The 110197-nt window shown below is 63.4% G+C and carries 114 protein-coding genes, 2 tRNA genes and 3 pseudogenes (2 of these 119 cut by a window edge); 59 read left to right on the top strand and 60 right to left on the bottom strand.

Translation table 11 applies throughout. The features are described 5' to 3' along the window. From KZ498_RS17505 to KZ498_RS17480, 6 genes are all read right to left on the bottom strand, one after another. A protein-coding gene (locus tag KZ498_RS17505; RefSeq protein ID WP_312620464.1) for an NADH-quinone oxidoreductase subunit D crosses the window boundary here: on the bottom strand, positions 1 to 798 show its 5' portion. Its footprint begins 885 nt before the window's first position; only the first 798 of its 1683 coding nucleotides appear in the window; its start codon is at positions 796 to 798; its stop codon lies off the left edge, out of view. Positions 799 to 804: 6 nt separating this feature from the next. After that, positions 805 to 1497 carry an NADH-quinone oxidoreductase subunit B gene (locus KZ498_RS17500; protein WP_312620462.1) on the bottom strand — a complete coding sequence of 231 codons (693 nt, stop codon included), beginning with the start codon at positions 1495 to 1497 and terminating at the stop codon, positions 805 to 807. After that, on the bottom strand, positions 1490 to 1903 hold the full coding sequence (locus tag KZ498_RS17495) for an NADH-quinone oxidoreductase subunit A (protein ID WP_312620460.1): 414 nt from the start codon (positions 1901 to 1903) through the stop codon (positions 1490 to 1492). Before KZ498_RS17495 ends, KZ498_RS17500 begins: the two co-directional genes overlap by 8 nt. A gap of 147 nt (positions 1904 to 2050) precedes the next feature. Next, positions 2051 to 2701: an AIR carboxylase family protein gene (locus tag KZ498_RS17490; protein ID WP_312620458.1), complete on the bottom strand. Its 651-nt coding sequence runs from the start codon at positions 2699 to 2701 to the stop codon at positions 2051 to 2053. Between the two features lie 46 nt (positions 2702 to 2747). Then, positions 2748 to 3170: a hypothetical protein gene (locus KZ498_RS17485; protein ID WP_312620456.1), complete on the bottom strand. Its 423-nt coding sequence runs from the start codon at positions 3168 to 3170 to the stop codon at positions 2748 to 2750. Between the two features lie 2 nt (positions 3171 to 3172). Further along, on the bottom strand, positions 3173 to 4795 hold the full coding sequence (locus KZ498_RS17480) for a solute carrier family 23 protein (RefSeq protein WP_312620454.1): 1623 nt from the start codon (positions 4793 to 4795) through the stop codon (positions 3173 to 3175). Between the two features lie 137 nt (positions 4796 to 4932). Here KZ498_RS17480 and KZ498_RS17475 point away from each other — a divergent pair, with 137 nt between their 5' ends. Both KZ498_RS17475 and KZ498_RS17470 read left to right on the top strand, forming a co-directional pair. Next, positions 4933 to 6207, top strand: a complete 1275-nt coding sequence (locus KZ498_RS17475; protein WP_312620452.1) for a HEAT repeat domain-containing protein — start codon at positions 4933 to 4935, stop codon at positions 6205 to 6207. Between the two features lie 42 nt (positions 6208 to 6249). Next, a pseudogene (locus KZ498_RS17470) lies at positions 6250 to 7859 on the top strand (phospholipase D-like domain-containing protein). A gap of 26 nt (positions 7860 to 7885) precedes the next feature. On the opposite strand, the gene KZ498_RS17465 reads toward KZ498_RS17470, so the two are convergent. Continuing rightward, positions 7886 to 9799 (bottom strand): OB-fold nucleic acid binding domain-containing protein, encoded by a 1914-nt coding sequence (locus KZ498_RS17465; RefSeq protein WP_312620450.1) that lies wholly within the window; start codon positions 9797 to 9799, stop codon positions 7886 to 7888. A 94-nt stretch (positions 9800 to 9893) separates the two neighbouring features. Between KZ498_RS17465 and KZ498_RS17460 the strand changes: the two genes are divergently transcribed. The 3 genes from KZ498_RS17460 to KZ498_RS17450 are packed head-to-tail and all read left to right on the top strand — an operon-like array spanning position 9894 to position 11521. Continuing rightward, entirely contained in the window at positions 9894 to 10391 is a 498-nt protein-coding gene (locus KZ498_RS17460; RefSeq protein WP_312620448.1) for a Mov34/MPN/PAD-1 family protein, read from the top strand. Next, positions 10388 to 10816 (top strand): adenylyltransferase/cytidyltransferase family protein, encoded by a 429-nt coding sequence (locus KZ498_RS17455; protein WP_312620446.1) that lies wholly within the window; start codon positions 10388 to 10390, stop codon positions 10814 to 10816. Before KZ498_RS17460 ends, KZ498_RS17455 begins: the two co-directional genes overlap by 4 nt. Positions 10817 to 10855: 39 nt before the next feature. Next, complete coding sequence (locus tag KZ498_RS17450; RefSeq protein ID WP_312620444.1) at positions 10856 to 11521, top strand: cupin domain-containing protein; 666 nt, start codon at positions 10856 to 10858, stop codon at positions 11519 to 11521. Between the two features lie 12 nt (positions 11522 to 11533). On the opposite strand, the gene KZ498_RS17445 is transcribed toward KZ498_RS17450, so the two are convergent. From KZ498_RS17445 to ribH, 3 genes are all read right to left on the bottom strand, one after another. After that, the gene (locus KZ498_RS17445) at positions 11534 to 11962 is read right to left on the bottom strand and encodes a hypothetical protein (protein ID WP_312620442.1); all 429 of its coding nucleotides are present in this window, start codon (positions 11960 to 11962) and stop codon (positions 11534 to 11536) included. A gap of 206 nt (positions 11963 to 12168) precedes the next feature. Beyond that, the gene (locus KZ498_RS17440) at positions 12169 to 13329 is read right to left on the bottom strand and encodes a pyridoxal phosphate-dependent aminotransferase (protein ID WP_312620440.1); all 1161 of its coding nucleotides are present in this window, start codon (positions 13327 to 13329) and stop codon (positions 12169 to 12171) included. Beyond that, entirely contained in the window at positions 13326 to 13739 is a 414-nt protein-coding gene (ribH, locus tag KZ498_RS17435; protein WP_312620439.1) for a 6,7-dimethyl-8-ribityllumazine synthase, read from the bottom strand. The genes KZ498_RS17440 and ribH overlap by 4 nt, the downstream gene beginning before the upstream one ends. Positions 13740 to 13875: 136 nt before the next feature. On the opposite strand from ribH, the gene KZ498_RS17430 reads away from it, so the two are divergent. From KZ498_RS17430 to KZ498_RS17420, 3 genes are all read left to right on the top strand, one after another. After that, complete coding sequence (locus KZ498_RS17430) at positions 13876 to 15849, top strand: flippase activity-associated protein Agl23 (protein ID WP_312620437.1); 1974 nt, start codon at positions 13876 to 13878, stop codon at positions 15847 to 15849. 25 nt (positions 15850 to 15874) lie between these two features. Next, positions 15875 to 17020 carry a 5-(carboxyamino)imidazole ribonucleotide synthase gene (locus KZ498_RS17425; protein WP_312620435.1) on the top strand — a complete coding sequence of 382 codons (1146 nt, stop codon included), beginning with the start codon at positions 15875 to 15877 and terminating at the stop codon, positions 17018 to 17020. A gap of 208 nt (positions 17021 to 17228) precedes the next feature. Continuing rightward, complete coding sequence (locus KZ498_RS17420) at positions 17229 to 17540, top strand: plastocyanin/azurin family copper-binding protein (RefSeq protein WP_396276143.1); 312 nt, start codon at positions 17229 to 17231, stop codon at positions 17538 to 17540. 80 nt (positions 17541 to 17620) lie between these two features. On the opposite strand, the gene KZ498_RS17415 is transcribed toward KZ498_RS17420, so the two are convergent. The 4 genes from KZ498_RS17415 to KZ498_RS17400 are packed head-to-tail and all read right to left on the bottom strand — an operon-like array spanning position 17621 to position 20077. Continuing rightward, positions 17621 to 18262 (bottom strand): 30S ribosomal protein S3ae, encoded by a 642-nt coding sequence (locus KZ498_RS17415; protein ID WP_312620433.1) that lies wholly within the window; start codon positions 18260 to 18262, stop codon positions 17621 to 17623. Next, complete coding sequence (locus KZ498_RS17410; protein ID WP_312620432.1) at positions 18255 to 18485, bottom strand: KEOPS complex subunit Pcc1; 231 nt, start codon at positions 18483 to 18485, stop codon at positions 18255 to 18257. Before KZ498_RS17410 ends, KZ498_RS17415 begins: the two co-directional genes overlap by 8 nt. Continuing rightward, a complete protein-coding gene (locus KZ498_RS17405) occupies positions 18482 to 19606 on the bottom strand; it encodes a hypothetical protein (RefSeq protein WP_312620431.1) in 1125 nt (374 codons plus the stop codon). The genes KZ498_RS17410 and KZ498_RS17405 overlap by 4 nt, the downstream gene beginning before the upstream one ends. Next, the gene (locus KZ498_RS17400) at positions 19607 to 20077 is read right to left on the bottom strand and encodes a 30S ribosomal protein S15 (RefSeq protein ID WP_312620430.1); all 471 of its coding nucleotides are present in this window, start codon (positions 20075 to 20077) and stop codon (positions 19607 to 19609) included. It lies immediately after the preceding gene. Between the two features lie 371 nt (positions 20078 to 20448). Between KZ498_RS17400 and KZ498_RS17395 the strand changes: the two genes are divergently transcribed. Further along, positions 20449 to 22077 (top strand): polymer-forming cytoskeletal protein, encoded by a 1629-nt coding sequence (locus KZ498_RS17395; RefSeq protein ID WP_312620429.1) that lies wholly within the window; start codon positions 20449 to 20451, stop codon positions 22075 to 22077. A gap of 105 nt (positions 22078 to 22182) precedes the next feature. Continuing rightward, positions 22183 to 23970 carry a hypothetical protein gene (locus tag KZ498_RS17390; protein WP_312620428.1) on the top strand — a complete coding sequence of 596 codons (1788 nt, stop codon included), beginning with the start codon at positions 22183 to 22185 and terminating at the stop codon, positions 23968 to 23970. A gap of 25 nt (positions 23971 to 23995) precedes the next feature. On the opposite strand, the gene KZ498_RS17385 is transcribed toward KZ498_RS17390, so the two are convergent. Genes KZ498_RS17385 through KZ498_RS17365 form a run of 5 tightly spaced genes read right to left on the bottom strand, consistent with a single transcriptional unit; the run spans position 23996 to position 27339 of the window. Then, a complete protein-coding gene (locus tag KZ498_RS17385) occupies positions 23996 to 24739 on the bottom strand; it encodes a hypothetical protein (RefSeq protein ID WP_312620427.1) in 744 nt (247 codons plus the stop codon). After that, a complete protein-coding gene (locus KZ498_RS17380) occupies positions 24732 to 25175 on the bottom strand; it encodes a hypothetical protein (RefSeq protein ID WP_312620425.1) in 444 nt (147 codons plus the stop codon). The genes KZ498_RS17385 and KZ498_RS17380 overlap by 8 nt, the downstream gene beginning before the upstream one ends. Further along, the gene (locus KZ498_RS17375; protein WP_312620423.1) at positions 25168 to 26202 is read right to left on the bottom strand and encodes a hypothetical protein; all 1035 of its coding nucleotides are present in this window, start codon (positions 26200 to 26202) and stop codon (positions 25168 to 25170) included. The genes KZ498_RS17380 and KZ498_RS17375 overlap by 8 nt, the downstream gene beginning before the upstream one ends. After that, a complete protein-coding gene (locus tag KZ498_RS17370; protein WP_312620421.1) occupies positions 26190 to 26795 on the bottom strand; it encodes a hypothetical protein in 606 nt (201 codons plus the stop codon). Before KZ498_RS17370 ends, KZ498_RS17375 begins: the two co-directional genes overlap by 13 nt. A gap of 1 nt (position 26796) precedes the next feature. Continuing rightward, positions 26797 to 27339 (bottom strand): hypothetical protein, encoded by a 543-nt coding sequence (locus tag KZ498_RS17365; RefSeq protein WP_312620419.1) that lies wholly within the window; start codon positions 27337 to 27339, stop codon positions 26797 to 26799. Between the two features lie 242 nt (positions 27340 to 27581). On the opposite strand from KZ498_RS17365, the gene KZ498_RS17360 reads away from it, so the two are divergent. Beyond that, a tRNA-Ala gene (locus KZ498_RS17360) sits at positions 27582 to 27653 on the top strand. 232 nt (positions 27654 to 27885) lie between these two features. Here the strand turns inward: KZ498_RS17360 and rpl12p are convergent. The 5 genes from rpl12p to KZ498_RS17335 form a co-directional block, all read right to left on the bottom strand. Next, positions 27886 to 28233, bottom strand: coding sequence for a 50S ribosomal protein P1 (gene rpl12p, locus KZ498_RS17355; protein ID WP_312620417.1), 348 nt, complete (start codon positions 28231 to 28233; stop codon positions 27886 to 27888). A gap of 17 nt (positions 28234 to 28250) precedes the next feature. Continuing rightward, positions 28251 to 29300: a 50S ribosomal protein L10 gene (locus tag KZ498_RS17350; RefSeq protein ID WP_312620415.1), complete on the bottom strand. Its 1050-nt coding sequence runs from the start codon at positions 29298 to 29300 to the stop codon at positions 28251 to 28253. 1 nt (position 29301) lies between these two features. Continuing rightward, positions 29302 to 29940: a 50S ribosomal protein L1 gene (locus KZ498_RS17345; protein ID WP_312620414.1), complete on the bottom strand. Its 639-nt coding sequence runs from the start codon at positions 29938 to 29940 to the stop codon at positions 29302 to 29304. Between the two features lie 245 nt (positions 29941 to 30185). Continuing rightward, positions 30186 to 30674, bottom strand: coding sequence for a 50S ribosomal protein L11 (locus KZ498_RS17340; protein WP_312620412.1), 489 nt, complete (start codon positions 30672 to 30674; stop codon positions 30186 to 30188). A 219-nt stretch (positions 30675 to 30893) separates the two neighbouring features. After that, on the bottom strand, positions 30894 to 31094 hold the full coding sequence (locus tag KZ498_RS17335; RefSeq protein WP_312620411.1) for a hypothetical protein: 201 nt from the start codon (positions 31092 to 31094) through the stop codon (positions 30894 to 30896). Positions 31095 to 31253: 159 nt separating this feature from the next. Between KZ498_RS17335 and KZ498_RS17330 the strand changes: the two genes are divergently transcribed. From KZ498_RS17330 to KZ498_RS17315, 4 genes are all read left to right on the top strand, one after another. Next, positions 31254 to 32363 (top strand): GTP-binding protein, encoded by a 1110-nt coding sequence (locus tag KZ498_RS17330; protein WP_312620410.1) that lies wholly within the window; start codon positions 31254 to 31256, stop codon positions 32361 to 32363. A 125-nt stretch (positions 32364 to 32488) separates the two neighbouring features. After that, complete coding sequence (locus tag KZ498_RS17325; protein WP_312620408.1) at positions 32489 to 32929, top strand: TIGR04206 family protein; 441 nt, start codon at positions 32489 to 32491, stop codon at positions 32927 to 32929. Positions 32930 to 33001: 72 nt separating this feature from the next. Beyond that, positions 33002 to 33754: a VOC family protein gene (locus tag KZ498_RS17320; protein ID WP_312620407.1), complete on the top strand. Its 753-nt coding sequence runs from the start codon at positions 33002 to 33004 to the stop codon at positions 33752 to 33754. A gap of 430 nt (positions 33755 to 34184) precedes the next feature. Continuing rightward, the gene (locus KZ498_RS17315) at positions 34185 to 36950 is read left to right on the top strand and encodes a BGTF surface domain-containing protein (RefSeq protein WP_312620406.1); all 2766 of its coding nucleotides are present in this window, start codon (positions 34185 to 34187) and stop codon (positions 36948 to 36950) included. Between the two features lie 105 nt (positions 36951 to 37055). On the opposite strand, the gene KZ498_RS17310 is transcribed toward KZ498_RS17315, so the two are convergent. Beyond that, entirely contained in the window at positions 37056 to 37691 is a 636-nt protein-coding gene (locus tag KZ498_RS17310; protein WP_312620405.1) for a hypothetical protein, read from the bottom strand. Positions 37692 to 38141: 450 nt separating this feature from the next. Between KZ498_RS17310 and KZ498_RS17305 the strand changes: the two genes are divergently transcribed. Next, complete coding sequence (locus KZ498_RS17305; RefSeq protein ID WP_312620404.1) at positions 38142 to 40874, top strand: BGTF surface domain-containing protein; 2733 nt, start codon at positions 38142 to 38144, stop codon at positions 40872 to 40874. Positions 40875 to 41020: 146 nt separating this feature from the next. After that, positions 41021 to 42022 (top strand): archaeosortase A, encoded by a 1002-nt coding sequence (gene artA, locus KZ498_RS17300; RefSeq protein ID WP_312620402.1) that lies wholly within the window; start codon positions 41021 to 41023, stop codon positions 42020 to 42022. Between the two features lie 6 nt (positions 42023 to 42028). On the opposite strand, the gene dph5 is transcribed toward artA, so the two are convergent. Beyond that, positions 42029 to 42808, bottom strand: coding sequence for a diphthine synthase (dph5, locus tag KZ498_RS17295; protein ID WP_312620400.1), 780 nt, complete (start codon positions 42806 to 42808; stop codon positions 42029 to 42031). A gap of 75 nt (positions 42809 to 42883) precedes the next feature. On the opposite strand from dph5, the gene KZ498_RS17290 reads away from it, so the two are divergent. From KZ498_RS17290 to KZ498_RS17240, 11 genes are all read left to right on the top strand, one after another. Continuing rightward, complete coding sequence (locus tag KZ498_RS17290) at positions 42884 to 43864, top strand: class I SAM-dependent methyltransferase family protein (protein ID WP_312620399.1); 981 nt, start codon at positions 42884 to 42886, stop codon at positions 43862 to 43864. Between the two features lie 46 nt (positions 43865 to 43910). After that, positions 43911 to 44162: a hypothetical protein gene (locus KZ498_RS17285; RefSeq protein ID WP_312620397.1), complete on the top strand. Its 252-nt coding sequence runs from the start codon at positions 43911 to 43913 to the stop codon at positions 44160 to 44162. A 61-nt stretch (positions 44163 to 44223) separates the two neighbouring features. Beyond that, positions 44224 to 45771 carry a DASS family sodium-coupled anion symporter gene (locus tag KZ498_RS17280; RefSeq protein ID WP_312620396.1) on the top strand — a complete coding sequence of 516 codons (1548 nt, stop codon included), beginning with the start codon at positions 44224 to 44226 and terminating at the stop codon, positions 45769 to 45771. Between the two features lie 143 nt (positions 45772 to 45914). Further along, positions 45915 to 47237 carry an amino acid ABC transporter substrate-binding protein gene (locus KZ498_RS17275; RefSeq protein WP_312620394.1) on the top strand — a complete coding sequence of 441 codons (1323 nt, stop codon included), beginning with the start codon at positions 45915 to 45917 and terminating at the stop codon, positions 47235 to 47237. Positions 47238 to 47242: 5 nt separating this feature from the next. Continuing rightward, positions 47243 to 48130 carry a branched-chain amino acid ABC transporter permease gene (locus tag KZ498_RS17270; RefSeq protein ID WP_312620393.1) on the top strand — a complete coding sequence of 296 codons (888 nt, stop codon included), beginning with the start codon at positions 47243 to 47245 and terminating at the stop codon, positions 48128 to 48130. Continuing rightward, entirely contained in the window at positions 48127 to 49191 is a 1065-nt protein-coding gene (locus tag KZ498_RS17265; protein ID WP_312620392.1) for a branched-chain amino acid ABC transporter permease, read from the top strand. Before KZ498_RS17270 ends, KZ498_RS17265 begins: the two co-directional genes overlap by 4 nt. Further along, positions 49184 to 49969, top strand: coding sequence for an ABC transporter ATP-binding protein (locus tag KZ498_RS17260; protein ID WP_312620391.1), 786 nt, complete (start codon positions 49184 to 49186; stop codon positions 49967 to 49969). Before KZ498_RS17265 ends, KZ498_RS17260 begins: the two co-directional genes overlap by 8 nt. 2 nt (positions 49970 to 49971) lie before the next feature. Next, positions 49972 to 50721: an ABC transporter ATP-binding protein gene (locus KZ498_RS17255; RefSeq protein ID WP_312620390.1), complete on the top strand. Its 750-nt coding sequence runs from the start codon at positions 49972 to 49974 to the stop codon at positions 50719 to 50721. A 3-nt stretch (positions 50722 to 50724) separates the two neighbouring features. Beyond that, positions 50725 to 51138 carry a universal stress protein gene (locus KZ498_RS17250; protein WP_312620388.1) on the top strand — a complete coding sequence of 138 codons (414 nt, stop codon included), beginning with the start codon at positions 50725 to 50727 and terminating at the stop codon, positions 51136 to 51138. A gap of 78 nt (positions 51139 to 51216) precedes the next feature. Then, positions 51217 to 51290 (top strand) — tRNA-Thr (locus KZ498_RS17245). Between the two features lie 96 nt (positions 51291 to 51386). Beyond that, positions 51387 to 52817 (top strand): hypothetical protein, encoded by a 1431-nt coding sequence (locus KZ498_RS17240; RefSeq protein ID WP_312620386.1) that lies wholly within the window; start codon positions 51387 to 51389, stop codon positions 52815 to 52817. Between the two features lie 45 nt (positions 52818 to 52862). Here the strand turns inward: KZ498_RS17240 and KZ498_RS17235 are convergent, their stop codons facing one another. The 5 genes from KZ498_RS17235 to KZ498_RS17215 form a co-directional block, all read right to left on the bottom strand. Beyond that, on the bottom strand, positions 52863 to 54419 hold the full coding sequence (locus tag KZ498_RS17235) for a hypothetical protein (RefSeq protein ID WP_312620384.1): 1557 nt from the start codon (positions 54417 to 54419) through the stop codon (positions 52863 to 52865). Positions 54420 to 54495: 76 nt separating this feature from the next. After that, on the bottom strand, positions 54496 to 55320 hold the full coding sequence (locus tag KZ498_RS17230) for an HNH endonuclease signature motif containing protein (protein WP_312620382.1): 825 nt from the start codon (positions 55318 to 55320) through the stop codon (positions 54496 to 54498). 60 nt (positions 55321 to 55380) lie between these two features. After that, positions 55381 to 55680: a hypothetical protein gene (locus KZ498_RS17225; RefSeq protein WP_222917094.1), complete on the bottom strand. Its 300-nt coding sequence runs from the start codon at positions 55678 to 55680 to the stop codon at positions 55381 to 55383. A gap of 18 nt (positions 55681 to 55698) precedes the next feature. Further along, the gene (locus KZ498_RS17220) at positions 55699 to 56034 is read right to left on the bottom strand and encodes a hypothetical protein (RefSeq protein WP_222917095.1); all 336 of its coding nucleotides are present in this window, start codon (positions 56032 to 56034) and stop codon (positions 55699 to 55701) included. A 45-nt stretch (positions 56035 to 56079) separates the two neighbouring features. Further along, the gene (locus KZ498_RS17215; RefSeq protein ID WP_312620376.1) at positions 56080 to 56646 is read right to left on the bottom strand and encodes a hypothetical protein; all 567 of its coding nucleotides are present in this window, start codon (positions 56644 to 56646) and stop codon (positions 56080 to 56082) included. Between the two features lie 189 nt (positions 56647 to 56835). Between KZ498_RS17215 and KZ498_RS17210 the strand changes: the two genes are divergently transcribed. Both KZ498_RS17210 and KZ498_RS17205 read left to right on the top strand, forming a co-directional pair. Next, positions 56836 to 57045: a hypothetical protein gene (locus KZ498_RS17210; protein WP_312620375.1), complete on the top strand. Its 210-nt coding sequence runs from the start codon at positions 56836 to 56838 to the stop codon at positions 57043 to 57045. Between the two features lie 204 nt (positions 57046 to 57249). Then, complete coding sequence (locus KZ498_RS17205) at positions 57250 to 57549, top strand: hypothetical protein (protein WP_312620373.1); 300 nt, start codon at positions 57250 to 57252, stop codon at positions 57547 to 57549. An 8-nt stretch (positions 57550 to 57557) separates the two neighbouring features. Here KZ498_RS17205 and KZ498_RS17200 read toward each other — a convergent pair whose 3' ends face one another. After that, the gene (locus tag KZ498_RS17200; RefSeq protein WP_312620372.1) at positions 57558 to 58841 is read right to left on the bottom strand and encodes a site-specific integrase; all 1284 of its coding nucleotides are present in this window, start codon (positions 58839 to 58841) and stop codon (positions 57558 to 57560) included. A gap of 411 nt (positions 58842 to 59252) precedes the next feature. On the opposite strand from KZ498_RS17200, the gene KZ498_RS17195 reads away from it, so the two are divergent. After that, positions 59253 to 59549: a hypothetical protein gene (locus KZ498_RS17195; protein WP_312620371.1), complete on the top strand. Its 297-nt coding sequence runs from the start codon at positions 59253 to 59255 to the stop codon at positions 59547 to 59549. 51 nt (positions 59550 to 59600) lie between these two features. Here KZ498_RS17195 and KZ498_RS17190 read toward each other — a convergent pair whose 3' ends face one another. From KZ498_RS17190 to KZ498_RS17175, 4 genes are all read right to left on the bottom strand, one after another. After that, complete coding sequence (locus tag KZ498_RS17190) at positions 59601 to 60641, bottom strand: NAD(P)-dependent alcohol dehydrogenase (protein WP_312620370.1); 1041 nt, start codon at positions 60639 to 60641, stop codon at positions 59601 to 59603. Positions 60642 to 60765: 124 nt separating this feature from the next. Further along, the gene (locus tag KZ498_RS17185) at positions 60766 to 61401 is read right to left on the bottom strand and encodes a PGF-CTERM sorting domain-containing protein (protein ID WP_312620369.1); all 636 of its coding nucleotides are present in this window, start codon (positions 61399 to 61401) and stop codon (positions 60766 to 60768) included. A 54-nt stretch (positions 61402 to 61455) separates the two neighbouring features. Continuing rightward, a complete protein-coding gene (locus KZ498_RS17180) occupies positions 61456 to 61698 on the bottom strand; it encodes a flagella cluster protein (RefSeq protein WP_312620368.1) in 243 nt (80 codons plus the stop codon). A gap of 42 nt (positions 61699 to 61740) precedes the next feature. Continuing rightward, positions 61741 to 62604, bottom strand: coding sequence for a heme-copper oxidase subunit III (locus KZ498_RS17175; RefSeq protein ID WP_312620367.1), 864 nt, complete (start codon positions 62602 to 62604; stop codon positions 61741 to 61743). A 159-nt stretch (positions 62605 to 62763) separates the two neighbouring features. Here KZ498_RS17175 and KZ498_RS17170 point away from each other — a divergent pair, with 159 nt between their 5' ends. From KZ498_RS17170 to KZ498_RS17160, 3 genes are all read left to right on the top strand, one after another. Continuing rightward, positions 62764 to 64110: a hypothetical protein gene (locus KZ498_RS17170; RefSeq protein WP_312620586.1), complete on the top strand. Its 1347-nt coding sequence runs from the start codon at positions 62764 to 62766 to the stop codon at positions 64108 to 64110. Next, complete coding sequence (locus tag KZ498_RS17165) at positions 64107 to 64415, top strand: C2H2-type zinc finger protein (RefSeq protein WP_312620366.1); 309 nt, start codon at positions 64107 to 64109, stop codon at positions 64413 to 64415. Before KZ498_RS17170 ends, KZ498_RS17165 begins: the two co-directional genes overlap by 4 nt. Positions 64416 to 64488: 73 nt before the next feature. Further along, positions 64489 to 64773, top strand: a complete 285-nt coding sequence (locus KZ498_RS17160) for a DNA-directed RNA polymerase subunit L (RefSeq protein WP_137684216.1) — start codon at positions 64489 to 64491, stop codon at positions 64771 to 64773. 3 nt (positions 64774 to 64776) lie between these two features. Here KZ498_RS17160 and KZ498_RS17155 read toward each other — a convergent pair whose 3' ends face one another. Together KZ498_RS17155 and hisF are read right to left on the bottom strand one after the other, a co-directional pair. Beyond that, the gene (locus tag KZ498_RS17155; protein ID WP_312620365.1) at positions 64777 to 65625 is read right to left on the bottom strand and encodes a hypothetical protein; all 849 of its coding nucleotides are present in this window, start codon (positions 65623 to 65625) and stop codon (positions 64777 to 64779) included. A 521-nt stretch (positions 65626 to 66146) separates the two neighbouring features. Further along, positions 66147 to 66962 carry an imidazole glycerol phosphate synthase subunit HisF gene (gene hisF / locus KZ498_RS17150; protein WP_312620363.1) on the bottom strand — a complete coding sequence of 272 codons (816 nt, stop codon included), beginning with the start codon at positions 66960 to 66962 and terminating at the stop codon, positions 66147 to 66149. 116 nt (positions 66963 to 67078) lie between these two features. Here hisF and KZ498_RS17145 point away from each other — a divergent pair, with 116 nt between their 5' ends. Further along, complete coding sequence (locus KZ498_RS17145; RefSeq protein WP_312620362.1) at positions 67079 to 67270, top strand: hypothetical protein; 192 nt, start codon at positions 67079 to 67081, stop codon at positions 67268 to 67270. Positions 67271 to 67331: 61 nt separating this feature from the next. Here KZ498_RS17145 and purL read toward each other — a convergent pair whose 3' ends face one another. Then, positions 67332 to 69497 (bottom strand): phosphoribosylformylglycinamidine synthase subunit PurL, encoded by a 2166-nt coding sequence (purL, locus tag KZ498_RS17140; protein WP_312620361.1) that lies wholly within the window; start codon positions 69495 to 69497, stop codon positions 67332 to 67334. Between the two features lie 311 nt (positions 69498 to 69808). Between purL and KZ498_RS17135 the strand changes: the two genes are divergently transcribed. Further along, entirely contained in the window at positions 69809 to 70174 is a 366-nt protein-coding gene (locus tag KZ498_RS17135; RefSeq protein ID WP_312620360.1) for a hypothetical protein, read from the top strand. Positions 70175 to 70284: 110 nt separating this feature from the next. Here KZ498_RS17135 and KZ498_RS17130 read toward each other — a convergent pair whose 3' ends face one another. Continuing rightward, positions 70285 to 70818, bottom strand: a complete 534-nt coding sequence (locus KZ498_RS17130; protein WP_312620358.1) for a hypothetical protein — start codon at positions 70816 to 70818, stop codon at positions 70285 to 70287. An 88-nt stretch (positions 70819 to 70906) separates the two neighbouring features. On the opposite strand from KZ498_RS17130, the gene KZ498_RS17125 reads away from it, so the two are divergent. Continuing rightward, positions 70907 to 71140, top strand: a complete 234-nt coding sequence (locus KZ498_RS17125; RefSeq protein ID WP_312620357.1) for a DUF2249 domain-containing protein — start codon at positions 70907 to 70909, stop codon at positions 71138 to 71140. Continuing rightward, a complete protein-coding gene (locus tag KZ498_RS17120) occupies positions 71137 to 71457 on the top strand; it encodes a cupin domain-containing protein (RefSeq protein WP_312620356.1) in 321 nt (106 codons plus the stop codon). The genes KZ498_RS17125 and KZ498_RS17120 overlap by 4 nt, the downstream gene beginning before the upstream one ends. 2 nt (positions 71458 to 71459) lie before the next feature. Here the strand turns inward: KZ498_RS17120 and KZ498_RS17115 are convergent, their stop codons facing one another. Together KZ498_RS17115 and KZ498_RS17110 are read right to left on the bottom strand one after the other, a co-directional pair. Next, positions 71460 to 71732, bottom strand: a complete 273-nt coding sequence (locus KZ498_RS17115; protein ID WP_312620354.1) for a glutamyl-tRNA reductase — start codon at positions 71730 to 71732, stop codon at positions 71460 to 71462. Continuing rightward, complete coding sequence (locus KZ498_RS17110) at positions 71729 to 72058, bottom strand: DUF2249 domain-containing protein (protein ID WP_312620353.1); 330 nt, start codon at positions 72056 to 72058, stop codon at positions 71729 to 71731. Before KZ498_RS17110 ends, KZ498_RS17115 begins: the two co-directional genes overlap by 4 nt. A 44-nt stretch (positions 72059 to 72102) precedes the next feature. On the opposite strand from KZ498_RS17110, the gene KZ498_RS17105 reads away from it, so the two are divergent. Next, positions 72103 to 73416 (top strand): hypothetical protein, encoded by a 1314-nt coding sequence (locus KZ498_RS17105; protein WP_312620352.1) that lies wholly within the window; start codon positions 72103 to 72105, stop codon positions 73414 to 73416. 1 nt (position 73417) lies between these two features. Here the strand turns inward: KZ498_RS17105 and KZ498_RS17100 are convergent, their stop codons facing one another. From KZ498_RS17100 to KZ498_RS17090, 3 genes are all read right to left on the bottom strand, one after another. Beyond that, a complete protein-coding gene (locus KZ498_RS17100) occupies positions 73418 to 73714 on the bottom strand; it encodes a hypothetical protein (protein ID WP_312620351.1) in 297 nt (98 codons plus the stop codon). Positions 73715 to 73868: 154 nt separating this feature from the next. After that, positions 73869 to 74168, bottom strand: coding sequence for a hypothetical protein (locus KZ498_RS17095; protein ID WP_312620350.1), 300 nt, complete (start codon positions 74166 to 74168; stop codon positions 73869 to 73871). Between the two features lie 2 nt (positions 74169 to 74170). Beyond that, positions 74171 to 74548: a helix-turn-helix domain-containing protein gene (locus KZ498_RS17090; protein WP_312620349.1), complete on the bottom strand. Its 378-nt coding sequence runs from the start codon at positions 74546 to 74548 to the stop codon at positions 74171 to 74173. 211 nt (positions 74549 to 74759) lie between these two features. On the opposite strand from KZ498_RS17090, the gene KZ498_RS17085 reads away from it, so the two are divergent. The 5 genes from KZ498_RS17085 to KZ498_RS17065 all read left to right on the top strand — a co-directional run bounded on the left by KZ498_RS17085 (position 74760) and on the right by KZ498_RS17065 (position 79685). Then, positions 74760 to 75911 carry a multicopper oxidase domain-containing protein gene (locus tag KZ498_RS17085; protein WP_312620348.1) on the top strand — a complete coding sequence of 384 codons (1152 nt, stop codon included), beginning with the start codon at positions 74760 to 74762 and terminating at the stop codon, positions 75909 to 75911. Between the two features lie 191 nt (positions 75912 to 76102). Then, positions 76103 to 76417, top strand: a complete 315-nt coding sequence (locus tag KZ498_RS17080) for an Htur_1727 family rSAM-partnered candidate RiPP (protein WP_312620346.1) — start codon at positions 76103 to 76105, stop codon at positions 76415 to 76417. Next, positions 76414 to 77649 carry a TIGR04347 family pseudo-SAM/SPASM protein gene (locus KZ498_RS17075; RefSeq protein ID WP_312620345.1) on the top strand — a complete coding sequence of 412 codons (1236 nt, stop codon included), beginning with the start codon at positions 76414 to 76416 and terminating at the stop codon, positions 77647 to 77649. The genes KZ498_RS17080 and KZ498_RS17075 overlap by 4 nt, the downstream gene beginning before the upstream one ends. 252 nt (positions 77650 to 77901) lie before the next feature. Further along, positions 77902 to 78588 carry a PHP domain-containing protein gene (locus KZ498_RS17070; RefSeq protein WP_312620343.1) on the top strand — a complete coding sequence of 229 codons (687 nt, stop codon included), beginning with the start codon at positions 77902 to 77904 and terminating at the stop codon, positions 78586 to 78588. Further along, positions 78588 to 79685, top strand: coding sequence for an asparagine synthetase B (locus tag KZ498_RS17065; RefSeq protein ID WP_312620342.1), 1098 nt, complete (start codon positions 78588 to 78590; stop codon positions 79683 to 79685). Before KZ498_RS17070 ends, KZ498_RS17065 begins: the two co-directional genes overlap by 1 nt. A 1-nt stretch (position 79686) precedes the next feature. Here KZ498_RS17065 and KZ498_RS17060 read toward each other — a convergent pair whose 3' ends face one another. The 3 genes from KZ498_RS17060 to KZ498_RS17050 form a co-directional block, all read right to left on the bottom strand. After that, the gene (locus KZ498_RS17060; protein ID WP_312620341.1) at positions 79687 to 80088 is read right to left on the bottom strand and encodes a universal stress protein; all 402 of its coding nucleotides are present in this window, start codon (positions 80086 to 80088) and stop codon (positions 79687 to 79689) included. Positions 80089 to 80226: 138 nt separating this feature from the next. Beyond that, positions 80227 to 80703: an NUDIX hydrolase gene (locus KZ498_RS17055; protein ID WP_312620340.1), complete on the bottom strand. Its 477-nt coding sequence runs from the start codon at positions 80701 to 80703 to the stop codon at positions 80227 to 80229. A gap of 43 nt (positions 80704 to 80746) precedes the next feature. Beyond that, positions 80747 to 81721 (bottom strand): transcription initiation factor IIB family protein, encoded by a 975-nt coding sequence (locus tag KZ498_RS17050; RefSeq protein ID WP_004591831.1) that lies wholly within the window; start codon positions 81719 to 81721, stop codon positions 80747 to 80749. Between the two features lie 221 nt (positions 81722 to 81942). Here KZ498_RS17050 and gatC point away from each other — a divergent pair, with 221 nt between their 5' ends. From gatC to KZ498_RS17035, 3 genes are all read left to right on the top strand, one after another. Further along, positions 81943 to 82221 (top strand): Asp-tRNA(Asn)/Glu-tRNA(Gln) amidotransferase subunit GatC, encoded by a 279-nt coding sequence (gene gatC, locus KZ498_RS17045; protein WP_312620334.1) that lies wholly within the window; start codon positions 81943 to 81945, stop codon positions 82219 to 82221. After that, a complete protein-coding gene (gene gatA / locus KZ498_RS17040) occupies positions 82222 to 83499 on the top strand; it encodes an Asp-tRNA(Asn)/Glu-tRNA(Gln) amidotransferase subunit GatA (protein WP_312620333.1) in 1278 nt (425 codons plus the stop codon). A gap of 72 nt (positions 83500 to 83571) precedes the next feature. Further along, positions 83572 to 83754: a hypothetical protein gene (locus KZ498_RS17035; protein WP_312620332.1), complete on the top strand. Its 183-nt coding sequence runs from the start codon at positions 83572 to 83574 to the stop codon at positions 83752 to 83754. 21 nt (positions 83755 to 83775) lie between these two features. Here KZ498_RS17035 and KZ498_RS17030 read toward each other — a convergent pair whose 3' ends face one another. Further along, positions 83776 to 84879: a glycosyltransferase gene (locus KZ498_RS17030; RefSeq protein WP_312620331.1), complete on the bottom strand. Its 1104-nt coding sequence runs from the start codon at positions 84877 to 84879 to the stop codon at positions 83776 to 83778. A gap of 121 nt (positions 84880 to 85000) precedes the next feature. On the opposite strand from KZ498_RS17030, the gene KZ498_RS17025 reads away from it, so the two are divergent. Further along, a complete protein-coding gene (locus KZ498_RS17025) occupies positions 85001 to 86323 on the top strand; it encodes an MFS transporter (RefSeq protein ID WP_312620330.1) in 1323 nt (440 codons plus the stop codon). 19 nt (positions 86324 to 86342) lie between these two features. Here KZ498_RS17025 and KZ498_RS17020 read toward each other — a convergent pair whose 3' ends face one another. Continuing rightward, on the bottom strand, positions 86343 to 87392 hold the full coding sequence (locus tag KZ498_RS17020) for a glycosyltransferase family 4 protein (RefSeq protein WP_312620329.1): 1050 nt from the start codon (positions 87390 to 87392) through the stop codon (positions 86343 to 86345). A gap of 403 nt (positions 87393 to 87795) precedes the next feature. Between KZ498_RS17020 and KZ498_RS17015 the strand changes: the two genes are divergently transcribed. From KZ498_RS17015 to KZ498_RS16985, 7 genes and pseudogenes are all read left to right on the top strand, one after another. Then, complete coding sequence (locus KZ498_RS17015) at positions 87796 to 88083, top strand: ribonuclease P protein component 4 (RefSeq protein WP_312620327.1); 288 nt, start codon at positions 87796 to 87798, stop codon at positions 88081 to 88083. Positions 88084 to 88135: 52 nt separating this feature from the next. Beyond that, positions 88136 to 88384: a YhbY family RNA-binding protein gene (locus tag KZ498_RS17010; RefSeq protein ID WP_312620326.1), complete on the top strand. Its 249-nt coding sequence runs from the start codon at positions 88136 to 88138 to the stop codon at positions 88382 to 88384. After that, the gene (locus KZ498_RS17005) at positions 88384 to 89262 is read left to right on the top strand and encodes a mechanosensitive ion channel family protein (RefSeq protein ID WP_312620324.1); all 879 of its coding nucleotides are present in this window, start codon (positions 88384 to 88386) and stop codon (positions 89260 to 89262) included. Before KZ498_RS17010 ends, KZ498_RS17005 begins: the two co-directional genes overlap by 1 nt. Before the next feature lie 60 nt (positions 89263 to 89322). Next, complete coding sequence (locus KZ498_RS17000; RefSeq protein ID WP_312620322.1) at positions 89323 to 90009, top strand: helix-turn-helix domain-containing protein; 687 nt, start codon at positions 89323 to 89325, stop codon at positions 90007 to 90009. 94 nt (positions 90010 to 90103) lie between these two features. Next, positions 90104 to 90295: pseudogene (locus tag KZ498_RS16995) on the top strand (daunorubicin ABC transporter ATP-binding protein); the annotation flags it as partial. Position 90296: 1 nt separating this feature from the next. Beyond that, positions 90297 to 90602, top strand: a pseudogene (locus KZ498_RS16990) (ABC transporter permease); the annotation flags it as partial. A 211-nt stretch (positions 90603 to 90813) separates the two neighbouring features. After that, entirely contained in the window at positions 90814 to 91620 is an 807-nt protein-coding gene (locus tag KZ498_RS16985; protein WP_312620320.1) for an alpha/beta hydrolase, read from the top strand. 213 nt (positions 91621 to 91833) lie between these two features. Here the strand turns inward: KZ498_RS16985 and KZ498_RS16980 are convergent, their stop codons facing one another. Both KZ498_RS16980 and KZ498_RS16975 read right to left on the bottom strand, forming a co-directional pair. Beyond that, on the bottom strand, positions 91834 to 92250 hold the full coding sequence (locus KZ498_RS16980; RefSeq protein WP_312620317.1) for a hypothetical protein: 417 nt from the start codon (positions 92248 to 92250) through the stop codon (positions 91834 to 91836). A gap of 210 nt (positions 92251 to 92460) precedes the next feature. After that, positions 92461 to 92700, bottom strand: coding sequence for a hypothetical protein (locus KZ498_RS16975; protein WP_312620590.1), 240 nt, complete (start codon positions 92698 to 92700; stop codon positions 92461 to 92463). Positions 92701 to 93732: 1032 nt separating this feature from the next. On the opposite strand from KZ498_RS16975, the gene KZ498_RS16970 reads away from it, so the two are divergent. Then, positions 93733 to 94011 carry a DUF2892 domain-containing protein gene (locus tag KZ498_RS16970; protein WP_312620315.1) on the top strand — a complete coding sequence of 93 codons (279 nt, stop codon included), beginning with the start codon at positions 93733 to 93735 and terminating at the stop codon, positions 94009 to 94011. A gap of 437 nt (positions 94012 to 94448) precedes the next feature. On the opposite strand, the gene KZ498_RS16965 is transcribed toward KZ498_RS16970, so the two are convergent. Further along, positions 94449 to 94598, bottom strand: coding sequence for a hypothetical protein (locus KZ498_RS16965; protein ID WP_312620313.1), 150 nt, complete (start codon positions 94596 to 94598; stop codon positions 94449 to 94451). A 403-nt stretch (positions 94599 to 95001) separates the two neighbouring features. After that, positions 95002 to 95220, bottom strand: coding sequence for a hypothetical protein (locus tag KZ498_RS16960; protein WP_312620311.1), 219 nt, complete (start codon positions 95218 to 95220; stop codon positions 95002 to 95004). 661 nt (positions 95221 to 95881) lie between these two features. Between KZ498_RS16960 and KZ498_RS16955 the strand changes: the two genes are divergently transcribed. From KZ498_RS16955 to KZ498_RS16945, 3 genes are all read left to right on the top strand, one after another. Beyond that, positions 95882 to 96862 carry a hypothetical protein gene (locus KZ498_RS16955; protein WP_312620310.1) on the top strand — a complete coding sequence of 327 codons (981 nt, stop codon included), beginning with the start codon at positions 95882 to 95884 and terminating at the stop codon, positions 96860 to 96862. Positions 96863 to 97009: 147 nt separating this feature from the next. Continuing rightward, on the top strand, positions 97010 to 97513 hold the full coding sequence (locus KZ498_RS16950; RefSeq protein WP_312620308.1) for a cupin domain-containing protein: 504 nt from the start codon (positions 97010 to 97012) through the stop codon (positions 97511 to 97513). A 67-nt stretch (positions 97514 to 97580) separates the two neighbouring features. Then, positions 97581 to 98315 carry an MBL fold metallo-hydrolase gene (locus KZ498_RS16945; protein WP_312620307.1) on the top strand — a complete coding sequence of 245 codons (735 nt, stop codon included), beginning with the start codon at positions 97581 to 97583 and terminating at the stop codon, positions 98313 to 98315. Positions 98316 to 99044: 729 nt separating this feature from the next. On the opposite strand, the gene KZ498_RS16940 is transcribed toward KZ498_RS16945, so the two are convergent. From KZ498_RS16940 to KZ498_RS16915, 6 genes are all read right to left on the bottom strand, one after another. Further along, a complete protein-coding gene (locus tag KZ498_RS16940; RefSeq protein ID WP_312620306.1) occupies positions 99045 to 104723 on the bottom strand; it encodes an FtsK/SpoIIIE domain-containing protein in 5679 nt (1892 codons plus the stop codon). After that, complete coding sequence (gene dptG, locus KZ498_RS16935; RefSeq protein WP_312620305.1) at positions 104707 to 106110, bottom strand: DNA phosphorothioation-dependent restriction protein DptG; 1404 nt, start codon at positions 106108 to 106110, stop codon at positions 104707 to 104709. The genes KZ498_RS16940 and dptG overlap by 17 nt, the downstream gene beginning before the upstream one ends. After that, the gene (gene dptF, locus KZ498_RS16930) at positions 106107 to 107879 is read right to left on the bottom strand and encodes a DNA phosphorothioation-dependent restriction protein DptF (protein WP_312620304.1); all 1773 of its coding nucleotides are present in this window, start codon (positions 107877 to 107879) and stop codon (positions 106107 to 106109) included. Before dptF ends, dptG begins: the two co-directional genes overlap by 4 nt. Before the next feature lie 723 nt (positions 107880 to 108602). Continuing rightward, complete coding sequence (locus tag KZ498_RS16925) at positions 108603 to 109031, bottom strand: type VII toxin-antitoxin system HepT family RNase toxin (protein WP_312620303.1); 429 nt, start codon at positions 109029 to 109031, stop codon at positions 108603 to 108605. Continuing rightward, positions 109024 to 109455, bottom strand: coding sequence for a nucleotidyltransferase domain-containing protein (locus KZ498_RS16920; RefSeq protein WP_312620302.1), 432 nt, complete (start codon positions 109453 to 109455; stop codon positions 109024 to 109026). The genes KZ498_RS16925 and KZ498_RS16920 overlap by 8 nt, the downstream gene beginning before the upstream one ends. Before the next feature lie 326 nt (positions 109456 to 109781). Further along, a protein-coding gene (locus KZ498_RS16915; protein ID WP_312620301.1) for a TIGR00366 family protein crosses the window boundary here: on the bottom strand, positions 109782 to 110197 show its 3' end. It continues 982 nt past the right edge of the window; 416 of the gene's 1398 nt are visible here — the last part of the coding sequence; its start codon lies beyond the right edge, outside the window; it ends in the stop codon at positions 109782 to 109784.

Raw genomic sequence — 110197 nt, 5'->3', positions numbered from 1 at the left:
GGCTGCGCGCGCGTACGCCCACTCGTTGAGGATACCAGCGGAGATGTAGTCCCACCGGTCGGGGTACGGCATTATCTGGTGGCGGTAGGTGCCCTGCTGGCACATCTGCTCCTCACAGCGGTGCAGGTAGCCGATATCGGGCTCGATGTCGGCGATCTGCTCGCCGTCCAAGACCGTCTCGACGTGGAGCACGCCGTGGGTCGCCGGGTGGTGCGGGCCGATGTTGACGAACATCGTGTCCGGGTCGTCCTCGCTGCGCTTGTCGTCCTGCAGCGGGTTCGCGTGCTCGCGCAGTGAGACGATCTGTGGCTGGTCCTGGTTGTAGTCCTGGCTCAGGGGGTGGCCCTGCCAGGTCTCGGGCAGGAGGATGCGACGCAGGTCCGGGTGGTCGTCGTAGTCGATGCCGACCAGGTCGTAGGCCTCCCGCTCGTGCCAGTCCGCGGTGTCGTAGACGCGGGCGGCCGACTCGTTGTGCGGGTCGTCTTTCGGCGACGGGACGACGATCGACAGCTCCTGTGTCGGGTCGTCGAACTTCCGCAGGTGGTAGATGGATTCGTACCGGTCGTCGTACTCCTGTGCGGTGACACAGGAGCAGTGGTCGAACCCGGCCTCCTCTTTCAGCGTCGAGAGGACTTCCTGGACCTCGTCGGGACGGATGACGAACCCCTCGGCGTTGACGTGCTCCTCGCGGTCGAGGACGTGGCCCCCGAGCAGGTCCGCGAGCGCGTCGTAATCAAGGCCGTCCTCCGTAACGCCGACGTCGAGCGCCGTATCGCGTGATGGTTTCTCTAAACTCATGGCAGGTTAGGGAGAGTCGTTCCAGTTGTACCGCATGACGAGGTCGTCCTCGTCGATCTCGCTGGCGAGTTTGTCCACGAGCTCGTCCTGTTCGAGGTCGCCGAACTGCTCCAGTTCGTAGGGCTTGACCGTCACCGGCGAGGACTCGCCCTCGGCGATGCGCTCCTGCAGCTTGGCGACGCCGTAGATGAGTGCCTCGGGACGGGGCGGACAGCCCGGGACGTGGATGTCGACCGGGATGACCTCCTCTGCGCCCTTGATGACGTTGTACCCCTCCTGGAACGGCCCCCCGGAGATGGTACACGACCCCATCGACACGACGAACTTCGGTTCGGGCATCTGGTCGTAGACGCGTTTCATCCGCGGGGCGAACTTCGAGACGATGGTCCCGGGGACGATGATGACGTCCGCCTGGCGCGGGGACGCGCGTGGCACCCCTGACCCGAAACGGTCGAGGTCGTGTTTGATCGCGTAGGTGTGAATCATCTCGATGCTACAGCAGGCGATTCCGAACTGTAGCATGAACATCGAGGAGCCCCGGACCCAGTTCATGAACTTGTCGAACTTGGTCAGGATGAACGGCGTCGACCCGAACGCCTCGCGTAGCGTCGAGTTGAAGCGGTCGTCGGCCCCGTCACCCATGCGGGCCTCCTGTGTCGATACGTCTTCGACGGCCGGTGGTGTCTGGTCACTACTCATATGTGTCTGCCCCCTTCGTGGCGCGCGGACTGCGCACCCACTGAACTGCGCCGTTACGCCAGGCCCAACCGAGTCCGACGGCGAGAATCCCGATGAATACGACCATCGGTAGCAGTGCCTTGGTCATCCCGACTTCGGCGACAGCGTCGCTGTAGATGACCGTCCACGGGAAGATGAGGATGGTCTCGATGTCGAAGACGACGAACAGCAGCGCGACCATGTAGTACTGGATATTAAACTTGATCTGCCGGCTGCTGCCGGTCGGCACTTCACCGGACTCGTAGGTGGTGCGTTTGCCTTGTTCCGGCACGCTGGGCCGCAAGAGGCTCGAAACTGCCATCATCGTCATTGGGATGGCAACTGCCACGACCGCGAGCGCGCCGATGGCGATCCATGGATTACTCATTCCGGTATCTCCTATCGTCTGCCGGTTAGAAGTACTCGCATATAAGGATTCATTGTTCGGTTTTTCCGCCCTGTAGGTCTTTAAGAGCCGACGCTCTCTCGAACGGCAAGTGGTCCGTAGCCGATGGGTCGTGACGCCCCTCGGTGGTCACTCGTCCCAGTACTCGCGTTTGAATCCGGGGGTCCCGAGTTCGTGGAGGTCGCGCGACGCCTCGCCGACGCCGGTCTGGAGCCCCTCGTGATACGTGACGAGGCGGTCACGGAGGTCATCGTACTGCCGGGCGAGAATCTGTGCCGCGGAGAGCGCGGCGTTGAACGACTTGCCGGCGTCGACAGCGGTCATCGGCGCGCCCTGTGGCATCCCGATGACCGAGTCGACGGACTTCTCCTGCACCGGGACTCCGATGACCGGCAGCGGATAGGCGATGCTGGCTGTCATGTTGGGCAGGTCCGCGGATTTGCCGCCAGCGCCGGCGATAATCACGTCGATGCCCCGGTCCGCGGCCGTCTCCGCGTACGCGTACATCAGGTCCGGGGTCCGATGGGCCGAACAGACGAACGTCTCGAACGTGAAGCGGCTCTCGGGCGCGTCGGTGTAGTCCGTCTGTTCCTCGAACCCGAGTTCGTCGGCCAGCGCCGCGTAGGCCCCCGGCCGCTTGCCCTGCCCGCCGGCCATCGTCGGCAGGTCCGAATCCGACCCCATGACGATGCCGACGTCGGGCGTCAGGTCGTTCGGCCGGTCCATCTCGGCTTCCTCGTGTAACTGGTCGATGAGCGACTGGACGCTGTCTGCGGGCATAGGACCGACTGCGACCGGGAGCGGCGTAAGTGTAGGCGGTTTCCGGTCAGTCGGACAGCGCTCGGTTCAGTTCAGCAAGCAGCGTCCCCGGGTCCTCGGGGTAGCATCTGAGCGGGTCGGCACGACCGGCGACCCGTATCCTGAGCGCGTTCCGCTTGCGGTAGGTGAGCGCGAGGCTGACGGCGCCGGCGACGGCGAAGGCCCCGCCGAGCAGGACGGACTGGTCCAGCGATAGCAGGCCGAACCCGACCAGCGCGGCGCTCATCACCGCCAGGAACCAGTCGACGTCCTGGAGACTCACTTCGACCACGTCGTCGAGGTCGACGACGACCGGACCGTCGCCGCGGTCGACCACCAGGCGGTCAGCACCGAGGACGACGGTCCCGCCGGTCCGGAGCGTGCCGGCGTAGCGCTCGGCCCCGACGGGTGTGTCGGTGTCCACAGTCGCGCCGTCGCTGCCGTCGGCCACGGTCAGTCGTCGCCCACCGCTGGCGGCCGGTCACCGCCGCGTCCGCGGATGCGGTCCAGCGACGAGGCGTACTCGCTGTCGTCCTCCGTGAGCGCGGCCCAGGCAGCGAGCCCGCGCTCCTCGCGGGTCCCCGGCACGGTGTTGTCGAGGACGAAGGCGACGATGCCGCCGACGACCATCCCGGTGCCGCCCATGACAAACAGCGTGGTGGCGACGACGTCGGTCCCGAGTACGCCCCCGAAGACCGGGACAGCCGCCAGGCCCTGCTGGAGCGCCGTTGCACCGCCGACGTCCATCCCCTGCCCGACCTGGCTCATGTACTCGGGCACTGCGAGGCCGGCAAAGATCGCGAAGCCGACGATGAAGACGTTCCGGTTGGCGTCGAGGTCGACGTACTTGAGCTGTGAGAGCCCCACGGCGGCTATCTGTCCGAACATGACGATGTAGAGGCCCCCGATGATCGGCGACGGAATGGTCGCAAACAGCTGGCCCGCCGGACCGAAGTAGCCGACCAGAATCATCACGACGGCGCCGATCTGGACGACGTAGCGGGAGGCGACGCCGGTGATGGCGATTGCGCCGACGTTCTCAGTGTAGGACGTACAGCCGTTGCCGGTCCCCATGATGCCGGCGAACACGTTTCCGACACCCTCCATCCCGATGCCGTCGTTGATACGGCGGCCGCTCGGGGCGCCGCGACCGGCGATACGGGCGACGGAGTGGTAGTCGCCGAAGCTCTCGACGACAGAGGCGAGCATCCCGGCGAACATCCCGACGACGAACCCCGGCGTGAACTGCGGGAGCCCCCACTGGAACGGGTAGACCGGCTGGACCAGCGGTGCGCTCGTGACAGAGCCAAGCGAGACGTGGCTGACCGAGCCCGCGGCGAAGACGCCGGTGACCGAGAGGGCGGCTGCAACAGTCCACGCAAACAGGATACCGAGGAGCACGGGGAACAGCTTGAACGCGCGGTGGCGTCGGTCGAGGTACTGCGAACACGCGACAATCGAGAGCATTGTCAGCCCGAGCAGCCACCAGTTCTGGCCGGTCCCGGGGCTGCCGAAGTTCGGGTTCGATATCTGTGGGACGTTGAAAAGCGCCAGTCCGATGAGCGCGATGACCGGCGCGATGACGACAGGACCGACGTACCGCTTCAGCTTCCCCATGAGGCCGCTGTAGCCGATCACCATCTCGACGATGCCGGCGACGATGACGGCCCCCTGTAACTCGACGAGCATGGTCTGCCAGTCCGCGCCCTGCTGGGCCAGCACGCCGATGATGGCCAGCCCCGGCGCGAGCATGGAGAACGTCCCGCCCTGGACGATCGGGTATCTGTTGCCGAGTGTCGTCTGGGCGAGCGTCGCGACCCCGGAGACGACGAAGAACGTCCCGATGAGTCGGCCGACCTGGTCCGGTGCGGCCTCGAACATCCCCATCGCGCCCGCGAGTCCGAGCGGAATCGCCACGGACGCGCCGATCATGGTCAGATAGTGCTGGACGCCGAGCAGTACCGCTTGCTTCCGCGGTGGCTTGTCGTCGATACCGTACTCGACGAACCCGGCGGTGCTCGGTTCCTCCGGTGTGGTCGCTTTCTGGCCGTCATCCGGCGGTGTCTCGTCAGTCATGCTCGCTATCCATCGCACTGAAACTCCCGATACATATTTGTTGCTCGTTGGCCCAGCGGATGACAGGCCTGTGTCAGCTTCTGGACCCGCGCCTCGAAAGGAAAACGCTCTTGGCCCGCTCCGACACAGTCTTGGACATGAGCAACGGGGACGACGAGGCCGACGCGTCGGACGACGCCGAGGCAGCAGACGAGATAGACGTGACCGCAGAAGAACTGGAATCGCGTCTCACGGAGGCCGGCGACGCGTTAGAGGCCGCGGAGACCGAGGCGGACCTCGACGACGTCGAGTCGTCCCTCGACGACATCGAGAGCGACCTCGAAGCCGCCGACCTGCCGGAACCCGACGAGGACGACGACGATGCCGAGGACCCTCGCGAGGAACTGGAGTCCCAGCTCTCGGACCTCCGGGACAATCTCGAAGCACAGCGCGGCCCCTACGCCGAGGACGTGGTCACCATCGTCTCCGACGCGGCGGACACCGTCACCGACAGCGAGTGGACCGACGACGGCGAGGAGGCGGCCCAGGAGGCCGTCGAGACGTTCCTCGACGAGAGCGCCGAGTTCGTCGACCACGACGCCGACACGGGCGGCGATTTCGTCGCCGCCGGGGACGCGCTGGAGACGGTCGCCGACGCCATCGAGGCCGAGAACCTCGACCCCGACGAAGACACGGAGACTATCGAGGGGCTCCTCGAAGCGGCAGAGACGCTTGAGACGGGGCTCGAGGAGGCTGAAGTCTGGGACGACCTGACTGTACAGGAGCAACTCGACGCCCGCGGGTTCTACGACGTGTTGACCAACGAGAACCGAAAGGACTTCCCGCCGGAGTGGAACGCTGCGAAACTCCACGCCGAGGCGGGGAACTTCGAGCCGATACTGTTCGCCTACGACAAACTCGGATCGGAGTTCTTCGACGGGTACATCGTCGACCTCCTGTACAACCTCGGGAGCGACGCCGAGCCGGCCTTCGACGCGATGCACCAGCGCGCACAGAAACGCGACAAGGGGCCGATCGAGGTGCTGGGGAAAATCGGCGACGAGCGCGCCACCGAGACGCTGCACGACTACATCGACGGCGACGGCGACCCCGCGCTCCAGAAGGTCACGCTGCGCGCGCTGGGCGCTATCGGGAGCGCGGAGTCGGTCCAGCCAGTCGCCAACCGACTCGACGCCGACAGCGAGGAAGTCCGCTCAGTCGCGGCCCGCGCGCTGGGCCTGCTCGGTGACACCCGGGCCATCGAGCCGCTGAGCGACGTACTCAAATCCGACGACAGCGACTCCGTGCGCGCCTCCGCCGCATGGGCACTCCGACAGATCGGGACCGAAACGGCACTCGATGAAGCCGCCCGCTACACGGACGACCGCGCGTATCTCGTCCAGGCCGAAGCCGAGAAGGCCGCAAGCGCCTGAGGCTGGGAACCTTTTTATGCGAACGGGCGGCCAGACGCCCCGATGCGGTCGACCGCCACACTCGTCTGCTGCGTGCTCGTCCTCGCCACGATAGGCCCGCCCGTCGCCATCGGACAGACCGCTTCGGCCGCCACGGCGGCCGACGGTCCCGCGGAACCGTCGATCCACGCGGTGTATCCCGACCCGGTCGCCGCCGGCGACGACGGAGAGTTCGTCGTCCTCAGCGTCCCCGACGGGACCGAAATTGGGGAGTACGCCATCACCGACGGCGACGGTACTGCCGGCATTCCGAACACCACCGCCCGCGGGCGCGTCGTCCTCTCGACGGCACCGAACCGGACACGGGGGATCACCGACTGGCCGGTCGTCGGCCTCGACGGACATCTCGCGCTGGCAAACAGCGGCGAGCGAATCCGGCTGCAGCGCGCCAATCGGACTGTCGACGCCGTCCGGTACACCGACGCCGTCGAGGGGGAACTCGGCGTCGTGAACGGGTCGGTCGTTCGCTGGCGGCCGCTAGGGGCGACGGACCGGCCCGTCGTCAGGGCCGCAGGCGGCGAGGTGGAGGCGTTCGCGCTTCCGGACGCGCCCGCCGCTCCGGTTCAACCGATTCGCAACGCCACCGAGCGGGTGTACCTGGCCGGCTACACGCTCTCCTCTGCCAGAGTCGCCGACGCCCTCATCGCCGCCCAGCGCCGCGGCGCGACTGTCTGCGTCCTGCTCGAGGGCGAGCCCGTCGGGAGCCGAACCGCTGCGGAAGCCAGCACCCTCGACCGGCTGGCCGACGCCGGCGTCTCCGTCCGGGTACTGACGGGCCCGCGTGCCAGATACCGCTACCACCACGCGAAGTACGCCGTCGCGGACCGGCAGGCCGTCGTGCTGACGGAGAACTGGAAGCCCGCGGGCACCGGCGGCAACAGCAGCCGCGGCTGGGGGGTCGTCACGTCACAGCCGCGGGTCGTCGCGGGGCTGAACCGGACGTTCCAATCTGATGCCGGCTGGCAGGACAGCCAGCGGTGGCCAGCGTACCGTCAGGGTCGGCGGTTCGAGCGGGGGGAGCCGGCCACCGGGGAGTATCCCACCCGGTTCCCCGCGGAGTCGGTGTCCGTCCAACGGACGGACCTCCTGGTCACCCCGGACAACGCCCAGGGTGAACTCGTCGCGACGATAGACGGCGCGGACGACTCTATCGACGTCATCCAGCCGACGCTCGGTGACTGGGACAGCCCGCTGCTGCGGGCGCTCCGCCGGGCCGCGGCCCGCGGCGTCGAGGTCCGCCTGCTTCTCAGTGACGCCTGGTACGTTCGCGAGGACAACGAGCAGACGGCACGGCGGTTCCGGGAGTGGGCCGAGCGAACCGACGCGCCGCTGTCGGCGACGGTCGCTACGGGAAAATCCACGCCAAAGGGGCCGTCATCGATGACGAGCGCGTCGTCGTCGGTAGCCTCAACTGGAACGAGCAGGCGGCGACCGCGAACCGCGAGGTCGTGCTGGTGTTGCACGGCAGCGAGGCGGCCGACTACTTCGGCGCTGTCTTCGACGCCGACTGGGAGGGCGGCGGGTTCGACACGCCGGTCGGGGTACTCCTGGCCCTGCTCGGACTCCTCGTGGTCGCCGGGCTCGCCGCTCGTCGGGTCTCGTTCGAGGTCTAGAAGAGGGTATCGCGTGTCTGTCGGCGTTACACTTCTTCGGGCAGCGCCGTCGAACTTCCGAGTTCCTCGTCGATTTCGGCCTCGGCCATCTTCTCGACGAGGGCGTCGATGACCGACTCGCGCCGGCCTTTGACGAACTTGATGGAGCCGACGACGAGGTGGCCGCCGCCGGAGACGCCGCCGCCGTCGACCTCCTCGGTGAGTTCGGTGACCATCCGCGGGATATCCAGACGCACGCCGTCCGAGCGCAGGACCGCGAAGTCCGGCCCGTAACCGATGGTGATGACGGGGTCACCGGTCTCGGCGACCTTCCGGTCGTGAATCTCGCCGGTCGTCTTCCCCGGCGCGGGGTAGGTGAAGCGGTGGGCGTGGTTCTCCACGTCGATCGTGTAGAGGTGTGCCCCGTTGTCGAGGCGCTCGTGGTCGACGTGGCGCATGGCGGCATCGAGCTGGTCTTCCACGTCGCGTTCGGCTCGCTCGGCGAGGAACTCGACGACTTCCCCGTGGCGCTCCCGGTCGTCACAGTCGACGTTCAACACGTCGGTGATCAGCTGTTCGCCGGAGTTGTAGCGCAGCCAGTGGGTCGCGTAGTCCAGCGCTTCGCCGATGTCTCGCAGGTCGCTCTCGTCGTAGCCCTTCTCGCCGGCAAGGGCGATGTAGTCGCGCATCGCCTCGGCCTCCGAGCGGTCCGACAGGCCCGCGACCGCGGGCACGTGTCGGAGGTCCTCGGTGAGGTCGGGGTCGATCATCCGGGCGAGTTCGACACACAGCATGCCCGTGGTGATGCGGTAGTCCTCGTCGTGGAGGTAGGGGTTGACGTGTTGCTCGATGAGCGGCTCGACGGCCTCCGGGTCCGGGTGGTGGTGGTCGACGACGACGACCGGAATGTCGTAGTGTCGGAGGTTGCGGTAGGCCGGCGTGTCCTCCTCGGTCGAGCCGTTGTCGAGCATCAGCAACATCGGGAGCTTCTGGCCGTGGCGGGTGCGGTCCTCCAGCGCGAAGTTGAGGTCACGGGTCACGTCCTCCATCTCGTAGTAGGGAGCCTTGCTCGGGAGGCGTTTGAGGAGGTGCTGGGGCGCGCTGGCGTCCTCGTACTGGGAGGCGATGAACGATTCCAGCGCGACCTGCAGCGGGACACTCGCACAGAGCCCGTCGCCGTCGGCGTGGTGACGCATCCGGATCGGGCGGCCCGAGAGCACCGTCTTTCGGAGCTCGGTCGCGACTTCGCGGAGGTCGTCCCACAGTTTCTCGAAGGCGGGCCACTCGACGAGCGGTTCCACGTCGGCTGGCTCGGCGGCCTCGGCCAGCGCGGCGTCGAGGTCGCTCTCGACGTCGGCGGCTTCCTCGCCGTCGAGTACGGTCAGCGACTCGACCTCGACCTGCAGGCCGTCGTCGCGCTCCTCGGCGCGCCCGGAGACGCGGACGATGTCGTCGATTTCGACATCGGGGTGCGCGCGAACGCCAGCCTCCTCGAAGGCGGCACACGGGACGATACCGGTCTCGTCACGGACCTGGAACACCGTCGGGCCGCCGGTCTGTTTGATCTGGACGACCTGGCCCTCGATGATGACCGTGACACCGGTGGCATCAGCGAGGTCGGCGACGGTGGTCGCGTCGCCGTGGACGACCCGCTGTTCCTCGTAGTCTGCGACCCGTACTTCCTCGAAGCTCAGGTCGCCGTCGGGACGGATTTCGCCGAGTTCGACGATGAGGTCGTCGCCCACGTCGTACTGGCCCAGGAGATTAGAGTCGTGAACGAGGCCGGAGACAGCGTCGGAGAGGTCGACGAACACGCCGTATTCGACGGTGCCGTTGACAGTTGCGTGGTACAGTGCGCCTTCTTCGAGGTCGTCGGACGTACATTGGTCCGCGAGATCGTAGACGATGGTCCCGCCGTCGGGGACCGTAGCACCGTCACCGGTGCCAGTTGGCGAAGACATTTGCCGAACCTTCGGTTCTCCCCCGTTTGTACTCTTCGGAATCCGCGGAGGGGCGAACACAACGCGTAAAAAGCGTCCGACCCGACCCCGTGGTATGGGGTTGTTCCGAACGAGCGGGATACTCGGGATCGCGGAGTCCGCACTCGAGTTCGCGCTCGCAGCCTCCGAGGAGGCCCATCCCAACGAGTACATGGGTTTCCTCCGGGGCGATGACGCCAGCAAGCTCGGGCTCGACGACGACGGCACAGTTCTGACCGACGTACTGGTGATTCCGGGGACGGAGTCGAACCCGGTCAGCGCGACCGTCAAGACGAGCATGGTTCCAAACGACATGCGAGCGGCGGGGTCGATTCACTCGCATCCGAACGGCGTCCTCGAGCCCAGCGACGCCGACCTCGCCACGTTCGGTCGCGGCGACGTCCACATCATCGTCGGCTACCCGTACGGCCGGGACGACTGGAAGGCCTTCGACAGCGACGGCTCCGTGGTCGAACTCCCGGTACTCGACGTCGAGCCCCCGGAGGAGTCCTTCTTCGATTTCGACCAGGCCGACATCGACGCGGAGCTGCGCGAGGAGGAGTTCGATCAGTGACCCGCGTCGTCGCACAGGGAACGTTCGACATCCTGCACCCGGGCCACGTCCACTACCTTGCAGACGCCGCCGACATGGGTGACGAGTTGCACGTCATCGTCGCCCGCTCGGTCAACGTCACCCACAAGGAGCCGCCAGTCATCCCGGACGAGCAACGCCGGGAGATGGTCGGCGCGCTCAAACCGGTCGACGAGGCACACCTCGGGCATCCGGAGGACATCTTCGTCCCCATCGAGCGCATCGAACCCGACATCATCGCCCTGGGCTACGACCAGCACCACGACGACGAGCAACTGGAAGCGGCGCTGTCCGCCCGCGGTATCGACTGTGCGATCCGCCGGGCCAGCCCGCTGGAAACCGAGACGGCCGACCGACTCCTCTCGACCGGCCGGATTATCGACCGGATTATCGACGAGCGCTGCTGAGAAGACAATATTTTCGGGGTTTCGGCCCAACTAGGGGCTATGTCGACCGTCACGACAGGCCGGACGCTGGACGACCACGGCAACCCAGTGGCAGGAACCGGATTCGAACTCGACCCCGACAGCTGGCTCGCCGAGCAGGTGCGGGAGCGGACCGGCCCCATCACGTCACACCCGACGCGGCCCGTGTGGGGCATCCCGCTTGAGAACTCGGACGACACCATTCGGACGCTCAGCGTCTTCGGACCCGGCTACAGCGGGCCGCCCGAGCACTACCACGAGCAGAGTCCCGAGCGCTTCGACGTCGAACGCGGCTCGCTGACGATGACCCTCGATGGCACGGACACCGAGGTGACAGCGGGCGAGACGGCCACCGTCGAGACGGGCGTGACTCACACCTTCGAGAACCACACCGACGAGCGCGCCGTCGTCACAACACATATCGGCTCGCCGGGCCGGCTCCGGCAGGTGCTCCCGACGCTGGGCGGCCTGGCCCACGACAACGACGGCGACCCCGAGAACCCGCTCCAGCAGGCCCTCATCGCGGACCGTCTCGACGGCAACACCGTCTTCACGAGACAGGAACGGCTCGAACCGCTGTCGAACCTGCTCACGCCAGTCGCGGAACTCGCCGGTTATCAGGGAGCCTACGCGAAGTACACGCAGCCCTCCTTCTGGGAGCGCCACGTGGAACAGCCCGACCTGTAGTTCGCCCCGTCATCAGCCCTCGACGGTGACCGTCGCCTCCGAGACGACGCGTTCGTCCGAGGCGTCCGTCCCGGCCTCGACCGCCAGCGCGTACTCGCCGGGGGACGCGTCGTCCGGAACGGCCACGGCCAGGCTACCGGTCACCGAATCGGCGACCGGGTCCCATACCAGTTCCGGCGGATAGGACTCCCGGACTGCGGTGGGCTCCGGCTCGAAGCCTTCGTGTGTCACCTGCCAGGACTCGGGAATCCCGGCCAGTTGCCAGGTCACGACGCCAACCGACGAGGCCTGCACCTCGACCGTCGCCGTCTCGCCGGGCGCGGCGGTCGCGTCTGAGGTTTCGACGGCGAGACCGCTGTCCGAGCCGCCGCCGGGTGCGCTACAACCGGCCAGACAGAGCGTTCCGACCGAGAGGGCGAGCATCGTTCTCCGGGTTCGCATACCGGCTGTTCCAGCGGTCGAGGGAAAACGGTTCGCACGGGAACTGCCCGGGTCTGTCTCCGGAGCCCGTACTGGGACCCGAAGCGCTCGCCAGCCACACACCGGTGACGGTGGTCGTCGTGACGTGGCAAAAATACCGTTCTACCGTCTCGCCGCGGGCGCAGACGGCAGTTCCCGGCTTACCGCAGCCGAGCGCTACTACCGGTCTAGATGAGGTCAGCCTCGGCCAGCCGGTCGACAGCTTCCTGCAGACGCTCCTTGCTGTTGGCATACGAGATGCGGGCGTACCCGGGCGTCCCGAACGCGGTCCCGGGGACGGTGGCGACCTGGGCCTCCGAGATGGCCTCGTCACACCACTCCGTGTCGTCGCCGTCGGGGGCGATTTCGGGCATCATGTAGAACGCGCCCTGTGGCTCGGGGACGTGGACGCCGTGGTCTTCGAACAGGCCCATGAGGAACTCGCGGCGCTCGGCGAAGGCCTGGCGCATCTCCTCGACGGCGTCGTCGGTGTTCGTGATGGCCTCGACGCCTGCGTGCTGGACGAAGTTGACGGCACAGGAGACGGAGTGGGAGTGGACCTTCCCCGCCTGTGAGACCAGCTCTTCCGGGGCCGCGAAGTAGCCAAGCCGCCAGCCGGTCATCGCGTAGGCCTTCGAGAAGCCGTTGAGCGTGATGGTTCGGTCCTCCATGCCCTCGAGCGTGCCCAGCGAGACGGCTTCGACGCCGTCGTAGGTTATCTCCTTGTAGATCTCGTCGGAGATGACCGTGATGTCGTGCTCGACGGCGAGGTCGCGAACGCCCGCCATCGCCTCGCGGGAGTACACTGCGCCGTGGGGGTTGCCCGGCGAGTTGACGACGAGCAGTTGCGTCTCGTCGGAGACGGCGTCGGCGAGGTCGTCGAGCGCGCCCTCCAGCTGGAAGTCGTGGGCTGCGGTGTCGACGCGGGTGAGCGTCCCGCCGGCGAGTTTCGCCATCGCCTCGTAGGACACCCAGGCCGGGTCCAGCAGCGCGACCTCGTCGCCGTCGTCGATGATGGTCTGGAAGACCTCGTACAGCGCCTGCTTGCCGCCCGGCGTGACGATGAGGTTCTCCGGGCCGTACTGGGTGAGGCCGTCGTCGTGGAGCTTGTCGGCGATGGCCGCTTTCAGCTCGGGGATGCCGTTCGAGGAGGTGTAGCCGGTGTGGCCGGCGTCGAGTGCGTCCTTGGCGGCGTCTTTGATGTTCTCCGGCGTGTCGAAGTCGGGTTCGCCGACGCTGAGGTCGACGACGTCTTTCCCCTCGGCCTCGAGCTCTGCGGCCTTGTTGCTGATCGCGAGGGTCGCGCTCGGTTCTACACGTTCGACGCGGGAAGCGAAGTCCATAGTCATTGTTCGAGTTCGGTGGCGAGTTCGATCGCGCTCCGGACGGCCGAGGCGCCTTTGTCGGTTCGGGCCTCGGCTTCGTCCTGGCTCATGCCCGGTCCGATGATGCCCAGCGTGACGGGGGTGTCGCGGTCGAGGGACACGTCGGTCAGTCCCTGTGCGGCGGCGTTGCCGATGACTTGGTCGTGGTCGGTGTCGCCGCTGATGATCGCACCGAGGACGGCCACGGCGTCGACGTCCGACCGGCGCGCCAGCCGGTCGGCTGCCAGCGGCGTGTCGTAGGACCCCGGAACTGCGAGCGAGCCGACAATCTCGGCGCCGCTGTCGGCGGCCGCCTCGCGTGCGCCGCGCTCCATCTCTTCGATGACTGCCCCGTGTTTGTCGTACTGGGCGACGACCAGCCCGAGCTGCACCATACCAGACTCCCGGGGAGGGGCGACTAAAGAACTACCGTTCCGTCCTGCTCCTCCCGGTGCCGTCCACAATCCACCAGATGTACGACATTTTTTGGAAACCAGAAGGATTCTAATGCCCCGTGCGCTTGGTCCGGGTATGGCTGTGCCGCCCCTGCTATCTGCCCTCCACGACATCCGGGACCGGAGCCGGTCCTGGTTCGCGGACGACCCCCGCGCCACCGTGAAGCTCGTCGTTGCCGTGACGCTGCTGGGACTCGCCCTCAGGGTCGCGGCGCTCGGAAGCCGCGTCGCCCACTTCGACGAGGGCCGCGTGGCCTACTGGGCGCTCAATCTCCGCGATTCCGGCTCCTTTGCGTACCGCTACATCATCCACGGCCCGTTCATCCAGCACGTCGACGCCTGGCTGTTCAGCGTCGCCGCGCCGACCGACTTCACGATGCGGCTCCCGGTCGCAATCGTCGGCGGCCTCCTCCCGCTGACGGCGCTGCTCTTCCGGGAACACCTCCGGGACGACGAGACGGTCCTCATGGCCGCCGTTCTCGCGCTCAATCCGATCCTCCTGTACTTCTCGCGGTTCATGCGCAGCGATGTGCTGGTCGCGGCGTTCATGTTCGCCGCCTTCGGCCTGCTCGTCCGGTTCGTCGACACCCGCAAGCCGCGCTACCTCTACGGCGTCGCTGCGTTCATGGCGCTGGGGTTCGCCTCGAAGGAGAACGCCATCGTCTACGTGCTGACGTGGCTCGGCGCGACCGGCCTCCTGTTGGCGAAGGTGCTGGTCCTCCCCAACGGCTACCGTGACGCCGCTGGCTTCCTCCGGAGCGTCCCGAGTGCCGGCGAAATCTGGGGGCGACTGTCGGGCCGTGTCCGAGCGGACGTCGGACTCGTCGCCGACGCCGGTCGCTCGTTCCGCGACCGGCACGACAGCGCCGTCTCCGTCCTCGTGGCGTACGCGAGTCACATTGTCCTGGCCGCGCTGGTGTTCGGGCTCGTCTCGCTGTTCTTCTATGCGCCCCGTGGGGCCGGCGTCGCGGGCATCGAATACCCGCCAGCCCCGGTCGCCAGTGGCGACGTGAACTTCTGGTCCGGGGTGACGAACCCGTCGCTGTTCCCGGAACTCATCCAGGTGACCTGGGAGCGGGTCGTTGACCAGTACAGCGAGTGGTTCTCGCCGGCCTCGGAGAAAGCCACGACGACGGAAACTGGCCTCGTCGAGTCTTTCGAGACGTTCTACGAGAGCGTCGACGGCCACTACGAGATACTGCTGAAGGCGCTTGGCTACACCGCGGCGCCACTGCTCCTGTTCTCGGCGTTCGGGTACGCGCTCGACCGGCTCGGAACCGTGGAACCGCGCCACCTCGTCCCGTTCGCGGCCTACGGCGGCTACGTCTCGATTCTGGGCTACCCAATCGGGACCGACATCGGCGCGCCGTGGCTGGCCGTCCACGTCGTCGTCCCGCTGTCGATTCCGGCCGCCGTCGGGCTCGCCGCCGTGATCCGGTGGGGGAGCGAGTCGCTGTCGGCCGATGACGTCACCGGCGCTGCCATCGCCGCCGTGACCGTCCTGCTCGTTACTGCACTCGTCGTGAACACTGCCGCCACGCGGGTGTACACGAACGAGCATCTGGAAGGCAATCCGCTGGTCCAGTACGCCCAGCCCCAGGAGTCGCTCCGGGCGGACCTGGCGGAGATGGACCGCATCGCGACGGCCCACGACAACGGCACCGACGTCGTGATGTACCACGGGGAGAGCGGCGACGCCTACGACGGCGACGACGCCTACGTCAAGGAGAACCGCGACCAGTGGAACGACTCGTGGTGGAACACCAGACCGACCTGTCTGCAGTGGCACAACTCGCTGCCGCTGCCGTGGTACTACGCGGCCGACGACGTGACCGTCTCTTGTGAGAACCGGTCTACTGCGCTCGCCGAACGGGCCCAGGACGAGCAGCCGCCGATAATCCTCACCCAGCAGATAGACAGCACGGTCCCCGCAGAGCGGCTGGAAGCCGCCGGGTACGAGCCCCGAACCCATCGAATGCGGACGAAGTACAGCTCGAACGACATGACTGTGTGGGTCCACGAGTCACACGGCCGAGAAACGAACGCTTAACCCTTCTGCTGTGAAAGCGCGCGGTATGACGCTCACGTCACCAGGACCCACTGTCGGAGTGGTCGGCGGTGGCCAGCTCGGCCGGATGCTGGGCGAGGCGGCCGCGCCGCTTGGCCTCGAACTGCTCGTGACCGACCCGACGCCGGACTGTCCGGCGGCACCGGTCGTCCGCGACCAGCTCGTCGGCGACTTCGACGAGGAGGCGACCCTGCGGGAGCTCGCCGAACGCGCCGACTACCTCACCTTCGAGATCGAACTGGCCGACCCGGACGTTCTCGAACGGGTCGCCGAGGAGACGGGGACGCCGGTCCATCCAGCCCCCGAGACGCTCCGGACCATCCAGGACAAACTCGGCCAGAAGCGCCGGCTGGCCGAGGCCGGCGTCCCGGTGCCGGCGTTCCGCGCCGTCGACACCGCCGCGGACCTCCGCGAGGCCTGCGCGGAACTGGGCTACCCCGCGATGCTCAAGGCCCGGACAGGCGGTTACGACGGCCGCGGGAACATCCGCGTCGAGGGCCCGGAAGACGTCGAGGACGCTATCGACGCCATCGCCGGCCCCGCGATGGTCGAGGAGATGGTCGACTTCGAGCGCGAACTCGCGGTCATGGGCTGTCGCGGTGCGGACGAGCGGGACACGTTCCCGGTCACCGAGACCATCCACCGCGAGGAGATACTCCGTGAGTCGGTCGCGCCGGCACGGGCGTCGGCGGCCGTCCGCCAGCGCGCACGAGAAGTGGCCCACGACGTGCTGGACGTGATGGACGGCCGCGGCGTGTTCGGCATCGAACTGTTCGAGACGACTGACGGCGAGATTCTGCTCAACGAGATCGCGCCGCGACCGCACAACTCCGGGCACTGGACCATCGAGGGGTGTCACACCTCGCAGTTCGAGCAACACCTGCGGGCCGTCACCGGCAGACCCCTGGGGTCGACCGACCAGCGGTTCCCCACTGTCTCGACGAACATCCTCGGAGACGTGGCCGAACGCCAGCCGGCAGCATTGCAGGGCGAAGACGGCGTGTTTGCGACGCCGCGGGCACACCTGCACTGGTACGGCAAGCGCGAGGTGTACGACCTCCGGAAGATGGGCCACGTGACGCTGACCGCTGACGACCGCGACGGCCTGCTCGCCGACGCGCGCGACCTCCGGGACGGTCTGACCTTCGAGTGACCGCGACGGACTGACCGCCGGGTCCATCGTGGTCCGGAACCGAGCGGTCTTTGTCCGTGCGGTCCCGAGTCGCGGTATGGAGCGACGGGATTTCCTCCGTGCGGCCGGCCCGGCGGCGGTCGCAGGGCTCGCTGGCTGCCTCGCCGGTGGGAGCGCTGACACCGACTACGACGTGGGCATGTCCGCGAAGGCGTTTCGCCCGGTTCGCATCGCCGTCGAGCCGGGGACGACCGTCCGGTGGCTCAACACGAGCAAACAGGGCCACTCGGTCACGGCCTACGGGGACGAACTCCCCGACGGTGCCGAGTACTTCGCCTCCGGCGGCTACGACACCGAACAGGAAGCCCGCGACAACTGGGGGAGTTCCTCCGGCGGGACGATGTTCGAAGGTGACGATTTCACCCATACCTTCGATACCCTCGGCGAGCATCCCTACTTCTGTATTCCACACGAACGGGCCGGGATGGTCGGGACCGTCGTCGTGACCGAAAACCCGGAAGCAGTGACGAGCGGCGAGTAGCGTCGCCGTCTGGCTCTCCGGTCGCGCTGCTAACGGTCTCTCACTGAATCGGAAAATCGAACGTCGGTGCTGAAACGGGGTTAGGCTTCGACGTCGACGTCTTCCTCGTCAACGTCGACGGCCGTCTCCTCTTCGGCGGCGACTTCTTCGGGCCGCGCTTCGAGCGTGGTCTTCTTGATCTCGACGCGTCGGAGCGGGTAGATGTCCTTGGCCTCGCCGTAGATGGCCGAGGAGAGCCGACCCTCGACGACGCTGTCGACGAGCTGTTCGAAGGTGCGGTCCTTGGCCGTCTCGCGGACGAGGTCGATCATCGTCCGGCGGATGGCCTTCTCCTGGGAGGCGTCGGCCTTCTTCGTCGTCACGGCGACGGGCTGGATCTGGACGCGGTAGTCGTCCGTGGTCAGCACGGTGATGTAGGCCTCGACCTTCGAGGAGCCCCGTCGGACGAGCGAGCGGAGGTAGTCCCGCGTGAGCTCGTGGCGGATGAACTCCGTGTACGCCGAGTCCGAGGCGACCTCGTTGATCTTGAATGTCAGCTTCGTGTTGTTCTCGCTGGCGTCGTTGGTCAGTTCGCCGAGCGTTGTTTCGATGGTGCGTCCGAGCACCTTGTCCGGTTCGTCTGCCGGTGTCTTACCGAGAACCTCCCGGTCGAACTGCTCGGGAGCCTGCACGGTGTACCACCGTTTCTGTTCTGTGCGCTTGGAAACGCTTCGTTCACTCATGGTTGGATTGTGTGTGTTGGTCTGTGAGCTGTGCTGCGACCCGGATGTTGACGACGTAGTCGTCGACGGTCGCCTGCAGGCCGCCGGTCGAGTCACGTTCGACGGTCGTGACCACGGCGTCGCCCTCGACGCGCGTGGTCATCTCGTCGGTGTTGTCCGGCCGCACTGCGCGTGCGACGCGTTCGGGCGAGTCGTGTGTCGTGCGAACCTCGGCCCGTCTCATACTGCCTCCCGGAACGCCTCGATGAAGTCGGCCGTCGAGACATCGAACCGGGCGCGCGCCCGGTCGCCCGTCCCGACGGCGTCGCCGCCGACCGCATCGGCGGCTGCGTGCATCGTCTCGGCCACGTCCCGGCCGTCCGTGGCACGGGCCGCAGCGTGGTCGTCGGTGACGACGAGCGTCACCGGCTCCGGTGTGCGGTAGTCCGCGAACAGGCGGGCAACAGTGCCGATTGGCATCGCGTCGCCGCGAGCGACGAACAGGCCGTCGTATCGGCCCGTAGTCGCCTCTGACACCGCTTCGTGGGCGCGCGTGGCGTGACTGTGCCAGGCGGCCAGGGCGTTCTCGCGGACGGCCTCGTGGCCGAGCGCGAGCGCGACGGCGGTGCCCGGCTGTTCGCGAGCGACGGCGTCGAGTACGTCGGCGTACCCGCCGACCGTCTCGAAGGGGCCGCCCACTGTCGGGCGGAGCGCGCGCTGGACTGCGTCGGCGGCCCGCGGGGGCGCGTCCGCGGTGACTGTCAGGGCGACCAGCGACGCGAGCCGTCGGTGGTCGTCGGCCGAGAGGTCACCCGCACGAACCGAGTCCGCGTCGAAGTCCAGTCCGGCGAGCGCGGCCCGCGTGGCGTCCGTCTCGCCCGAGAAGGGCGCGACGAACAGCGTCGAGTGGGCCAGCCCGTCCGCGAGGTCTGCTGTCGGCACCGCGACACCGGGCCGGCGTTCGAGCCCCGCCTGTTCTGCGGCTTCGGCGACGGATCCGTCGGCCTCCCCGGCGGCAATCGTGCCGGCCAGGGCGAGCGCGCGGTCGGGCGTCGAGCCGAGTTCGCGGGCGGTCTCGAAGGCAGTACCGGCGGCGCGGTCGGTCAGCGTCACGTCGGCGGTCGGCTGTGTGCGACCGATGGCGACCGTAATGTCGGTCTCTGTGGTCCGGTCGGGGTCCTCGAACGGGCGGACGACGCTCGCCTGGAAGGGCGTGTCATCTAGGGCCCGTGCCAGCAGTCCCGTCGCGGCCAGCGCCTCACCGGTCGCGTCGCTGACGAGGCGCACGAAGGCGGCCTCACGGAGCGACCCGGCGAGGGCACTGGGCGACGTGGCTGGCGTCGGTTCCCGACCGGTCGCCGACATCTATTCGAGACCCAGCGCTTCGACGGCGTTGTCGTAGCTGTAGGTGAAGTCCTCGTCGACCTCGTCGCCGCGGTAGTAGTCGATGAGGCGTCGGATCTTCGACTGCGTGTTCTGGAGTGCACGCTTGTTCTGGTAGTCGCCGGGGTTCTCGTCCATGTGGTCGCGGAGGCGGACGGCCCGCTCGAGCAGGTTACGGAGGTCCTCCGGGAAGTCCGGTTGGGCCTCGTTCTCCTCGAGGATCTCGGTGACTTTCTTGCCGGTCGCGAGCGAGACGTCAGGGATCGGCGTGCCCTGAACGCCCTCGTCGCGCAGCTTCAGGCCGATCTCGCTGGGCGAGTGGCCCTGTTCGGCCAGTTCGACGACGCGGTCTTCGATTGCGTCCTCGTCGACGTCGCTCCACTCCGGGGGTTCGTCTGCCGCCGGTTTGTCCGAGTCGGACGAACCGCGGCGGCGTGTATGCATTCGTGCCATTGTAATCTGGTTGGAACCGCACGAACCGCTCTCGTTACGAGGCGTATTGGCACTGTACAGTGCCGAACACGGCCGCAATCCCGAGCCGCGGAAACCCACGGCGAGTCAGATTTGCGGTCGTGCTGTTCCCATCTCCCTGTCTGAGAGGACGCGACTAAACCGTTCCGCTTCCCGGTCACCGCGTAAACCGGTCACACTGCCGTCGAATCTGCCCGAGCGGTATAAGTCTTCGCGGTATTACAACTGATAACTCACCCGTCTCATTTAACAGGGTACTCAGGCTACATATTGTCAACATGGGTCGGGTCGGGCAAAGAGCGGACAGTCGCGGACAAAGCGGGCCGCTCGGACTGGCACTTGTGTTTGCAGTGATGATAGTGACGACGACGGCTGTCGTCGCGATCGGAGCCGATTCGATTGCGAGCACGCGAGACCAACTGGACCTCGAACGGACCGAGAAGTCGATGACCCAGCTGGATTCCGAGGTAGCGCTGGTCGCACTTGGCCAGTCGAAGGTCCAGCAGGTCGACCTCTCAGCAGCCGAATCGAGCCGCTATCGGGTGAAAGACGACGTCGGCAAAATAACGGTCACCAGTTCCGGGCCATCGGGCCAGATTGTCGAAGCGGATCTCGGCGCTGTCGTATATGAGAGCGAGGGCGGAGCGACTATCGCGTACCAGGGCGGTGGGGTCTGGCGCTCCGGGAGTTCCGGAGACGCCATGATGGTGTCGCCGCCGGAGTTTCACTACAGAGACGCGACGCTGACCTTCCCGCTTGTGACGGTGCAGGGCGACGCGAAACTCGGCAACCGGGCGACTGTCACGCACAACTCATCGACGCAGTACTGGCCGAACAAGTCGGCCGGCAGGACGAACCCGCTGGATACCGGCACGGTCGAGGTGACCGTCCAGAGCGAGTACTACCAGGCCTGGGGGCAGTACTTCGAGACCCGGACTGACGGGTCTGTCGACTACGACCACAGCAACGACGAAGTCACGCTTGAGTTGCTCGTCCCGGCGACCAATCCGCCGGTTCAGGGGGGTATCGTCGCCGGGACGCCCGGCACGTCGATGACGATCAAGAACAACGCCGAGGCGGACAGCTACAACTCCTCGCAGGATTCCTACAACGGGTTCCCCGACAGTTCGAGTACAAAGATCATCTCCGCCGGCGACGTCGACGTGGAGAACAACGCGGTAATCGAAGGGGATCTCGAATCCGGCGGTGACGTGACGATAAGCAACAACGGAGAGATACGTGGGAACCTGTCCTACGGCGGGTCAGCCAGCGGCGGCGGCTATCCCGGCGGTGTCAGCGGGTGGAGCGCACAGAACGCCTCAGTTCTCTCTCCGGATTCCGTCGAGCGGCTCATCGACACACGCCGGTCGAGTATCTCGTCGTCGAACGACAACGCCGCGGCCGCTGACGTCGACGAGAGTACGAACACGCTGGCAAACTGTGACCCGGAGTGTGAACTGACCGCCGGCGACTACTACCTCTCGGACATCACGCTCACCAGCAACGAAAACCTGAAAATCGATACCGCCAGCGGCGACGTGAACATTGTCGTCGACGGGACAATAACGATACAGAACGGCCAGCAGATAGACGTGGTCGGCGGGAACAGGACCAACGTCTACGTCGAGGGCGACTACTACCAGCAGAACAACGCGCTCGTCACCGTCGAAGACGACAGGGCTCCGAACTTCTGGGTGTACACGAACCCCGGTGCGGACGTGGAGTTCAACCAGAACGCCGAGTTCACCGGCGTGCTCTATGGACCCAACGGCCCGAGCAACGACGGCGCTGACATCACGCTCGACCAGAACGCGCACGTCTACGGCGGCCTCGTGGGCGACGTGACGTTCGTCTCGAACAATTACGGCATCCACTACGACGAAGCGCTCCAGCAGACCGAGACGACGACGGTCGCACGGGCGATCCCCTCCGTCACCTACGTCCACGTGTCGACGAACCGGGTGAACGTGACGGCCGGGTGACCACGCGATGTCCGGGGCGTAGCGTCCGGTATCGACCTGCAGTGCAGTCTCCAGGTCGCCGTGGTAGCCACCAACTTTATCAACACTGATAGCAAGTGTGCTACAATGAAGATTCCCCCGAGCAAGGCCGACGGACGGCAACGAGCTCAATCAGCACCGCTCGGGGTGGCACTCGTATTCGCAGTGATGATAATCTCGACGACGGCGGTGCTGGCCATCGGGGCCGGGGCGATAACCGACACGGAGACGCGGCTCGGCGCGGAACGGACACAGAAGTCGCTGACCGAGTTCGACTCGCGGGCCGCCCTCGTCGCGCTCGGCCAGTCGAACGTCCAGCAGGTCGAACTGGCCTCCCGGGGGTCGGAGAACTACCGGGTCGACGGGACGGCCGGCTGGATGAACGTCTCCTACGAGGACCCCGAGACCGGAAATACGACCGTTATCTTCCGGGAGCGGATGGGTGCGGTGATCAACGAGGACAACTCGCAGACGGAAATCGCGTATCAGGGCGGCGGGGTCTGGCGCTCCGACGGCGCAGGCCAGTCGGTGATGGTGTCGCCCCCGGAGTTCCACTACCGCGAAGCGACGCTCACGCTGCCGTTGATTACAGTCAGCGGTGACCGGTCGCTCGGGACGCGAGGAACCATCAGCAAGAGCGGGTCGACACGGCACTTCCCGAACCGGACGAAAGACCCGACGTTCGTCAACCCGATGGACAACGGCCAGGTGACGGTGACAGTCCAGAGCGAGTACTACCGTGGCTGGGGCGAGTACTTCGAGACGCGAACCGACGGGGACGTCAACTACGACCACTCGAAGAATACGGTCAACGCCACGCTCGTCACGCCTGTCGGAGACCGACGCGTCCGGAGCGCGGTCAAGTCCTCCTCGCCGGCCGGCGTCATCAAGTTCAAGGGGTCGACCGACCCCGGATTCGACGCCTACGACTCCTCCGACGGCGACGGGTACGCTGGCGAAGGGGCAGCCAACGGCTGGAACAACGGCTCTGTCAACACCGCCGGTGACGTGGATATCCAGGACAACGGCGTCAAGGTGTACGGCAACATCACTTCCGGCGGCTACGTCGACCTGAAAGACTGGAGCAAGAACTTCGAGGGCGAGCGCGTCGAGTACGCCGACGGCTACTCCCCGAACCCGGCACCAGCCGGCGTCGAGACGGAACAGATATCCGGCGTCGAGGGGGTGTCCTCCATCGACGGCTACGTCAACCGCCGGGTCGAGGACATCGAAGATGACCCCGATAGCGGGTACTACAGCGGGGGAACGATATCCAGCACCGGCACGCTCGATTCCGCGGGCGGCGATAAACAGTACTACGCCAAACACATCGACCTGGACTCCGGCGAGACGCTTACCATCGACACGAGCGGCGGGAACGTCTCGGTAGCCGTCCGGGATTACATCAGTCTCGACGAGGCGGCCATCGAGGTCGATGGCACCCACGAGGCTCGCTTCTACATCAAAGGCGAGAACGCGTGGGGGATCCGGACGATCAAGGGCGACTCGACGCTGTCACACGTGGACATCGCCGGCGGGTCCGTCGAGACTGTCGGAAGCGGCCCGAGCGAGAACGCGACGCAAGTCGCGTTCTACGGCAAGAGCCACGTCAACACGACTCTCTCGAAAGACGGAGGGAACTCGAAGGTCGTCGGCATCATCTACATGCCCAGCCAGGGGACAAACAGGCTCGTGATGCGCCAGAGCGAGGTGTACGGCGGGGTCGTCACGGGCGAGGTGGACGTCTGGCAGGACGGGGCGATACACTACGACGTGAGCCTTCGGAACACGCGGGCCGTCCCCGAGGAAGCAAACATCATCCGCATCACGTACCTCCACATCTCCGTCAACCGCATCAACGTGACCTCTTCCTGATCGGTCACAACGGCCGCGCGGCCCCCTACTGGTCGATTGTGACCCTGATGTCGTGGTAGACGACGTACACGCGGTTGATGTCCGAACCGCCCCCGTCGTACACGCACCAGTCGTCGCCCCCGGTGCAGGTGAACCCCTTCTCCTCCTCCAGGTACCTCTCCCACAGGTCGGACCGCGGACCGGTCACGTTGATGCGAATCTTTTCGGCGTTTGAGTCGGTGTCGTTATAGGCGATGTCGGTGTCCCGGTGGTTCGCTCGAACCAGCACTGTCGACCCACCCAGGCTCTGTGCCTGTGGGCGATTGATACCGACGATAGTGATGAGCGCGTGGTTGTCGTTGACCAGCAGCGGCGGGTCGCGGATTCGCAGGCCACCGTCGCGGTTCGTCCGGTAGACGCCGCCGGCCTCGTAGACGATTTTGCGGTCCTCCTCGCCTTCGAATTCGATGGGGCGGATCTGCCACTGTCCCACTCTGGAGTAGCTACCCCCCTCCTGTACTTCGACCGTCATGGTGACGTTGTCGGCAGTCCGTAGCTGTGCCTCGCCGAGGCTAATCTCGGTTGCCCGGCTCGGCGCGCCCCGCTGGTACATGTCCGCGATGTTGTCGCTCAGGATGTCGAACGCGCGCTCGGCGTTGTTGACCTGCTCCGCGTTCCGGGCGTCCTGCAGGCTTCCCAGCCCGCTGACCGAGATCAGTGTGATCGAGGCGATGATCAGCGTGAACACCAGCACGAAGCTCAGCACCTCGCTGACGGCCCGGTCAGTCATTCTGGACCTCCAGTTGTGAGCTCCCGTCGTCGTAGATGACGCGGACGCGACCCCCGTCGACCGACGAATCGCCGTACGGGGTCACGGTGACGATGCTAACGGTAACTGTCACCGCCGGGTCGGTCGACTCCAACACGATGTTGTCATCGGTCGGGTCGAGCGAAATCCGGTAGTTCCCGCCCGCGACGCGCTCGGGGTAGGCACGCGTGATCGTAACCGTCGGGTCAGACCTGTCCGCCGCCCGGACCAGCCGGTCGGCCTGTGCGAGGTCCGACGCGACCTGCTGCCCGATGACCGAGAGCTCCTCTCGGACCACTTCGGTCTGGCGGTCGCTGACGAAGTTGCCGCCAGCCACGACCAGTCCCGTGACCAGCAGCGTCGCGATGGTGAGCGTCAGCGTGTAGCTGATTGTCGTCGAGACGGCGCGGTTACGCATCGGGCTCACCCGGGGCGACCCGAACGTCCGCCGTGTAGTTGATGTTCGCGTTGACGTAGGTGAACTCGACGTCGGTCGCGTACACTGCGTCGGTCATGTACGGCGTGGGTCCCGGTCCCGGACTCGCCGCGAGCGTGGCCGTGTCTGGCGAGTTCGCCACCACGAACGAGTAGTTGCCCCTGACCGTGTCTCCGTTCTCGAAGCTGACGTTGTACGGCGTCGAGATACCCGCGCCGTACCCGTAGTACGTCTCCGAGGACTGGTCGTAGCCGAGGGCTGTACACGGCTGGGACGCGACGGTCCCATCCGTCAGCGAGACAGTGAACTCCTCGGCCGGGACTGTCTTTACACACTCCTTGGTGGTACCGCCCGGAAGTTCGGTGCGGACGTGAATCTCCTCGGCATCCGTGGCGTCTCTCCAGAGCGCGACTCGCCAGGTTCGACTCGGCGAGCCCGTGTTGTTGATTACGACTGCGAACCGGTTCGAGAAGGCGAGTCCGTCCGTCGAACTCAGTATGCCACCACCCTTTCTGACATCCAGTTCGAACGCGCGGGTCGCGTGTGGCTGGCCGTTCTCTTCGACGCGACTCACCAGCTGCCAGTCCGCTGTTCCGCTGCTGAGACCGTCCGTTGTGAAGTACCCGCCGCCGCTGTCGTTCATCGCGACGCGTGACCCAGTGTGGTAATTGTGGGGGGTCGAGACGTTCAGCAGACCACCGGTTGTCACCTGCTGGCGCTCTATCTGGCGACTCAGCCGTCCGGTGGATCGCTCGATGGCGTCCCGACGGTCGCCGGTCGTGGTGTTGTACCGGTTGGCCGACCGCACACTGGTCCCGACGCTGTCCTCGACCATCGCCCGCGCTGCCAGTGCGCCGTCGCCGCCTGCGGTTTCGCCCCGGCTCGCGAGGTTCTCAGTAAATATCGCGGAGTTCACTATGAGCGCGAGGGCGATGAAGGTCACTGCCAGCGCGAACGCCGCGATGAGGATGATCTGACCCCGGCCGTCGCCGTCGGTCAGATCCGCCACGCGATCACCTCCAGACGGACCGTGTTGTAGTGGCTCCGTCCGGTATCCTGAATCGGGTGCGTGACGTTTGTGTCGCCGATGCGGGTCCGGTTCGCCGTCTCGTCTGCGTCGTACAGCGGGTCGTCGTCGGTCAGCGCCACGGTGTACGTCGCCGTGACCGCGTTGTCCGTCGGCACTCCGTTGTAGATGTACGGCCGGATGACGTTTTCCCCACTCGGGCTGGTGAACTTCAGGTAGACGTTGTAGGCGATGCCCTGCCGATTGAACGTCCGTTCCAGCATCCGACCGAAGGTGTTGTCGGGCGGGCCGCTGGTGTAGTACTTTTCTTGTCCGGCGACGTTATGGAACTCCTCGGCCGAGTTGTTCCAGTACAGTATCGCTGGCTTGAGCGCGTCCGCCTCGGCCGCCGCGACCAGCACGCCGTTGCCGGTCGCCTCCTGCTGGTTCTCGATGTGCTGGCTCGACGTGCTCGCCGATAGTGGCGTCACGGCCGTCATCTGCAGCGCGAACACCAGACTCGACAGCAACATCAGGCTCGCGATGATCGCTTCCAGCGTGTGTGCCTGTGCACGGACCGTCTCACGACGCCACATCTCACCACACCTCCACGGAGACGGTCACGTCGGTGCCTGCCAGGCCGACCACTCGGGTGGCCGTCACTGCCTGGTCATTGGCCGTGGGCGCCGGGTCGCCGCGATGGAACGGAGTAGAGCACGACCCTGAGTTCTTCTCGACGATCTGCTCGGCACTGTCGTCCCAGCAGAGGATATCTGACCCGGTGCCGCCCGACGAGACGTTCCCCCGAATGGTGATGTTGATGTGCGTTCTGTCCCCGTCGAGCCCGACCTGCTGTTCGACCGGATTTCCGCCGGCCCACCCACCCGTACAGTGTGCTGGCGCCGCGTCGTTCTCGAAGAACTCGACCGTACAGAACCGGTCCAGCGAATACGGCCGCTTTGGCGTCCCAAGCATCGACTTCGTGACGTTGTCGGCGACGCGATTCGAGATGACCGTCTCCTCCTGTGCCCCCTCGGTGAACGGCGACAACAGGCCCGGAATGAACAAGAAAATGAAGATGAGCACCGCGAGGAAGACGCTGATACCGATGGCGAAATCCAGCGTCGTCTGCCCCCGCATCATCCGTGTCTCCCCCCAAGACGATGGCAATGCTCCCCGGAACGCAAGCGCACGTCTGGTGTAGGATACCCACTCATCTCGGCCCCTCTCCTGTCTGCATGCCCGTTTCTGAGTAGTCGACGTTCTCGATACTTTTATCGATTGTGGCAGATGACACTGGCCCGACCGGACGACAGTCCGTCCCACCCCCGGCTCGCTTCGATGGGTTTAAGAAAAACCACCGGATATCACTGGTACGAAGCGGGCTCGTAGATCAGGGGTAGATCACTCCCTTGGCATGGGAGAGGCCCCGGGTTCAAATCCCGGCGAGTCCATCCGAATTTTACCGTCGTACGCAGGGAGCAGCCACGCGACTGAGAGCCTCGCCACTGGTCACCGGGACGGATGCCGCCAGTAGCGTGCCGCTTTCGACATCCGAGTTGTCAATCGTCTGTTCGGTAGTGACAGTTCACGGGAAACCCAACGCGACGATTCGCGGTCCACTGGTAACCGGCGATGGCTCTCGCCGGCCTGCGCAAAGAAAAACTGAGCTGTGTAGGAGCCGAGTTAGCCGAAGAGTTCGCCGAGGCCCTCACCGCTTGCCTCGTCGTCCTCGTCGTCATCGTCGTCGTCGCCGTCGTCGGCAGCCTCTTCTTCGGCTTCCTCGTCGGCCTCGTCGGCCTCGTCGGCGTCACCCTCTGCGGGTGCGGCCGCGCCGCCGCTTGCCGGCACCGGTGCCGCAGCGGCCTGGTCGACGGCCTCCTCGATGTCGACGTCCTCGAGGGCGGCGACGAGGGCCTTGACGCGGGACTCCTCGACGTCGACGCCAGCGGCGTCGAGCACGTCGGTGAGGTTGTCTTCGTTGATTTCTTCGCCCGATTCGTTCAGGATGAGTGCAGCGTATACGTATTCCATTGTTGTAGTGTGGGTTGTTAGAACATCGCTCCGAGCGCGTCGCCGGCGTCCTCGTCGTCGTCATCGTCGCTGTCGTCGGCCTCCTCGGCCGCGTCGTCGGCGTCCGCGTCGTCCTCGGATGCGGTGTCCTCGTCTTGGTCGTCAGTCGGTTCCTCTGTCGCCACGTCGGCCTCGACGCCCCGGAGCTCCTCCGGGAGCGCCTCGTCGTCGTCGATCTGCGAGGCGAGCGCACGGACCTGTGCGTCGGCCTTGCTCACGAGGTCAGGCACGACCTCGGGGTCCTCGATGGCCGCCTGGAGCGCGAGGCTCTTGGCGTTGCCACGTGCGGACTGGAGCATCGTCGGGGCCGTCGTCGCAGTCGGGTAGTCGGCGTTGACCGAGAGGTTGAACCCTCGGCCGGCAGCCGCCTGGATGTCGTTCCGGTACTCGTCGATATCGAGCGCCAGTTCCTCGGGCTCGAACAGCACGCCGTCGGCGAAGACGGCGCGAAGGTCGAGACCGACCTCCTTCGGCTCGATACCGAGTTCGTTCAGCACGTTCGCGAGTTCCTGGGAGACTTCCTCGCCGGTGTCAAGCACCGTCGAGTCAGAGAGGACCTGAATGGAGCCTTCCTGAATGCGTGCGTCGGCACCCACGCTCTGGAGTTCGCCGACGAACGGACCGGGGTCGACGCCCGTGTCGCCTTCCGGAATCACGATGTCGTTCGGAGCCACTTCGCCGGCACCGATGGGTGCGGGCGTCTTGGAGGCCTCGAGCTCCTGGAACAGCGAGAACGGGTTGTCGTCGGTTCCGATGAGCCCGACCTGCCCGGTGATGTAGCTGGTGAGGTCTTCGAGTCCGTCGTCGACCTCGTCGAGCGCACGCTCGAGCAGCGTGTTCCGGGAGACCCGGAGTTCGGCGGTCCCGTGCAGGTCACGTCGCATGTCCTGGAGCTGTCGGGACGGGATCCCGGTGATGTTGACGACGCCGATGCTCTCGTAGGACTCGATCATCGCTACGATGGCGTCGACCTCCTCCTGCTTCCATTCGGGAATGGTCTCTGTCTTGCGTTCGGATTCGGCGCTCATATCAGGCAACCTCCATCGCAGGCCCCATCGTCGTCTTCACGTAGACGGTGTCGATGTTGAGCGGGCCCTTCTCGAGGTCCGCGTGCAGACGGCGGAGGATGACGTCGATGTTGTCCGCGATGTCCTCGGCGGACATGTCCTCCGCGCCGACCCGCGTGTGGAACGTTCGCCGTTCCCCGCTGCGGAGCTGCACGGTGTTTTTCATGCGTTCGATGACCTCGACGACGTCGTCGTCGGGGTCGAGCGGTTCCGGCATCTTCCCGCGCGGACCGAGGACGGTCCCCAGATAGCGACCGATGTCCTGCATCATCCCCTTCTCTGCGATGAAGAAGTCAGTGTCATCGGCGAGGTCCTTGGCGGCGTCGTCGTCGCCACCAAGTTCCTCGAGTTCGTCCTCGTCGAGTACGTCGTCTGCGACTTCCTCGGCACGAAGGGCGGTTTCGCCCTCGGCGAAGACCACGATAGTGGTCTCCTGACCGGTGCCAGCAGGAAGCACGACGGACTCGTCGACGCGGTTCGACGGGTCGTTAAGATCTAAGTCGCGCAGGTTCACAGCGAGATCGACCGTTTCGCGGAAGTTCCGCTCAGGTGCGTCCTCGAGTGCGCGCGAGACTGCGTTCTCTATTTCCTGATCTGCCATTGTTCACCTCCGTAGTACGCCAATCGGCTTCTACGGGTCAGTGAAACAGGCGGATGCCTGTCTCGTCCGGGTAGACGCCAATGCGACACTTAAACCCGTCGAACCAGCCCAAGGACCGCTAACGGGCGTGTTTCCGGTTCGCAGGGTCCTGGCGTTGGGCTGGGGTTCCGGTGACTGTGCAGTGGCTCAGTGGCGTCGAAAGCAAGGGAAAACACACGCCAGTCGCACAGCAACGCCAGTCCGACTTACGCCTGTGCTTCGGCCGCGAACACGTCGTCGTACTCGCCCGCGTCGATGCGCTCCTTGAACTCGCGTGGGTTCTCGCCTTCGATGGTGACACCGAGGGAAGTACAGGTTCCGACGACTTCCTTCGCGGCGTTCTTGAGGTCATAGGAGAGCAGATCGGGATGTTTCTGCTCGGCGATCTGTTTGACCTGGTCGACGGTGAGGTCAGCGACGAAGTCCTCCTGGGGCTCGCCGCTGCCGGTCTCGAACCCGGCCTCGTCCTTGATGAGTTCGGCCGTCGGCGGGACACCGACCTCGATCTCGAACGAGCCGTCGTCGTCGTACTCGACGGTGACGGGGACTTCGGTGCCGTCGAACGCGGCCGTCTGGTCGTTGATCTCCTGTACGACTGCCTGCACGTCCACCGGTGTCGGGCCGAGCTCCGGACCGAGTGGCGGGCCAGGGTTGGCCTCTCCACCGGGAACGAGGACTTCGATAGTTCCAGCCATACATAGTGGAATCCTCGCGGCAGTTTAAAGGATTGCGTTTCACGGATCGCCCCGTGAGGCCTCCACACGCACGAACACTCACCGTTTGGAACCATAGACAGAACGGCCAGCGCGACAGAGAACAGCGCCCCCGGCAACCCGTACTGCTGGCTGTACCTCCTGGGAGATATTTGCCATCCCGTGGTGGCGGAATCTGTCACAGACGGACAGCCGACAGTATCAGGCGAACGTCACGCCGTTCATCGCGAGGAAATCGCTCGCGTCTTTGATTTCGACCGGGGAGCCGATTATCCGGACCTGTTGACCGTCTTGGTGAACGCTTACAGTGAACCGCCGTTCCAGCTCCTCTCGGATGCCGTCCAGCGCACCGACTGGCAGCAGGATCTGCGTGCTGTCGCGGAACCGATTCGCTGCTCCCATTATCGACACATGACGGAGGATACCCTATAGGTGTGTCGAATTACATGAGCGTCGCCTGACGAGTCCCACTCTCAGGACGGCCCCGGTGGTGCGTACCCACCGGTCGGCGTCGGCGAGGGAGGAAAGCCTTATTCGGTGTGAGGGGCCGACATACACCTAATGGGGCTCGAAGAGGAGATTCAGGAACTCGAAGACGAAATCGCCAGCACTCCCTACAACAAGTCTACAGAGGCCCATATCGGTCGACTGAAGTCGAAGCTCGCGGAGAAAAAGGAGAAGCTCGAACAGCAGGCCTCCTCGGGCGGCGGCGGCGGCTACGGCGTCGAGAAGCACGGCGACGCGACCGTCGCGCTCGTCGGGTTCCCCAGCGTCGGGAAGTCGACGCTGCTGAACGCGCTGACCAACGCCGAGTCCGAGACCGGCGCCTACGAGTTCACGACGCTCGACGTGTATCCGGGGATGCTCAAGTACAAGGGGGCGAACATCCAGATACTCGACGTTCCCGGACTCATCGAGGGCGCAGCCGGCGGCCGCGGCGGCGGCAAGGAAGTCCTGTCCGTCGTCCGGACCGCTGACCTCATCGTATTCCTCATCTCCGTCTTCGAGATCGACCAGTACGACCGGCTCAGCGAAGAGCTGTACAAGAACAAGATCCGACTCGACCAGGAGCCGCCGTGGGTCAACGTCCGCAAGAAGGGCAAGGACGGGATCTCGGTCAACACGGCCTCCGGCGTCGAACTCGACGACGAGACGGTCAAGGCAGTCCTGCGCGAGCACGGCTACGTCAACGCCGACGTGACCATCGGCGAGCAGATCGACATCGACCAGCTCATCGACGGCGTGATGGACAACCGCGTCTACCTGCCCTCCCTCGTCGCCGTCAACAAGGCCGACCTCATCGAGCCCGACTATCTTCCCAACGTCGAAGACGAGCTCCGGGAGCGGGACATCGACCCGGACGAGGCGATCTTCATCAGCGCTGAGGAAGAGAAGGGGCTCGACAGCCTCACCGAACGCATCTGGGAGGAACTCGGCCTCATCCGTATCTACATGGACAAACCGGGCCGCGGCGTCGACCGCGAGGAACCGCTCATACTCCGCGAGGGCGACACCGTCGACGACGCCTGCGAGAAGCTCGGGGGGAGCTTCGACGAACGGTTCCGCTTCGCTCGCGTGACCGGCCCGAGCGCCAAGCACGACGAACAACAGGTCGGGCGCAGCCACGAACTCGCGGACGAGGACATCCTGCGGATCGTCGCCAATCGGTAGGGTCGTCGCCAATCGGATGTATACTGTTCCTCGCGTGCACGCGAGAGACCGGAAAGACAGGGATACTTCGCTCCTCTCAAAAAATCAGTAGATGCGTTCATAGGTATGGAAACCCGCGACATGATATGGCCCACGGTCCCCGACGCCGCCTTCTCGCCGTCGTCGTTGCCGGGCTCGTCCCCTGGACAGTGGTGGTAATCGGAGCGGAACTGACGCTCGTCTTCTCGTTTGGACTGTTCAACACGAACCCGCCGGAACTGCTCTCGGTCTACAGCTACTTCGTCCGCTTTACCGGCATGCTCCCACAGTTTATCGAGTCGTGGGGTTCGGGCGTCCTGCTGTACGTGTTTGCCCTGAGCAGCGCCGTCGTCGGCGTCGTCTGGCGCGAGGATGTCCGGCTCACCGCCCTCGCCCTGGCAGGCGCGGGCCTGACTCAGATTCCCGTGTTCCTGGGATTCACCAGGCGGCTCAACTACGTCGCCGTCCCGGTCGGCACCCTCGTCCTGCTTGCCGTGGTCTGGTGGTACTACCTGCCGGCCATCCGGACCGATGCAGCGACGCGGTGACTTGCGGTATCGAAGCCGGACGGAACCACCTGTGGCGGTAGCCTTTTCGCTCGCTCGCACAATGTGTCGCGTATGTGGTCACTCGATCATACGATGATGCGCGTCGAGGATCTGGACGCGTCGCTGGACTGGTACACGACACACCTCGACTACGAGGAGAAGGGCCGCTGGGAGGCCGACACCTTCACGAACGTCTTCCTCGGTCCGGAAGATGTCCACGACGAGGGTGCCTTGCTCGAACTCACGTACAACCACGACGGGCGCTCGTACACGATGGGCGACGCGTGGGGACACATCGCCGTCCGCTGTGACGACGTGTACGACGCCTACGACGAACTGATGGACGCCGGCGTCGAGGACTACCGCGACCCGGACTCCTGTGGCGGCTCCTACGCCTTCGTCACGGACCCCGACGGTCACGAAATCGAGATTGTCGAGCGAGACCACGGCGCGAAGTGGTCGCTCGACCACACCATGATCCGCGTCGAGGACGCCGAACAGGCTATCGGCTGGTACACCCGTAAACTGGACTACGACCTGTTCCGCCGCGCGGAGTTCGACGACTTCGCGCTGTACTTCCTCAAGCCCGCGGACGCCCCCGACGAGGCGATGTCGGTCGAACTCACCTACAACTACGACGGTCGGTCCTACGAACTCGGCGACGCCTGGGGCCATCTCGCGGTCCGGACCGACGACCTCCACGACGCGTGGGAGACGCTGATGGGCCGTCACGCCGAGGACTACCGCGACCCGGAGAGCTGTGACGACCGCTACGCGTTCACCAAAGACCCCGACGGTCGTGAAATCGAAATCGTGACGAACTGACGGCACTGGCCGGAAGTTACCACGACCTCGATGTCTATTTTCACGCAGTAACTGTCAGGAAGTTGTATGTCTGGGAAGTGGCCGCTGCCCTTCCAGACATACCGTGGCGAGACCTGGTGGCTCACGTTGACACCGGAGTCTCCATTATGTAAATCCCAGGCGTCAGACGCCTGAGTGACAACCGTATGGGACGAGCTACACGCTGCTCTTAGCGCACTCTAGTTGCCGTTGGCGGCCGTTCTGGGTTATGAGCGTTCATGACAGTCGCATGTTCTAACCACAAAACATTTATAATAGACAACTAACGTTAGGACTGTACCCCTACCCATGGCGCCAGAAGTGAGTACACCGGTTCGGTCTACCCGCGGTCGCGGTGACCGCGTTCCGACCACGTGGAAAACTGCTGGGGTCGCCCGATACAACACAAACTATGACAGGAAATTCAGATAAGGTTCGTAGCCTGTTCCTCACGGCGCTGATGGTCTTCTCGGTATTCGCCGGGACCGTCGCGTTCTCCGGCGGCGCAGCCGCCGCCGCGAACGTCAGCGTCGGACAGGCAGCAGAGTACGATGACGGAACAGTCGAATTGGCATTAAACGGTTCAACCGGGAGCGCAGTCACCGCAGGAGATATCGATATCTTCATCGACGGGAACCAGAATCCAGGCAATTACGCCTCGAGCATCTCTGTCGATGGGACTGATGACGGGACGACTGGACGCCTCCAGTTCAGCCTGGATCAGGACGTTCAGCCGAACCGGAACCTGACCGTCAAGATTTCAGGTCTTTCCGGTGGCGACGGCACGGTCGTTGCTGAGGACATCGACGTGACGTCCCAGACGATCGCGGCCGACGACACCCAGGACGATAGCAACGCTTTCCGCGGTGAAGTCCTCGCCCTCCGTGCCAGCGACACTGACGCCGACACGGCTACCTCGAGCACCGAGGTTCTGGTTGAGGACTCGAACGGCGCTGTCGTCATACAAGACACCTACGCGGCCAACAGCGAGGTGTACACCCTTGATACGGAGAATCTCGACACCGGTGAAGAATACGAGATTTCCGTTGCTGGTGACGAAGACGAAAACGTCACGATCAGCGACCTCGCTCTGGAAGTGAACATTGACGACGATGTCGGCGAAGGCGCCAACATTGACGACACGGACAACCTCGCGGTCAACGTGTCGACGAACCGCGGTGGCCAGCCGGCCAACGCGACGCTGTTCGACGAAGACGACGACAAGGTTGCCACGCAGATCAAGAACCTGCAGGGTAACAACAACGTCGTGTTCAACTTCGGCAACCAGAGCGAAGACGACAGTCCGTACTACGTCGAAGTCACGGACAACCAGACCGGCGTCTCCGCACAGTCTGGTCTTATCAACGTCTCCGAGTCCGACGACGGTGACGCGAGCTTCGAAACCTCGACCGTCCAGGACGAAGTCGGTGACGTCGTCAACATCACGGTCCAGGTCGACAACACCGAGGACGCCGTGATCAACATCGGTGACGAGAACGACGATAACTACTACATCCAGGGACAGCTTGAGGACGACGACGAGGACGGCGAAGTCACCGTCCAGTTCAACAGCTACACCGCTGGGACTCACGGGACCAACACGGTTCTCAGCGTTCCCGGTGACGATGACATCGATGACATCGAAGAGGGTGGCGACTACACCCGAGGCAGCCTGAGCGATGACACGCTCGAGGCTGGTTCGTACTCGATGAACGTGACTGCGGGGACGTCCCCGGACGTCACCAGTCCCGACACGGTCGGCACGATGCGCCTCAACGAGAACTCCGTTGAGAGCATGCAGACGTGGGCCGCACCGAGCGATGCCGACATCGACGACGAGGATGTCGATATCTACGACCGCATCGGCGTGAACCTCACGCAGTCGGACAACGTCGCAGCCGAAGACGTCGTCGTCCACCAGATTGAGGCATCCGGTATCGAAGGTGCCATCGAATACGAAGACGTCGACAACGGAGCCAGTGGTACGACGGCAGCGTTCGCCCAGGCTGTCGACACTGACGGTAACACCGACAATGGTGTCGGTACCGCCGGGCTGACGCTCTACGTCAACCGAACCGACGTCGGTGCCAACGCCGACGCTGACACGGTTGACTTCGCGAACAGCACAGGCGCCCTCACTGTCGTTGAGGACGCAGACAACAACACCTACTTCGTCGCGCTCGACACGAGCGACGTTCAGTTCGAGTCCGGTGAGACGATCGTCGACGAGGAGGACACGCGGATCAACGCCACCTTCGCAGTCAAGGAGGGGCCGCTTACCGATGATGCCTCGAGCACCGCCGCACTCTACAGAACGTCCGAGCGTGACGCAACCCTGAACCTCGATGATGACGGGTTCGTCACAGTCTCGGCCGCTGCCGGCCAGGAAGTGACCGGTGATACGAACGTCGCACCCGGCTCCGAACTCGAAGTCGAGATGGAGTCCGAGAGCGAGGCGAACCCGTTCGTCCTCCGTCCGGAAGCTGATGTCGGGCCGAACGGCACGTACACTGCCACGGCTGACTTCAGCGACTACTCCGCTGGAACGAACTTCACCGTCCAGACGCTCGACGTCGACGGTGATGAGGACTTCAGCGACGAGGAAGACGGTCGCATCGTCGAAGGTGCGACGGCCACTGTGAGTATCAGTGACCAGGAATCCGACGGTAGCGAAGTCGTCGTCGACAGCGCGCAGCTGTCCGACGGTGGCTTCATCGTTATCCACGACAGCTCGCTCCTCGAGGGAGAAGTCGCGGGTAGCGTCGTCGGGAACTCCGAGTACCTCGATGCAGGCAGCCACGAGGACATCACGATCACGCTCGACGAGCCGATGGACGAGAACTTCACGGCCATCGCGATGCCGCACCTCGACACCAACGGCAACGAAGCGTACGACTTCCCGGACGCTGACGGTCCGTACACCGCCAACGGCTCCGCCGTCACGGCCAGTGCGAACGTGACCGTCTCCGCCGAGCCGCCGGAGACCGAAACGGAACCGCCGGAGACCGAAACGGAACCGCCGGAGACCGAAACGGAACCGCCGGAAACCGAAACGGAACCGATGGACACCGAGACTGAAGCCACGACCACTGCAGCGGAAGGTCCCGGCTTCACGGCAGCTATCGCGCTCATCGCGCTCGTCGCTGCTGCGCTGCTCGCTGTCCGACGCGACAACTAACCGGAGCAGTTCCGGTCCCTGAACACCGTTCTTTCTTTCGCACACTACACCGAGAGTGCCGACAGTCCGCAGAAACAACCGCTCGACTCGCTTCTTGACCCAGGCCTACTCCGTTCGCTTCTGAACGGCTAGCTGCTGGTCGTCAGTCGTGACTGGGTCACAGTCGAACGCCGGTGCGACACGGTAGTAGTCCAGCACCTGCCGGACATCCCCTTCGATTGCCGTCGACGTGAGGTCAGCTTCGCCGATAATCCGCCCTTGCCGTTCGTAGATCGCTCGAGGCGACGTCGTCGGTGGGACGTGAGCGGTTCCCGTCTCGTTTGTCGTATACCGCCGGTCGACCTGCGATTCGTAGCGGTTTCTGTTGATAATCCACCGTGTGCCATCGGCTCGCGTCTCCACGACGATTGTCGGGAACTTCGTGATGTCCCGTTCGCCCGCGGCGTCGAGGAGCAGGTCGTACAGCTCCCGCGAGAGACTCGTCTGCAGGACGTTCCAGGCGGTGAAATCGACTTGCTCCAGTAGCTCGGCGTTCACCTCGGCGAACGTCTCCGCGGCCGCCCGTTCGTCCCCTTCGAGGTAGAACACGTCGGTGAACTTCCCCGGGTTGTTGGCCTGTGTCAGCCCCGCCGTGCCCGTGACCTGCATCGCCCGTACCTCGGCCCGTTCGTCGAAGTTCAACTCCGCCCGAGAGCCGCCGGTCCGTGGCGCTTCTTCGAGCTCGTCGTACAGCTGCGTCATCTTCTCGTCTCATCCTTCCAAGTTCAGTTGTATATTACTTACTTACCACTTATTGTCAATGCGCACTACTCTCCTCTCCAGTGAGATTTCTTCTCGTAGAATCACAGCGTAGCGCCACCCGGAGGAACGGGCCAGAGCGGACTGTCATTCGAATCGGGAGGTCGAACGGGGTTTTCAGCCGTTGTACCTCCATCCCGTGCCCAGACACATCAGACAAACATCCATAACAACAATACATACATCCTAGAAAACATTACTGAGTGACCATTACTTATAGTTTACTTACCATTTTTATTCCACAAAGCATTTACCACACTTCGGGGAATGTACTGATACCCCTACCCATGACGCCAGAAGTGAGTACGCCGGTCCGGTCTATGCGCGGTCGCGGTGACCGCGTTCCGACCACGTGGAAAACTGCTGGGGTCGCCCGATAGCAATAAACAAACTATGACAGGAAATTCAGATAAGGTTCGCAGCCTGTTCCTCACGGCGCTGATGGTCTTCTCGGTATTCGCCGGGACCGTCGCGTTCTCCGGTGGCGCAGCCGCCGCCGCGAACGTCAGCGTCGGACAGGCAGCAGAGTACGATGACGGAACGGTCGAATTGGCATTAAACGCTTCAACCGACAGTGCAGTCGGGTCCGGAGATATCATTATCTTCATCGACGGAAACCAGAATCCGAGCAATTACGCCTCGAGCATCTCTGTCGATGGGACTGATGACGGGACGACTGGACGCCTCCAGTTCAGCCTGGATCAGGACGTTCAGCCGAACCGGAACCTGACCGTCAAGGTCACCGGCCTCAGCGGTGGTAACGGCAATGTCACCGCCGAGGACATCGATGTGACGTCCCAGACGATCGCGGCCGACGACACCCCGGGCGACACGAACGCTTTCCGCGGTGAAGTCCTCGCGATCGAAGAAACAGGTGCTAGCTCAAGCACCAGTATTTCTGTCGAGGACAGTGACGGTGCTGTCGTCATACAAGACACCTACACGGCCAACAGCGAGGTGTACACACTTGATACGAGTAATCTCGACACCGGTGAGGAGTACGAGATTAACGTCGGCGGCGGTGCCGTGGATGAGAACGTCACCATCAGCAACCTCAACCTACAGGTGAACATCGACGATGATGTCGGCGAAGGCGCCAACATCGACGACACGGACAACCTCGCGGTCAACGTGTCGACGAACCGTGGTGGCCAACCGGCCAACGCGACGCTGTTCGACGAAGATGACGATAAGGTTGCCACGCAGATCAAGAACCTGCAGGGTAACAGCAACGTCGTGTTCAACTTCGGTAACCAGAGCGCCGACGACAGTCCGTACTACGTCGAAGTCACGGACAATCAGACCGGCGTCTCTGCACAGTCCAACCAGATCAACGTCTCCGAGTCCGATGATGGTGAGGCAAGCTTCGAAACCTCGACCGTTCAGGACGAAGTCGGTGACGTCGTCAACATCACCATCCAGGTCGACAACACCGAAGACGCTGTGATTAATGTCGGTAGTGAGGCAGACGACAACTACTACATCCAAGGCCAGCTTGAGGACGACGACGGTGATGGTGAAGTCACTGTTCAGTTCAACAGCTACACCGCTGGAGACTACAGCAACAGTACGGTCCTCAGCGTCCCCGGTGACGACGACATCGACAACATCGAAGAGGGTGGTGACTACACGAGAAGCGGCCTCAACGGAGAAACGCTCGAGGCCGGCTCGTACTCGATGAACGTGACTGCGGGGACGTCCCCGGACGTCACCAGTCCTGACGCAGTTGGGACGCTCCGCCTCAACGAGAACTCCGTTGAAAGCATGCAGACGTGGGCCGCACCAAGCGACGCTGACATCACCGATGACGATGTCGACGTTTACGACCGAATCGGTGTGAACCTCACGCAGTCGGATGACATTGCCGCCGAGGACGTCGTCGTCCACCAGATTGAGGCATCCGGTATCGAAGGTGCCATCGAATACGAAGATGTCGACAACGGCGCCAGTGGCACGACGGCAGCGTTCTTACAAGCTGTTGACGCTGACGGTGACGCCAGTGGCACCGGTACCGCCGGGTTGACACTCTATGTCAACCGGACTGACGTCGGTGCCAACGCCGACGCTGACACGCTACAGCTCAACAGCTCCAACGTAGATGTCGTTGAGGACGCAGACAACAACACCTACTTCGTCGCTGTCGATACGAGCGGCGTCACGTTCACCGAATCTGGTAAAGACCTCGTCGATGAGGAAGACACGAGCATCAACGCTACCTTCGCTATCAAGGACTCCAGCCCGATGTCCGACGATAGTGCAAGCGCCAGCGCGCTCTACACCACGTCCGAGCGCGACGCTACGCTGAACCTTGACGACAGCGGCGTCGTCACGGTTTCAGCCGCCGCCGGGCAAGAAGTGACCGGCGATACGAACGTCGCACCCGGTTCCACGCTCGAAGTCGAGATGGAGTCCGAGAGCGACGCGAACCCGTTCGTCCTCCGTCCGGAAGCTGACGTCGGGCCTAACGGCACGTACACTGCCACGGCCGACTTCAGTGAGTACTCCGCTGGGACGAACTTCACCGTCCAGACGCTCGACATCGACGGTAGTTCCGACTTCAGCGACGAGGAAGACGGACAGATCGTCGCAGCCGACACGGCCACTGTGAGCATCAGTGACCAGGAATCCGACGGTAGCGAAGTCGTCGTCGACAGCGCGCAGCTGTCCGAGGGTGGCTTCATCGCCATCCACGCCGGTAGCGCATCCGGCGACGTCGTCGGAAACTCTGACTACCTCGAGGCAGGCAGCCACGAGGACGTCACGATCACGCTCGACGAGCCGCAGGACGAGGACTTCACCGCGGTTGCGATGCCGCACCTCGACACCAACGGCAACGAAGCGTACGACTTCCCGGACGCTGACGGTCCCTACACCTCGAACGGCACGGCTGTCACGGACAGTGCGAACGTGACCATCGTCGAGGAAGAGCAGACCGAAGCTCCGGACACCGAGACCGAAGCTCCGGACACCGAGACCGAAGCTCCGGACACGGAAACCGAAGCGCCGGAAACCGACATGAGCACTGAAGTCGAGACCACCGCAGAGGAAGGTCCCGGCTTCACGGCAGCCATCGCGCTCATCGCGCTGGTCGCCGCTGCGCTGCTCGCCGTCCGACGCGACAACTAACCGGAACAGTTCCGGTCCCTGAACACCGTTCTTTCTTTCGTGCGCTACGCCGGTAGCGGCCGCGCTGCCGGGGGTCGGTCTGACGAGGACACCGCACAGTAGCGCAACGACAAAACATATACGCCGGTTTGGCTAACGTACGAGCAATGAGTGAGACAGTCCTGCAAGCGGGTGTCGACATCGCTGGACTGTCCTTTGACCCGGTCACCGTCTCGGAGCCGCTGATGTGGCTCGTCCTCGCGACGTTCCTGGGGAGCGTGGCCATCGCCCAGTACGACCAGCGGCTGGCCCGACCCGTCGGGACGGTCGGCTGGGTGGTGTTCGCGGCGTACTGGCTCGTCCTGGCGCCGCATTTCATTCTGATACAGAAGAGCGTCGTCGAGGGACTTGGAAGCGTCATCGCCGTCCCACTGTCGCTGTACACCGGCTACCTGCTCTGGAACGGCCGGGAGTCGCTGCTGGTGTTGACCCGGGCTATCGGCATCATGGGCGTCATCTACGTCCCCTTCCTCACCATCGGGCCGCTCCGCCAGACCATCATCGAGATCGTCACCGGCCAGGTCACCTTCCTCATGACCCTCCTCGGCCACGATCCGGTCGTTGTCGACGGACTCTCGCACAACGGCGTCGACATTGCGTCGAAGCAGTACCCCTACGAGAACACGTTCTGGTTCGACGGGACCGAGCGGCCGATAACGTACACCATCATCCTGGCCTGTACGGGCATCGGAAGCATCTCAATCTTCGCGGGCGGGATACTGGCGGTCGCGGCGCCGTGGCGGCGGAAGCTCCGCGTGCTGGTCGCGGCTGTCGGCATCATCTACGTGCTGAACCTGATCCGGAACGTCGGAATCGCGCTGGCCTTTGGCCTCCAGAAGGCGCAGTTCTTCCCGGAAACGGTCATGGCGCTGTTCGGTCTCAGCGATGCACAGCTCGTGTCCTACTACATCGTCGACCGGATGCTGGCACAGTTTGGCTCTGTCATCGTTCTCGTCGCCCTCACGTGGCTGTTGATGCGGGAGCTACCCGAGCTCACCGTGATTGTCGAGGACCTCCTGTTTCTGGTGACCGGTACGGAGTACGACCTCGGGCCGGCGTTCGAGAAGAACCAGTCGGAGGCCAGTCCCGCGGCGCCCGGCGACGACTGAGCGGGGTTACTCCAGGTCGGCGCCAGCGAGTGACTCCAGTGCGTCCGCTTCGAGCGGATGGAGCGAACCGGGTATCACGAGCAGGTGCAGCGGGTCGCCAAACGTCCGCGTGGCGAGGTCATCGAGCGTACCCGCGACTACCAACGGGTCCGGGCTGCCGGCCCTGGCCACGACGACGCCGAGGGTGTCCGGGAACGGCGCCGACAGCATGGCGGCGGCCTGGCTGGCAGTCATGTACGTGTCGTCGCTCTCGTCCCAGTGGGGGTCGTCGACCTTGATGTCGAGGTAGACCAGCGTGTGCAGGTCCCGGGCCCGGTTGTCCTCGATGGTGGCGACGACGCTGTCCGGAACGCCGTCACCGCCGTGGGCGGCCTCGAACGGGAGCGTCGTAGCTTTCCCGAAGCGGTAGTTCTGCAGGCCGGTCAGCGAGCCGGCGGCGGTCTGTGCGGTCGTTCCGTGGACGATCCGGGTCTCGATACCCCGGTCCGCGGCCCGAAGTCGGAGGTCGGTGTGTGTCGTCGAGACCATCGTATCCCCCGCGGTGCAGAAGGCGACGTCCTCGCTCTCGGCGGCTGCGAGAATCGGTTCGGGGTCCTGCTCGATGCCGGCTCGGTCCCTGAGTTCGATATCCGTGTCCAGCTCGCTCTCCAGGGTTTCGAGGTCGGTGCCGACCAGCCGGCTCGTGTAGAACTCGGCGAACACGCGGTCGGCATCGTGGATGGCGTCGCGGCCGGCGACCGTGACCGAGCGCTCGTCGTAGAGGCCCAGCCCGACGAATGTGAGCATATCCGGAGTGGGTCGCCGCCGGGGATAAAGGGCGCGAAGCGTCAGGCTTACCGCCCGCGGTCGGGGAGTGGGAGTATGGGCGTTCCCTGCGTTCGCGTTCCCCGTGAGGCCGGCGAGGAGACGCGTCAGCGCCTCGCCGAGGCGGACCTCGTCGACGACGGCTACGACATCACGGTCGTCGACGGGCAGCTGTACGTCCCCGTCACCGACCCCACGGCGGTGCCGGCGGAGCTCACTGTCGTGGAGTCCGACCCGCCGGTCCGCGAGGGCCAGACGATGCCAGCCGACGGACTCGACTTCGACCCGAGTTACGAACGCATCGGCGACGTCGCGATCGTCGACGAGGACGACGACGAGCGGGCCCGGACGATCGCCGACGCGATTATGGCCTCGGACCTGCCCGTGCGAGCGGTGTTGAACCGCGCGTCGAAAATCAAAGGCGAACAGCGGGTCCGGGACTGGGACGTGCTCGCCGGGGAAGGAACCGCGGTCACCCACCGGGAGTACGGCTGTACGTTCGAACTCGACCTCGCCGAAGTGTACTTCTCGCCGCGGCTGGCGACGGAGCGCCACCGCGTCGTCGAACAGGTCGACGAGGGCGAGCAGGCCTTCGACATGTTCGCGGGCGTCGGCCCGTTCGTGGTCCCGTTCGCCAAGTGCGGGGCGACCTGCGTCGGAACCGACATCAACGAGACGGCGATCGAGTACCTCCGGGCGAACGCACGGCGCAACGGCGTCGCCGACCGCGTGACGGGTATCTGTGGCGACGTGCGCGAGGTCGCCGTGGAGTACGAGGGCTGGGCCGACCGGGTCGTGATGAATCTGCCACACAGCGCCGACGAGTTTCTGGAGACGGCCGTCGGCCTGGCGGGCGACGACTGCGTCCTCCACTACTACGACATCCAGCACGAGGACGACCTGTTCGGTCCCGGTGAGCAGGCGATCCGGGCGGCCGCGGAGCCGACCTACGACGTGACAGTCGAGACGCGCCACACCGTCCGGTCGTACGCTCCGAAGGAACACAACGTCGTTCTCGACGTTCGGCTGACGCGTTAAGACGAACCGTTATATTCATTCGTCTGATGGTGGGGGATAGTAGCAGATGGAGGTGAGCGTCCCCGACGACATCGACATCCACGACATCTCGCCGACAGCGTGGCGACTCCTCCGCGTCGCGGCGGGGTTCGGCCAGCGCGAGGTCGAGGTGGAAGTCGACGACATCATGCAGGCTCACATCTCGATGCTGGAGAACAACAACCGGAGTCTCTCGGAGCAACGACTCGAGGTGCTGTTCGAACTGTACCACTCGGAACTGACCACGGAGCAGGTGCGCGTGCTGGTTTCGAACTTCTAACCATGACCGAACAGACATTCCACGGACGCCGAGACGCGGCGGCTGACCAGCGGGGCCGGCCATGACCTGGTCGGGTCGGGCGCAACCACAGCGGACAGCAGTGGCGATCGCCGTCGCGCTCGCCTCGACGGCCGCGATAGCCACAGTCCCGACACCGCCCGGACTCGACACGGCCGCGCAGTACGCGCTGGCGACGATGGCCTTTGCGGCGATTCTCTGGGTGACCGACGCCCTGCCGCTCCCGGTGACGGCGCTGCTGATACCGGTGTTGCTGACGGTGTTCGGTATCTACGCCGACATGGAGGCCGCGCTCTCGGGGTTTGCCGACCCGCTCATCTACCTGTTCGTGGCCGGGTTCATGCTCGCGAAGGCGCTTCAGACCCACAACATCGACCGCCGAATCGCCCTGCACCTCATCAGCTGGATGGGGCGCTCACCGCGACTCCTCATTCTGGCGATCATGGTCGCGACGGCGTTTCTCTCGATGTGGGTGTCGAACACCGCGACGACGGCGATGATGACGCCGGTCGCACTGGGTGTTCTCGCCGAGGTCGTCGGCCGGGACGTACCCGACGGCGAGGCCTCGAACATGCGTATCGCGACCTTACTCGGAACGGCCTACGCGGCCAGCGTCGGCGGGGTCGGAACCCTCATCGGCACGCCGCCCAACGTCGTCGCCGTGGCGTTTCTCGACCGACTCATGGGCGTCGAGATATCCTTCGTCCAGTGGCTGGCCGTCGGGCTCCCCATCGTCGTGTTGACGCTGCCGCTGACGTGGTACGTCCTGACCTTCTGGCTGTACCCCCCGGAAGTCGAAGACGTGAGCGGGGCGAAAGCGCAGGCGCGAGCGTACCTCGAGGAGGAGGGGACGCTGTCCCCTCGCGGTCGGCGTGCGGCGGCCATCTTCGCGGCGACGGCGGGCCTGTGGATACTTGGGGGGCTCGGATTCCTGTTCGAGGGCCTTCTCCCCGGCCCGGTGTTCGTGACGCTGTTCGGCGGCGCGGGCGAGACGGTGTTCGGGCTGACAGGGCACCGCGGTATCCTGTATTTCGTGGTGGTCGGACTGCTAGCTATCCCGGCACTCGTTCTCTCGGGGGCCGACGACTGGGAGAACCTGGTCGACATCGACTGGGGGACTATCATCCTGTTCGGCGGGGGCCTCTCGCTGGCGGACGCGCTGGCCGAAACCGAGGCGACGACGTGGCTCGCCCGCACCGTCTTCGACGCGCTGGTCGGCGCGCCGCTGGCCTTCGTCGTGCTTGCCGTCGTCGTCTTCACCGTGCTGGTGACCGAGCTGTCCTCGAACACGGCGACGACCACCATACTCGCCCCGGTCCTCATCGGCCTCGGGAGCGTCCTCGCCGGCACGCTCGGCGTCGAACCGGTCCAGGCAGCCGTCACGCTGACGGTCACCGGAGCCATCGCGGCGAGTTTCGCGTTCGCGCTCCCCGTCGCGACGCCGCCGAACGCCATCGTTTTCGGCAGCGGCCACCTGAAGCAACGGGACATGATACGGGCCGGCGTCGTGTTGAACGTCCTGATGACGCTCGTCCTCACTGGGCTGGTCCTCGTCTCTTTCGCGGTCCTCTGGCCCCGCGTACTCTGGTAGGGTCTCCTCCAGTACAGCTTGTTTCCCGGTAGTAGTTATAACTATGCTGACCTTCTCGGCGGTGTATCCTTAACATTTAATAGGGTATGTGACAACCGACCGTACAGGCCGTGTATCATTGATACACGACCGCCACACAACCTATGACTGGAAAACAAGACCGACGCGCGTTTCTGAAGGCGGCAGGAAGCACAGGTGTCCTCGGACTGGCCGGCCTCGCTGGCTGTTCGGGTGATGGCGGCGACGGTAGCGGTGGCGACGGTGGCGGCGACGGCGGTGGAGACGGCGGCAGCGACGGCGGGTCCACCGGAGAGAGCGGCAGTGGAACGAACATCATCAAGCTCGGCGGCTCGATGAGCCTCACCGGTGACAACGCTGACCTCGGGAAGTTGTACAAGGACGCTTACGAGCTGACAATACAGCGAATCAACGAGTCCGGCGGCATCGAGGCCGGCGACGGCAACACCTACGAACTGGAGATGGTTCTCCGGGACGACGGGACCGACGCCTCCCAGTCGAAGTCGATCTACCAGGAACTCATCGACCGCGAGGGCATCGACTACCTGCTCGGACCGTACTCCAGCACGGTGACCCTGCCCGCGAGCGCCGTGGCCGCACAGAACCAGAAGCCGATGGTCGAGGGCGGCGGCGCGAGCCCGGAGATCTTCGCACAGGGCAACGAGTGGATCTTCGGCCTCCTGCCGACGGCGAACAAGTACGCAAAGAGCTACATCGACATGTGCCTCGCGCAGGACTCGACACCGGAATCCATCGCGATTCTCGCGGAAGACGGCACGTTCAGCCAGTCGACCGCGGAGGGCGCCCGCAACAAAATCAGCAACACGGACCTGGAGCTGGTCGTCGACCAGACGTTCCCGTCGGGCACGTCCGACCTCTCGACGAACCTGGGCCGGGTTCGTGACAGCGATGCTGACATCCTCCTGCTGTGTGCCCACCAGAAGCACAACATCATCCTGGCCAACCAGATGGAGAGCCAGAACGTCAACGTCGACGCGGCGATGGGAACCGTCGGCAGCCTCAACGACTCGTTCAAGGACGAGGCCGGCGCGAACGCCAACTACATGTACGGGCCGTCTTCGTGGGCCGTCAACGCGAACTTCGACGACCCGGTGTACGGCAAGACCGGCGACTTCGTCTCGGCTATCGAGGAGAACTACGACTACACGCCGGACTACCACAGCGCGGCCGGCGAGGCAGTCATCCTCACCTACATGAACGCCTTCCAGAACGTCGACGAACTCGGCCCGACTGCGGTCCGGGACCAGATACGGCAGGCCGAGTTCTCGACGGTGTACGGGACCGTCGCCTTCGACGACAGCGGCGTCATCGACAAGAACATGCTGGTCTACCAGTGGCAGCCCGACTCCGGCCTCCAGATCACGTACCCGGAGAACGTGGCGCAGTCGGAACCGATGTACCCGATGCCCGACTGGAGCGAGCGCTGAGAGCCATGGCTGCCACCCAATTCGTCGTCAACGGCCTGCTGGTCGGTGCGCTGTTCGCAGGCGTGGCGGTCGGATTCGCGCTCATCTGGGGCGTCGTCGACATCATCAACCTCGCCCACGGCGAGATGGTGATGCTCGGAGGATACACCTCCTACTGGATGCTGACGCTGGTCACGGGGAACGCGGAGGGGTCGCCGCTCCTGTTTCTGGCAACAGTGCCGGTCGCTATCGCGGTGCTGTTTGGCATCGGCTACGCGCTCCAGCGCACGCTGGTCTCGCGGGTCATCGGGACGGACATCTTCCTCACGCTGCTGGTGACCTTCGGCGCGAGCATCGCCATCCAGCAGCTCGCGATACAGGCGTGGTCGGCGAACCCGCGGTCGATCCAGGTCAGCTTCGCGAACCCGTCGATGTCGATCGCGGGTATCGTCGTTCCGAAGATGAAACTCGTCGCCTTCGCCGGTGCCATCGTCCTGACCGCGCTCATGTACGTCTTCCTCCAGAAGACACGGACCGGCCGAGCGATACGGGCTGTCTCGCAGAACCCCGAGGCAGCGGCGCTGGTCGGCATCGACGTCGAACACACACGTGCGATGACGTTCGGCGTGTCTTCGGCCATCGCTGGCGGCATCGGCGCGTTCATCGCCGTTATCCTGAACGTGCAACCACAGATGGGGCTCATCTACACGCTCAAGAGCTTCATCATCGTGGTCTTCGGCGGCGTCGGGAGCATCCCCGGCGCGCTCATCGGCGGCCTGTTGCTCGGGTCCGTCGAGGAACTGGTCGCCGGCTTCGCCTCCTCGCAGTGGACGCTGGCCGTGAGCTTCTCGCTGCTCATCGTCCTGCTCATCCTCAAACCGAAGGGCCTGTTCGGCAAGGGGGCTGAGCAATGAGCACGACCGACGAGGAGTCAAGCGGTGTCCTTCGGTCGATTCTGCCGCCGGAGCAGGTCGACCGGTTCCTCGGGACCTGTGACGACTACGGCTGGCCGCTCCTCGGCATCGGCGCGCTGGTCGCGGCCTCGTTCCCCGTCCTCGGACTGCAGGGCGGTTACTACATGACGGTGCTCACCGAGATGTTCCTGTTCGCCATCCTGGCGCTGTCCTGGGATATCGTCGGCGGACAGACCGGCTACCCCAGTTTCGGGAACATGGCCTTCTTCGGTATCGGCGCGTACGCGACGGCGATTCTGACCAAGGACTTCGCCCTCGCGTTCCCGGTCGCGTTCCTCCTGGCCGGCCTGCTCGCCGTGAGCTCCGCGGGTATCATCGGCGTCGTCGTGCTCAGGCTCCGCGGGCACTACTTCGCCATCGCGACGCTGGGTGTCCTGCTGGTCGCCCAGCAGGTCTCCCGCATCCTCGACATCACCGGCGGCGCCAGCGGGAAGATACTGCTCCAGACGCCGTCCGCCGAGACGTTCTACTATCTCTTCCTGGGCGTCCTCGTCGTCGAGATGGCACTCGTATACTACCTCTCGGGGACGCGCTTTGGCTTCGTCCTCAACGCCATCCGCGACGACGAGGAGAAGGCCACGGCGATGGGGTTCAACACCACCTACTACAAGACGGCCGCGTGGATGCTGGCCGGACTGTTCACCGGGTTCGCCGGTGCGGCGTACAGCCTCTTCAACACCTTCATCGACCCGCAGACGGCCTACAACGGCGCCTGGAACGTCGAACTCATCGCGATGGCGCTGCTGGGCGGGTCCGGGACCGTTGCCGGCCCGGTTATCGGCGCCTTCGGCCTCCACACCATCATCGAACTCGTGGAGACGTTCGCGGTCGGGTGGCAGCTCGTCCTGCTCGGTGGGGCCGTCATCGTCACTGTCATCGGCTTCCCCAAGGGCGTCGTCGGAACGCTCAGCGAATACGCCAGCCAGATGGACTACTACAAACACGGCGGTATGGCCGCCACGGACACTGACGACGGATCGGAGGTGAGTGCCGATGAGTAAAGCGACGAGCGGCCCGGCGGCCGAGGCGGACAGCGACCGTGCGGTGCTGCGGACGGACGGCGTCACGAAGCGCTTTGGCGGTCTGACTGCTGTCGACGACGTGGACATCGAGATACACCGTGGCGAAATCGTCGGCCTCATCGGGCCCAACGGTGCCGGCAAGTCCACGCTGTTCAACTGCATCACCGGGACGCTGACGCCCGACGAGGGCCGGGTCTACCTCCAGGGCGAGGACGTGACGGACTGGCCCGAACACAAGATCGCGCGGGCCGGCCTGGGCCGGATGTTCCAGGAGACCCGCATCTTCGGGGACATGACCGTCCGGAAGAACTTGCTGCTTGCGGCCCAGGAGGGCGGCGCTGGCGTGTCCAGTCTCATGCGTCGCCCCGACAGTTCCTTGCTGGCTCGAACAGACGAACTGCTGGACTACGTCGACCTCGGTGGGTTAGCAGAGACCCGCGCCGGGCGGATGAGTTTCGGCCAGCAGAAGCTGCTCGAGTTCGCGATGGAACTGATGTCGGAACCCGAGATTCTGTTGATGGACGAACCGGCCGGGGGAATCAACCCCTCGATGCTGGGGAACCTCATCGACTACATCCGCAACGCCAACGAGGAACAGGAGTCGACAATCTTCCTCATCGAACACAACATGGACTTCGTCATGGACATCGCCGACCGCATCTACGTCCTGGCCCACGGCGAGCGCATCGCCGACGGGACGCCCGAGGAGATACAGAACGACCAGCGCGTACTCGACGCGTACCTGGGGAGGGAGTGAGTATGGCGTCCACACCAGACGCGAGCGCCGACTCCACCGCCGACCCGATCCTCCAGATGGAGAACGTTACGGCCGGCTACGGCAACACCACCGTGTTACACGACGTGAGCATCGCCGTCGAGGACGGACAGGTCGCCTGTCTCATCGGCCCGAACGGCTCCGGGAAGTCCACGCTGATGAAAAGCATCTACGGCTTCGCGGACGTTCAGTCCGGAGCGGTGTCGTTCCGCGACCAGGAGATTACCGGTCGGTCCCCGCAGCAGAACCTCGCCAACGGGATGAGCTACGTGCTGCAGGACGCCAGCGTCTTCCCGGGGATGAGCGTCCACGAGAACATGCTGATGGGCGGCTACGTGTTCAACGACGACGACCGCGCCGCCGCCCGCGCCGAGGAACTGTACGAGGAGTTCCCGGTGCTCGCCGACCTCCGGAGCCAGTCGGCCGGCACCCTCTCGGGGGGCCAGCGTCGCCTGCTGGAACTGGCCCGCGCGCTGATGGTCGAACCGGACGTGATGATGCTCGACGAGCCGTCTATCGGGCTCGAACCCAGGTTCATCGACGACGTGTTCGAGCGCATCGAGCAACTCAACGACCTCGGAACGACCATCCTGCTCGTCGAACAGAACGCCGAAAAGGGGCTCTCCGTCGCCGACCGCGGCTTCGTGCTCGCGAGCGGCGAAATCAAGTTCACCGGCACCGGGACCGAACTGCTTAACGACGAGGAAGTCGGACGCTTGTATCTAGGAGGATAACCCATGTACACGATACTTCTACCAGTCGACGCCGACGAGGACCGCGCCCGTGGACAGGCTGCCTTCGTCGCGGAACTACCGTCCGCCGACACCGACATCAAGGCCATCGTCACCCACGCACTGACCAAGGAAGAGGCGGAAGCGCCAGAGGAGCTACGAAACGTCGAGCGCATCTCGACAGTCAAGCTCGTACGTGACTACCTCCGAGACCACGAGGTCGAGGTGGAACTGGCCGAGGGCCAGCAACCGCCCGCGGACGGCATCATCGAACTGGCCGACGAGTTCGACGTCGACCAGATCGTCATGGGGTCCAGAAAGCGGTCCCCGACCGGTAAAGCGGTGTTCGGGAGCGTCTCCCAGCAGGTCCTGCTCGAGGCCGACGACCCGGTCACCGTCGTCGGGTCCCGAGCGGAGTGAGAACGTCTCTCCCGGTAGTCCCGATTCGCAATCCTTATTGCGGTTATGCGTCCAAGCACTGATGTACGCGAGCGCGGCGCCGGTGTAGCTCAGACTGGCAGAGCGAATCCTTCGTAAGGATTAGGCCGAGGGTTCAAATCCCTCCACCGGCTCTCCTCATTTTGTTTACAATCCCACTACTTAACCCCGTATAGCGGTTTCGAAGATTCATATCAGAATAATATTATCGGTCGGGTGGGGTGGTCGGCGTGAGCCACGCCGACGACGTCCCAGCTCACCCACTTCTTGAAGGGCTTCTTGGACGCCCGCAGGACCGCGCAGGCGGCTGTCAAAGACCCGGGGGGCCGCACACCCCTTGGGATGCGCCCTGGCGCGACACCGCCCGCGAAGCCGATAAGACCCGGCTCTACCGCTACACCCTGGATTCGCCGGAAGGAACGCCGCTATCGAAGGTCGTTGCCGACGTCTTCGGTGACGGCCCCGGCGACTACTCCAACACTGACTATCAGTTGGCCCGTCGGTTTTTCGAACGGCACGACTGTTTCCTAATCGCCCGACGTGGCGGGAATCTGTGGGTCGAACCCACCCCAGATGCCTTTCACTTGACCGCTGTAAGCAAACGGCAAGAAACGCAGACGGCGTCGGGATCGGGCTGTCAGACGGGACGCGACGGTGACGGCGGGAGTGGTCCGGGGTCAGCGAAGGACCGCGCCCAGGGTCTGCTGTCGTCGGTGTCGACTATTGGGAGCGACAGCCTCCACGCCGATATGCTGGGTGAACTGGCGACGGAACTGGAGTCAATCGACGGGCGGTACAACATCTTGGAGCGGATTCGGGGGACCGGCCCTGAGTACCTGCTGTGTCCGTACAAGAATCGGTTCAACAGTCAGGACAGGGTGGCCGACTTACGGACGTCCTGGCGTCGTGCATGGCGTCGTGCGGCCGATCAGTACGACGACGCTGTTTGCCTGACCCTGACGACGGACCCGGGGATGCACGACTCTGTGATGGATGCGACGGCGTCTCTGCTGGAGAACAAGAACCGACTGGGTGAGTGGTTGGCCTACGATCCGAAGAGCGACGACCGGCCTGATCGCCCGGGGTTCCGTCCGACGAACGTCTACGCGCTGGAGTTCACTGATTCCGGATTGCCGCACCTGCACGTAGTTTACTTCGGCGTTCGATGGCTGACAACACAGGCGGCCTTGTCCCGCTACTGGGGCGACCGACAGGGAAGAGTCGTTCACGTTCGCCGGCTGGCAAAGCGTGGTGATCGGTTCGTGATGCCGATGACGGCTGACGGCGACGACCGCGACCCGCGGACGGCCAGGGGCTATCTGGGGAAAGCACTGGGGACGCTGGATACCCTGGCCGGGATGCGGCCCGGAGAGGTATCAGACGCAGTCGACCGACGACGGGGGGACGCGGTTGGTGGGGGCGTTGACCTCTGGAAAATGTCACTCTACTGGGCGACAGGAAAGCAGTTCTGGGGTGGGTCGCCGTCATTGACGACGGACGAAGCGGATGATGGGGATGAAAAACCAGGGGTTGACCTGACGCATATCCCCTGCTATCGGTTCGTCGGGTCGGCCCGCTTCGAAAACATCCCGGGACATGTCCGTCGAAATGCTCAGGTTGTTAGAACTAATTCACTTATGAGATTACCACCACCTCCTTGACCTATTTCGGTCCTTTCCTTCCAAACCACAGATCGGTCTGTGTTGTCAGGAATCCCATTTTTGCGGATCGTAATCCCCGTTCCGCCAGTCTCTGCGGGTTTTTGGTTTCATCGGTATCGGTCTATGGTCTATGGACGGGACATCTGTGGACTCAAGATGCGTGTTGATTTCGCGCGCCAAGAGCTCTGATACAAAATGGTCAATATCTTCTGCTCTTTCTGCTGATACTGTTTCCATGTCATGTACCACCTTGTTCCGCTTTTTCCGATGTCGATCTAATTCTGAATACAAGTCATCATCGATGACTCCCGTGATCTCGGCTAATTCGATTCGATGGCTGATGAACCAATTATGTCCTTGAATCGTTTCACGCCTATCTCGATTCACTTCGTACTCATCCCTAAGGGTTCGATTGAGAAGTTCCTCAATGTGTTGTTCGATAATGTTCCAATTCAACAGAAATGACGCCGTATATTCGTCGTCGATAAAGTGAGTATGTGCCTGTAGATGGAGTGTCACCCGTTCACGCAGGTCTTCGACTTCGAACACGACTTCCGTAGCACGTAATAGATACTCGATTAGTTCGACACTGATCAGACTTCGCTCATGGTCAGCAGGACCTGACTCCCCATGCCACAATTGGTTCCTTCCTGATGGCGTAGACAATTCTGCATGGCTATTGGCAAAACCGTCTGGTCCGGCTTGGCCTGATATGAACTCTCTTGGTTGTAGTGATCTCCACTGAAAATAATCTCCGTAAATCCCGATCCCGAAAAAGGTATTCAACAACTTTAGGATACGGTCGCCATCGTCATCTAAAACCGCTAGCAGGCCATCTCTGAATGCCAAGAAACCTTTACCAAGAATTTCATCTTGATATACAACCTCGTTTTCTCGGAAGTAGGACCCCCAGACCTTTTCTTCAAATTCTCTTTCTGGAGGGCTATCCACCCATACTGCAGGGTATATGAATCCTCCACCCGCCGGCTGAGATTCCATCTCTTCATCTTGGTTATCAGGTCCGGAGCTACTATCGTCACCAGATTCGGGCTCTACCTGAGACTCTTCATCTGATTCTGATTGATCATCATCGGAGGTGAGTCCACCGGGTAGGTCAAAATCGACTACGTTACCGACTAGAACATGATATGAACTATTACCCCAGATTCGCTCCCCTTCCAAGAAACGGATATGTGATGACGAAAAGTCGTTGAAAATCGATTCCTCAAGCCGACCGACCAACTTCGATATGACGATAGCCAATGCGTCCTCCCTAATTGGTTGCCGTCCTGGGGGTGTTTTGAGAGCCTGAGGAGGTAGTGCCTGTCGCCATCTATCTTCCTGACCCACGGTAGCAACTTCTTCGATGAATCGATCTCCTTCATACGGCCCGTTGATCGTGATTTCCTTATCAGACCGATTTCTGTCGTGAGTGACGATTACCGCCTGCCCTTCGATTGGCTCTTGAATCCAGAATACCTCTACCTGTGCTGGCGAATTGAATTCTTGGAGTCCGTGGAGTGGTGAACCCTCATTTTCCCGTATCTGGTCGATGTATGATTCCCACCAATCCTCGACATCCTCTGCTGTAGTCTCTGACATTGTATCACATGATATTGCAGCATCCTGAACCTTTTTCGGGTTATCAAATACCGCCACCAGGCGTAATCAGGCGCACCTATGGACTTCCTCTGCGATCATCCAATTTCTGTTTCAGTTTCCTGTTGAATTGCTTTCCCCGCCGACCGTGGTGCACCCTACGATGACAGTTGGGACAGAGAGCAATAACAAAGTCTGGATGGTCAGGACCGCCATCTCCTAATCGGTGGACATGGTGGGCTTCCAGATACGGATCACCATTGCGATTGGTAAACGGGGCCTCTTCCTCACAGCCCTGACAGATCCCGTCAGCCCAGCTGAGGGCATACTCTCTCACTGCTTCAGATGTTTCGTACTCAGTTGTCGTGGACGTTCGATGACTGGGAATGTCTGATGCACTCTCTTTCGCTTCCTCCCAGAGCTCCTCTTCGGTGACTGTCTCAGGTTCTTCATCAGCAGAAGCCCCGATCACATGTTCCAGTCTAAATCTGATTGCGGATCGTTCGTCGCCGTTTTTGTCTGGGAGAGTTTCTCTGTGCCAATCAACACAAGAATACTGACCAAGGTAGACTACGTGGGCGTCTTCAATGAGCGACTTTTCGAACAGATGGAGCTCATCGCCGTTTTCATCGTGGTCCCGGACATCAGAGTTCCACCGTCCGGTATTCGTTGTCCGGTCGAACGTCATTTCACCTTCCTGGCCGGCTCCGGTGTAGACGAATTTTCCATCCGGTTTGAATTCGTCCTTGTATCCATACTTCTCCCCCTCCTCCCCCGTGAATATGAATACGAAGGGGTTGTCTGCGGGCGATGAAATTCCCCCCCGACGTCCACCACCGTATCGGTCGTGGAGTTCGCCACGACGGATAACGTCACCAATGCTGTATGGAAGTCCTGACGTCATGGCGTCGAAGACTCTCTGATGCTAGTTAGGTCTTGGGCGGGGAACGGGGATTCTCCAAACTCAACGCCGGTCCAACTCCTGATCTATCTCATCCAAAATCTCTCTGATACGGTCGTCAAGCTGCTCGACTGAATAGGGATACGGCTCATAGCCAGCGGTATCAAGTTCCTCCGCCAATCCTTGAATCTGTTCGGAGATGCGATTTCTGGCCTGTCTCTGGCGTTGGCGCTCCTTCGCATTTCCATCGATCATCACAGGCTGACCACACTCCTGGCATCGCCAATCCCACATCGTATCCGATTGGTTCACCGGGATCACCTCTACCTGATTTTCACAAAACGAACAGACAGTCTCTGGCATGTGTTCAAATCTGTCGGCCTACCATTTGTAGAGTTGGCCCTCTTCAGGCGGGAATTCAGTTAGGTCAATGTCGCTCGGGTACGGGTCAGAAACAATCTCACGGTGATCACGAATGATCCTCATCTCCTCATCCTCTAACGTTTCTGAACCGAAAGTTCCGATGTATGCTCCTTCAGGGTACTGTTCGATATTATGGCCCGACAGAACCCGTCTTATGCGGACTTCTGCGTCAGCCGGAAGTCTGTCGATGTGTCGTGGTAATCCGTAGGCGACCAGATCGTCATCATCGTCACTCCCGGCCCTGATGTGGATACGAAGTCGATTATCCTTCGTGTCTATTCCAATGATCTTCATGGACGATTCTACATACACGCCGAACAATATTCGTTTGGCTAGTAGTCACTGTATTTCCTCAAAATAAGCCTCAACATCCGATGACGTTATCCGCCCCTGGTTGAAGAGCATCTGCATCTCTAATGTGGTCACTTGTTCCCTTGCTTCGAAGCGCTTCTCAACCAGATCCAATCGCCCCTGGAGAATGTCGGAATTGAACAAATCCACTCTCTGCTGATCCACGGTTACATCGACAGAGTCGATCTGGGGCATCCTCTGCAGTGAAGCCTGAAATAGGTCCTCCAGATCTATTCCCATGTCATCCGCACACTGGGAAGCAAAGGCGACCATGCTCATCAGACCCTCCGCGAAAATTTGGCTGTCCCGTAGTTCTTCTTCTCGGTCAGCTGTGGTGAACTCCAATTCGTGGTCGAAGTCCGTTAGTTGCTCCCGGTCACGGGCTTCCAGATGATTGAATACGATATCGAAATCCCCGATACCAGCTTTGATCCGCTCCCGAATCCGACCACGTTTGACCCGTTGGTTGGCCTTCGAAATTTCGCTGGGTTTGTCTCTAAGGTATTCCCGCTGATCAGGCGTGAGTATGGAACTGACCTTTGGATCACTTTCCATAACGCAATAGCGTTACGCCGATGCAATAATTGTTATGGTGGTCGTGGTGACGCATATGGGTTCAAAGAGTGAAACCACGCTACCCTGCTCAGAATCTGTCCGTGACAGCATCAGGTCGTTCAAGACTGGAGGAGAGTCCTATGACGACGTCCTCCGTCGAATGATCTCCGCATTGGAGGAAGAGTGAAAATGTCGGGAGAGACGTCAGCCACCCTTCGAAAAGGCGACTTCAATGCACCTGATGACGAAAAAGTCGAAATCACGATAGAGGAACCGCTTGGGGCTCGATTGCTCTTGCCCCGCGCGGATATCGAACTTACCCGTCCAGGGGTTTCCTTTGTGACAATTCACGCCGACCTGACTGCTCCGGAAGCAGGTGGCGCATGGGAAGAACAGTGACCACGAAAACTCCCGGGCACTCTGAGACGGCAATACAGCCCTATGTTTGCTGGATACCACAATCTGCAAATTCCAGTTTAAAGCTACGCCGCCTTGCGATTCTGAGGGCTGCCAGTCCGCTGTATAGCGACGTCACTCCGGGTACAAACAATCTGACCCGTGAATCATTCGACGCCGGCCAACTGACCCCCGCCAAGAGATCGGATGGCCGACGTCGGGACCGCCCCGCCAGACGGCAAGAGGCAATCCATGCAGAACAAGGATTCTAAGCGAAATAAAACCAGCGTGGAGGCAGTACGGAACAAGAATAGTGGTGACGACGGAGTCACTGACGTCGATCAGTTCGTCAGTGAACACTCAGACTTTCTGGGAAGGGTTCTGGGCCGCGGGGACAAGGAAGCCCGGGGTCATGCCCTGGCGCTGATAGCGAACGGTGGGACGGTCAGCGACATCGACCGTATCCAGCAGGTGCTGGAGGACCTGAAGGAACAGAAAGAGGAATGACGGCGTCGTCAGTCGGTCGACAGCGCGTCAACGAACTGCTGGGCTTCCGCTTCCAGTTCTGGATGCTGTTCGAACAGGTCCATGAGCGACTGGGCCTGATCGATTTCATCCAGCATATCGGGGTTTTCTTTCGCCAGCCGAAGGACCGCCCGGCGGACCTCCTGCTGTTCCTGACGCTTCTGTTGCAGGGATTCAGAGTCATATTCCAGCGCCTGCCCGCAGAAGACGCATTCGTCCCTGTCGTGCGGCGTGTCCTTCCCGCACCGGGGGCATTCGACGGGGGCGTGGCTCTCCGGTTCGTTGGTTTCGACTTCTTTCCCCTGGAGTCGGGCATACTGGGCGTCGGTCGCCTCCCCGAACTTGGCGATATAGCGGGCTACCGCCTCACTCCCACGGCGTCGACCCTGCCGGTCTTCGATCAGCGAAGCCTTCGCGTCCCGCTGTTTCGCCAACCAATAGGCGTTCGATTTCCTGAAGTTCGTCGGCGTCACCTTCTTCGTGACGTCCGCCCGGTCAGCCGCTTCTTTGAACGTCTGAAGGAACCGCTGGTAGGAGTAGCGTTCCGGCTTGCTGAGTTTCGACCACAGTGGCGCGTCAGGGTTATCGGGCGCGGGATGGCCCTGATTCCGGTCGTTCAGCCACCGTTGGAGCGGGGGGATGCTGAAGTCCGCGGTCAGCAGTACCGACCGCTGTCCGGTCTTGCCGTCGACGCGAATATGGATGCCGTGATCGGCGTCGGAGACGTCCCCGACGGTCAGGTCGTAGAGTTCGCCACCTCTGAAGCCGCCTTCGTACTGCACGCCGATCAGCGCGGCGTCCCGGGGGTTCGCCGTCTCTTCGATCATGGGTTTGACGTCGTCTTCCAGGTCCAGCATCTCCGCGGGGTCGGGCGACGGGTCGTAACTCCGCGACGTCTTCGAAGACACCCAGGAAACACTAGCAGGTGGGTCGCCGTCGTCGTCGGGATTGACGCGCTTCCCGAAAACTCTGAGCGCGACCCGGTAGTCCCGGTTCGTCTCTTCGTTGTCGTAGGTGGTGTGAATCCAGCGGACGATATCTTCCGCGGCGTCCTTATTCTCCAGCGCGTCGGCCAGCCCGCCGACCTCTTCGGCCATGCGGGTGCAGTGACGCAACAGTTTGAGGTGTCGGTACGCGCCGTACTCTTCTTTGAGCAGGTCCAACTGCTTGCTGAAGTCGATCAGGACGTCAGCGTCGGCGTCGGACAAGTCCCGGTCGCCGGCTTCGATGCGGGACCGCAACGTCTCTACCTCTTGGCGGGGGTCAGTCGTCATGCCTCTAATAATATTTATAGTGGGATTGTAAAGGTTAGGTTGAATGCCCTCCACCGGCTTTCTGCGAGAACAGTTGTGACGGGCGAAAGCAATTCCGTTCGAATCAGGGAGAGGCTTTGCTTCAACCGTGGCTCGGATCGTCATCCCAAGAGAGGGCCCGTGGTGGCCGACGGAGCCGTGGGTCCCAGCCGCCAAAACAGACGAGAGAGTCTCGCTTCGCTGACAGCGGAGCAGGTATAAAAACGACCCTCACCAGTGACGCGATACTGAAACGGGAGGTCGAGTCGAATCACTCCCTGAGCAATGGCCACACAGTATTTATTCGGACGGCTGTCGGACACGAACCGTGGTGCCGTCACGGGCGCACCGAGACACTCGCTGACACCAGCAGTCGGGAGGCGGTGAGTGTCGATGGGATTCAGAAACGCCTGGCACCGCGATACCGACGAAGAGGTCTGTTGTATCGCCTGCGGTGAGACGGTCGCTCGGTCGGACGCCCGGGAGTACGACAAGTACGGCGACCGCTGGGACCGCGAAGACAAGTCCTTCGAGTACCTGTGCAAGACCTGCTACCGGGAGTACTGTCACTTCGACCGGACCGGGCTGGAAGACCAACTCGAAGCTGCGGGTGCCGGGACCGTGAGCCGAGACGCGTTTCTCAGGCGCTATCGCGACCAGACGGAACAGACTCGCGCCGACGGTCGGTGAGCCGCCGGATGGCTGTCCGGTCCGGCAATGCGACGCCACATCGCGGGCGGTTCAGGGCGTGATGACCGCCCGACCGTCTATCTCCCGGTCTTCGAGCATCTGTGCGACGGTGTTCACGTCGTCAAGCCCGTACCGAGTCGTATGCAGGTCGACCGCCCCGCGCTCGACGAGGGCGACCAGCTCCTGGAGTTCGGTGTACTGACCGACGATGTTGCCCTGATAGGCGAACTCGCCGTTGACGAGCGCCTGCGCGGGTTCGTGGATGTGGCCACCGTAGCCGATGATGTGGTGGTCGCCGCCAGCGGCACAGATGTCCGGCGCGAGCGCCGTCGTCTCGTCGGCCCCGACGAAATCGAGCACCTGCGCGGCGCCGACGCCGTCGCTGATGGCGTCGACCTCGCTGGCGACGTCTTCGCTCTCCGGGTCGATGGTGTAGTGTGCGCCGAGGTCGGCGGCGAGGTCGCGGGCGGACTGCTTGATGTCGACGGCGACGAGGTCGGCGGCACACATCGCGTCGAGACACTGGAGGCCGATGTGTCCGAGCCCGCCGATGCCGATGACGACCGCGGTGTCGCCCGGGTTGAGTCCGTCGACGGCCTTCTTCGCCGCGTGGTAGGCCGTGATGCCGGCGTCGGCGTGGGGCGCGATATCGGCCGGGTCGACGCCGTCGGGCAGTGGGATGACCGACCGGTCGCTGGTCAGTAACTGGTCGGCGAAGCCGCCGTCGGTCGTCAGGCCGTTGAACGCGTCGTTCTCGCAGTACATCGTCTCGCCCTGGCGGCACGGTCGGCAGGTGCCACAGGTCTGGACCGGGTGACAGATGACCTGGTCGCCCTCCGAAACGACGGTTACGTCCTCGCCCGTCTCGAGGACTGTTCCGGCGTTCTCGTGGCCTAATGTCAATGGGAGGTCCTGCGGGACGTACTGCTCCCACATCCCCTCGATGATGTGGTTGTCAGTCTGGCACCACCCGGCCCCTTCGACTTCGACGATGACGTCGTCCCCAGATGCGACCTGTGGGGCGTCCACCTCGTCTATCGAGAGCCCGTTCGACATGTCGTGTGTGTACTCGTGGAGTCTGGCTGCGCGCATCGTTCTGTGTCCGGGTGAAAAGACAATAAACGTACAGTATAAAATATCGAATACGTAGTCGACGGCTCGCCACAGGGGTCGGTTACCGTTCATCCGGTGCGAGGGCGCGTATCGCGTGGGAGACTCAGTCCCGCAGGGCCAGCAGCGCGGCCCCCAGAAGCGCCACGACCGCGACGGGAATGCCCATGCCGGGGCCGAAGGCCGACGACGGCGCGGGGCTGGTCGCGCGGATGGGGTCCTCGACCGGTTCGTCGGCCGCGTACTCCCACGAAGCAGTGTCATTCTGGACGATGTCGGCGTTCGAGGACGTGATGTCTGCAGGCATCGTCAGCCGGTACTCGACCGCGACGCCATCGCCGAAGGCCACGTCGGTGTTCTCGTTCGCCGTGACGAACGTCCGGTCCTCGTAGGTGACGTTGCCGCCGCTGACGTTGGTCGACACGTCGCTGTCCGGGCCGGGCGTCCAGTCCGTGAACGTCATCGAGAGCGTGACGTTCTCCCCCTCCAGTTCCTGTTCGTACGTGTAGTTGTCCATCCGACTGACGTTCACGTCGGCCAGCAGGTACCCCTCGACCGAGTCATATCCCTCCCCCTGGGCCTGGCTCTGGAGGCCGTCGTACACTGACGGGGACATCTCGAGGGTCAGGTCGTACTCCGAGACTGTGCCGTCGGCGGCCACCGTCGAGTCGACCGTCGCCGTTACACAGCCAGACAGGACGACGAGGGCAGCGAGACCGAGTGCGGGGAGGATCCGATGCATACCTCACCGAATCGTTTCGGGTGGGATAAGCCTTGTTGCCGGCGAGGGTGCGGCTCAATGTGTCAGGACCAGTAGCTGGTCGTCGGTCCGGACCAGACAGAATGGCGAATCGGGGTTCCCGAGGGTGTTCGTCCGTTTCTCGCTTACGAAGAGCGTCTCGAACGCATTTCCGCAGGCCGGACAGGCGAACCCCTTCCGGTTCGACAGCGTCATCGTCCCGCGGTCGTCTTGCAGCAGCTTGAGCCCGTGACGGTACTCGTGTACGTCGAAGCGCCCGCTGACGTCTAGCTGGTCCATGCGTGTGAAACGAGTGTCGGCCGTCTAAAACTCCTCTGTAGCCTACACCAGGTTCGCACCCATGTAGAGCACGACGACGAGGAAGATCCAGACGACGTCGACGAAGTGCCAGTACATCGACGCCGTCGAGACGGAGGTGTGGCGCTCGGCCGAGTACTGACCGTAGTACGCGCGGATGAAGACGATACCCAGGAGCACGGCGCCCATCGTGACGTGGAGGCCGTGGAGCCCAGTCAGCCCGTAGAACGCGGACCCGTAGATGCCGCCACCGATACTGAAGCCCTTGTGGACGATGAACTCGTAGTACTCGTACACCTGCCCGCCGATGAAGACGATTCCCAGAAGCAGCGTCGCGCCCAGCAGTTTCAGGAACCGGCTCCGGTTCCCGTTCCGGAGCGCGAGGTGACTGAAGTGAAGCGTCACCGAGCTAGCGATCAGAATCAGCGTGTTGACAATGACCAGCGAGCCGAACACCTCGGGCACTGCCGCCTGTGTCCAGACCTCGCCGCCGCGCACGATGAAGTAGTAGACGAAGCCAGCGCCGAAGGTGGCGATCTCGCTCCCAAGGAACAGGAGCATCGCGAACTTCAGCGTCTTGTCCGAGTGGTAGTCGGTCCCGCGCTCCCAGAAATCGGAGACGAAGGCGTGATACAGCCAGCCGTAGATGCCGACGAGGAAGAGCCCGACGCTTCCGGCCATCGCGCCCGCCCCGACTGTCTGGCTGACAAGTGCGTTCTCGCCCATCGAGAGCACGAGCAGGGCCGCACTGACGTAGATGCCCGAACCACCGATCGCCGTCACGAAGGGCCACCAGCTGGCCTCGCCGAACCCGTGGGGCCAGTCCTCCGTCGCCGGGAGGTGGTGCTCCCCGTGCCCGTCGTCCGCGTGTTCATCGGAGACACTCATACTAGGCCTCTTGCGAACGGAATACTAAAAGCCCATCCAATTCACTGCGGCTCGGTCCGCCTCGGTGCCCGGATAGCTCGCCGGCGTCCCGGAAGCTACAGGGGGGCGAAGGCCCAACTGCCGACGATGACTCCTGGGAGGCGTCGCACGGTCGCGCTGGTGGTGTGCGGGCTGGGATGGCTGGCCGCGACGGGGACGGCGAGCGCACACGGTGGCAGTCTCGCCGCCGGCGGCCGCGACTCGCTGACGATACCGACGTGGCTGTTCCTGAGTACCGGTGGTGCGGCAGTCGGCGCGTCGTTCCTGCTGGCGTCGTTTGTCACCGACCGGGCGTTCATCGAGCGTATCCACGACTGGGGGCGGCCGCTGTCGGGCGACTACGAGCGCGTTCTGGGGCTTGCCGGCCAGCTCGTCGGCCTCGCCGGCCTCGCCGCGGTGTTCGTCGTCGGCTTCCTCGGCCCGACGAACGCCCGGACGAACCTCGCGATACTGCTCGTCTGGGTCGGCTGGTGGGCCGGGCTGGCGATGACGACGTACCTCGTGGGCAACGCCTGGGCGACGCTCAATCCGTTCAAGACGCTCGCCAGGCTCCTCCCGACGCTCGACCGCGCCTACCCCGCCCGCGTCGGGTCCTGGCCCGCCGTCGGCGGCCTGCTCGTGCTGGTGTGGCTGGAGGTCGTCAGCCCGCTCGCCGACCAGCCGCGACTGCTCGCGTCGGTCGTCGCCGGCTACTCGGTGGTGACGCTCGCGGGCGCGTTCGTGTTCGGACCCGACGACTGGTTCGCTCACGCCGACCCGGTCGAGCGGGTGTTCCGCTACTACGGTCGGTTTGCACCTATCGGCCGCGGCGAGGACGGGCTCCGCCTTCGGCTCCCCGGCATGGACCTCTCGACGCCGCGGCTGGTCGACGGTCCGGACGAGGTGGCGTTCGTGGTCGCACTGCTGTGGGTCACGACCTACGACGGGCTGGTCACGACGCCCGCCTGGCGGGACCTGACGACGCCAGTGGTCGAGGCCGGCGTCCCGCCGCACCTCCTCTATCCGGTCGCGCTCGGGGTCGGCTTTGCCTGCTTCCTCGGCGTGTACCGGCTCGCGGTCCGGGTCTCCCGCGACGTGTCGGACACGTACCTGGCTCCGGCGGTCCTCGCACGGCGGTTCGCACCGCCGCTCGTCGCCATCGCCGTCGGCTACCACTTCGCCCACTACCTCGGGTACTTCCTCGTGCTCGCGCCCTCGCTGGCCATCGCGCTCACGTCGCCGTTTGCCAGTCCGGCGACGGTGCCGACAGTCGAACTGCCGGCGTGGTTCGGGGCGGTCGCGCTCACGTCGGTCATCGTCGGCCACCTGGTCGCGATATGGATCGCCCACACCGCCGCCTACGACCTGTTTCCCGCGCGGTTGCAGGCGATTCGGTCACAGTACCCCTTCATCGCGGTCATGGTGTTTTACACGATGACGAGCCTCTGGGTGGTCTCCCAGCCGGAGGTGGCACTCCCGCATCTATGACTGAGACAGCATCACCCACGGACGAACAGACCGCATCGACCGCCGCCGCGGACGAGACGTACGACGTCCCGGCCGACGCCACGGCCTACACCTGTTCGTACTGCGGCCGGCCGTTCGCCCGCGAGCCCTGGCTCGCGCTGCACTGCGGGCTGGCCCATCCCAACGAACTCGACGACGGGGAGGTCGAGGCCTTCCGGGCGGCCCACGAAGAGGAGGCGGAGTCGCTTTCGACGTTCCGACTCCAGGCGCTGGGTGCGCTCGTGCTCATCTACTTCGGCCTCCTGATGGTCTACGCCCTCGTGTAGAATCCGGCCCCGCGCTCTCGCCACTGGGCGGGAAGCGAAGCGTTGATGGGTCGGAGGCGACCAAACAGTGGGTATGGACCTTCGCGTCATCGACAAATCCGACACGGAACTCTCTATCGAAATCGCCGGTGAGGACCACACGTTCATGAACGTCATCAAGGGGGCGCTACTGGAGACAGACGGCGTCACGGCGGCGACCTACGACGTGAACCCCGAGCAGTCCGGCGGCCAGACGGACCCGGTGTTGACCATCAAGACCGAGGAGGGCGTCGACGCGCTGGAGGCCCTCGAAGACGGGACTGACGCCGTAATCGAGAAGGCGGACAGCTTCACTGACGCGTTCGAAGCCGCCGCGTAACTTCTAGCAGAGCACGTACGTGACGAACACGCGTTCGTCCGGGCCGACGTGGATGTCGATACCGATCAGTCCGGCCTCTGCCCGGTGAATCATGTTGCCCCGCTCGATGTAGCTGTCGACGAGTGCCGTCGCCAGCGCCGTCTCGTTCTGGTACTGGCCGAGTGACTGGGGCGTTCGGTCGTAGGCCACCTCGTAGCTGACCACCGCTGGGCGGTCACAGGCGATGGGGAACCGGGAGACACCCTCCCGCGTCGGCGGCTCCGCGTTGGCGTATCGGGCATCGACACGGCCCTTGTTGTAGTAGGCCGCAGCATCGTCTAGGGTCGCGTTCCGCGAGACCGTCCCGCCGCCGACGCCCGACCGCCGGACGTTGTACACGTCGAGGTAGGTGTCCTCGACCCCGGCGAGCGAGAGCGAGTCGACCGTGTCGCCGCTGCCGGCCGGGGACGCAATCTGTGGCGGGCCAGTCGGGGTATCGGCGGCAAAGCCCGGCAGCGTGATGCCGCCCACGGCAGCGAGCACGATGAGCCCGAGCAGCAGTGCCACGGCGGCGTAGCCGATCACGTACTTCGTCTCGACCACGTCCAGCCAGCCGGTCTTAATCTCATCGAGCGGGTCGTCCTCCGGCGGTCCCGTCCGTCGCTCGAAGTTACTCCCGCCACAGCGCTTGCACGGCGGGGAGTTCTTCTGGTGCTGGCGACCGCAGTCCAGGCAGACCCATCTGGGTCCGCCCTCGACGACCTCCTCGTTGACCTGCGTCACGGCTTCCTCGAACGTGCCGTGGCCGCAGTTGTCACACGGTGGGTCGTCCTCCTCGTGGGGTTTGCCACACCATTCACACCGCCATTTCATTGTCGGTTCTCCGTGTTGGGCAAATAAAACCCCCCCGGTGCCGAGCCGCAGTGGTGCGGTTCTGCGGAGAGGTGCCGGCCGGGAACGTGGTGCCGTCCCCACTGCCGGGCGGCTGTAGCCAGAGTCATCGGGACCCGACCACGACTGTTCCGCTGTCACTCGGCCGGGTGTTGCCGGACGTGCCACCAAACGGCAGTAGAGTGGCGCGACACCTGTCTGTCGCAGTGTCGTCCCCGCTGGGACCTCCCGGTGTGGGCTGGGCCCAGTGTGACTGTGGGCGGCACTGACCGGTATCGGACACCGAGACGGCGGCGGCACCGAAACCACCGACGTCCCGGGATGCCTGTATCATACTGGGAGGGTGACATGAGTGCGTATTTAATATTACCGCGTTAAGTCGGGGACTCTTGCGTGTACAGCGTCGACAGATACCGCTCTGACCAGGCGGACGTGATTGCGGCGGTATGCCGAAGAGAGACGGAGAGGCCGGCGGTTTTACACCCGACTCCGAGGCCCCGGTCCTACAGCCGGACCGGAATCCCCTTGCTGTCGAGGTACTCCTTGGTCTCGGCGATGGAGTACTCGCCGAAGTGGAAGATGGAGGCGGCGAGGCCGGCGTCGGCACCGGCGTCGACGAACACCTCCTCCATGTCTTCCGGGCCGCCACAGCCCGAGGAGGCGATGACCGGCGTCGAGACGGTGTCACAGACGGCCTTCATCAGCGGGATGTCGTAGCCGTCTTTCGTCCCGTCGGCGTCGATGGAGTTGACGAACAGTTCGCCGGCGCCGCGCTCCTCCGCCTCGGTGGCCCACTCGATGACGTCCAGTCCGGTTCCCTCGCGGCCGCCCTTGACCGTGCATTCGAACCAGCAGGACTCGCCGTCGACCTCGGTGTAGTACTCGCCCTCCTCGTCGAAGCGACGGCGGGCGTCGACGGAGATGACGATACACTGGCTCCCGAAGGCCGCCGCGCCCTCGTCGATGAGTTCCGGTTCGGCGATAGCGCCGGAGTTGATCGACACCTTGTCCGCGCCGGCCCGCAGCGTCTCCTTGATGTCGTCGCGAGTTCGGATGCCCCCGCCGACGGTCAGCGGGATGAACACCTCGTCGGCGACCGCCGAGACCGTATCGAGCATCGTCTCCCGGCCCTCGGCGGAGGCGGTGATGTCAAGGAAGACGAACTCGTCGGCCCCGGACTCGTTGTAGGCCTTTGCCATCTCCACCGGGTCGCCGGTGTACTCCAGGTCCTCGAAGTTGACTCCCGTGTACACCGCCGCGTCCCCGTTCTCGTCTACGTCCACGTCGATACAGGGGATGATTCGCTTCGTGAGCGTCATTTCTTGGTCGTGGCTTCGCAACAGCGCCGTTTGACCGTTTCGACTGGTGCAAGCGTGGGGCGGTCGCTCGGTAGCAATCCGACAGCTACACGTACGACGCCCCAGAAGCACCGCCCATGGCAGACGACCACCACGAGGAGGACCGACCGGACTACGACCCCGAACACGTCGAACTCCCCGCCCGAGAACCGCCGCTCCGGTCGACGGCCCCACAGAGCCCGTTCACGATGTCCCAGGTCGGGACGGGGCTCGGCGTACTACTGGTCGGACTGGTAGTCACGTTCGGTCTCGCGCTGGCGCTGGCCTGACTCTCGAGTCTCTTTTCGCCGTCGAGGAACCGGACCGTTCGAAACGGATTCGCCGCCGGGCTCAGGCCAGTTCGTCTTCGATGACCGAGCGCAGGTCGGCGATGTCCGCGGCGTCGTACTGCACCGTCTCGTCGTTGACGGTGATATCGAGCCGGTTCGAGCCGTTTGCCTCGCCCAGTTCCGTCACCGGTGCGACGCCGTCGAAGGCCTCCCGGGCCGCCGCCGGGTCGGTCGTCTCGAACACGACGCGGCCGGGCCGCTCGTTGAACAGGAGCCGCTTCCGGGTGCCGCGCTCGACCGTCTCAATCTCGACCGACGCGCCGGCGTCCGCGTGGACCATCTCCGCGAGTGCCACTGCCAGCCCGCCGTGGCTCACGTCGTGGCTCGCCAGCACGTGGTCGGCGTCGGCGACGTCGGCGATGGTATCGATGAGTCCCGTCGGGTCCGCCGGGAGGTCGGGGAAGCGGTCGGTGCCGCCGAACTGCGCGGTGTACTCGGAGCCGCCGAGTCGTGGGTCGGCATCGCCCTCCAGGGCGCTGTCGCCGACGACGACGAGCGTTCCCTCGCCGGACAGCGACATCGGCGGGGCGTCGTAGCCCTCCTTGACCCCGACCAGGGCGAGCGTCGGCGTCGGCGGGATCGGCCCCTCCTGTGAGTCGTTGTACAGCGAGACGTTGCCGCCGACGACCGGAACATCGAGGTCGCTACACATGTCCGCCAGGCCGTCGACGATGCCTTTGAAGCCGCCGTACACCTCCGGCTTCTCGGGGTTGCCGCCGTTGAGACAGTCCACGGCCGCGTGGGGCGTCGCGCCCTTCGCGGCGACGTTGGTGGCGTTCTCCAGCGCGACGGCGCGTGCCCCCTCGTACGGCGCGGCATCGGTCCAGTTGGGGTCCGCGCCGGCGGAAAAGGCCAGCCCGGTCCCGGCCTCACGAATCGCGAGCAGCGCGGCGTCGTCGCCGGGCAGGACGCTCGTGCGGACCTGCACCTCGTGGTCGTACTGGCGGTACACCCACCGTTTCGAGGCGCAGTTCGGGCTGCCGACGAGACGCTCGAACGCCTCGGCCAGCGACACCGTCGGCAGGTCACGCTCCTGTGCCGGCGGCGCGACGCTGGGCAGGTCGTTCATCGGCGCGCCGTCGCCGAGGAACTCCGCGTCCACGTCGACGACCGTCTCGCCCTCGAACGTACAGACGTAGTTCGTGCCCGGTTCGGTGAGGTCGCCGATGACCGAACAGCCCAGGTCGAACCGCTCGGCGAGCTCGGCCACGCGGTCGACGTTCTCGGGCGCGACCTCGTACACCATCCGCTCCTGGCTCTCGGCGAGCAAGTACTCCATGGCGTTCATGTTGGGCTCGCGCTCGTGGACGCGGTCCAGTTCGATGCGCGCGCCGAGGCCGCCCTTGGCGACCAGTTCCGACGACGCCCCGCCGAGGCCGGCGGCCCCGAGGTCGCGGGCCGACTCGACGAGGGCCTCGTCCAGCAGTGCCTCGTTGCACTCGATGAGGAGCTTCTCGGCGTAGGGGTCGCCGACCTGGACGGCCGGCCGGTCCTCCGTTTCGGCGTCCTCGGCGAGGTCCTCGCTGGCGAAGGACGCGCCGCCCAGCCCGTCCCGACCCGTCGCGTTGCCCACGAGGACGAGCTTGTTGCCCGGCTCCTGAGCCTCGGCGGTGATGGTCCGCTCGGGCTCCAGCAGACCGATACAGGAGACGTTCACGAGCGGGTTCCCCTCGTAGTCGTCGTGGAAGGCGACGCTCCCGGCGACGGTCGGGACGCCGATACAGTTCCCGTAGTGAGAGATGCCCTCGACGACCCCCTCGAAGAGATAGCGTGAGTGCTCCCGGTCGAAATCACCGAAGTACAGACAGTCGGCCAGTGCAATTGGGTACGCCCCCATCGACAGCGTGTCGCGGACGATTCCGCCCACGCCCGTCGCCGCCCCGTCGAACGGGTCGACGTAGGACGGGTGGTTGTGGGACTCGACGCCCATGGTGATGTACATCTCCTCGCCGTCGCCGTGGGTCGGCAGGGAGACGACGGCCGCGTCGTCGCCGGGACCGATGACGACCTGTTCGCCCTCGGAGTCGAACGCCGATAACAGGGGCCGGGAGGAGCGATACGCGCAGTGTTCGCTCCAGAGGTTCTCGAAGAGAGCGGCCTCCGCCCGTGTCGGCTCCCGACCGATCTCCTCGACCACGAGTTTGTGGTCCGCGTCGGACAGGCTCATTACCTCCTCGTGGCCGCCCGCCAGATAAGTCCCTTTCCATGCACCCGCGTCGGCGGGACGTAAACGACAACTGTCGAGACGGGTATCCGGGGAACGACTCACGGCCACATCCCGGTGGTGTAGTTTCACAGGTGAATACGAGGGCTACAGACACCGACAGTACGTCTTCTCTAAGCGAGTCGAGACGGACGCTGAAACGTTCAGAATCGCCACTAGGAAGGGCTTATCCGGATTACACCGGGCCTCTCCTTTTCAGAACAGATAACTGGACCTTGAGATATATACGGGCACTGGTCGTATCCCGACACAGAATGAGCACCGCCGATAGTGACTGGCTGACGCTGGAGGGGAGTTCCTTCTCGGGGCGGTCCTTCTCCAGCGTGTGGGCGGTGGCGCTGGCGACCTACGGCGTCGGCGACGTCGTTACCACCATCGCCATCGTCTACTTCGTCCCGACGTTCACCGAGGCGAACCCGGCGATCCGGTGGGCCATCCAGTCGTTCGGCGGCGGCGGGTTCCTCGGGCTCAAACTCCTCGTTATCTACTGCTGTCTCGGCGTGAGCATCTGGGGCGGTGTGCTCGACGAGGACCCGCTGTTGTTCTACGGCCCGCCGGCGCTCCTGACGGTGATGGGGCTCGCGGTGACCGTGCTCAATCTCAATCTGCTGTTTTCCTGAGCGGGCCTCAGGAGCGGCGTTCTCACAGGAGGGCCGCGTTCGACGCGGGTCTCGTACCGTGACTGCACCGCTGTGCGTTCAGCGCGTGCTATCGTGATGGCCGTCCTCCATCAGAACGGCGCGCTCCCCGCCGACTCGTCCTGTCCGTCCGTCCGGAGCTCACCGGTCTCCCGATACCGCGTTTCGAGTCGTGTGAGTTTGTCGTTTATCTCCGTGCTCTGGTGGTGTGCCGGGCTCACGCGGACGCGAACGAGGTCGTACTCGTGGCGGTCCGACAGCCCGTTCCAGGCGCGGAACGCGCCGACAGTCAGCGTGTCGCTCTGCGGGCAGAACTCGGTCGTCGGCGTGAATTCGGCCCGCAGCACACTGCTGTCGTCCGGGTCACGGCCGTAGCGGAAGCCGGCGTCCGGGTGCCGGTGGTCGAGGTTCAGCCGTGCGAGGTTGTACCCGAAGGTCATGTCGTACACGCCGCGCTCCTCGAACAGGTCCATCGTGTGTCGGTGGAAGGCGGCGTGGTCGGTACCGGTCAGCACTGCCGTATCGGACAGGAAGGGCCCGGGGTCCGGGATGTGTTCGCGAACGAACGCCCCGTAGCTATCGAACCCGACGTCTGAACCGCCCCGGAGGCCGGAGAGAAGGCTCATACTGGAACGAACGGGGGGCATGCATCAGGACCTACCCCCGAACGTGTTCGGGGGAACCCCCTCGCCTGCTCCCGTCGAACACCGAGTGATGCCAGCAACCACACTCGACCTCCGTGAGATGCCGCCGCCGGAACGACACTCGAAGATACACGACTCCTTCGAGGCGCTGTCGTCCGGGGAGACGCTTCGAATCATCAACGACCACGAGCCCAAGCCGCTGTTCTACGAGATGCAAGCCGAGGCCGATAGATTCGACGCGGCGAACTACCGCTGTGAGCAGGAGGGCCCACAGAAGTACGTCGCCGACCTCCCGAAACAATGAGCGAGACCGCATCCGCCGGGACGGAGCGAGCAACGCTCGACAGTGACGGGGACGGCCGGGCGAGGCTGTTCGACGGGGAGCCAAAGACCGTCCAGTTGACGCTGGATGCGGGCGAGTCGATTCCGGCCCACGAGCATCCCGGTCGGGACATCGTATTCTTCCTCCGTTCAGGCGCCGTGGACCTGACGCTCGGCGACGAGACGCTGTCGCTCGCTCCCGGCGACGTCGTTCGGTTCGACGGTGACCAGGACATCTCCCCCGCGGCAACGGCGGACAGCGAGGCACTGCTCGTCCTCGCTGCGTCGGCGTCGGAGTAGGCTCACTCGAACAGGGAGACCGCCGTCTCGATTGTCTCCTCGTCCGCACTCCTCGCTGCGTCCTGTAGACTCGCCCGGGGGACCGCGAGCAATCGGTCGACGAGCCGTTCGCTCAACTCTTCGACTGCGAGTCGCTGGTCGGCCGTCAGTTCGCCGTCGTGCTGTAGTTGTGAGAGCGTCTGTTGGAGTTGCTTCCGCCGAATCTTCGCGCCTCGGCTGTCGATACGGGCGACCGCTTCCTCGACTTCGACGGGCGACTCGGTGTTCGGGCTCATCTTCGCCAGATGACGGTCACTGTGGCGTCGTCGGTTTCAATACTTTCGAAGTCGTAGCCTCTGTCCTCGAGTTTCGGGTAGAGGTGCTGTGGGGCGCGGTCGTTGACCTGGACCAGAACGGTGTCCTCGTCCAGGTCCGCAAGCCGCTCCAGTGTCTGCTTGAGCGGCTTGGGCGGCCCGAGCGACTGGACGTCGAGGCGATCCGTCGGCGCGTCTGTGGGTGCAGCCGTCTCTGAAACCGCGGCTGCGGGCTGGTCTGTTGGCTGGTGGTTCGACGCCATGCGTGCAGGTTCGGTCGTGAGCGGGCCGACCCTTTTCCCGAACATGTTCGCCCCCACTGCCAGCAGGGCCCGGACCGTACCTATCGGTAATGAGCGGGATACCTGTAGATGTAGACACTGACGCCGGGCCGCCGATGACGGTTCCGCTGCGTCATTTCACTGTCGCACTGGCGTTTCTGGTCGCCGGTGTCGCCGTCGGCATCGTCGAGGGACGCGCCGGCCACCTCGCGCAGGTCCACCTCCTGCTCGCCGGGTGGGTCTGTCTCACAATCATGGGCGCGCTGACGCAGTTCGTTCCGGTCTGGTGTGGAGTCGAACTCCATTCGCGTCGCCTGGCAGCCCTACAGTTGCCGCTTGCCGCAATCGGGTTTGCGGGCCTGGCGGGTGGCTTCCTGACAGCCACCCACGCCCTCCTCCCGGTCGCCGGAACGTTCGCGGTGGTCGGCGTCTGGGCCCTCTGTTACAACATCGGTCGGACGCTTCTCGCCGCGACACCCGACGTCACGGCGATTCATTTCGGCTGGGCGCTGGTGTTCTTTGCGCTGGTGACGGCCGCCGGGTTCGTGCTGGCGCTTGACCACGCTACCGGCGTCCTCCCGGTCCTGGGCATCGGCCGACGGGGACTCCTGCTGGCCCACGGAACGCTCGCCGTGTTCGGTGCGGTCCTGACGACTGTCGCGGGCGCGTTGGCACAATTGGCCCCAATGTTCACGCAGGCCGACACCGGCAGCGTTGACGCGGCAGCCCAGCGGGCAGAGACAGCGCTCTATCCGTTCGGCGTCCTTGCGCTCGCTGGTGGTCGGCTGGTCGGCTCACCCGGTCTGGCCCGGCTCGGGGCGGTTCTCGTCGCCGCTGGGCTCGGCGTCGTGGGGGCACTTCTGGCGCGACAGCTCATCGGGGCGCGTGTCGAGTGGTCGCCGATGCTGACCCGCTACAGCGTCGCCGCGCTGTCGCTGTCTCTCTGGGCAGGGCTAACGATACTTGCGTGGTGGACCGACCCGCTCGCGTACGGTGGTCTGCTCGGCACTCCATCGACGGTGTTACTGGTCGGCGGCGTCGGCTTTGTCGTCCTCGGGACCCTGTATCACGTCGTCCCCTTCATCGTCTGGGTCCACCGATACAGCGACCGGCTTGGCTTCGAGGACGTGCCGATGGTCGATGACCTGTACGATCACCGCATCGCCGCCGTGGACGGCGTGGCGCTGACTCTCGCGTACGGCCTTCTCGTTATCAATCAGTGGCTCGAAACACCGGACGGCACGCCGCTGGTCGCCGGGGCACTCGCCTTTCTCGGCACCGTGCTGTTCGCGGGGACCCACGTCGCCGTCCTTGTCGAACACAGCCCGCAATCGCTGCCCACACTGCTGACCGGTCGTGAACGGACGCCGGCCGAGGACCCGTAACTTACCTCGTCGCCGTCGGCTGGTCCGTGTACAGCGAGTAGGTCAGAATGAAGAACCCGGCAGCGGTGAACAGTTCCTCGACAGTGACGCTCTGTGTCACCGGCATGCCGACGAGCTGGTGGAGGCTGCCGCCGAGTATCGCGCCCAGCGTGACGAACCCGATACCGAGACAGAGCGCCCGCATCGCCGGAGACTCGGTGCGACGGTACGCGCGGTAGGTCAGCGTCGTCAGTATCGCACCACAGACCAGCGTGACTGTCTTCATCCCGATTAACAGTACTGCGTTCGCTTCGAGCATAACTCTGATTGACACGTCCTGGTAAATATACCGTCCGTAGCGTTTCCAGCCGGTGAGAATACCCTTGACACGGCAGAAAGCGGTGCAGTAGTCCGCTCCGGTCGATATCGGGAACGAGAGCTGAGGATGTTATCGCGGGGGCGCTCTACGCGAGCTACCGAACGTACAGCGAGTAGAGGATGATGCCCAGACCGATGGCAGTCAGTGAACTCGACGTGAAGACGCTCACGGAGAGCAGTTGCTGACCGAGATACCTGCCGACGACGATGTCGAGGACACCGCCGGCGAACGCACCGAGGGTCACGACCCCGAACCCGTAGGTGAGCCACTTGTGCTGGGGGCTTTTCGTCCGGCTGTACGCCTGATACGAGTAGTACGTTATCAGGCCACCGAGGATGAGGATCAGTGTCTTCGAGACGACGATACCGACCTGTGAGCTTGGGATGTGTACCATGATTATGTCTCCTTTCGTACCTCGGACCAGAGGTTTTCGAGCCGTTGGTCCGGCGTCCGAGCCCGGTGTGAGATGTCGACGGTGAGCGACAGTTCCTCGTCGAGGCTCATGACGACCTCCTCGAAGTCGATAGCGTACCGGCTGGCGTGTTGGCCGTCCGACCTGACTTCGACGCCCTCGTACAGCAACGAGGACTCCGTCAGCAGTTCGAGCTTTCGGTAGGTCGTCGATAGCGGTACGCCGCTCCGGTCGGATATCTCACTCGCCGTCAACGGTTCCTCCAGTACGCTGACGATGGCGCGACAGTCCTCGTCGTCGAGTGCGTCGAGGACCGTCTGTAACTCCGGCGTCTCCTGGTCAGCGAAGGGGTCCCGGACCATCCTTGCCCGACAGTGCCCGCCCGAGACGTTTAATGTAACCGACTTAGGAGCGCTTACCGCCAGACGCAGCCGACGTTTCCGCCACACGGCACGTAATATATAGGGCACTTATCTGTAACCGACCGTTCGTTCCCAGTAACTGAGAACGCTTCTACCGGCCTGAGAACCCCCTTCAGGGGTTTATATTGCGGGATATTACGCTCAGTTGCTTATGGAAGACCAGATCGGCGCACCCGGCTCGGGTATCTCCCGTCGCGACTTCGTGAAAGCGTCCGGCCTCGGTGGCACGGTCGCGCTCGCGGGCTGTACCGCCCCGGGTGAGGTTCCGACCGAAGAGTCAGTCGACACCGGCACCACCCCAGCACAGTCCGACAGCACTCTCCCGACGACGTCGTCCCCGGAGATCGTCAACGTCGACGAGCAGGGCGGCGAAGTGACGCTCTCCTCGGTCCCGGCCAGACACGAGGCCCATCCCGGCGAGTCGATGGGCGGCCCCGTCGAACTCCCGAAGGTGTGGGCGTTCAAAGCCGACGACGGCGAACCCAGCGTCCCGGGACCGATTCTCCGGACGACGGAGGGCGAGGACATGGAGGTCACCTTCGACAACACAGACGGCATGCGCCCGCACACGGTCCACTTCCACGCCGTCCAGAAGCAGTGGGAGGACGACGGCGTCCCGACCACGACGGGTATCCGCATCGACCCCGGCGAGAAACACACCTACACCATCCCCGCGAACGTGACGGGCACGCACCTGTATCACTGCCACTACCAGACCCATCGCCACATCGACATGGGGATGTACGGCATCTTCCGCGTCGACCCGAAGGGGTACGAGCCGGCCGACAAGGAGTACTTCATGACGCTGAAGGAGTGGGACTCCCGGCTCAACCGCCAGATGGCCGGTATGGACGCAAGCTACGACGCCCGCAACCGCCGTCCCGACACGTTCACCATCAACGGCAAGGCCGCACCCCGGACGCTCCACCCGGAGGACGGCTCGCCGATCATCGTCGAGCAGGGCGACACGGTGCGCATCCACATGTGTAACAACGGGTACATGGACCACCCGATGCACATCCACAACCACCGCTTCCAGGTGACCCACAAGGACGGCGGGGAGATTCCGGAGGCCGCCCGCCACGACCAGGACATCACCAGCATCCCGCCCGCCGGACGGCACACGATCGAGTTCGAAGCCGACGCCGACCCCGGCATCTACCTCGCGCACTGTCACAAGGTCAGCCACGCGATGAACGGGAACTCCTACCCCGGCGGGATGGTCACCGGTGTCGTCTACAAGGAGGCCATGGACACCGACATCTTCAAACAGCTGATGGACTACGCCGGCTACGAAGGCTGACCCGGCGCTGGCCGTAAAGCGGGTCGGGATAGACGCCGTTTCTCGGACGGTTTCGAGCGAGTGACCCGATAGAGACAGTCCTCGTGCGAACGACGTAGTAAACCGCATACCGTTATATCGAATTCGGCTGTGGTTCCCAGTAGCTGAGAACGCGCTAGACCCGTTTTTCTTGGGGAGCCTAACAGGGGGGTATGGAAGAGTTCGACCACGAGGTAGACGCCCCGCGCGGCGCAACGAGTCGCGAGTGGGAGGTGTTCGTCCGCGAGGACACGGGGGACCCGCTGACCCACGTCGGAAGCGTCAGCGCGCCATCCGCCGACATCGCCAGAGAGCAGGCAGCGTCGCTGTTCGCGCGGACTGCCGTCACGCTGTGGTTGTGCCCGGCCGACGAGACGCACCGCTACCAGACGGACGAGGCGACGCTCGGAACGGGGAGCACGGGCGAGGACGCCACCATGAGCGTCGACGAGATGGAATCGGAGACGCTCCGGGGTGAGAACCGGTGATCTCGGTCTCGAAGCTGCTCTGTGACCTCGACGCCGAGGGGGACGGCCTCCGGTACGACGCAGCGAACGAGTCGACCAAGCGCCAGATACGCGACGAGAAACAGCGCCGGCCCGTCGTCGTCTGGAACGTCACCAAACAGTGTAACCTCTACTGTGACCACTGCTACGCCGCTGCCGACACCGAAATCGCCGACGGGGAACTCTCGACCACGGAGGGGAAGGCGCTGCTCGAGGACCTTGCCGACTACGGCGCGCCGGTGGTGCTGTTCTCCGGCGGCGAGCCGCTCGTCCGTAACGACCTCGAAGAACTGGTCGCCTACGCGAACGAGGTCGGCGTCCGCCCGGTGCTTTCGACCAACGGGACGCTCATCACCGAGGAGCGCGCCCGGTCGCTGAAAGACGCCGGGCTGAAATACGCCGGCGTCTCCGTCGACGGCCTGCCGGAGCGAAACGACGACTTCCGCGGCGTCGACGGCGCGTTCGAGGGCGCGGTCCAGGGCATCGAGAACTGTCTCGACGCGGGCCTGAAGACCGGACTCCGGTACACTATCACCGAGCGCAACGCCGCGGACCTGGAGGGCGTCGTCGACCTGCTGACCGACGTGGGCGTGGACCGCTTCTGTTTCTACCACCTCGACTACGGCGGCCGCGGGACCGAGATCGTCGACGCCGACCTCTCGCCGGCCGACCGCCGGCAGGCGGTAAAACGGGTCTGTGACATGACTCGCGAGTACCACGACCGCGGCGAGGAGATCGAGACGCTGCTGGTCGGGAACTACGCCGACGCGGCCTACCTCGTCGAGTACGCCCGCGAGCACTTGAGCGACCCACAGGCCCGGCGGGTGTACGAGTATCTGCGGGTCAACGGCGGAGACCCGACCGGCGAGCGTGTCGCCGACGTGGACTACCAGGGCAACGTCCACCTCACGCAGTTCTGGCAGGGGTACTCGCTGGGGAACGTCCGCGACCGCTCCTTTGGCGCCATCTGGGAGGACGAGTCGAACCCGCTTCTGACGGCGCTCCGGAACCGCGAAGACCACCTCAAGGGGAAATGCGCCGACTGCCGCTACGCTGGAATCTGCCGCGGCGCCTCCAGGCTCCGGGCGCTCACCGTCGAAGATGACCTGTTTGCCCCGGACCCGCAGTGTTACCTGGAAGACGCCGAGATTCGCGGGTCGCGGCCGTTCGACACCGGCGAGAACTCGATGGCGGACGGGCGCTCGGCCGACTGAGTCGACAGCGGCCCCCGCCCTATTTTAATCCCCACCAAAGTGAGGGAAACCACTCATTCCCTCGTACCGGTAACTGCCATGTGCGACCGTCGCTTGACGGTCGCGTCGTCGGGAAAACACGCGCTCAGTCTCGTGGGACAGATGGGCGTTCCTTCGGGCATTCGGCCGCCATGGACACGGCGGCCGGTTTGTTCTCTGTGAGCACACGGGCGGACCGGGGCGTTTTTGCCCTGCCACCCGCTATCGGCACCCGTGCAGTCGGTTGAGCTACACGCGCATTCGTCGCTGTCGTACGACGGCCGGGACCCGGTCGAGCTCCTCTTAGAGCAAGCCAGCGCCGTCGGCCTGGACGCGCTGGCCGTGACTGACCACGACGAAATCGACGCCAGCCTCCGGGCGGCCGAACTCGCCCCGGAGTACGGCCTCGTCGGCATTCCCGGGATGGAGGTCACGTGCGCCGCCGGACACGTCCTCGCCCTGGGGATTCAGGAGGCGATTCCGCCCCACCTCCCCTTCGACGAGACGCTCGACCGGATACGCGACCAGGGCGGGCTCGCGGTCGTCCCGCACCCGTTCCAGGAGTCCCGCCACGGCGTCCTCGAACACATCTCGAAGGCGGAACTCGCCACGGCGGACGCCATCGAAGTGTACAACTCGCGGCTGCTGACCGGGCGGTCGAACCGGCAGGCCGAGCGGTTCGCCCGCCGGAACGGGCTGCCGATGACCGCCGGCAGCGACGCCCACATCGCGGAGATGGTCGGACAGGCAGTCACGAACGTCGGCACGGACGAGCGGTCGGCCGACGCGATTCTCGACGCCATCCGCGAGGGCAAGACGACCGTTGAGGGCAAGCGCACGCCGTGGCGGATCAGCTTCCGGCAGGCCGCCGGCGGGGCGAAGCGACGCGTCAAGAACGGCATCGCGGAGCTCCTGCAGTGATGCAGGGGGCCGACAGGGACACCGTCGCCGACGCCCTCACAAGCGGCGACGCGCTTCCGGGCACCGGCGGTTTCGCGGGCGAACTGGACGGAACGCTCGTCCGCGACGTACTCGGGCGGTACCCGCTGTTCGTGGAGCGAGACGGGGTCGAGGTTAGCGGCTCGCTCGCACCGACGGCGTGGAGCCACGACCCGACGACGCTGGCCGACCCGCGGTCGTTCCCCGCCGGGTACGTCCGCGACGACCAGGGGCGCAGACGTCGCTTTACGCTCCCGTCGCCGGAACCGTTCGGGGACCGCGAAACGGCTGTCGAACGGGTCCGTGCCGCCGTCGAGACGAGCGTCGACGCTATCGACACCGATGCCCTCGCAATCGCGTTTTCGGGCGGCGTGGACTCGGCACTGCTTGCGGCCCGGCTCGACGCGCCGCTGTACGTCGCCGGGTTCCCGGACAGTCACGACGTCGAGGCGGCGCGGTCGGCCGCGGACCTGCTGGGAGCCGAGGTCCGCGTTGTCGAACTCACCCACGACGCTATCGAGCGGGCAGTGCCCGAGATCGCCCGCGCGACGAAGCGTGTGAACGCCATGGACGTGCAGATAGCGCTCCCGCTGTATCTCGCTGCCGAACGGGTCGCCGCCGACGGCTTCGACCGGCTGGCGCTCGGCCAGGGGGCCGACGAACTGTTCGGCGGGTACGCGAAAGTCGCCAAGGCGCCCGAGGACCCCCGCGTCGAGGCCGACACCGTCCGCGGGGCCCAGCGAGAGGTCATCGCGTCCCTCCCCGACCAGTTGGAGCGGGACGTGCTCGCCCTGCGGGCCGCGGGGGTCGAGCCGGTGACGCCGCTGTTACACGACCGCGTCGTCGCCGCTGCGCTCCGACTGGACGGCGACCTGCTCGTCGACGGCGAGACGCGGAAGGTCGCGCTCCGGGCGGCGGCCAGGGAGTCGCTCCCCGAAGCCATTGCGACACGTGACAAGAAGGCAGCACAGTACGGCTCGCTCGCCGCCCGGGAACTCGACCGTCTGGCCCGGCAGGCCGGCTACAAGCGCCGGATGGACGACCACGTCACGCAGTACGTCCAGTCGCTCGTGGAGTGAGTCACTTGGCGCTGCCGGTCACGGCGACCGGCCGTTCGGAGTCCAGAATCACGCTCTGGCTGACGCTTCCGAAGACGAGCGCGCCCAGCGGCGAGCGCTTTCTGCCCCCGAGGATTATCATGTCCGCATCGCGCTCTTCGGCGACGTTGACTATCTGGACTTCCGGGTCCCCCTGGCGCGTCTCCGTCTCGATATCGACTCCCGTCTCCTGCAGCGCTTCGACGAGTGCGTTGCCCGCGGGCGTCTGTTCGACCGACGTTTTGTCGGCCGTCTCCTCGTCGTCGAACACCCGCAGGACCGTCGCTGTCACCGAATCCTCGGCGTGGGGGAGCCCCGTCGTCGCACTGGCCTGTGCAATCGCCCGCTCCTCGCTGGCGTCGACCGGGAGTACCACCTGGTACATGCTTTCTACTACACAGAGCATGCGGTTAGTTACCAACTACCTAACAATCGGAACGGTAGCCGTATCCCTCCATGAGCGAACGGCGCTTGGCACGAACCTGCGAGGACAGGTGTTCGACGCCCCGCTGACCTGTTGGCGTCACGCCTCGCAAACCGCTTCGATCGCTCGCTGTCCGATTTCGACTACGTCTGCCGGGAACCGGTCGGCCCGCTCTCGGAGGTCAGCGGCGGTGAACCACTCCCAGTCCCCTTCCGGCTGTTCGCCCGGGCCCGGCGTGATCTCGCGGCTGTGTGCTTGACCGTAGAAGATGAAGTCGATGTGCTGGTGGCCGACCTCGCCCTCGGCGGTGACGTTGATGTCCTCGAGCAGGAAGTGCTGTGGCTGGGGCATCGAACGGACCGTCTCGCTCTCGATGTCCTGCTGGGGTGCGATGAGGTCGACGTCGAGGCCCAGTTCCTCGCGCGTCTCGCGGAGCGCGGCCTCGTGAGGAAGCTCGTCGCGGTCGATGTGGCCGCCGGCGGGCAGCCACATGTCGAGTTTACTGTGTTCGTGGAGTGCGACGCGCCCGTCGCTGACGACGTAGACGGTCGCGACAAAATGCCGAGTGGTCTCCATACCGACGGCAGGGCACAGTCGGTGGTTTAGGTTACGATACCAGTTACGGGTGGATGTTGTCCTCCGCTTCCAGCAGTTCGTGGTAGCGGTTGCGGATGGTGACTTCGGAGATGTTCGCGACCTCGCTGACCTGGCTCTGGGTCACCTTCTCGTTGGTGAGCAGCGAGGCGGCGTACACCGCGGCGGCGGCGAGGCCGACCGGGGACTTGCCTGAGTGGACGCCCTCCTGCTTTGCGTTCTGGAGGAGCTGGCGGGCGCGGCGTTCGACCTCCTCGGAGAGGTCGAGGTCCGACGCGAACCGCGGGACGTAGCTCTCGGGGTCGGCCGGCTGTATCTCCAGGCTGAGTTCGCGGACGACGTAGCGGTAGGTGCGAGCGATCTCGTCTTTCTCGACGCGGGAGACGCCCGCAATCTCGTCGAGCGAGCGCGGCGTCCCGGCCTGGCGCGCGGCGGCGTACAGCGACGCCGTCGAGACGCCTTCGATGGAGCGGCCGGGCAGCAGGTCCTCGTCCAGTGCGCGGCGGTAGATGACGCTGGCCGTCTCGCGGACGTTCTCGGGCAGTCCGAGTGCGGAGGCCATGCGGTCAATCTCTCCGAGGGCCTGCTTGAGATTGCGTTCCTTGGAGTCCCGAGTCCTGAAGCGCTCGTTCCAGGTGCGCAGTCGCTGCATCTTCTCGCGCTGGCGCGATGACAGGGAGTTGCCGTAGGCGTCCTTGTCCTGCCAGCCGATGTTCGTCGACAGGCCCTTGTCGTGCATCATGTTCGTCGTCGGTGCACCGACGCGGGATTTCTCGTCTTTCTCCTTCGAATCGAACGCGCGCCACTCGGGGCCGGGGTCGATTTCGTCCTCCTCGACGACCAGCCCACAGTCTTCACAGACCGTCTCGCCGCGTTCGCTGTCGGAGAGTAGCGCTCCGCTACACTCCGGACAGACGAGTGACTCCGACTCCTCTTCCTCCGTCTGCTCTGTCTCCGTTTCGCGCTCGTTCGAGTATCGGCGGATGCTGGTATCGGTCATTTGTTGGGTGGACAACCGGGTAACGTACCCGAAAAACGTGTTGTACTATACTGTTGTGTCTACGGCGACTTAAAACTTTTGTCCGTTTCGGAAGTCCAATTTTCCGAAGGGGAAACAAGAATTGGCAATTCTTGTGTATTCCGTCCGGTACCTGTTAACCATCCTATAGCTCGCCCCGGTGTTTCGAAACGCTTACCGCGTGTCCAGCACTCCGGCCCGACATGAGCGACCCCGCCGTCGATCCCGAGGAGGTCCGGCACGTCGCCGACCTCGCCCGTGTCGACCTCGCAGACGACGAGATCGAGCGGTTCACCGAGCAGCTGGGCGACATTCTCGACGCGTTCGAAGCGCTCGACGACGTCCCCGAGACAGAACGGGAGGCCGAGCTCTCGAACGTGATGCGCCCCGACGAGACGCGCGCGAGCCTCTCACAGGAGGAGGCGCTCCGGAACGCCAGCGACACCGAAGAGGGGCAGTTCAAAGGGCCGAAGGTGTCGTAGATGACGGCATACAACGGCTATATCTCCGACGAGACCATCGAAGGGGACGACGACGGCCCGCTGTCGGGCAAGACCGTCGCGGTCAAGGACAACATCTCCACCGAGGGCGTCCGGACGACCTGTGGCTCGGCGATGCTTTCCGACTACGTCCCGCCGTACGACGCGACGGTCGTCGAGCGGCTGAAAGACGCCGGCGCGACCATCCCCGGGAAGACGAACATGGACGAGTTCGGGATGGGGACGACCACCGAGACTTCTGCGTTCGGCCCCGTCGAGAACCCCGTGGCCGAGGGTCGCGTGCCGGGCGGCTCCTCCGGTGGCTCGGCCGCTGTCGTCGCCGCCGGCGACGCCGACCTGGCGCTGGGGAGCGACACCGGCGGCTCCATCCGCTGTCCGGCCGCCTTCTGTGGCGTCGTCGGCATCAAGCCCACCTACGGGCTGGTCTCCCGGTACGGCCTCGTGGCCTACGCCAACAGCCTCGAGCAGATCGGCCCCATCGCGCCGAGCGTCGGGGCGGCCGCGGAACTGCTTGACGTCATCGCCGGGCCGGACGAACGCGACGCGACGACCCAGGAAGCGCCGGAGGGAGACGGCTCCTACGCGGCGGCCGCCGACGGCGACGTCGACGGGCTCTCCATCGGCGTTCCGACGGAACTGCTGGACGGGGCCGACGAGGACGTCGTCGAGACGTTCTGGACGGCGCTGGACGACCTCGAAGCAAAGGGGGCGACCTACCACGAGGTCGACCTCCCGAGCGTCGAACACGCCGTCGAGGCGTACTACGTCATCGCCATGTCCGAGGCCTCCTCGAACCTCGCGCGGTTCGACGGCGTCCGCTACGGGCACTCCGGCGGCTACGACGGCAACTGGAACGAGTCCTTCGCCAACGCCCGCGAGGAGGGCTTCGGCGAGGAGGTCAAGCGCCGGATTCTGCTCGGGACCTACGCCCTGTCGGCGGGCTACCACGACAAGTACTACAAGAAGGCCCAGGACGCCCGTGCCTGGGTCAAACAGGACTTCGACGAGGCGCTCGAGGACGCCGACGTGCTCGCCTCGCCCACGATGCCCGTCCCCCCGATGAAACGCGGCGAGAGCCTCGAGGACCCCCTCACGATGTATCTGGCCGACGCCAACACGACCCCGGTGAACCTCGCGAACCTCCCGGCCATCTCCGTCCCGGCCGGCGAAACCGACGACGGGCTGCCGGTCGGGCTTCAGCTGGTCGGACCGGCGTTTGGCGAACGGGAGATCATCCGGGCCGGCAGCGCGCTGGCCTGAGAACGCACGTCGAGACCGCCGCGGTCGCCCGTGAATGGGTACAGTTTACTCGATGGCGACCCGAGAGAGCGTATGAGCGACGACGACGGGCGGCTGAGCTGGCTCCACTGGCCGACGGTCCTGAAAGGACTGGCACTGGGAATCGGGGCCGGCCTGATACTGGCCGTCTCGCTGGGTGATTTCTATCTCGGGATACTGCTGGGAACACTCAACGGACTGGCCTTCGGTGTCGGCTGGTCGCACTCGCGGGCCTGAACCGCGCGAACCGAGCGGTAGCTACAGCACGCTGTCGTATACGTCGACCAGCTTGTCGATCGCGTGCTCGACACTGACCGCGTCCCGACGGGCCAGACAGCGCTCCCGCAGCAGTTCCCGCTCGTCGAGGACGCGCTCGATAGCCCGGCGGAAGCCGTCGATGTCGCCCTCGTCGTATGAGTAGCCGGTTTCGCCGTCCTCGATAGTGTCGCTGAGTGCGCCGGCGTCGACGCCGGCGACGGGCGTGCCACAGCAGTTGGCCTCTAGGGCGACCAGGCCCTGCGTCTCGACGGGACTGGGGAACGCGAACACGTCCAGCGTCGAGTACAGTTCGGGGAGCTCCGCGCGGTCCAGAAAGCCGAGAAAGCGAACGTCGACGTCGCTGTGTTCGGCCGTTGTTTCGAGCGACTCGCGAGCAGGGCCGTCGCCGCCGAACACGACAGTCACGTCCAGCCCCTCGCAGGCGGTGATGATGTCCTCTAAGCACTTCTCGTAGCCGTGGCGGCCGGTGTAGCCGATGACGGGCCCGTCGGGGAGGTCATAGCGGTCCCGGAAGGCGGCCGTGTCGACCGGTTCGAACACGGTCGTGTCGACGCCGTTGGGGACGACCGTCACCCTCGTGTCGAGGTCGATAGACTCCCGGAGGTGGGTCGCCGCGCGCTCGCCCGGCGCGATGACGGTGTCGGCACGGCTCAGAAACCAGCGCTCGTAGCTCTCGGCGCTGGAGCGGACCGCCGACTCGACGGCGCCGTTGAACGAGACGTACTCGGCGTACTCGCTCGTCGGTGTGTGATACGACGCGACAAAGGGTATGTCGAGCTTGCCGGCGAGTCGCTGGCCCGCCATACCGAGGCTGAAGGGGGTGTGGGCGTGGACCACCTCGGCGTCCCGGACCCCCTTCGGTATCTGGGGCATCCCGAGGCGAAACCCCTCGTAGAAGGGGAACGGCAGGCTCCGGACGGGGTACTCGTTCTCGGACGGGTCGTGGTCGCTTTTCGGATAGACCACGTCCATGCGGCCGCCGCGGTCGCGCCAGCGGTCCCGCCACGTCTCGACCGTATAGGTCACCCCATTGACGGTCGGCAGGTACGTGTCGGTAAACGTCGCGACGTGCGGCAGTGCCATCGCCGCGGCGTAGCAGTACCAGGGCTTAAACCGTTGCCATTGGCACGCCACCCGTCAGACGATTGTCATCGCTGTCGGGTGCCAGAGTCCTTTTCAGGGCTCGTCGTAGAGTGTGTGGTAAATGGACCGCGACGGCTGGCTGTACGCCTGGGCGCTCGCATCGGTGGCGCTGGGCGCGGGTTCGCTGCTCGTGCCGCTGTATTTCGTTGCCATCGGCGGTGAGACGTTCATGCTCGGCGTCCTCGCCGGGGTGGCCGCCGCGGCGGGCGCGCCCGGGGCGCTCATCTTCGGACGCGTCGCTGACAGGACCGGGAAGCGCCGCTCGCTCGTTCTCCTCGCGCTGGGACTGGCGGTCCTCGCGCTGGTACTCGTCTCGCTCACGGAGCGGCCGTGGCTGGTCATCGTCGGCAACGGCCTGCTGTGGTTCGCAGCGGGCGCGGTCGCGCCGATACTGACGCTGCTTGTCACTGTCGGAACCGTCGAGCGGGACTGGCCGGCGCGGTTCGCCGTCCTGAACCGCTACCAGGGCTGGGGCTGGGCCGGCGGGTTGGTCCTCGGGCTCGTGTGGACGACGTTGCTCTCGGGACTGCTCGGTGAGATTCCCGCACAGCAGTCGCTGCTGTGGCTGTGTGCGGCCGCCGTCGGACTGTCGGCGTTTCTCGCGGCGAAATGGCTGCCGTCAGACCCCGACGAACTCGCCCGCCCGCGGGCCAGTCGGCTGGCGCGGGCCGTCGCCCGGTCGCGTCGGCTCCCGGTCAGGAGCGCGACGTTCCCGGTCGGTCCGGGCCGGCTGTACTGGCTCACGCGGTCGATACACCCCCGGGAGGTCGCGGCCCGGTTCTCTCCGGCGCTGACTGTCTACTTCGGGGGTGTCGTCGCCTTCTTCGTCGGATTCGGCGTGTTCTGGGGGCCGCTCCCCCTCTATCTCTCGCGGACGCTCGGCTACGGCTCGGGACTGGTCTTCGCGCTGTATCTCGTCTCCAGCGTCGGGTCGGCGCTGTGGTACGACCGCGCTGGCGCGCTCGCCGAGCGATACGACCCGAGCGGGCTCCAGGTCGGGGGCCTGCTCTCACGCGCGGCGCTCCATCCGGCCGTCGCCGTCGTGGGACTCCTGCTGTCCGCGACGCTCGTCGGGATGCTTATCAACGGCGTCGTGTTCGCCCTCATCGGCGTCGCCTGGGCCGTCATCGCCGTCACCGCGGCCAGCGTCGTCACCAAACTCGCGCCGTCGGCGATTCGTGGCGAAGCGCTCGGTATTTACACCGCCGTCTCCGGGCTGGCGAGCGGTCTCGGGTCGATACTCGGCGGCTGGCTCGGCGGGTACGGCTTCCTGCTGGCGTTTACCGTCGCCGGCGCGCTGGTTCTGGTCGGCGCGGCGCTGGTCGCGGTCGTCTGGCGGCGCTCGCCGACGCTCTCCGTCGACAGTGAACCGGTTTCGGCGTAAGGAGCGCCCCGACCGTCGCTCAGGCCAGTTCCTCGTACGTTTCGACGAGCCGCCGGCCGACCCGGTCGAGACTGTGTTCTCTGGCCGTCTCCCTGGCGTTTTCCCCCAGCCGTTCCCGCAGGTCGGGGTTCTCGGCGAGCCGCTTCAGCGCCTCGCGGAACTCGGCCTCGTCCGCACAGATGAGACAGTCGTGGCCGTCCTCGTAGTACTCCCGGAACACCGGGATGTCCGAGAGGACGACGGCCTTCCCACAGGCCATCGCCTCCAGCACGGCGATGCCCTGGTTCTCGGCCTTCGTGGGGAACAGGTACACGTCGCCGGCCCCGAACGCCCCGCGGATGTCCTCGACCCAGCCGGTGAACGTGACGTTTTCCGGCGGGTCGTTCACCCACCGCTTGACGGTCTTCGACGCCTGCGGCCCGGCGTCGTAGGGGCCGAACCACGCGAAGTCGTACGCCGTCTCCTGGGCGAGTTCACAGAACGTCGTCAGCCCCTTGCGCTCGAAGACGTTGCCGACGGCGAAGACGACCATCCCGTCCAGGTCGTACCGATGCCGGTAGTCCTCGCGCATATCCTCGTGGCCCGCCAGCGCGTCGATATCGACGCCGTTCGTCATCGGCCGTATCGGCGCGTCGACCGGGTAGGCTTCGAGGATACCCTTCGTGTACTCGGAGGGGCAGAGAACGAGGTCGGCCTGCGAGTAGAACCACCGCAGGTACCGGCCCAGCGCCGGCGCGACCAGGTTCGACCCGCGGAAGCTGTCCCGGAAGTCCTCGCGGGTGACGTGGGCGTGCAGCACGAGCGGGATATCGGCTTGCGACGCGTGCCGGGCCACGGCGAGGGAGCCCGGGCCGATCATGTTGCAGTGGGCGATGTCGAACTCGCGGAACACCGGGTCGTTGAAGGCGAAATTCCCCCCCAGTGCCCACGCCGGATGGCCCTCCTGCCAGGGCGTCGTCTCCACCTCGATGTCGGTCCCGGACAGCGCCGCCCGCTGGTGGTCCACGGCGGTGCCGATACCCGACCGGTCGAGGCGGTCGGCCAGTTCGAGATAGTTCAGGACGCGCACGTCTCGGGCCACTCCGGCCGGGCCGAAAATCCTACCGACTTCACTTGTGGGGCTGTGATTAGAAGTGTTCACTTACCAAACAAACGTTCAGAACAGCCAGAGAGCCCCCTTTCAGTCCCACCCGTGTCGGCTGGTTTGACAGTTACAGGTGGGACTGAAAGGGGCGAGACGCTGGGCGTTCGAGACGAAGTAAGCACTGGAGCGCACTGAGTGAGCGAAGCGCACAGCGAGTGTGCGGCGCTCCGCGCCGCGACTACTCGAACGGCGAGCGAAGCGAGCCGTGAGAGTCGCAGTAGCCCGGCGTCTCGGGGCTTTCTGGCTGTTCACAAAGTACCCAAACCATGACAGCGCAGTTGCTAGCTCGTCCGGAAGGCATTTTCCCGCCGCCGACCCAGTACCGCCAATGACGGACGAGGCGACCATCGCCCGTGAACGGATCGAGCGCCTCCAGTCGCTCGCTCGCGAGGCCGTCGAGGCCGGCAACGAGGAACGCGCCCGGTCGTACGTCCGTCGCGCTCGCCGCATCGCCGAACGCCACCGCCTGCGCCTGCCGCGGTCCTTCGAGCGGTCGACGTGTGACGCCTGCGATACGTACCTGCTTCACGGACGGAACGCCCGCTCGCGAACGCAGTCCGGCCACGTCGTCATCACGTGCGACTGTGGGGCACAGTCCCGCTACCCGTACGACTGAGCATTCTTTACGACTATTGGTTTTAAGGGGCTGTCCTCGCTAAACGGTGTACATGAGTGAAACTTCTAAGCAGTCGCGGATACACGACCTCGACGCGACGCTCCGCGTCGGTAAACACGGCATCGAGTCCGTGGCGGACGAACTCGACGACCAGCTCGAACATACGGACCTCGTGAAGGTCAAGTTCCTCCGGTCGTCCCGGGGCGGCACAACGGCCGAGGAACTGGCCGACGACCTGGCCGAGATGGTCAACGCTGACGTGATTCAGGTGCGGGGCCATACCGCGGTGTTCGAGAAATGATGCAGGTCCAACCGCTCGCCGACCTGCTCTCTGGCCTGGGCGTGCCGGCGGCCGGCTCCATCGCCTCGGCGGCGGTGTTCGTCGTCGTGTTCGTCCTCGTCTACGTCCTGGGGAAGGCCATCGTGCTACCGATTGTCGACCGCTCGCTCAAGTCCCGGGACCTCGATACCCACGCCCGGCGACCGTTGAAGAAGGTCGTCAGCATCGGTATCGTGTTCGTCGCCATCTCCGTCGCCTTCGGGATGGCCGAGTACGGGAACTTCCTGCAGTCGCTGGCGACCATCGCCGCCGCGGCCACGCTCGCTATCGGCTTCGCGATGCAGGACGTCATCAAGAACTTCGTCGCCGGCGTGTTCATCTACACCGACAAGCCGTTCCGGATCGGCGACTGGATCGAGTGGGACGGCAACTCCGGCGTCGTCGAGGACATCAGCCTCCGTGTTAGCCGCGTCCGAACGTTCGACAACGAGCTACTGACCGTGCCGAACTCGAATCTGACCGACGGCGTCATCAAGAACCCCGTCGCCAAGGAACAGCTCCGACTGAAGTTCCTGTTCGGTATCGGCTACGACGACGACATCGACAGGGCGACCGAGATAATTCTGGAAGAGGCCAGAGACCACCCAGGTATCATGGACGACCCCGAGCCCTCGGTCCGACTGACCGAACTCGGCGACTCCTCGGTCGGGCTGCAGTCCCGTATCTGGATCAAGGACCCGAGCCGCGCCGACTTCGTCAAGACTCGCGGCGAGTACGTCACGTCGGTCAAGGAGCGGTTCGACGCGGAGGACATCAACATCCCGTACCCGAACCGCACCATCGGCGGCGGGCTGGAGATGACCGGACTCGACAGCGTCGTGGAACCGGCCGACGACTGACACTCCCGGTTTCGGCCCGATTTCGTCACTTCCCGGTACAATCCAACAGATACACCACATATGGGGCTCGTCGCTGAATTCGACATCGGCTGTCAGGCGTTACCGCTCGCCGGAGTGGCGGCGAGCGCACCTGACGCGACGCTGGTGCTTGAGATGCAGTACAATCACGGGAACCGACCTCTGTTTCTCGTCACCGTTCAGGACGGCTCGCAGTCGAACGTCGAGGCCGCGCTCAGCGAGGCATACGACGTTGGGGAGTGGACGCTCGTCGGACAGGCCGGCGAAACCCGCCGATACCAGGTGTTCCCGGCACTCAGTCTGGAGGAGCAACTCGGTGAGCATCTCGACGACCTCGCAGGCCTCGAAGCGCTCGCGACGGCCGACGCTATCATCCAGCGGATCGACGTGATTCCAGCGGGGTGGCGACAGACCGGCTGGTTCGCCGACCGGGATGCGTTCAGCAAGTTCTCCTCGTTCTGGCAGCGGAACGCTGACTTCCGGTTACACCGCCTCACTCGAGACGGGGAGTCCGAGCCGCCGGGAGACGGACTTACCGACCGCCAACACGAGGCGCTTCGGATCGCCTACGAACTGGGCTATTTCGCCATCCCCCGACAGGCCTCCCTGGAAGACGTCGCCGCGGAACTGGACATCTCTCCGTCCTCGGTATCCGAACGGCTGCGCCGTGCACAGACCCACCTCATCGAGGAAACCGTGGCGACGACGTGGCCGCCGCTCCCCAACTAAGAGAGAACGACTCCTCCGTAACGGGCGGGAACTTGAGCGCCCGCACGAATTCGAGCATCGCCTACCCGGAACGGTCGCGATGTTTTACCCGCCTATGGCATTGCAACAGGCTGGAGACCACTCAGCGGACGAGACGGATACCTCGAAGGGACAAACTGCTATCGATGCAGCGGATGTCCACGTCACGTACGACGATGGAACCGAAGCCGTCCGGGGCGTCTCACTCGACGTCGAAGACGGCGAGTTCTTCGGGTTCCTCGGTCCCAACGGGGCCGGCAAGACGACCCACCGTAATGATTGCGAACCTCCTGACGTTCCCGCTGCTATTCGTTTCGAGCGCGTTCCTTCCGCTTGACATCCTCCCTGACTGGATTCAGGCAGTCGCAGTCGCCAACCCCATCACGTACGGCGTCGACGGTATCCGGGCGCTCATGCTCGGAGAGGACGTGATGTCGGTCTTCGAGGTGACGGCCTTCACTGGCCTCTGGAACACGGTTGTTCCTGCTATTGCCGTTCTCCTCGGGTTTAACGCCGTTCTGGGCGGTATCGCGGTTCATCTTCTCAGGCGGGCCTCCAGGGCTGAAGTCCAGTGACGGCACGTCTCTCGTGTTTTACTGGGCGTGGCTGAACTGCGGCCGTGTTCTGGAACCCGCGTCGACCTCAACGCGACTGATCGGCGTGCTGTGTCACTGCTGACTACTGCTTCCCGAGGTAACCACGGCCTCGAACCCCCATCTGTGTTAAAAGGCCGAACCACTGAGAGACAGCTATCCACCGCGTCCGCTACAACGACGAAAGGCACCAATGCAGACAGTTACATCGGCAGACGGGACCAGCATCGCATTCGAAAAGCACGGAGAAGGGCCGCCTCTCGTTCTCCTTCACGGCGGGTCTTCCCCCAAGTACTGGGAGCCGATAGTTCCGCGCTTCGCCCAAGACTACACGGTCATCGTGCCGCACCGACGCGGCGTTGGAGAAAGCGGCGACTCTGCGGAGTACGGCCTCGACCGTGGAGTCGAAGACGTTCGTGCCGTCATCGATGCGGTTTCGGGCACCCCAGTGCTGTTCGGGCATTCTTTCGGCGGTCTGCTGGCGATCGAGACCGCACGAACCACTCCGGTACAGACGGTCGTCGCGTATGAGCCAGCCGTCCTGGTCGGCGACTATCGAGCGGAGGCCGACCTCGCCGCACAGATGCAGGCGCGAATCGATGATGGACGGCGACGCGAGGCGATGCGGTTCTACGTCAGCGAGGTCATGCACGGTGGCGAAATCGATGACCTCGATGGCTGGCTCGCCGAGTGGCCGCCATGGCCCGATATCGTCGCACTGACCGAGAACGTCGCACGAATCAACCGTGCTATCGAACAGTACCACCTCCCGGACACACTTGACGTCGACGCGCCTGTACTTTTGCTGACCGGGACTGCGGGACCACCCCACCTCCGGGACAGCATCCGTGCCGTGGATGCGGCCCTCCCAGACAGTCGGGTCGTCGAGTTCGACGGCGTCGGTCACGGTGGTCCGACGGAAGCCCCCAGTCGCGTCATAGCTACGGTTCGCGATTTCATCGACGGGGAGAAGACGCGGGTTCCGGAGAGCAGCACCTAACTCCCTTGCAGTTCCGGATTCGTTCGGCTCTGTTGGACCCTTCCAACGGATACGAACGAGGTGCCGAGTACCCAGCGTGTAGCCAGCACAGCGGCTTCATCAGGTCCGGACACGTTCCTCTGGAGCACCTGCTCGGCGGTCGCGGGAACTGAACGAGAGCGCCCAGGCGAGCGCGATCGAACAACAGGTGAGTTCCCCGCTCTCATTTCAGTTTCAGACCACAACCCCCTCCTCGTCGATTTCGCCGTCTGATCTGACGGTCACGGTGACACTGGCGTGACCGTCGATCCGTTCGTCGTACACCTGTTCACCGTCTATAAACAGGGTGACGCCACACGCCGCGGCGTCCTCCTCGCGGACGATCCGGACTGATTCTCCCGACTGGATCGTTACCGCGTCGTCTCGACAGCTCGCCTCCAGTACGGCGGTCCCGGAAAAGCCCGAACTCACGTCTACTTCGATTATCTGCGTCCCCTCGCACATCGACGTGCAACCGGATTCAGTATATTCGGTGAGTGGCGTCTCCGTTTCCGACCCATCCTCCAGGTTACCCTGTGTACAGCCAACGAGAGACGCTGAAAGCGCCGTCATGGAAAGAGAAAGGACCTGTCTCCGGGAGGGCTGGCTCATATCGACTTGCTCCCGATGGTATCGGCATATGTCTTCTGTCGGTACTCTGGACAATACCGCTCGGTGATAGTAATGAGTCACCCCATCCTCGGAATTTCTCCGCGTTTACGCTGAGGCGGATGTCAAACACAGACGGTTCTCTCACATCGGAACTCGAGGCGCGGGACAGCAGGGAGACAGCGATACCACCCAACAAGAAGTCAGGTCCGATCAGGACAGCCACGCCGGGAACGACGCCGTCGAGCGTCCCGCCGAACCACGATACGTCTCGTAACTGATTCCCGGAATCCCTCGGGTGACCGCGCTGCCGGCGACGTTTCCGCACACCTCCGTGAACAACACGAGGAAGTAGTCCCACAGGCGGTTGCGGGCCTTCGGGTCCAGCCCGGTCGTCGGTTCGTCGAGGAAGACCAGCGGCGGCTCCTGGGCCGCCCTCCACGGGGGATGCAAGCGTTCGTCAGAGACTACGCAGACGAATTTCGAAGCGATTCCCAGCCAGACAAGACGACGACGTGAAACAATCCCGATAACGGATCCGTCGAAGCCCGCGGACCACCAGTTCCCGAGATGGCGTACGACAGACTCGACCGGTGAGAGTTGCTCGTGTCACCCACTGGAAAAGAACTAACTCCCGTTCGTTAGAAGCGCCTGCATGGACAGCCGACGGACCCTCTACGTCGCTGCGTTTGTTGGTGCGTCGTTATCGTACATTTTCAACGTTCTCGCGTTCACTGGCTCCTTCGATGTATTCCGTTGGTCAGTGTTCGCTGTCGTCTTTCTCGGGGTTACCTATGGGTTCGAGACATTCATCGGGTGGCAGACCGGATAGAAGGGGTATCAACTGGGCCGGGGTGTCATTCTGTGCCCCGGACACGCCCTGTATCACACACGGTCGTTCTGACGTGAGGGTGAGACGGGTCACCCGGGCTTCCCCACGTTCCCACACCGCGGACACTTCACCGTAGTCGAACTGATGATTCCACCACTATCTACCAAGCCTCGGTCTTTCAAACACTGATCGTGGATGTAGGATCCACAGTCGGAACACTTCTGACCATTGTTACCCGTGACTTTTCCCCCACAGAGTTCGCATTGGCCGCTTTCAGAACCAAACAGTCCCATTGTTATGACATCACACACTGGTGGAATACCCGGATTATTAAAGTAATAATCCGAATATTATAGGCTAGCCTGACATTTAACTATCGAAATTTCAGAATCGGAATAGCGCGCTCCGCGTCAGGGCTTGTTTTTCCGGGGAGTGTGTTAGCTCTGACCACGCATGGGCCCCTCACGTGAGACGCAGGAGTCTGGCCATCGGCCCGACGTCTGGTTCGCCAGCCTGTCGTTCGAGGAGGATTCGAGAGGCTGCCCACGTACGCTGTGGCGACACCCTCGAGGTAGCGCGCGTACTAGCTAGTTTTTGAGATATGCTTAATACGTCTCTGAACCTATATGTTCGTATAAGGAGCTGAACAAAGTATGCAAAAAAACGTAGGCGGATACGACAGGAGTGCACGGTTCGTTCTCGGACCGATACTGATCATCGTGGGCGCAGCGGCGTTCGTCGGAATTATCACGCTTTCGACGGGGACGCTCGGACTCGTCCTTGCAGGAGTAGCAGTCTTGGTCGGGGCAGTCCTGACAGTCACCGCCACAACTCAGAAGTGTCCGCTCAACGCCACCATCGGGCTGGACACGTACAACCATGACGCTACCAACCAATCGTCATCCGACAAGACAAGGCCCGAAATAAAATAATTCAGTTGATGCCTGCGTTTCGGCTATCGGTGGCTGATACGAGCCATATATTGAGCAGAGTCGCCGAAACCGACCACCGGCAGCGGGGTTCAGCAAGACCTGAGAAATAAATCTAGAGTTGTGTCGACTGCGGGCACGCCTGTCACGAATTCACGCTCTACACGTTACGCGACGCTCCACCAAAATCCGAGCAGGTCGTGCCGGAGCATGCACGAGACACAGCGCGAATCGGTCATCGACACGTTCACCGGGTAGTTCCCGGGCCAGATCCGAACTGGTCTCCGTTCGCAGTCCGTACTACCAGATGAAGCGTGGCTGTGACATTGGGCCACACGTCGGTGACAAGCTCGATCGAGCAGCGGACAGACTCTGAAACGATCGAACAGGGACGTTCCAGCGATACCGGACGATACGCAATCAGATCACACGCACAGTGCTTATTCGTCAGCTAGCTGGATCGCGCGGGTGATCACATACATCAGAACGATACTGCCGCCGATAGCGAGGATGAACTGCGTCAGGAGCGTAAACAATCGCTGAAAGACTCCGAGTCCGACAGCGAGCGCAAACGGACCGAGAGCGACCATGGCAACGAGTCCGATGAGTTTCGTCAACGGAATCGCCTCTCTAAGTAGTTGGGTTGTATCAACTGTTCCGGACGGGGAATCGATAAACGGCGGGGACGAAGCCATTCGGGTTCCGTTTTTTCTGCACTACAGATAATGACCCTGGTATAGTATCGTTGACGATATGCTGAACTCTCGTTCTGTATCCAGCAGAGCGGAACTGAGGGCGTCCTCGACACCAGTATCGATCGCCCCCCATCGCTCGTCACGGACAGGGTGCTACCGTGGACGAGTATCAAAACCCCCAGGACACGAGAAACGGGGAGATAGCCACGGACCCGGCGCCAGGACTGTGCACGAGGCCGCTGAGAGACCGGCAGACCTAGAGACTGGGACGTGTAGACTCTTCGATGGTACTCGTGGCTTACTCCTGGGGTTCGTGTCCGGCCGGGCTGCCGGCCTCGAGATGTTCGTTGAGCCACCCGAGGTCCGCGCCGTCTGTTGCGGGGCCGCCCTCAATGGACTTGATGAGTTCCTCCGAGGCCATCACTGTCGTGTAGAGGTCACAGACCAGTCTCTTCAGTACCTCCGGGTCGTCCGGAAGGTCCTCCGGGTGGAGTTCCGCTGGGAGTTCGTCGGTCATGTGCTGAGGCACGGATTGATAGGAGAAAAAGTTGGCGTCGACTGGGGAGCCGTTCGCTATGATACTGAGGACAGTCATCGCGTGTATTGAGCCCTATCCACGTGACGGACGCAGTCACCCGGTTGGGGGAATCTAGACACGGCGATGTGTGGTTTCGCTCTGGTCCCAGACGACCCCAGTCATATCGCGGACGCTCCATCCGAGCCAGATCTCACGGGCTCGGGATCTGTGATTGACAAAATCTACAGTTTACTGATCTCAGTTTAACTACCCCTGCCAGTGAGAATCTGGTCAGAATCGGCAGTAGTCCAGAGTGGTCACATGGCCAACGGAGAACCGTTCGACCTTCGAACGATAGCAGTCCTCAGTCTCTTCGTATGACGAATGACCTCGCCGCTGTCCGGTTGTCCGAACCGTCAAAATCCGCCACGGGCGCTGCGGGCGCTCGCTCGACTATCGAACGAATCGGCCTTTGGGACGTGAGGCGTCCGAATTCGGATGCTTGAGAAATAGAACTCTGACAATACACACAGATGAATAGAGGCTCTTTGTCGAGTTTTCCCCTTGAGAGATTGCCATAGAGTGGGTACGATAGCTCATCACCTCGGTTCGGGGGAACCGCCAAGTAGGTTTAATTGAATTGGGTGTGTTGTTTGTTACCATGAGTGAAACCAGATTGACACCGAATCTGGACTTGGACGGGATCACCCCGGACGAGGCGTTCGCGGTGTTGGGTAACGAAATCCGACTGGATATCATACGTGTGCTCTGGCAAGCAAACGCAGTCCGTCGGTTCGATGAGGTCTCCGATATCGCCGCGACGCTATCGTTCTCGGACCTTCGTCACCGAGTCGAAATTGATGACAACGGGCGATTCAACTACCACCTCTCCCAGCTCACCCCCCACTTCGTCCGGCACACCGACGACGGGTACCGGTTGAGCGGCGCTGGCAAACAGATCGCCAGAACGGTGATCGCAGTCTCGGACACCGACGACTTCGATTTCTCTGCCGATCTCGAACAGCGGTGCCCACTGTGCGATGCACCGATGACGGCCTCGTACGAGGACCAGTGGCTACGGGTCAGGTGCACCGAATGCGATGGGCAATTCGGCGACGAGACTCCTCACGGATCCGTTTTCCTCTCGAACTATCCCGCCGCAGCGATTGCCGAGCGAACCGCCGACGAGGCGCTCACCGTTGGCTTCTACCGCTGTATGCTGGACAACGCCTATTTCATGCACGGCATCTGTCGGGAATGCGCGGGCTCTATCTCGGCGTCGGTTTCGGTCTGTTCTGCACATCAACCACAGACAGAGAATCCATGCCCTGAGTGTGGAACTCATTCTCAGGTCTGGGCAACACAACGGTGCGAAACCTGTGGGTTCGCAAAGCGCCTGCCGGTCGAGGTGTTCACTATGGGTCTCACTCCCGTAATCGGATTCCTGGACGAGCATGGAATCGACGTCCTCGCCCCCTCTCTGGAGGAGATCGTCAATCTGCTTCAGCACCGCATCGAGACAGCCATCTCGAAAGATCCGTTCCGTGTGACTGTTGCTATCGAGGGGGAAAGCGGGACGATGGGCGTCTCGCTGGACGAGGAATTGAACGTGACGTCTCTCGATCGTCCTCGGCCGAACTGAGGTTCGGAAAGAGTTGATCAGTTCCCCAACTGGAAGCCGAACGCTGTTTTGCCGGGAGGAGGAGTGAACGAACTTTCACTAAGTTCGATTAGAGAAATATCATTCTCCCAATCATTTAGTGCACTTCCGTCGTATCCTAAACCGGTCATGTCAGAACACGACGCCACACCATCGGAGTCCGGTGCGAGACAGAGGGAAAGCTCGGAAGGAGCGGGCGAAACGGCACTCAAAAAGACCAGGCTTGACGACCTGGACCTCGTCGAAATAACTCAGTCAGACACGGACATGGAAGTCAACGCCAGTTTCCCGTTCTCCGCGGAGTTCCCAGCATCGACAGGGATAGACCTTGAGGGAGGCCATACCGTCGTTTACTTCGAACTTGAACCTGGAAAGGAGTTGGGAACTCACGAGGACAGCCCTGAGGAGATCATCGTCTGTCTCGTCGGCGAGAGAATCGAAGCCTGGGCCGGAGATTCAAACGGCGTCATCGAGGCCGGCGACATGGTGGTGATTCCGCCGATGGCCCCCCACGGCTTCCGGAACACTGGTGACGTTACGGCCCGGTGTCTGGGCTTCTTCTCGGATAGTACTGTCGTGGGCGAATTCGAGCAGGAGGTCGAACCGCTCGGAACCCGAGTCGTCAAAGCATAGAGCGATAAAATATCCCTCACTGACTGCTGGGAGAGAATCGTCACGAATACTTCGGAGGAAATCGAGTATGGCGACCGTCGAAACAGAACCCGGGATTGCTAACGGAATCCATCTGTGCGGCAGCAAACACGTCAACTGGTACCTCATCGAGGAAAGCGGGGCGCTCACCGTCGTTGATACGGGATTTCCAACCCACTGGCAGCAATTTCGTGAGCAGATCGACGTACTGGACTACAGTCTGTCCGACATCGACGCCTGTCTGCTGACACATGCACACCCCGACCACATCGGGTTCGCCGAACGATTGCGGACGGAAGGTGATGTTCCCCTGTGGCTGCATGAAAGTGGAGTCCAGCGCGCAAAAGCAGGTGGAAACCCACCCCTCGGCGGCTTCATCAAGAATCTCTGGCGACCCGCAGTTTTTCGATATTTCATCGAGGTGTTCCGGTCGGATGGCACCTCGATCAGGCCTCCGACGACGGTCGAAACATTCGATGCGGGGACTGAGCTCGACGTACCAGGGCACCCACAGGTGATTCACGTTCCCGGTCACACCGAAGACGAGGTAGTCTTGTATCTCCCCGACCGTAGGGTGCTGTTCTGTGGGGACGCCTTGGCCACTGTTGATTTCGAAACCTGGCAGGGAGACACACCGCAACTCATGCCTCCGTGGTTGAATGTCGACCACGGGCAAGCACAGGACTCCGTGCGCCATCTCGATTCCATCGGAGAGGTTTTGCTATTACCGGGCCACGGTGACCCGTGGACTGGCGACCTGAGTGAGGCTATACGAACAGAATAGATTCCTGTTTCACGACGTCATTCTCACTAACTTCGGGTGACAGAACGCTCCCTGAAGACGTAACTCCCTGGTCTAAACGGCCCGGCGATGTTCGGGACTCGAATCGAGCGGACGTTTTGAAATCTCACATCATGGTAGTCGTGCCGAGTATATGCATTTATGTCTCCGTGTTACCCGCTGAAAAGCAATCCCTCTGCCCGGTACAGTTCGGAGGATTGTCCCTCAGTCGGCGATTGCTTTCCTGAATTACCACTTGTTTGGTTGTATGCGAACCCCCGGTGGAACCATCTGTCGTTCGAACATCGAACGAAAGCAACGGCGCTAGTTCGATTGGCGATTATCCACCCGTTATCAGGCGATTCTACCGTCAAAAAGACGGGCGCTGAGGGCGCTCGTTCGAGTGGCGAACGGATTCCCTTGTTGGGCGTGAGGCGTCCGAATTCGAAGAGTTGAAGACTGAAAATATCGCCAGGGTTCAGACTATATTCTTGGCTCATCCTGAATATAGAGAACATAGTCAGCATCTCAGTTGAAGATGATATCTGCTTCAATAGTGAATAATCACTAACAAAAGGACTCTGCGTAGTTGGAAGTGTATGGTAAATAAGGCGAGCCATGTCGGTCTTACCCCGTGTCCAACCGAGTTCGGGATGGGTGTCGAGTTGTTAGTCGCTGATCGCCTCGAATTCTACAATAACTATGCGACTCTATCCAGCAAATTCAGCACAATTAGCTGTCATGATCAACTGCCCAGTCGATGATCGCCGACGCGTCAGGCAGAGTAATCCGATACCCCTGCAGGTGATATTCATCACCTGCCTGCGTCTTAGTGATCATGTCGCCGGCGCCCTCGAGGTCCTCAGCCCCGGGCTGATCGAGGATCACGCGTGAGTCCGTGTTCGAAGGCAGCCGGAAGCTGATGCGACAGGGGAAGTTGGCCTTGATCTTCCCGGAGACGATGTCGGCCGAGGGCCGCTGCGTCGCCAAGAGGATGATGAAGCCCAGCGCCCGGCCGACCTGTGCCAGCCGCGTCACGGCGTCCTCGAATGCGTCCTCGTCCTCGACGGACATCTTGAGGTCCGCATACTCGTCCACGACCACAACGTGGTAGGGCAGCGGATCCTCATCGAGCAGCTCGGCATTCTCGTTCAATTCGGCGACGGATGGGACACCTGCAGACCGAAGCACCTCCTTGCGCTTCGGGAGCCGCTCGTTGACGAGCTGCAGGAGTCGCTGGGCACAGGCATTCGGCGTGTCTTCGTACGTTTGGACGTGTGGCACCGAAGCGAACCGGCCGAAGTCGACGCCCTTCGGATCGAGGAGACTCAGGGACACCTCGTCGGGAGTGTGGGTCGCCACGAGGCTACAGATCACCGCACTCAAGAAGTTCGACTTCCCGGAGCCAGTCGCCCCGGCGATGAGTGCGTGGCGCTCGTCGGGCAGCGTCAGCGCGTGGTGCTGTCGTTCCGTGTCGACACCTAGGGGGATCGTCAACGGCTCGACCAACTCTTGGCCCAGCGCTTCGAACCCCTCGCGGAGATAGATGTCCTGGGGGTTGTCGTGGGGAATTTCGAGCCGGACAGCTCCTTTCGACGGGTTGGGCTTGCCGACGATGCTCCCATGGGCTTGGATGTGGACACTGAGCGAGTCGAGACTGCTCAAGACGCCCTCGATCTTCTGGCCCTCCTTGGGCAACACGTCGACACCGATCTTTCGGGGTCCAATCGAGATACTCGAGGGGTTCGGTGGGTGCACGTTGACCCCCAGCGACTCGAAGCCATCGTGGATGTTCGAAGCGAGTTTGCCCTTGTTGATGTCCGTGGTAGGCTCCGGGCTCTCGGCCAAGTTTCGCGTGACTGACGCAAGTCGTTCGCTGGTTCCGTCTGCCCCGGACTCGGGCGACGTGGCGTCGCCCGCTGACTCAGCCGCCTCGGCAGCATCCGAAGCCCCCTGATCGGCTTCGTCGTCGGGGGGGTCTGAAACCGTGGCAGTCTCTGTTCCAGACGCATCCGCCGCATCGCCATCGGAAGCTGTCTCTCCCCCGTTGGCTGTTCGCCTGGTCCTTCCGTCAAAACTGGCGTCTGCGGCCGCTGACTCATCAGCATCGGCCACCTCGGCTGAATCCGAGCCAGTTTCCACGTCGGATTGAGTGGCACTCGGGCCAGCCGTATCGGCGTCGTCTTCGTCAGCCACAGACGTATCGCCATTCTCGGCGAGATCGGTTCCAGGGTCCTCGACAGCCTCCACGTCATTGGTCGTTAGCTCAGCATCGTCACCGAGCGTCAGTTCGTCGCCCGTCCTTGCCTCAGGCTCGGTATCCGCAGTGGCCTCCGCCGGGCCAGCTGTCTCAGCCGTGCCAGTGGCCGTAGCGGTTCCGGTCACCGGCGGATCAGTCCGATCAGCGCCTGTCGATTCGATGTCGTCCAATTCGAAGGACAGCTCCTCCAGGTCGAGGTCGGGCAGGATGTCCTCGATGTCCGTCTCGTCGAGCAGCCGAAGCGTCTTGATGGGGGTCTCGATGGAGCGGACACCGTCCTTGGACTTGATCTTGGAGTAGGGCGCGTCCTCCCTGACCCGGATCACCTCGCCGATGTGGCCCTTGGAATCCTCGAGGAAGTGGACCGAGAAATCTCCCTCCAGGAACGAACGACGGCGGGTCTCGATTGTCTCGAGCGTCTCGGATTCAATCACGTTGTAGCTGGCCATCCTGCGGGCGACGTCGAGGACGACCTTCCCGAACTCGCCGTGCAGGATCGCATCATCGGCGTGCTGGTCGTCGGGCTGGAAGATGTCCGTCAGATTGTCGAGTGCCCCCTGAATCTGCTCACGACCAGTCGAGATGTGGGACCCGCCGCCCTTCGTCTCGACCAGCCAGAGCTTCAGCGTAGTCCGCTCTGGATCACGTGGAATGCCGACGAAACAGAGATCGTCGCTGGCCTTGCCCGTGCCGTCGTACTGGAGGAGTCCCTCGTCGGACCCCTTGTACGACCGGTCATGCCTGGAGAGTTCGTTCAGACTGAGCGGGACCCAGATGTGGTCAGGGGCCGATCTGTCCAGCAGGCGCTGACTCAGCGCTAAGCCACCGACAAACCCGATGGTCTCGACGACCTCGGTCTCTTCTGCCTGCTGGAGGTCAAGCGCTAGTTCCCCATCTATCGCGACCAGCAGCGAGAGCACCATCTCTGGGTCCAGCAGGTTCCCCAGGTTCGCATCGTCCAGCGCCCGTGTGAGGGCTGTGAGATACGGCGTGCGCTTGTTCGTCGATGTGATGACGTCGTAGTCGGGTGACGAGGAGTCATACTGGTCGCTGTAGTGGATCATCACCCGGCCGTCGGCCGACTGAAGTTCTGCATCCGAGCGGACGTAGAAGTCGATGCCGACGTTCGGCTGGACGTGGACGACCCACAGGGAATCGTCCCAGAGACCCGTGAGATCGGTCCCCTGTTTCGACTCGATGTTCTTCTTCACCGTCTGGTGGGGGTGGTAGGAGTTGTTCCACTTGCCGGCCTCTAGGGCGTTCGTCCGTTTGGCGACGTCGTAGATCAGCCCCGTCTCCGAGTCGTCACAGCTGAAGCCGACAGTGTAGACCGTCTCCTCTCCAGTCGATTCGACGTCGATCGATTCCCGGGGGAACAGCGCCCCGTTGAACATCCCCGAGGGAAGCTCACCGATGTCGATGACGCCTGGGTTCTCGTCAAGCAGTCCCCGGAAGAACGTCAGGTGAGCCTCGTGCTGGTTGCCCGCGCTGTATTCACCAGCGCGCACGTAGGTCACGTGTGAGCGCAGCCGGTCCACGAGCTCGTCATTCTTTTTTTCCAGGTTCTGCCGGAGCCGCGATTCGGCGCTCTCCGTGAAGAACCGCTCTAGGGCCTCCCCCTCGGAGTCGTCCCCATAGATGCGAAGGAGGATCCGCGGTGGATGTACGTCCGTCTTCTCGATCTTCCTGTAGAACTCGTAGAGACCCTTGACGACCGGCCGAAGATCGCCCATATTGATCAAATTGAGTTCGATGTTCCGGCCAGGGTGAAGTTCGAAAAGCGTCGGGAACGCCTGAACGAACGTGTACAGCTTGTCACGGACGACCCGTTCCATGTAACGCGGTGTTATCGACCCGGGCGACTCGATCGGTGAGTAGACCGTCCACAGCGGGTTGTCGGCGTAGGGCATCCCCCGCAGGAGACTCTCCTTCGAACGATCGATCGTCCGGTATGGGTGCAGCCCGTTGGCGTTGAACTTCGAAATGAACTGCTCGCGTCGGAAGCCCGCGTTCGTTCCACCGGGGAGCAGTTCCGAGTCCCGCCAAGTTGCGATCCGCAGGCCGTAGGCGAGCAGGAGCGGATGGAACGGCGTCAGCCACACTTTATCGGTCGTCTCCGACTTGATGGTGCAGACATCCCGCAGGGGCTCGTACGGCCCGAACACCTTCTGTGAGTCGATGGCGTCGATGGCCTCGACGTACGCATTGACGACAGCCTCGACGCGTGTCTTCGTCGGGTCGTCCCACGAGTCGGTCGACGGCGTTCGGCCGCGGTCCTCGAGGTGGTTAAAGAGGTCGTCGTATGCTTGCTGCAGCGTGTCAGGGATCTTCAAATCGTCGCCAGTCGGGTCGCCGAAGTCGACCTCGTCACCCTCGATCAGGCGTGGCAGCAACGTGCGATCGTCGATTATCTGCTCCTCGATCTGGATGAGTTCGAGCGCCTCATCTTCCAGTCGGATGCCGTTGTCTGCCGCCGTGTAGATCTCACCCCGATCGGTGTCGATGTCCATCGTATCCGGGAGTGTGAGATCTTTGGCTGCCCAGCGGTCGGGCTCAACGATCGCTGCGAGCATCAGCGGGAACGTAACCTCCTCGGGGTCCGCCGTCGAGACTTCGGTCAGGAAGTCGATCTGGATCGGCACGCCCTCCAGCGGTGCGATCTGACACGTCACCCGCTCGACCACATCCGGGGGGTTCGGGTCGATCGTTAGCGGTGAATCGTACGTGATTGTATTGTCTTCACGGAGATCGACCTCTTTGGGTTCCGATTTGAACCGGAGGTCTTCCAGAGCCTGAAGTGAGATCTTGTCATCGCCATTCGAGATGAACGCCTCGGACTCCATGTCTACATCGAGCGAGACGCTCTGAGTGGCCGTGAAGAACCAGTCCGGAACGACGGCGAGTTTGAAGACGTGAGTTGGCTTCCCGCGTGTTGTCTTTTTGCCGACCCAGAACAGCAGCTCGCCGAACCAGGGACGGTCGTCGGGCAGATCCTCGATCGTCGCAGTGACGATCTCGTTGCGTTTGGACACCCGACCGACCTCGTCGCCATCTGGTCCCCGAAACTCACGCGGCGTGTCCTTGATGTCGTTGACGAACTTCGCGCTGAGTCGCACTTCACCGTCATCGGTTCTGGCGATGATGGACCGCTCGATCCAGTCCGTGTCGATCGGCTCGTACAGGCGATGATCGGTCGCATCGACGGACAGTGAGTCGAAGCGAATCACGCCACCCTTCTTCGTGCCCTTGCGTGCCTCGGAGTGGCCGATCTCGGACCAGTCGTGTGAGTCGAGCACCTGATCGGCGAACGACTGCTTGTACTCGGAGGAGAGCCGACTTTCCGTGTCCGTTCCGGCTCTGTGGGCCCGTTGCAGTTGCTTGGCGTGGTCCCGGTTGTCCTCAAGGGACTCCTCGATCATCTCTTGTAGCGTTTCCTCGTCCTGCTGCTGATCGAACCAGTCCTCGCCAAGTGCCTGGTCTTCACGTATGAACTGCGGCAGTTCCCCGATCAGGTCCTGGAGCGCTGGTGCGTCCTTCCCGTCTACCTTCGCCCGAATCTCACAGAGCGTCTCGAGGACTTCAACGTCTTCTGTGTAGCCGGCCTCCTCACGCAACGAGGTGAGCAGGCCACGCAGCAGCGCCCGCCCCTGCGGACTGTCACACGTCGACGGATCGAGGACACTGTCGCGGAACGATTTCAGGTTGATCGGGGCGTCGTCACCGAACAGCTCCTCGGACGCCTCCAGCGTGTCCAGACTGGTGTCGGACTCCAGCACCATAATCATCGAGCGGGGCGTACCTGTCTCGACGGAGGCCGAGATTTCGTTTCGCATCCGCGTCGCGAACCCCTGAGTGACACGATGTGGGGCTGCCGTTGAGCGATCGTCGATCTCTGGGACCACTCGGATGATGTCCACCGGAACGCCATCGGCCGTTTTGTAGGTCGGCAAGGCATCCAAGTCACCGGAATCGGGATCGGCGACGGTGCCCTCGCGTTCACCAGTGAGTGTGTCGACCAGCCCAGCAGCGTAGGCATCCGCAAGTTCACCGCTGTGGAACTCGGCGAGCAGAATCTGGCCACCCCGCGGTGGGTTTGCCTCCAGATACTGCTTAGTGTGGTTCGCGAGTTCCTGCTCAAAGAGACCGGACATAGACAGCACCTCCACTGTCGCTCTGGCGGTCGATCATTCCCATCTCATCCAGCTCCTCGAGGGCTCTGTTGTCGCTCTGGGAGTCGAGATAGATCCCACGGCGCTCGAGATAGCTCACGAACTCGTCGTAATGTGTGTCGTCTTCATCCATGGCGAATAATCTGGCAAAGAACCGCAAGGCACCACGATTCAGTCGGAACGTCGGACCGACCTTCCGCTGTGTCCGCCAATACTTGCGCTCACCGCCGTCACCGAGCTGGCGAACGACGTTGACGCCCATCGATATTGGGGTCTGATTCGACTTCTTCTTCCCCTCGTAGTAGCTCCGGACCGTCCGTGTCATGGCCTGCGCTGCCTCGGGAAGCGTGTCGATCCGTTCGGGGTCGTCCACGTACCCCCGCAGCTTCTCGATGCACTTCTGGCGAGTCTCGTCTGGAAGCCCCATTGCCTCCGAAAGTGTGAGTGCCGCCAAATCGTGCTCCGTCTGCTCGTCGACCACATCGGCGATCACGTTCAGCACGGAGAGGCGTCCCCAGGAGTCGTAGACGTGACCCTGGATGCCTCGCTGATCCCGATCGTACCACTCCTGGGAGAACTGCCGGTCTTTCGACGCCTTCTCGTCCCACATTCCGAAGTAAACGGGAAGAGTGTCGGGCGTGTACTCCTGTGCATCGCCAGCCAGCGCCGAGAATTCCCGCTCCAGATTCAGCGCAAGCTGGACGTAGTACATCATGAAGTGGAAACAAAACAGGTCCTTCGTCGACCCCAGCCAGTTCGATGGTGAGTCGTACTCGTCCTGCAGCCACCGGCGGAGATCGTCCTGAAACGCCTCTGCACAGTCGTTGACGTATGGCCGCAATGGCTCGGTTGCTGGTTCTCCGATGTCATCAGTCTCGATCTTCGCGGCGACGTCGACGAACACCTCCTCGAAGAGGTTCGAGGGCTCGAGCCCTTCCAGACGGGAGACAAAGTTCTCATGGAGGTCCCTATTAAAACTTGGCGGGTCCCCAGCCGTCATCAGCATCCGATACCACTGGCCCCAGTTCCGGGTCTCGTGGGGCTGAATGTGCTCCGCGATCGTCGGATGGAACGGGATGACGTAGCGCTTTGCCTTCTTCCCGCGAGCACCGCGTGCGCCGGTGGTCGTGTACGTCGCCTCGAAGACATCCCAGGCCTGGTCTGCGACCTCATCGCTGACCGCATCGTGGGCCTCGAAGGTCGCCTGAATCTCGCCCATCTCGTTGGTCGTCGGTGAGGACCCGAGGACGCCAGCGAGTATCTCGGAGAAGATCGCCTCACGGAGTGTCGCAGCTGGAGAGGTCGGGAAGAAGCCATCGTCGATGACCCGACTGATGCGCCGGCCCAGGCTCTTCTCGGCGTCGCTCATCGGTGATCACCCGAGACGATTTCGATGTCATCGAACCCGGCCTCCCGAACCCGGAACAGCTCCTCATCTAGCTTGTTGACCACGCGGACGAGTTCGTGCTTGTTCGTGAACTCCGAAAGGCGAGACTGAATCAGGCGCATCCCCTCCGACCGCTCCATGTCCAGCGCGTTCGGGTTGTACCCCATCCGGATCTGGCCCATCAGTTGATAGAGCTCAAACGTCACCGGCACCGGGACGGTGACATCGGTCCCTTCCGGTTCGAGGACGATCCACATCTGGCCGGGGGTTGTCTCTTCGGTAGTCTGTCGGACGGACTCGTCTTGGTCTGGCGTGGGTTGGGTCCACTTCGAGAGGAACCGATAGTCCGTCGATTTCACACCATCGACAAACTCGATGTAGTCGCTCTCGTTGATCGACCCGCTCCACCCCTGGAGAGAGGTTATCACGGTGTCGAGAACCTCCTTCGAGTGACTCGAGGAGACGCTCGTCTCACTTTCGTCAGCGTCACTTTGGTTCAGATAAGTCAGGGCCCCGATGAACTCCCGGAACGTATCGGTCTCGAGTTTCGTCTGGATGCTGCCGCTCACGACCGACTCGTCAAGGAGGTAGGCACGGCGTAATGCTGTCCGAATCTTCGTCGCCACATCGGCAGTCTCTAGGAGCGGTGTCTCGCCGAGCAACTCCCCGAGCCGATCTCGATCCGCTCCCCACCCTAGGAGTTCCTGATCGAGACTAACACTTGAGTGCGCTGCGGGATCGATGTGCCCAGCGCTCTCCGCACTGCTGGAACTGAGGGTATCAAACACGCTGTTCCACAGCAGCACCTCCGGTGAGAACTTCCTTGAGTCGACAGCCGCCCCGACTGGGCAGTCACCGGCCTCATCGACTCGCTGTAGTGACGGTGGCAGGATCATCGAGGAGATCTTGTCTAGGATGGACCGCGGGTTCAGATACGCGGTCTCGATGATCCCACTGGCGGCGACCAGTCTGGTGACTTGCTCTCTGACGATGGGCTTCGCAAACTGTGCCGCGTTGAAGTGCAGCGGGCAGTCCTCGGGGTTGGGACAGCGATCTTGCTCTCGTCGGAATGCATCGTGGAACGGGCTCTGCGGGTCCTCAAACGCGAATTTATCGACGATATTCTTCAGGAGACCCTCGCCAAGGTGGCCGGGGGCTGTCTCGTACAGCTTTCGGTGCCCGAGATTTAGGACCTCGATGTTTGCCTCCGGATTTGTGTACCCACGCTCGGTCCGGACCTGATCGATCCCGGCCCAGATCTCCGGAAACTCCTCGGCATGCCCCTGCCGATCGAAGAAATCGATTGCCAGGCCGAGGTTGATGGCGATCCCGGACCGGGAGCCACGCCTCGACGCACGCCGCTTCTCGGAACGGTCGAGAAACCGCTTCAGGGCCGCGTCGTACGTCTCGTGCTTCGAATCGGACGCCGTCGCGTCCATGCAGATGTCCGACTCGTCGAGCGGATGGCCCTCTGCCTGGGCCTGTTTGAACGCTCTGGAGAGCAGCGCGCTCTTGCCATCACCGGCGCTGCCAGTGATGACCAGCAGACGCCCGTCCTCAGCGTACTCGTCCACGAAGAAGTCGGTGAGCGTTTCGTCTTCGCGCGTTGGCACGTAGAGATCCTGTCTGAGCTCGTTCCGGTCGATGTGCCCACCGACGATGGCGCCCGCCTCCCCCATCTGACAGGAGCGGAGTAAGTCGAAAAGTGTCCTATCCGCCGTCGATGTCGCACGAGCAACTGACTGGCTCATGTTTCACCACGTATCTGTTGAAGCCGCTGCATCAATGATCTCCAGCTTTTGATCGATTTAATATGATCTTTTCGCCCTGAATTTCAACCCTGATATCTTGACGGACACCGGTCGTGGAATTTCACCGAGCAAAGCACAGCAGCGTGCCAGGTGGCAGCTTTCCTCCAATCTTCGCAGTGAGAACACCCAAACGGAGGATTCATTCTATAAGATAGTCATTATTTCTGTTGTTATAATCAGATCCTATAGAACAATTATCATCATCTACTATGTAATAACATACTAAGTGACTATATAACGAAAAGAGCTGCTTAATATATCTTCTATATTTAGCACCGGCCACTTGACAGCGTTCGAGGAGATTCCAGAATGGCGTGAGTTTTCCGACACAGCAGTAGCGACGCTGCAATTGGCGATTGACTTGATCGGTGGAGACCTGTGTAGATGTACGCGAATCACCAGATGACACCGCTCCGATTCGGAACCGTTCAACTGTCGAACAAAAGGAACTGAGAGAGCAAATCGGATCTGGTGCTTAGAAGACCTGTATGCAGTAAAATAAACAGAATTAGCCGATACGAGCGCTGAGTGCGCTCGTTCGAGTGGCGACGGATTCCCTTGTTGGGCGTGAGACGCCAGCATTCGACAGTTTGAACGTTGGAAGATTTGTCGGCACTTCGACTACTTTGGAGCTATAAGTTGTTTCAATTTCCAAACGCGCACTCAGACATTTTTTCGGAACCACTGCGCAATCTGCCGACTGTACGCATCGTACACCCGGAGTCCAGTTTGGAGGGTTTCGTAGACTTCGCCGGGATCGACGTGCCCGTATTCATGTGCGAGGACATTTCTGAAACCAATTGCAGCGACGAGTGTCGTCATCGTCTTCTCGTCGATGACACCCTCCTGATACAGAACACGAATCGCCTCTTTGGAACTACTGCCACTGAACCCAAAGTTATCCGTAGCGATGTGGTCAGCGAGGTCGGAACACGCCTGGATTGTGTTTTCGAACATTCGTTCGACAGCGCGTTGTTCCGTTGTACTCTCCAGAAATTCGTCGCGAGACAAGATCTCCTGTTTCTCCCGCAGTTCGCCGTGGTACTGCTCTATCTGTTCAAGCTTGACCGAGACGACCCGTTCGTCAGCCACGCAGACCGTCCTCCGCGATACGATCGATGACGTCTCGCTGCTGGCGGCGAATTTCCTCCCGGTGTTCGCTGAACCCTGCCTCGATTTCTGTCTTAAATTGCTCGAACGCTTCCCTGTCGCCACAAATGAACTCTCCGTTGACTACGTCGTGGGCCACGTCGAGCGGGAGCGCCTCGATGTCGGCGACATCGACGAACGGCGCGTCATCCCGCTGAAGATCTCCCGAAAGGAAACACCACTTCTCAAACCGTTCGTGGTCGGTGAGGTCGTCGACGAATTTGACCGCGAGGTCCAGATCAGACGATGCCGTCGATTGTCCGGAGACCTGTGAGCCGAACGCAACCACGTACTCTAAATCGGAGTCCGAGCAGACTGACGCAGCGAGGTCTTCGAGAACGTCGGAGCCCTCGCCGTCAGTCATCATACGTGAAAAGACGACGGTTCGCCACAAAAGAATTCCGCCGGTATCTAAGGGGTTCTTGAGTGCCCCATTCGGTACACGAACGAAAGCGACAACAGTTCGTTCATCAACAGATTCAACCCGTCGCTATCTGTCGATTTGAACCGTCAAAATCCGCCACGGGCGCTGCGGGCGCTCGCTCGTCTGTCGAACGAATTCCCTTGTTGGGCGTGAGGCGTCCGAATTCGGGGGTTTGAATACTGGTCATATATCAGTTCCCGGACTATCTTTTGCCATATGCTGAATACAGGGAGCCTATCGGTCACATTTCGGTGGAACCCGGCTGCAGTTCAGAGCAAGACAAGGAACACAGTCAGCCAGCCACACACGATGACGAGCCCACCCAGCATCGCGACCGTGGTGTAGCCAATGATATCACGGGCACGAAGGTCGGCGATAGCGAGGAGTGGAATCGCCCAGAACGGCTGGATCATGTTCGTCAACTGGTCGCCCAGCATCTCGATGATGACGGCCTGCTCGGGGCCGTATCCGAAGCCAGTCGTGATGTCCAGCATAATCGGTCCCATCGCGACCCATTGGCCGCCACCCGACGGGATGAAGACATTGACGACCCCCGCCACGAAGACGCCGATGACGGGCCAGGTGGCCGGTGTGGCGAACGCGCCGAAGAACTCAACAATCACCGTCGCCAGGCCGGTCCCTGTCAGTAGGCCGGCGATGCCGGCGTAGAACGGAAACTGGAAGA

This window comes from Haloarcula sp. 1CSR25-25 (assembly GCF_032027985.1).
Taxonomy (GTDB): domain Archaea; phylum Halobacteriota; class Halobacteria; order Halobacteriales; family Haloarculaceae; genus Haloarcula.
Note: the sequence above shows the minus strand (reverse complement) of the source record. Positions and strands in the feature narration are given on the sequence as shown.

What these genes read in the sequence shown, in the direction of transcription:
- KZ498_RS17270 (WP_312620393.1), top strand. Translation starts at nt 47,243, where the DNA reads ATGGCTGCCACCCAATTCGTCGTCAACGGCCTGCTGGTCGGTGCGCTG.
- KZ498_RS17365 (WP_312620419.1), bottom strand. Translation starts at nt 27,339, where the DNA reads ATGCGGGGGCAGACGACGCTGGATTTCGCCATCGGTATCAGCGTCTTC.
- KZ498_RS17500 (WP_312620462.1), bottom strand. Translation starts at nt 1,497, where the DNA reads ATGAGTAGTGACCAGACACCACCGGCCGTCGAAGACGTATCGACACAG.
- KZ498_RS17405 (WP_312620431.1), bottom strand. Translation starts at nt 19,606, where the DNA reads ATGTCGGCGACCGGTCGGGAACCGACGCCAGCCACGTCGCCCAGTGCC.
- KZ498_RS17235 (WP_312620384.1), bottom strand. Translation starts at nt 54,419, where the DNA reads ATGTCAGAGACTACAGCAGAGGATGTCGAGGATTGGTGGGAATCATAC.
- KZ498_RS17080 (WP_312620346.1), top strand. Translation starts at nt 76,103, where the DNA reads ATGGAAGAGTTCGACCACGAGGTAGACGCCCCGCGCGGCGCAACGAGT.
- KZ498_RS17125 (WP_312620357.1), top strand. Translation starts at nt 70,907, where the DNA reads ATGCCAGCAACCACACTCGACCTCCGTGAGATGCCGCCGCCGGAACGA.
- KZ498_RS17185 (WP_312620369.1), bottom strand. Translation starts at nt 61,401, where the DNA reads ATGCATCGGATCCTCCCCGCACTCGGTCTCGCTGCCCTCGTCGTCCTG.
- KZ498_RS17330 (WP_312620410.1), top strand. Translation starts at nt 31,254, where the DNA reads ATGGGGCTCGAAGAGGAGATTCAGGAACTCGAAGACGAAATCGCCAGC.
- KZ498_RS16945 (WP_312620307.1), top strand. Translation starts at nt 97,581, where the DNA reads ATGGCGACCGTCGAAACAGAACCCGGGATTGCTAACGGAATCCATCTG.
- KZ498_RS17345 (WP_312620414.1), bottom strand. Translation starts at nt 29,940, where the DNA reads ATGGCAGATCAGGAAATAGAGAACGCAGTCTCGCGCGCACTCGAGGAC.
- KZ498_RS17325 (WP_312620408.1), top strand. Translation starts at nt 32,489, where the DNA reads ATGGCCCACGGTCCCCGACGCCGCCTTCTCGCCGTCGTCGTTGCCGGG.
- KZ498_RS17275 (WP_312620394.1), top strand. Translation starts at nt 45,915, where the DNA reads ATGACTGGAAAACAAGACCGACGCGCGTTTCTGAAGGCGGCAGGAAGC.
- ribH (WP_312620439.1), bottom strand. Translation starts at nt 13,739, where the DNA reads ATGGTGCAGCTCGGGCTGGTCGTCGCCCAGTACGACAAACACGGGGCA.
- KZ498_RS17490 (WP_312620458.1), bottom strand. Translation starts at nt 2,701, where the DNA reads ATGCCCGCAGACAGCGTCCAGTCGCTCATCGACCAGTTACACGAGGAA.
- KZ498_RS16970 (WP_312620315.1), top strand. Translation starts at nt 93,733, where the DNA reads ATGCAAAAAAACGTAGGCGGATACGACAGGAGTGCACGGTTCGTTCTC.
- KZ498_RS17230 (WP_312620382.1), bottom strand. Translation starts at nt 55,320, where the DNA reads ATGACGTCAGGACTTCCATACAGCATTGGTGACGTTATCCGTCGTGGC.
- KZ498_RS17065 (WP_312620342.1), top strand. Translation starts at nt 78,588, where the DNA reads ATGCAGGGGGCCGACAGGGACACCGTCGCCGACGCCCTCACAAGCGGC.
- gatA (WP_312620333.1), top strand. Translation starts at nt 82,222, where the DNA reads ATGACGGCATACAACGGCTATATCTCCGACGAGACCATCGAAGGGGAC.
- KZ498_RS17480 (WP_312620454.1), bottom strand. Translation starts at nt 4,795, where the DNA reads ATGACTGACGAGACACCGCCGGATGACGGCCAGAAAGCGACCACACCG.
- KZ498_RS17255 (WP_312620390.1), top strand. Translation starts at nt 49,972, where the DNA reads ATGGCGTCCACACCAGACGCGAGCGCCGACTCCACCGCCGACCCGATC.
- KZ498_RS17175 (WP_312620367.1), bottom strand. Translation starts at nt 62,604, where the DNA reads ATGAGTGTCTCCGATGAACACGCGGACGACGGGCACGGGGAGCACCAC.
- KZ498_RS17160 (WP_137684216.1), top strand. Translation starts at nt 64,489, where the DNA reads ATGGACCTTCGCGTCATCGACAAATCCGACACGGAACTCTCTATCGAA.
- KZ498_RS17105 (WP_312620352.1), top strand. Translation starts at nt 72,103, where the DNA reads ATGAGCGGGATACCTGTAGATGTAGACACTGACGCCGGGCCGCCGATG.
- KZ498_RS17465 (WP_312620450.1), bottom strand. Translation starts at nt 9,799, where the DNA reads ATGTCTTCGCCAACTGGCACCGGTGACGGTGCTACGGTCCCCGACGGC.
- KZ498_RS17115 (WP_312620354.1), bottom strand. Translation starts at nt 71,732, where the DNA reads ATGAGCCCGAACACCGAGTCGCCCGTCGAAGTCGAGGAAGCGGTCGCC.
- KZ498_RS17350 (WP_312620415.1), bottom strand. Translation starts at nt 29,300, where the DNA reads ATGAGCGCCGAATCCGAACGCAAGACAGAGACCATTCCCGAATGGAAG.
- KZ498_RS17060 (WP_312620341.1), bottom strand. Translation starts at nt 80,088, where the DNA reads ATGTACCAGGTGGTACTCCCGGTCGACGCCAGCGAGGAGCGGGCGATT.
- KZ498_RS17400 (WP_312620430.1), bottom strand. Translation starts at nt 20,077, where the DNA reads ATGGCACGAATGCATACACGCCGCCGCGGTTCGTCCGACTCGGACAAA.
- KZ498_RS17315 (WP_312620406.1), top strand. Translation starts at nt 34,185, where the DNA reads ATGACAGGAAATTCAGATAAGGTTCGTAGCCTGTTCCTCACGGCGCTG.
- KZ498_RS16940 (WP_312620306.1), bottom strand. Translation starts at nt 104,723, where the DNA reads ATGTCCGGTCTCTTTGAGCAGGAACTCGCGAACCACACTAAGCAGTAT.
- KZ498_RS17095 (WP_312620350.1), bottom strand. Translation starts at nt 74,168, where the DNA reads ATGGTACACATCCCAAGCTCACAGGTCGGTATCGTCGTCTCGAAGACA.
- KZ498_RS17145 (WP_312620362.1), top strand. Translation starts at nt 67,079, where the DNA reads ATGGCAGACGACCACCACGAGGAGGACCGACCGGACTACGACCCCGAA.
- hisF (WP_312620363.1), bottom strand. Translation starts at nt 66,962, where the DNA reads ATGACGCTCACGAAGCGAATCATCCCCTGTATCGACGTGGACGTAGAC.
- KZ498_RS17110 (WP_312620353.1), bottom strand. Translation starts at nt 72,058, where the DNA reads ATGTTCGGGAAAAGGGTCGGCCCGCTCACGACCGAACCTGCACGCATG.
- KZ498_RS17430 (WP_312620437.1), top strand. Translation starts at nt 13,876, where the DNA reads ATGGCTGTGCCGCCCCTGCTATCTGCCCTCCACGACATCCGGGACCGG.
- KZ498_RS17015 (WP_312620327.1), top strand. Translation starts at nt 87,796, where the DNA reads ATGACGGACGAGGCGACCATCGCCCGTGAACGGATCGAGCGCCTCCAG.
- KZ498_RS17305 (WP_312620404.1), top strand. Translation starts at nt 38,142, where the DNA reads ATGACAGGAAATTCAGATAAGGTTCGCAGCCTGTTCCTCACGGCGCTG.
- KZ498_RS17025 (WP_312620330.1), top strand. Translation starts at nt 85,001, where the DNA reads ATGGACCGCGACGGCTGGCTGTACGCCTGGGCGCTCGCATCGGTGGCG.
- KZ498_RS17090 (WP_312620349.1), bottom strand. Translation starts at nt 74,548, where the DNA reads ATGGTCCGGGACCCCTTCGCTGACCAGGAGACGCCGGAGTTACAGACG.
- KZ498_RS16965 (WP_312620313.1), bottom strand. Translation starts at nt 94,598, where the DNA reads ATGGTCGCTCTCGGTCCGTTTGCGCTCGCTGTCGGACTCGGAGTCTTT.
- KZ498_RS17225 (WP_222917094.1), bottom strand. Translation starts at nt 55,680, where the DNA reads ATGCCAGAGACTGTCTGTTCGTTTTGTGAAAATCAGGTAGAGGTGATC.
- KZ498_RS17415 (WP_312620433.1), bottom strand. Translation starts at nt 18,262, where the DNA reads ATGAGTGAACGAAGCGTTTCCAAGCGCACAGAACAGAAACGGTGGTAC.
- KZ498_RS17200 (WP_312620372.1), bottom strand. Translation starts at nt 58,841, where the DNA reads ATGACGACTGACCCCCGCCAAGAGGTAGAGACGTTGCGGTCCCGCATC.
- KZ498_RS17250 (WP_312620388.1), top strand. Translation starts at nt 50,725, where the DNA reads ATGTACACGATACTTCTACCAGTCGACGCCGACGAGGACCGCGCCCGT.
- KZ498_RS17165 (WP_312620366.1), top strand. Translation starts at nt 64,107, where the DNA reads ATGACTGAGACAGCATCACCCACGGACGAACAGACCGCATCGACCGCC.
- KZ498_RS17205 (WP_312620373.1), top strand. Translation starts at nt 57,250, where the DNA reads ATGGCCGACGTCGGGACCGCCCCGCCAGACGGCAAGAGGCAATCCATG.
- KZ498_RS16950 (WP_312620308.1), top strand. Translation starts at nt 97,010, where the DNA reads ATGTCAGAACACGACGCCACACCATCGGAGTCCGGTGCGAGACAGAGG.
- KZ498_RS17260 (WP_312620391.1), top strand. Translation starts at nt 49,184, where the DNA reads ATGAGTAAAGCGACGAGCGGCCCGGCGGCCGAGGCGGACAGCGACCGT.
- KZ498_RS17265 (WP_312620392.1), top strand. Translation starts at nt 48,127, where the DNA reads ATGAGCACGACCGACGAGGAGTCAAGCGGTGTCCTTCGGTCGATTCTG.
- KZ498_RS16920 (WP_312620302.1), bottom strand. Translation starts at nt 109,455, where the DNA reads ATGATGACTGACGGCGAGGGCTCCGACGTTCTCGAAGACCTCGCTGCG.
- KZ498_RS16980 (WP_312620317.1), bottom strand. Translation starts at nt 92,250, where the DNA reads ATGAGCCAGCCCTCCCGGAGACAGGTCCTTTCTCTTTCCATGACGGCG.
- KZ498_RS17050 (WP_004591831.1), bottom strand. Translation starts at nt 81,721, where the DNA reads ATGACCGATACCAGCATCCGCCGATACTCGAACGAGCGCGAAACGGAG.
- KZ498_RS17290 (WP_312620399.1), top strand. Translation starts at nt 42,884, where the DNA reads ATGGGCGTTCCCTGCGTTCGCGTTCCCCGTGAGGCCGGCGAGGAGACG.
- dptF (WP_312620304.1), bottom strand. Translation starts at nt 107,879, where the DNA reads ATGAGCCAGTCAGTTGCTCGTGCGACATCGACGGCGGATAGGACACTT.
- KZ498_RS17055 (WP_312620340.1), bottom strand. Translation starts at nt 80,703, where the DNA reads ATGGAGACCACTCGGCATTTTGTCGCGACCGTCTACGTCGTCAGCGAC.
- artA (WP_312620402.1), top strand. Translation starts at nt 41,021, where the DNA reads ATGAGTGAGACAGTCCTGCAAGCGGGTGTCGACATCGCTGGACTGTCC.
- KZ498_RS17215 (WP_312620376.1), bottom strand. Translation starts at nt 56,646, where the DNA reads ATGGAAAGTGATCCAAAGGTCAGTTCCATACTCACGCCTGATCAGCGG.
- KZ498_RS17210 (WP_312620375.1), top strand. Translation starts at nt 56,836, where the DNA reads ATGTCGGGAGAGACGTCAGCCACCCTTCGAAAAGGCGACTTCAATGCA.
- KZ498_RS17425 (WP_312620435.1), top strand. Translation starts at nt 15,875, where the DNA reads ATGACGCTCACGTCACCAGGACCCACTGTCGGAGTGGTCGGCGGTGGC.
- KZ498_RS17380 (WP_312620425.1), bottom strand. Translation starts at nt 25,175, where the DNA reads ATGCGTAACCGCGCCGTCTCGACGACAATCAGCTACACGCTGACGCTC.
- purL (WP_312620361.1), bottom strand. Translation starts at nt 69,497, where the DNA reads ATGAGCCTGTCCGACGCGGACCACAAACTCGTGGTCGAGGAGATCGGT.
- KZ498_RS17440 (WP_312620440.1), bottom strand. Translation starts at nt 13,329, where the DNA reads ATGACTATGGACTTCGCTTCCCGCGTCGAACGTGTAGAACCGAGCGCG.
- KZ498_RS17195 (WP_312620371.1), top strand. Translation starts at nt 59,253, where the DNA reads ATGGGATTCAGAAACGCCTGGCACCGCGATACCGACGAAGAGGTCTGT.
- gatC (WP_312620334.1), top strand. Translation starts at nt 81,943, where the DNA reads ATGAGCGACCCCGCCGTCGATCCCGAGGAGGTCCGGCACGTCGCCGAC.
- KZ498_RS17280 (WP_312620396.1), top strand. Translation starts at nt 44,224, where the DNA reads ATGACCTGGTCGGGTCGGGCGCAACCACAGCGGACAGCAGTGGCGATC.
- KZ498_RS17120 (WP_312620356.1), top strand. Translation starts at nt 71,137, where the DNA reads ATGAGCGAGACCGCATCCGCCGGGACGGAGCGAGCAACGCTCGACAGT.
- KZ498_RS17030 (WP_312620331.1), bottom strand. Translation starts at nt 84,879, where the DNA reads ATGGCACTGCCGCACGTCGCGACGTTTACCGACACGTACCTGCCGACC.
- KZ498_RS17410 (WP_312620432.1), bottom strand. Translation starts at nt 18,485, where the DNA reads ATGAGACGGGCCGAGGTTCGCACGACACACGACTCGCCCGAACGCGTC.
- KZ498_RS17035 (WP_312620332.1), top strand. Translation starts at nt 83,572, where the DNA reads ATGAGCGACGACGACGGGCGGCTGAGCTGGCTCCACTGGCCGACGGTC.
- KZ498_RS17475 (WP_312620452.1), top strand. Translation starts at nt 4,933, where the DNA reads ATGAGCAACGGGGACGACGAGGCCGACGCGTCGGACGACGCCGAGGCA.
- KZ498_RS17100 (WP_312620351.1), bottom strand. Translation starts at nt 73,714, where the DNA reads ATGCTCGAAGCGAACGCAGTACTGTTAATCGGGATGAAGACAGTCACG.
- KZ498_RS17310 (WP_312620405.1), bottom strand. Translation starts at nt 37,691, where the DNA reads ATGACGCAGCTGTACGACGAGCTCGAAGAAGCGCCACGGACCGGCGGC.
- KZ498_RS17385 (WP_312620427.1), bottom strand. Translation starts at nt 24,739, where the DNA reads ATGACTGACCGGGCCGTCAGCGAGGTGCTGAGCTTCGTGCTGGTGTTC.
- KZ498_RS17130 (WP_312620358.1), bottom strand. Translation starts at nt 70,818, where the DNA reads ATGAGCCTTCTCTCCGGCCTCCGGGGCGGTTCAGACGTCGGGTTCGAT.
- KZ498_RS17180 (WP_312620368.1), bottom strand. Translation starts at nt 61,698, where the DNA reads ATGGACCAGCTAGACGTCAGCGGGCGCTTCGACGTACACGAGTACCGT.
- KZ498_RS17135 (WP_312620360.1), top strand. Translation starts at nt 69,809, where the DNA reads ATGAGCACCGCCGATAGTGACTGGCTGACGCTGGAGGGGAGTTCCTTC.
- dptG (WP_312620305.1), bottom strand. Translation starts at nt 106,110, where the DNA reads ATGAGCGACGCCGAGAAGAGCCTGGGCCGGCGCATCAGTCGGGTCATC.
- KZ498_RS17450 (WP_312620444.1), top strand. Translation starts at nt 10,856, where the DNA reads ATGTCGACCGTCACGACAGGCCGGACGCTGGACGACCACGGCAACCCA.
- KZ498_RS17395 (WP_312620429.1), top strand. Translation starts at nt 20,449, where the DNA reads ATGATAGTGACGACGACGGCTGTCGTCGCGATCGGAGCCGATTCGATT.
- KZ498_RS17085 (WP_312620348.1), top strand. Translation starts at nt 74,760, where the DNA reads ATGGAAGACCAGATCGGCGCACCCGGCTCGGGTATCTCCCGTCGCGAC.
- KZ498_RS16985 (WP_312620320.1), top strand. Translation starts at nt 90,814, where the DNA reads ATGCAGACAGTTACATCGGCAGACGGGACCAGCATCGCATTCGAAAAG.
- KZ498_RS17495 (WP_312620460.1), bottom strand. Translation starts at nt 1,903, where the DNA reads ATGAGTAATCCATGGATCGCCATCGGCGCGCTCGCGGTCGTGGCAGTT.
- KZ498_RS17445 (WP_312620442.1), bottom strand. Translation starts at nt 11,962, where the DNA reads ATGCGAACCCGGAGAACGATGCTCGCCCTCTCGGTCGGAACGCTCTGT.
- dph5 (WP_312620400.1), bottom strand. Translation starts at nt 42,808, where the DNA reads ATGCTCACATTCGTCGGGCTGGGCCTCTACGACGAGCGCTCGGTCACG.
- KZ498_RS17285 (WP_312620397.1), top strand. Translation starts at nt 43,911, where the DNA reads ATGGAGGTGAGCGTCCCCGACGACATCGACATCCACGACATCTCGCCG.
- KZ498_RS17000 (WP_312620322.1), top strand. Translation starts at nt 89,323, where the DNA reads ATGGGGCTCGTCGCTGAATTCGACATCGGCTGTCAGGCGTTACCGCTC.
- KZ498_RS17320 (WP_312620407.1), top strand. Translation starts at nt 33,002, where the DNA reads ATGTGGTCACTCGATCATACGATGATGCGCGTCGAGGATCTGGACGCG.
- KZ498_RS17370 (WP_312620421.1), bottom strand. Translation starts at nt 26,795, where the DNA reads ATGTGGCGTCGTGAGACGGTCCGTGCACAGGCACACACGCTGGAAGCG.
- KZ498_RS17155 (WP_312620365.1), bottom strand. Translation starts at nt 65,625, where the DNA reads ATGAAATGGCGGTGTGAATGGTGTGGCAAACCCCACGAGGAGGACGAC.
- KZ498_RS17460 (WP_312620448.1), top strand. Translation starts at nt 9,894, where the DNA reads ATGGGGTTGTTCCGAACGAGCGGGATACTCGGGATCGCGGAGTCCGCA.
- KZ498_RS17335 (WP_312620411.1), bottom strand. Translation starts at nt 31,094, where the DNA reads ATGGGAGCAGCGAATCGGTTCCGCGACAGCACGCAGATCCTGCTGCCA.
- KZ498_RS17190 (WP_312620370.1), bottom strand. Translation starts at nt 60,641, where the DNA reads ATGCGCGCAGCCAGACTCCACGAGTACACACACGACATGTCGAACGGG.
- KZ498_RS17390 (WP_312620428.1), top strand. Translation starts at nt 22,183, where the DNA reads ATGAAGATTCCCCCGAGCAAGGCCGACGGACGGCAACGAGCTCAATCA.
- KZ498_RS16960 (WP_312620311.1), bottom strand. Translation starts at nt 95,220, where the DNA reads ATGACCGACGAACTCCCAGCGGAACTCCACCCGGAGGACCTTCCGGAC.
- rpl12p (WP_312620417.1), bottom strand. Translation starts at nt 28,233, where the DNA reads ATGGAATACGTATACGCTGCACTCATCCTGAACGAATCGGGCGAAGAA.
- KZ498_RS16955 (WP_312620310.1), top strand. Translation starts at nt 95,882, where the DNA reads ATGAGTGAAACCAGATTGACACCGAATCTGGACTTGGACGGGATCACC.
- KZ498_RS17005 (WP_312620324.1), top strand. Translation starts at nt 88,384, where the DNA reads ATGCAGGTCCAACCGCTCGCCGACCTGCTCTCTGGCCTGGGCGTGCCG.
- KZ498_RS17340 (WP_312620412.1), bottom strand. Translation starts at nt 30,674, where the DNA reads ATGGCTGGAACTATCGAAGTCCTCGTTCCCGGTGGAGAGGCCAACCCT.
- KZ498_RS17010 (WP_312620326.1), top strand. Translation starts at nt 88,136, where the DNA reads ATGAGTGAAACTTCTAAGCAGTCGCGGATACACGACCTCGACGCGACG.
- KZ498_RS17220 (WP_222917095.1), bottom strand. Translation starts at nt 56,034, where the DNA reads ATGAAGATCATTGGAATAGACACGAAGGATAATCGACTTCGTATCCAC.